The sequence below is a fragment of the Flavobacterium restrictum genome, from assembly GCF_007097245.1.
Taxonomy (GTDB): domain Bacteria; phylum Bacteroidota; class Bacteroidia; order Flavobacteriales; family Flavobacteriaceae; genus Flavobacterium; species Flavobacterium restrictum.
Genome location: NZ_VJZT01000009.1, coordinates 1 through 115,343, shown reverse-complemented (window position 1 = coordinate 115,343; position 115,343 = coordinate 1). Strand labels below are relative to the sequence as shown.

Below are 115,343 nucleotides of genomic sequence, written 5' to 3'. Positions count from 1 at the left end.
GTTTGAGTTCCAATAAATAATTGGTTTCCTCAATCAATTTATCCTCGACTTCCTTGAAATATTTATCGGAATCTTTTCCTTGCAGATTAAACATTCTAATAGCAATGGGTTTCACCAAAGCCAAGTCCGACGAAATGCTATTAGCAACGCCTGGATATTGAATTTTTACAGCAAGTTTTTTACCATTTTTTACGGCTAAATGCACTTGCCCAATGCTTGCGGCATTTACAGAATTGGCATTAAATTCGTCAAAAATTTCGTAAGGTGTTTTACCAAAATTTGTTTTGAATGTTTTTAAAACCAAAGGTCCCGAAAGCGGTGGCACTGAAAATTGCGACAACGAAAACTTCTCTACGTAGGCTTGTGGCAAGAAACTTTTGTCCATGCTCAACATTTGAGCCACTTTGAGTGCGCTACCTTTTAGGCTCTTGAGTCCGTCATAAATATCCTCGGCATTATCTTCATTGAGTTTGTCGCGAGTCAAATCCTGATTGACCAATTTTTCGCCATAATACTTCAAATAATTTACGCCTACTTTGGCACCTGTTTGCATGAGTTTTGTGGCTCTTTCAATTTTTGAAGTCGGAATATAATCGATTGTTTTCATTTATTTTTTTTGTATTTTTTCTTTGAAAATGAATTTTCCAAAGTCAATCAAGCTATCAATAGGAACGATATTCATCAATTCAAACGACGCTTTTACGGATTTTTCGATATAAATATCTGTTTTTTCAAAAGCGGCAGAGGAATCGTCCATCCAAAATTTAATGGTAAGCAAGAACTGAAACCAAAACGATTCGGTTGTGGCTTTTTCTTGAAATTCTTGCAATCGTTCTTGCTGTGTTCGATAGTCATCGGTAATGATTTCAGAGATGTAGGATTTGAACTTTTTTCGCATATCGCCCAAAATCATGATATTCTTCAGTTGGTTTTGATGTTGTTTCAAGGTCATTACCACATAACTTCTGTTGGCGGTAATCAATTCGAAAAACGTAAAATAAAAACTCAACAACTTACTTTTCATATCGTAGGTTTGATAGTCGGGATTTTTGTCAAGCATTTCGATTGTTTTATCCATAAAAATAATAAAAATCTCTTTTTCGATGCTTTCTAAAGTGCCAAAAAAGCTGTAAAATTCGGCTTCAGTAAAATCATTTATCTTTGTAAAATGAAATACTGATTTTGGTTTTTCATTGTGTTCCAATGTGTAATTCATATACATGGATACTATTCTGTCTTTTGATAGTGCCTGTTTTTTGGTTGCCATTTTAAATACATTTAAATTAGAGTATAAAGGTACGTAATGTTTAACTAATTATTAATATAGTTAAACAAAATATTTTTTATATTTGAATAATAATAATTGATACTTAAAAAAAATCGCATGAAAAAGAATGTATTAATAACGGGTGGTTCGGGATTTATTGGAAAGTATTTGACAGCTATGTTGCTGGAAAAGGGGTATTCGGTTTCGATTCTTTCTCGAGAAAAGAAAGAAAACACGACAACGGTCTCCTATTATACATGGGATGTTACCAATCAAAAAATAGAAGAAGCTGCGGTGCTTCAAGCGGATTATATTATTCATTTGGCTGGAGAAAATATCGCAGATCAGCGGTGGACTCTTAAACGCAAAGCAACTATTCGGGCTAGTCGTGAGGAATCGATTGCTTTGTTGTATTCGGTTTTAAAAAAGAACGGTAAAAAACTCGATGGATTTGTTTCGGCTTCGGGAATTGGGATTTATGGTGCTTATAACGGCGAGGGAATATGCACCGAGGAAACTGCTGCTGCGTCTGATTTTTTGGGAGTTACTTGCCAGCAATGGGAGGCAGCAGTTGCTCCAATTGCTAATTTAGGCATTCGTACTGTAAAAATTAGAACAGGATTGGTTTTGGGTAAAAACGAAGGTTTTCTAAAAAAAATGCTACCCGTTTTTAAATATGGATTGGGTGCCGCATTGGGTTCTGGTCAGCAGTACATGCCGTGGATTCACATACACGATTTGTGCGCCATGTATATTGCTGCAATAGAAAATCCAGCCATGCAAGGGGCGTATAACGCTGTAGTAGCGGATAATACTACCAATACTATTTTTTCCAAAAAGCTAGCGCATGTGTTGGGATTTGCGCTTTGGTTGCCCAATGTTCCCGCCTTTATTTTGCACTTGATGTTGGGCGAAATGGCCGTAATTGTCCTGACAGGGCGAAGAGTTTCGTCTGATAAAATTAGAAATCTAGGGTTTCATTTTGAATTCAAAGATCTTGAGGAAGCTTTGGAAGATTGTTTATCTAAATAGCTTTAATTTAGAACAAAATGTAGCTGTGTGGCTACCGTTTTGGAGATTTTGGCAATAATGACATTTGGTATAACGATGCCGTAATCATCCGTGTTCAGGTCGAATTGCGAATCCAATACAATCCCCATTTTAGTTTTTTGTAGTACGGCTATAATGCTGATGTTTTTTGTTCTGCCGTGAATTTTTAGTTTTCCTTTAATTTGGTAGCTGGTAGGTGTTTCGGGCACATTTTTTAAATCAAATTTTTCAATGATTCCCGTAAAATGTGCTTGCGGATACCGGTCACTCTCGATGTAATACCTGTTGAAATGATCTTGCATCAATTCTTTTTTGAAGACAAACGCACGCATATTCGCCTTACAGATAAGTTCACTGTTTTCAAGAGTTATGGTGCATGTTACGGCAGTGTTTATGGCTTTGACTTCTTCAAATACAGGTACGGATGCTTCAAAAGTAATACTGCCATTGGTGGTGGTAATTTTTTTTTGAGCAACAGTTTGTAGTGCTAAAAATAGGAGCGGGAATAGGAGTAGTTTTTTCATAGCTGGTATGAATTGAGTACTTAAAGTTAGCTTTTTTTTAAGAATTATTCTTGTTTTTTTTTAGGAAAATACAGGGTATTCGCTTTTAAAAATTTTTCACCACAAATTCCACAAATTTTCACAAATTCAAAGTCTGTTTTTGGTATGTTTGAGTTAATTATGATGTTATTGACGGGTTCATTTTTGCGTAAATTTGTGTAATTTGTAGTTAAAGAAAATTATGCTTTTTAAAAGCGAATGCCGTCAGGAAAATAAATCGAGCTCTATAGTTCGTAGGATTTGTTTGTGAGGAAGTATTTTTGGTGATTGCTGTGCGTGAGGGATGTAGTGGAGCTCTTTTTTTTGCCTACCCAGTTAGGGTTTTGAACCCTGACTGGGTAGGCAAAAAAAAAGCGGGAACGAAAGCCCGACCCGAAGTTTTTACGGAGGGTCACGCCCAAATAATACAAATGTTAGCTATACAATAATGCTTATTTTAACTCAATCAAAACATTATACTTGCTGAAGCTTGCCAGTGTTTCCTTGGCACTGTGGTTGAATTCTTCTTCGTGAATTTCTCGTTCTTTTTTGAGGTCAATTTGCTTCAAGCAGTTGCTAAAACGTTTGACTTCCTCGAGTGTGGTTATGATTAAACCGGGAACGGCTACGTTTTTGCCCAATTCGTCCTTGGCAACCATTGTAAAATAGGAGGAGTTGCAATGTTTGACAACTCCAGTTTGAATATTCTCGGCTTCTACACGAATACCAACAATCATGGAACTTTTGCCCACATAATTTACAGATGCTTTCATGGTTACGAGTTCGCCTACCTCAATGGGTTTAAGGAAATTGACGGTATCAACGGAGGCTGTTACGCAATAATTCCCAGAGAATTTGGAGGCACAAGCAAAGGCAATTTGATCCAGTAAGGAAAGGATGTAGCCACCATGAATTTTGCCACTAAAATTGGTGTGGGAAGGAAGCATTAATTCTGAAATAGTGATGTAAGAGGACTTGACAGTTTTGAAACCGGTATTCATAATGGTTTAATTTTGGTTAAAAGGAGATTTTTCTTTTTGTACGGCGGTTATAAAATAGCGTGTTTCGCCCCACCAGGAAAAAGTTCGGTATTTTTCTACATAGGATAATTTAACATATTGTCCTTGAAGATTTTGTAAATCAGTTATCACTTGTTTGTCGGCATCCAAAACCGAGAATGTAAATATTTGAGCTCCAGAAATGCCTTGGCTCAACTCGCCTTCCCATGTTTTCATAATGACTCCTTTGTGGCTTATTTTTATGAGTTCGCCCGACCGCATGCCTTCGCTAAAGGGAACGTAATAAATAAAGGCAAAATAAACAACCACTACAAGTGTGGCAAGGGCGGCAATAATGGTTAGTACTCGTTTCATTTTTAGTTAATTTAAAAGTTGATTTTCGTCGGTTTCGGCTCTTTTTAAGATGTTATCGGGTAGGGCTTTTTTGGCTTTGGCACCCATTTTTTTCAATTTTTCGACGCTTACAATAAGGTTTCCTTTTCCGTCTACGAGTTTGTTCATTGCGCCTTGGTATTCGGTTTTGCTTTCGTCTATTTTTTTGCCAATTTTGATTAAATCAGCCACAAAACCTTCGAATTTGTCGTATAAAGCACCCGCTTGACGTGCAATTTCAAATGCATTTTCTTGTTGCTTTTGGTTCGCCCACATGCTATCAATGGTGCGCAAAGTGGCTAATAATGTCGATGGTGTTACGATGACAATGTTTTTTTCGAATGCTTTGTTGTAGAGTAGCGTGTCCTCATTGAGTGCGATGGCAAATGCGGGTTCTATGGGAATAAAAAGCAGTACAAAATCAGGGCTTTCTATTTGGTATAAATCCTGATAATTCTTTTCGCCCAGTTGTTCTACGTGGCGTTTTATGGAATTGACATGCTCCTTTAAATAGCTTATTTTGAGCATTTCGTCTTCTTCATTGGTGTACTTTTCGTAAGCAGTTAAGGAAACTTTTGAATCGACAATCATTTTTTTGCCATCGGGCAAATTAATCACCACGTCTGGAAAAACGCGGTTTCCGGACTCGGTAATGTGGCTTTGTTGCACTTCGTATTCGCGTCCTTTTTCTAAACCTGATTTCTCAAGAACGCGTTCTAGCACTAATTCACCCCAATTGCCTTGCATTTTGCTATCTCCTTTTAGGGCTTTGGTCAAGTTGACGGTTTCCTTACTCATTTGAAGATTCATTTCGCGCAAACCCAGAATTTGTTGGCGCAAAGCCGCATGATAATCAATGCTTTCTTTGTGGGTATCTTCGACTTTCTTTTCGAATAATTGAATTTTATCTTGCAGCGGTGTCAAGATATTTTTCATATTCAGGTTGTTTTGTTCGGTAAATTTATTGGATTTTTCGTCTAATATTTTGTTAGCCAAATTTTCGAATTCCTTGGTAAATTTTTCCTGTAGTTTTTCGACTTCTTCTTTTTGCTCTTTGTTGCGTTCCCAAAGATTGTCAAAATCGACTTCTTTTTTCGAAAGTTGGATGGCAAAACTATCTTTTTCGTTTCTAATGGTCTCTTTCTCTTGATTTACAGTTTGCAATTGCTTTTCGAAAGTCGCTTTGTCTAGTAATGCCTGCTCTCTTTGTTGCAATAATTGGGCATTTAAACCTACTAATTTTTCCTCTAAACTACTTTTTTCTGATTGAAAGCGAGCCGAAAACAACAATTTGCCAATGAAAATGCCAATAGCAAATGCAATGATAAACACCAATAAAAAGAGTAGCATATTCGTCATAAAAGGAGGTATTTGAAAAAAACAAAAGTACGCATAAATACGTAGTCCTTCCTTTTTAAGAGCATATTAATTTATTTTTTAAATTATTTGGATTCGGTGACGCAACCTTTTGGGTTTAGCGAACTCTTTGAAATATAAACGAACCAAACCGTATTATTATGAAAAAAATTAGTGCTTTTTTTATGCTTTCGTTGAGTATCATTTCGTGCTCTTTGAACACCGATTCTCCATCTGTTTCTTGCGGTAATACCAAGAACGTAGCTTTCAAAACGTACAGCTATTGCAATACTTTGATTGCCGAAACCACTACCTCTAAAGCGATTGTGGTGGATACGCAACAAAAGTTTGATGCTTATTTTCAGCCGTGTGTTCCGCCAGTTGATGATGCAACCAAAAAGAAAATCGATTTTGGAACCACGATGTTGATTGGCGTTTTTTCGGGGGTTAAGCCTACTGGCGGGTACGGAATCAAAATCCAATCGGTGGTGGAGAGCGATTGCGAAGTGGTAGTTGGCTTTTACGAAAGTGTACCGCAACCAGACGAAAACGTTACTCAAGCAACCACTTATCCCAAAGAGTTAATTACAATCCCAAAAACGACCAAACCAATATACTTTCAACGGGTAACTCAAAATACAGATTATGTGGTTTTGGGGAGTTTTGCAGGCGAATGTATAGGCTCTGAATGCCAGCAATTTTACGGTATTGACAGTCAAAAAGTGCTTCGTTATTCAAATGTTGGCTATGGCAATTACGAGATGCGTTTGTATGATGCTCAAGCTTTGGTTTACAATGAGGATTTTGCGGATTTTTCCAGAAATATTCCTAGAGAAATTATAAATTTGAAAGGGCAAACCAAAACCTATGGCGCACCAGACTCTCACGATCAAGGTGGAATTTATGTAGCATTATATCAGGGCACTATGGTTGCCAAAGTGTATCTTGACAATGATAATACCGCCGATCAAAATGCCGCTATGTTGGTTTTTAAAAAAATACATTCAGGATAAAATAGTGCTTCTAAAATCAAAAAATTAACCTTTTAAATCAAAAAACAGCATGAAAAAAATAGCTATAATTATGGTATTATTTTTAGGAATTTCCTCCTGCACCTTGGATAAAGTATCCGGTTTTGAAAGTGCTAGTACTATAAATGGTACTTAGATTTGGGAAAAATCAGTGGGTAGCATTACCGGTAATAGTGTTGAAACCCCAACGAGTACGGGTATTGAGCGGAAATTAGTTTTTACAAACGATGGTAAAGTAATGGTCTATGCCACAGGACAAGAAACTAGAAGTGTGGCGTATGAGATAAAACAAGGGAAAACTATTTTTGATGATTTAGATCACAATTTACTCGTTTTTGACGGAATGACTTACGTAATTTCCCATATTGACGCCAGTAGTTTAATTCTGGATGATAATTTTCCCGACGGCTACCACTTTCATTATAAAAGATAAAGTGGCTTTATTTATATGGCATTAACCTTCAAATTATTTTTCTTGAACGAAAATCTTACCCAACTCATACAAAAATGTGTGCAAAATGATCGAGCGAGCCAACAGCAATTGTACCAGTTGTTCGCTCCCGTTTTGTATGGAATTTGTTTGAAATACATGAAAAATGAGGCCGACGCCAAAGATGTATTTCAGGAAGGATTTGTATTGGTTTTCCAAAAAATGCATCAGTTCAAGCACCAAGGGAGTTTTGAAGGGTGGCTGAAACGCATTTTTATCAACTTGCTCATTAAGACTTTGAAGGGTGCCCCAAAAAATATTTTGTTACTCGAAGGATACGACCTTGCCGATGCTAGTTTTGAGGACGAAGCATTAGAATCAGTTCCCATACCACAAGAAAAATTACTAGAATACATTCAGGATTTGCCTGATCAATACCGATTAGTATTCAATTTATATGTTTTTGAAAAACGAAAACACAAAGAAATTGCCCAATTGTTACACATATCCGAGGGCACTTCTAAATCGAATTTGAATCGAGCCAAAATCAATTTGAGAAATAGAATTTTGGCCGCCTTAAAGTCTAAAACAGCATGAAAAAAGAAACGATAGAAACACTATTTTCTTCTATGGAAGATTTTTCAAGTGTGCCACCACCTGAATTGTGGGAGGCTATTGAGGAACAGTTAACGCCACCCAAAAAGAAAAAACGAGTAGTAGCGTGGTGGTTTCTAGCCGCTAGTTTGCTGGTAGGGTTGGGTGTGCCAACGTATTTGGGGTATCATTACATTACTACTGAAGGCGCTGCAAGAGGACTTGTTGTACCCGAAAAACAAAATGTAGTACAAGTGCAAAAAGCTACAATTTCTGGCAAAGCCAAAGTGTACCAACCGAAAGTTATAGTAATAGCATCAAAAAAATTTCAATCCAATAATACCAATGCAGCCATAGCCGAACGAGAAAAGGAGCAACCATCAAAAACGAGCCACAAACGGAATGCAACCAGAGTGGTTTGGACGGCTGCTAAATACAATCTCGTTCCTAAATCTACCCATTTGATAGAACAAAAAGACAATCATAGTGTTTCCCAAAACGCGTTGGCTACCCTTCCGGGAAAAAGCCAAAAACCCAATTATGATGGTATTCACGACCAAACAAAACAGTCTGAAACGAATAGTAGCAATAACCAAAGCAATCAAAATGGGACTTTGGTTTTGAATGCTACGGCTAAACCTACAGTTGTTCTTTCAGATAAAACAACTCCCAAAGCCGAAAAAACCCCAACAACCCCAACACAAAACAAAGATGAAACCAATGCCAAAGTTACCCAAGAATTAGCTGTTTTGGATCAGATTTTAGACCAATCGAAACCTACAGAAAAAAGGGAAGATGTAGCCACTAAAACAGCAATTTCAAAATGGTCTTTGGGTGTTTTTGCAGGATTAAATAGCTCTCAAAATTACAAAAACAACACTGCACTAGGCACTACAATTGATGCCAAGCAAGGCGCTAATTTTGGCGTTACGGCGAGTCGTACCATCAGCAAAAAATGGGGTTTGAGTTCCGGATTCAAACTCAATGAACTCGGGCAGCAGTTGAACAATGTTTCCTATTACAGCACGAAAGCTACTTTGGGCATTGATGTTACCAATTTTATTGTTAACACGGACAAAGCTAATTTGGTTGTTCTGGCCAATAATCCTAATTATTTGTTTATTGCCAACGCTAATGCTGCCGTAAGCAACACCATTGGGGTTTCGACAGGGGAAGTCTCACAACGCCTGAAATATTTCGAAATGCCTATGTCCGTTTCGTACGCCCTTTTTGATCACAATAAAACCAGTATCAAGATGAATACAGGGGGATTTGTGGGGAAACTGGTTTCGAATCATGTTTTTTTAAATGGTGCAGCAATAGGGGGAAACAGCAATGTAAATGATTTTGTATACGGTGCTTTATGGAGTAGCACGGTGCAATACCACCTTTTTAATCAAACCCAGCTCTATGTGGAGCCAGGAATCAACTACTATATGAACCCCTTGCAAGGAACTCCTTTTAATCAATTTCAATGGGTTTTTAATTTTGGAATGAACTGGAGTTTTTAGAGGTTTTTTCTATGGATTTATATTGCCTGTTGATTTTGTCACAGGCTTTTTTTTGTTCAAAAACGAAATTTAATTGTTTTTTTTTAAAAAAAAGTCCCACCGAAGCAGGACTAAAGGTTTGCACCTACGGCATATAGCCTTATTGTGATAAGATTAAAGATTAGAAATTTTAATCATTGCAAATATAAGTAAAAAAAACTTTAGTTTGTATGTGGAATACCGTAAGGTGGGTAATTATTTTCTCCGTAGCTTTAAAAATTCTTACAAAACAGGAATTGATATGGCAAAAATATTAGGTTTAGATTTAGGAACAAACTCGATTGGGTGGGCGATAGTGGATGATAAGTTTAATAAAATTTTGGGCATTGGAAGTCGAATTTTTCCGATGGGTGTTGAGAATTTGGGTGATGGAGATAATGAAATGTCTAAAAATGCAAGTCGAACAGGAGCAAGAGGTGTACGACGTCAATTTTTTAGAAGGAGATTGAGGAAGAAAGTGTTACTAAAATCACTTTCAGAAAATAATATGTGTTCAATGAGTTTGAAAGATTTTGAAGATTGGAAACAGACTAAACAATTCCCATCTGAAAAATTAGCGACATGGTTTGCAATGAATCCTTATGAATTGCGACAAAAAGCATTGAATGAAAAATTATCTTTAGAAGAAATAGGTAGAATTTTTTATCACTTAATTCAAAGAAGAGGTTTTTTAAGTAATAGTAGAAAAGGTGGAAGCGATGATGGAGCTATTTTTAAAGGAAACGCTAAAGAAGGTAAAATTGGTATTGATGATACTCTAGAAAGTATTGAAGGGAAAACTTTAGGTTCTTATCTGTATGAGATATATCCAAAAGAAAACCAGCCTTTTCAGGATGGATTAGAAAGAATTCGAAATCGATACACCACTCGTAAAATGTATATTGATGAATTTGAGTTGATTTGGGAAAAACAAGCGCAATTTCATTCGGGTTTAAATGATGATTTAAAAACCATTTTTGGGGGAAGAAAACAAGATAATTACGAAGCAGATGGTATCTTATTTCATCAACGTCCATTACGTTCTCAAAAACATTTGGTTGGTAATTGTTCTTTTGAACCTACAAAGACGAAATGCCCCATAAGTGCTATTCCTGTTGAAATGTTTAGAATTTGGCAATGGGTAAATACTGTAGAATACAATGGAAAGAAAATCAATCAAATAGAAAAAGAAAAATTGATTGAGCAATTGCTTTCGTTTGATAAAATTGAATTTAAAAAACTACGAAAAGCCATTGGTAAAGAAAGTGCGGAATTCAAATTTAATTATAAAGACGACGATAAGATAGTTGGTACACATACTATTTCCAATTTATCAAATAAAAAATTCTTTGCAAAAAAATGGTTTGATTTTTCAGAAAAGGAACAGGAAGATATTTGGCACGTTTTGTATTTTTTTGACAGCAAATCAAATCTTAAAGACTATGCTATTAAGAATTGGAATTTTAGCGAAGAACAAGCAATTGCAATTTCAAAGTTTAATGTAAAAGACGGTTATGCCAGTTTGAGCCGAAAAGCTATTGGCAATATCTTACCTTTTCTACAGCAAGGATATACTTATGATGTTGCAGTAGTCATGGGTGGAATAAAAAATACTTTTGGCGACAAATGGCAAAACAATACAGCAGAAAACAATCAAAAACAATTAGATTTAATTGATAATGTTTATGACATTGTTAGGGCTAAAATTTCGGGTGGATTTATAGATACAATTAAAGATTTGCTTCGAAAAGACTTTCAATTTGATGACAAACAATTAAAGAAACTCTATCATCATTCGGTTACAATTGATGTTACAGCATTACTGGAAAAACTACCAGTTGGCAAGAATGCCGACAAGGAAATTCAGGCTATTAGAAATCCGATTGTAATTACTGCTTTGTTTGAATTGCGAAAATTAGTTAATGAATTAATAGAAGAACACGGTCAACTTGACGAGATAAAAGTAGAAATGGCTCGTGATTTGAAAATTTCGAAATCACAACGAAATAAAATTCGCAGAGACCAAAAACGATTGGAACGTGAAAATGATAGAGTAAAAAGCGAAGTTGAAAAATACACGAGAGTTTCGCACGATAACATTTTAAAATTCAAACTTTGGGAGGAGTGTAAGCAGACTTGCCCTTACACAGGTGTTACAATACCAGTTAGCAAACTTTTTACAGGCGAAGTCCAAATTGAACACATTCATCCTTGGAGTCGTTCGCTAAACGATAGTTTTAATAATAAAACATTGTGTTATGCGGATGAGAACAGGCGAAAAGGAGACAAAACACCTTTTGAATTTTATGGAAATGATGAATTGGATTGGATTGCTAGGAAAGAACGAGCATTAAAATTATTTTCGGACACCAAGGAATATCCAAATGCTTACCAAAAATTCAAACGATTTGTACAGCAAAAATTTGATGATGATTTTTCTTCAAGACAGTTAAATGACACTCGATTTATAAGTAAAGAAGCGTCTTCTTATTTAACGCAAGTTTGTAAAAAAGTAAATGTTTCTCCAGGACAAATGACGGCCAACTTGCGCCAAAAATGGGGTTTGAATACGGTTTTGAATGATGAAAATGCTAAAACTAGAGAAGATCATCGTCATCACGCTATTGATGCTTTGGTTATGGCTTGTGGAAAAACAAGTTATTTACAAGAGTTGTCCAAATGGAATCGCTATAATAGAAACTACGATTTAAAAGATTTTCCAATGCCTTGGGAAACCTTCCGATTTGATGCTGAAAAAGCGGTAGATAAAATATTGATTTCGCATAAACGCATTTCTAATGATATAACTATTCGATATACTAAAGTAGAGAAAAACGGAAAAACGCATATAAATAAAGGTGTTGCTGCGCGAGGGCAATTGCATAAGGAAACCGTTTTTGGTAAACGAAATTTCAATGGAGAAGAAGCATTTCATGTTAGAAAATCAATTGATAGTTTAACTACTGAAAAACAACTAGAAAAAGTAGTTGACGAAGCTATTCGAAAATTAATTTTTAAAAGAATTCAAGAATTAGGCGGATTTGTAAAAGGAACAATTCCTGCTAATACTTTTTTTATTGTTGATGAGAACGGAGTTAAACAACCACAGATTTTCTTGCCAAATAAAAATGGTGCGCCAGTACCAATTTTGAAAGTTAGAATGAAAGAAAGTATAGGGAGGGCAGAAAAACTAAAAGATAATGTTAATCAATGGGTAAATCCTAGAAACAATCATCACGTACTTATTTATAAAGATGAAAAAGGAAATTTAAAAGAAGATGTAGTTACTTTTTGGACAGTTGTAGAGCGTAAAAGACAAGGTTTATTAGTTTATCAATTACCGATTGGAGGTAAAGAATTAGTAACTACATTGCATACAAATGATATGTTTTTAATTGGATTAAGTGAGGAGGAAATTAATTGGGAAAACATAGACTATAATATTTTGAATGAGCATTTATACAGAGTTCAGAAAACCTCCAAGAAGGAGAAATCATTTGAATTTAATTTCAGAGCCAGTATCGCATCATCATTAGATAATAAAAATCAAGAAGTCTCTATTCAAAGTTTTAAAAAATGGATTGAAGTTAATCCAATCAAAGTAAAAATTTCAGTATCAGGAAAAATTTCTAAAATGTAATTCTATTTTTAAAAAAGTTGGTGTAAATTTACACCAACTAAAATTATTGTTATGACACGACAAAGTATCACTTTAGCCAAGCAAAATGATGAATGGCTGAAAGCACAAGTTGCAGAAGAAGAATTTACCAGCAAGAGTGAGGCTGTAAATTATTTAATCAAACAAGCTCGTGAACGTGAAGAATATCATAACTATGTTCAAATGAAAATTGATAGGGGTTTGAAAAGTGGTTTTAGCACTAAAACCAAGGAAAAACTTTTGGCGGAAATTAAAAGTAGGCTAAATGTATAAGTATCATTTATCTTTTGAAGCAGAAGAAGATATTGTAAGGATTTTTGAGTACGGTTTAGGAAGATTTGGTTTGCAACAAGCAAATAAATATTACGATATGTTGTTTGAATGTTTTAATAAAATTGCATCAAATCCGTTTATGTTTCCAATGGTTACAAAGTATAAGGATATAGATCGTTGCTGTGTTTGTGGAGTTGATACTATTTATTACAATATTAAAGGTAATAAAATTGAAATCATCACAATCATCGGAAGACAAGATTTTTAAATGTTCTTTGACATATAGTTTTTCAATCTCTTAAACAGCCAAACCACAACTGAAAGGCATGGCATCCGCCCAGTAGGGATGCAGTAGCTTTCAGTTGTGGTTTGATTAAAGATTAGAAAACACGATATTTGATACGATACTGTTAATCTAAAGTAATAAGTTGTGGTTTGATTAAAGATTAGAAAACACGATATTTATTCGGTCATCTAAATTTGACATTAATTCGTTGTGGTTTGATTAAAGATTAGAAAACACGATATTCTTTTAGTTTTGGAAGACCAAGGATATTCCGTTGTGGTTTGATTAAAGATTAGAAAACACGATATTTCTTGAGATTTACAGATGCTGTGTTCCGTTGTTGTGGTTTGATTAAAGATTAGAAAACACGATATTGCAAATTTTATCGTATTTAAACGGGTTTCGGTTGTGGTTTGATTAAAGATTAGAAAACACGATATTGAAATATTATAGCTTGAGTAGCTTTCGCGGGTTGTGGTTTGATTAAAGATTAGAAAACACGATATTTATCTTTGCATATCTTTGCATATCTTTGCAGTTGTGGTTTGATTAAAGATTAGAAAACACGATATTTATATTAAAACCATTAGCTAATACATTACCGTTGTGGTTTGATTAAAGATTAGAAAACACGATATTCAACGGTGTAATCTTTCCAATCAGTTGAGTGTTGTGGTTTGATTAAAGATTAGAAAACACGATATTTGTTTCACAAGTACACCGTAGACCTGTACAGTTGTGGTTTGATTAAAGATTAGAAAACACGATATTGGATTAGACCACGAAATAGGCGCCGCTGTAGTTGTGGTTTGATTAAAGATTAGAAAACACGATATTTTTTATTTTTTTTACAGGATCACCCAGCGGGTTGTGGTTTGATTAAAGATTAGAAAACACGATATTTTCCTGTATAATGTCATACATCCATTGGTCGTTGTGGTTTGATTAAAGATTAGAAAACACGATATTGAGAACGGATTTTTTTTATAGCAAGACGCAGTTGTGGTTTGATTAAAGATTAGAAAACACGATATTGATTTTTTAGTCAAAGTATGCTCGATTCCGGTTGTGGTTTGATTAAAGATTAGAAAACACGATATTCGTCTTTATTGGACATCTCTATAACTTTTGCGTTGTGGTTTGATTAAAGATTAGAAAACACGATATTTTTATCTACCAAAAACAACCTTTGCAAAACGTTGTGGTTTGATTAAAGATTAGAAAACACGATATTTGTTGGCAATGATATAATTAGAAGCGCTAGGTTGTGGTTTGATTAAAGATTAGAAAACACGATATTAGTATAGTCCGATTGCCTTATTGTGTTGTAGTTGTGGTTTGATTAAAGATTAGAAAACACGATATTGGATGCCGAAATTGTTACAAGAGAATTTTTGTTGTGGTTTGATTAAAGATTAGAAAACACGATATTAACGATGTGGTTGCTCAACCAGAACAATCAGTTGTGGTTTGATTAAAGATTAGAAAACACGATATTTCACGCTTACCGCTCATAGAAAATGTACTAGTTGTGGTTTGATTAAAGATTAGAAAACACGATATTCCTTTTTCTTTCCAAAAAGTAACCGATGTAGTTGTGGTTTGATTAAAGATTAGAAAACACGATATTTTTTGGCAATTTAAAACTGCTCCGCACTTGTTGTGGTTTGATTAAAGATTAGAAAACACGATATTTAGACATCTTTTTTGTGTTGTAACCTCTGTGTTGTGGTTTGATTAAAGATTAGAAAACACGATATTTATTGAAATAGAAGACAATCTAATCAAGCAGTTGTGGTTTGATTAAAGATTAGAAAACACGATATTTGTCAACAACTCAACCACTACTACTGGAGTGTTGTGGTTTGATTAAAGATTAGAAAACACGATATTTTTGGGAAAGCGACTTTCACTTCTTCCTGTGTTGTGGTTTGATTAAAGATTAGAAAACACGATATTCGTTTGGCTATTTGCTTTCGTTCGTATTTTGTTGTGGTTTGATTAAAGATTAGAAAACACGATATTCCGTTTGCGCCACAATGTTTGGATTGGCCGGTTGTGGTTTGATTAAAGATTAGAAAACACGATATTGCTAAAAATTTAGTTTGTTTTCGATTTCAGTTGTGGTTTGATTAAAGATTAGAAAACACGATATTAATTTACAAACAAACAATTGGCTTTATATAGTTGTGGTTTGATTAAAGATTAGAAAACACGATATTGGTTGGGGCAAAAAATCAGATGATGGCTGGGTTGTGGTTTGATTAAAGATTAGAAAACACGATATTCTTGGGGTAGGTAATATTGGAATTGAGTGTGTTGTGGTTTGATTAAAGATTAGAAAACACGATATTATTCATGGCGAAACACCCGAATCACAAGACGTTGTGGTTTGATTAAAGATTAGAAAACACGATATTATTCGTGAAGATTTAATTGATGGCATAAACGTTGTGGTTTGATTAAAGATTAGAAAACACGATATTTTATAAAAAATAACAGTTCGCTAAACCCTAGTTGTGGTTTGATTAAAGATTAGAAAACACGATATTAAACCAAAGAGGAATATGATTATCTGAAAGGTTGTGGTTTGATTAAAGATTAGAAAACACGATATTTTATGTGCCTAATTTTTACAACGTTGATAAGTTGTGGTTTGATTAAAGATTAGAAAACACGATATTCGCTTTTGTCCTACACGTTCCCAACGGACGGTTGTGGTTTGATTAAAGATTAGAAAACACGATATTTTTGTTTGTAAATTTTTTGGTCAACACGAAGTTGTGGTTTGATTAAAGATTAGAAAACACGATATTTTTTAATGCCAAAAGTAGTTCTGGACATAAGTTGTGGTTTGATTAAAGATTAGAAAACACGATATTAATACAGATTTTGAACAATTAGGCGGTTTTGTTGTGGTTTGATTAAAGATTAGAAAACACGATATTAAACCCAAGAGGAGTACGATTATCTGAAAGGTTGTGGTTTGATTAAAGATTAGAAAACACGATATTAACAATTGAAGAAGAAGAAATTGAAATTCCGTTGTGGTTTGATTAAAGATTAGAAAACACGATATTCTCGGTTCTTGTCTTTAAAAGTAACTTTGGGTTGTGGTTTGATTAAAGATTAGAAAACACGATATTAGGTAACAAAAATGGACGAAAGTCCAGTTGTTGTGGTTTGATTAAAGATTAGAAAACACGATATTGTATCATTTGCTTACTATTCCGTACTGGTTGTTGTGGTTTGATTAAAGATTAGAAAACACGATATTGGCTATCGGATAATTCGTTCCAGGACTTCGGTTGTGGTTTGATTAAAGATTAGAAAACACGATATTTTGCTCAATAACCGTTTCAAGACTCCCTCTGTTGTGGTTTGATTAAAGATTAGAAAACACGATATTTCATATCAAACCTATAAAATCCTTTGATACGTTGTGGTTTGATTAAAGATTAGAAAACACGATATTGAAACCAAAGAGGAATATGATTATCTGAAAGTTGTGGTTTGATTAAAGATTAGAAAACACGATATTCCGACAAAAATGAATTCATTGGCAGTTTAGTTGTGGTTTGATTAAAGATTAGAAAACACGATATTCATCGATTTCATTACATCAATCAACAACCGGTTGTGGTTTGATTAAAGATTAGAAAACACGATATTCATTATCTAATTCCTAATATAATGATAAGCGTTGTGGTTTGATTAAAGATTAGAAAACACGATATTTGGCAATTGCAAAATGCACGATGGCTTTCTGTTGTGGTTTGATTAAAGATTAGAAAACACGATATTGCAATAAACCGCCTCAATGAGCATCTGGACGTTGTGGTTTGATTAAAGATTAGAAAACACGATATTAATTAATACTAATATCAGGAACAAAGATCCGTTGTGGTTTGATTAAAGATTAGAAAACACGATATTAATTAAGCATTCTCTGGGTGCGTTTGGCTTGTTGTGGTTTGATTAAAGATTAGAAAACACGATATTGTTTTGTGTTTGTAAGTTTAGTCATAATCCGTTGTGGTTTGATTAAAGATTAGAAAACACGATATTCCAAAGTACTGATTCCACTTGCCGCAATCAGTTGTGGTTTGATTAAAGATTAGAAAACACGATATTACGTGAACATAAATCCAAAACAGTCCGCCGTTGTGGTTTGATTAAAGATTAGAAAACACGATATTTGGCAATTGCAAAATGCACGATGGCTTTCTGTTGTGGTTTGATTAAAGATTAGAAAACACGATATTCATCCCGAAGCTTCTTTACCCACGCATCTCGTTGTGGTTTGATTAAAGATTAGAAAACACGATATTAATTGGCTTGTTACCTTCTAATTATCAAGAGAATAAAGAAGAATATCGTAAAATAAAATGCCTCTTTTTTGGATTGATAAGCCAATATTGAGGCATTTTTTTGTTTGTAATAGGAAGGGACAGGTTGAGACCTGTCTGTAAGGTGTGGGATTGCAAATGAAATTGGATTATATTTATGAAAATTTTAAAAATAATCGATGAAAAATAGAAAGAGAAATCGAATGAAAGGATTCGATTATTCCAGCAATAATATTTATTTTGTTACGATATGTGTTCAAAATCGAGAATGTTGTTTTGGATACGTAGGGACAGGTTGCGACCTGTCCGTACACCATCCAAATGAAAATCATCCAAATGAAAATCATTCAAATGAAAATCATCCAAATGAAAATCATCCAAATGAAAATCATCCAAACGATGATAAGAAAAATGATTTTTCAGGTATAAAAATGAATTTGAATGAATATGGTAAAATAGTCGATGAACAAATAATTTGGTTAGAAGAACAATATCAATATGCAGTTATACATAATTATGCGGTCATGCCTAATCATGTTCATATTATTCTAGAAATAGATAGTTTGAAGGTTAAAGACAGTACAACAAAAATAAAATCATTATCCAGTTTAATAGGAGCTTTCAAAACCACTTCTTCGAAAATAATCCATAAAAAAGGATTAGAAAATTTTGCATGGCAACGTTCATTTCATGATCATATAATTAGAAATGAAAAGGCATACGATACAATTTTTAATTATATTGATTTGAATCCAGAAAAATGGTTTCAAGATTGTTTTTTTTGAAAGAAATTAAAACAATTCCAATTGCGTGGGAGCATCTACTGCATCTTGTTTGGCTTTGCCTAAATAATTAATAATCATCCCAAACTGTTTGTCGGTAATTCGTAAAACGCTCACTTTACCCAATGGGGGGACAAGTTTATTAATTCGTTTTTCGTGAACATCAGCACTTTCTCCGCTGGCGCAATGCCGAATGTAAACTGAAAATTGCATCATACTAAACCCATCTTTCAATAAATTCCCTCGGAACAGAGAGGCATTCCTGCGGTCTTTTTTGGTAGCTGTGGGTAGGTCAAAAAACACAAACAGCCACATTATTCGGTATCCGTTAAGTTCCATAATTGCGGGTATTTAATTTTTTTCCTGTTTCCTGTAAAACAGTGTTGAAGCGAGCTAGCTGTTTTTTGTAAAGCAACCATCAATGGACTTTTTTCATCTTTAAAATATACAGTTCGGGTGAGTATTTGCAGTATTTCCGATTTCAAAAGTGTATTTAATTCTTGTTCATCATAGCGTTGCATGAGCTCAAAAACTTTTTCGTCAACTAGGGGTCGGAACGGTTCCATAATATCATCGGCAAGGGCAAAAGCATTGTATTTACTCTTATGATGAATACCAAGAGTATTCAATAAACCGCTGCCAGATAGTGCTCTGGCGGTAGCTGCTCTTAAAATTGCATAACCATAATTCAAAAAATTATTGGGGTAATCCCCATAGCGTTCTCGTTTTATTCCGTCTTTTTCCTGATTGGGTAAGGGGAAATTTTTCCAGTATTGTTGTGCTGCAACTCCCTCCATATTGCTGGTGTCTCCACTTAAAACTTTACTGGCTAGAAAGGGGAACGAATTTTTATTTTTAGTTATTTTTTCTAATAATTCGCCTTGATTTTTTATTTTTTCAATAATTGTTTGTTGCCAAAGTTGCTTTTTTAAAGGAATAGAAGCTTCAATTTGATTTTTGAATATTTCTTGTTGAATATGATGGCTGTTGAGGTTGAGAAACATTCCGTTGGGTAAATGATTGTTGCTGCAAATGATTATTGCGGTATTGTTTTCTGTCATTAAGTTCATTGCGGGAATGCTTAAATATATTTCTGGATTATCCAAGACAAGAAAACCAATGTCTTCAATAGGAATAGTACTTTCTCGAACATCGGATTTAATTACTAATTGTAAATTTTTGGCGGTAATCGAAGATTTATTTTCAATTAATATTGTTTTCTTTATCATAATTAAAAAGTATTTAAGTTGTTGTTAGTCAGGGTTTAAAATTATATGTTTAATGTCATTTGTTTTTACGTAAAACCTCATTCAAGTGTTTTTTTTTGAAATATAATTTTGAAGCAATTCACAATAAGGATTATTCCGTTGTGAAAACATTCAAAGCGGCCTCACAAGGGTCGCTTTTTTATTTTAAAAACAAACCTATCTTTGTTGTTTTAAAACACCGTCATGTCCCACCGCCATTTTATCCTCCACAAACCCTACGGCTATTTGAGTCAGTTTATTTATGAATTGAAACGCAAGAAGAAACTCTTGGGCGAATTGCACGATTTTCCAGCAGGAACAATGGCTATTGGTCGGCTAGACGAAGATTCGGAAGGGTTGCTTTTATTGACCACCGACGGGAAAATGAGTGAAATTGTCCGAAGCAAAAAAGTCGATAAAGAATACTATGTGCAAGTGGATGGCATCATCACGCAAGAAGCGATTGATGAAATGAAAAAGGGAGTAGAAATAGGTTTCAACGGCACGAAATACATCACCAAACCCTGTCACTCTTTTATAATTAACGAAATTCCAGATTTTGGACCAAGAGGAAAAAAAATTCGGGACGAACGCCACGGGCCAACAACTTGGGCTTCCATTACGGTCAACGAAGGTAAGTTTCGTCAAGTCAGGAAAATGACGGCAGCAGTTGGTTTTCCTACCTTGCGGTTGGTACGCATTCGGATAGGAAGCTTATATTTGAATGATTTACAAGCTGGAGAAGTGAGAGAAGTTATGAATTTTGAATTATGAGTTATGAAGTTTTAATGCTTACGACTTACTAATTAATACTTTAAAGAAATATGTTAAATATAGTTTTAGTCGAACCCGAAATACCCAATAATACCGGCAATATTGGTCGCTTGTGTGTGGGTACCCAAAGTCGTTTGCACCTCATTCATCCGTTTGGGTTTGTCATCAATGATAAAAATCTGAAACGTTCTGGACTCGATTATTGGGTGCATCTTGACGTAACCGAATATCAAAATATCCAAGAATGGATTACGCAAATTCCAGACAAATCCCGAGTTTTCTTGATGAGTTCTCACGCGACAACATCCATTTATGAAGCCGAATTTCAAGATGGCGATTGGTTGGTTTTTGGTAAAGAAAGTGTGGGTTTGAGTCAAGAAATACTGGGTTTATTTGATCCCAAAAATCATTTAACCATCCCAATGTCACCCCTAATCCGGAGTTTTAATATTGCAAATTCAGTTGCTTTTGTAGTGGGCGAAGCCAAAAGGCAGATTTCAGTTATAAAGTTGCGTATTTAAGATTTGTATCTAATTCCCCCTTCGGTGGTTAGGGGGCTTTTAAGTTATTACAAACTTCCCTTTTTCGTTATCAAAAACAATATGTTCGTCTTTGAATAAGGTATTGAAGCTGCCTTTGGTAATCAAATTACAGGGTTGGTCTTGCACTACCATTTCGGGCGTCATGATAATCATTTCATCTGTAATTTGTATCGCCATATCAATATCGTGAGTCGAGAATAAGATGCATTTTCCCGTTTCATGCGTGAGTTTTTTTAAGAGTTTTAACAACGAAACTTTGTGCAGTAAATCCAAATGCGTAGTGGGTTCATCCAGAATTATCAAAGGCGTGTCTTGTGCCAAAGCTCTTGCAATCAATACTTTTTGGAGTTGTCCGTCGCTGATTTCATAATGCTTTTTATGGGATAAATGGCTAATTTGTGTTAGCTCCATTGCAAGCTGAATTTGCTTTTCGTCCTCGTGCGATAATGTCCCAATCCAGTTGGTGTAGGGCTGCCTGCCAAGTGCCACTAGTTCAAAAACGGTCAAATTACTTGGCGGTAATTGCTCTGTTAAAACGACACTTAAATTTTGAGCTAAATCGAGTGCATCATACGAATGGATGTTTTTGTCATGCAATAAAACGGTTCCTTCTAAAGGTTTTTGGATGCCAATTATCGTTTTTAATAAAGTCGATTTTCCTATACCATTAGCACCAATCAAGGCAATGAGTTTCCCTTTTGCCAAAGCAATAGAAAGATTGGAAGCCACCACCGTTTGTGCTTTTTTATGGCCGTAGCCAATGCTTATATTCGAAGCCTGTAAGAGGATTGGAGTTTTCATTAGCGACTATTTTTTTGTTTCCGAACGAGTAACCAAATCACAATTGGTGCCCCAAAAATAGAGGTTACTGCATTGATAGGCAACGTTAAATCACTTCCAGGTAACTGCGAAATGCTGTCGCAAATCAACATGGTTATCGCTCCAAAAAGCAGCGTACTCCAAAACAATATTTGGTGGTTACTGGTTTGAAATACCAATTTGGCAATATGCGGAACGGCCAATCCCACAAAGGCAATAGGACCAGCAAATGCAGTAATGCTCCCTGCCAAAAGGCTTGTGGCCAAGAGGATTATAAAACGTGTTTTCTTATAATTCAATCCCATACTTTTGGCGTAATTTTCGCCTAGTAGCAACGCATTGAGTGGTTTAATGCACAAAACGCTCAATAGTAATCCTGTAAATACACAAATGGCTAACAATCCAATCGAAGTCCAAGACAGATTGCCTAAAGAACCCATAGACCAAAATGTAAATTTTTGTAACTGTTCTGCGGTGCTAAAATAAGTGAGCGTACTCACAATAGCACCAGTAAAGCTGCCAAACATTAGCCCCACAATTAAAATCGCCATGGTATCTTTTAAACGTAACGAAATGGATAATACCGCTAGTAAAACCAAAAAACTACCCAAACTGGAGGCCATAATAATGGCGTAAGACGATAATAAAAGCGCAGCCAAATACGGAGGCAAAAATCCAGCACCTAGAATAACTATTGCCACTCCCAAACTAGCACCAGAACTCAAACCCAGTACATAAGGTCCTGCCAATGGATTCCTAAATAAGGTTTGCATCAACAAGCCACTAATTGATAATCCAGCTCCAACAATTACGGCTGTAATGGCTTTGGGCACTCTAAATTCTAAAATGATGTATTGCCAAGTTTCTTTGCTGGGCTGGTTGGTAAACAAACAGTTGAATACCTCTTTTACTGGAATAGCAACCGATCCTAAACTAATATTTACTATAAATAAGAGCACTACGCCTAGAAATAGGAGTGAAAATAATAGTGTATTTCGGTTTTTTAAGTGCAAGTTACTGTAGTTTTTGAAAAAAAACGGGTTTGTAATTTGGGAGTAATTCGGGATGAAAAATAGCAATCATGTCTTGCAGTACCCAATCTGGTCTGGATCCTGCCAATTCAAAATACATAATGCCGCCTTTTGCTCCTTTGTTCAAAGCATACGAAAATACTTTTTTATTTTTAAAAGCATCAAATTCCGAGTAATGCGGATTGCTATCAAGCAGTTGTTTTAATGTCGAAAAGTCACCAGGAGCAAACCAAAAATCGGCATTTTTTGCTTGTACTAATACGTTTTCAAAGGGTACAGTGAGACTTCCTGTGCCTTTGGTATTTTGCCATAAATAGTTTGTTTTAGCTTCTTTCAAAAACAGTGCTGCCCAACTTTCGCCTTGAGGCACATACCACTGCTCTTGATACGTGGCACCACAAAGAACGGTTGGTTTTGTGGTTGCTTTTTGGGCTAATTGTAGTGTTTTGGTATACGATTGTTCTATTTGATTAAAAACGGTATTGGCTTTAGCATCTAAACCATATAAGGCACCAAAAAACTTAATCCATTCGGCTTTTCCTAATGGTGATTGTTCGTTCCAGTCGCCATTGAGCAGGACTTTCAATCCGTTTTTTTGTAATAAATCCAATGTTGGATTAGTGGCATTGAGTCCAAAACTCACGATAACATCCGGTTGCATATCGAGTAAAACTTCGGTGTTTAAGGTTTCGTTACTGCCTACTTCTCTTATTTTTCCTTGGTCAATTCGGCTTCTTGTTTTTGATGAAGAGATGTAATCCGTGTTTGGAAATCCAATAATTGTGTTTTCAACGCCTAGTAATTCTAACGGCGGAACGTGGGTTGTGGAGGTAATTACAATGCTTTTTATGGGAATAGTAATTTGTGGAAATGAAGCATATTCTTCAGGAATAACACTTCCTTTTTCTTTCAAAACATAGGTAAAAGTAGTCGTTGCATTTGGCCAAGGTTGCGTCACTTTTAGAACGGAATACTGGTTGTGTTTGTAGATTTCAAAACCTTTGGCGTAATGAATTGTATTGGTGGTTGTCGTGGTTTGGGGCTGGCTTTTTTCCTCTTTTTTGCATTGGAGACAAAAACAAAAGATAAAAATTAAAAGCGCATATTTTTTTAATGTCCTCATCGAAATAGTTTTGACAAAAGTATCATTTTGTTTTTACATAAATCATCTTGTTTATTTTTTTGGTCAAAAGGAGCAACAAAAGGAGTTTGCCATTTGAACTTAAGTAGTGTAACCCAAGAGGAACAATTTCTCAAAAAGCTGCTTTTATTTACCGTAAAAAGCACCTATATTTGCTGCTGTATTGAGGTTGCTGTTTTTTATAAAACGGCATTAAAAGGGAATCGAGTGAAAGACTTCAGTTTTCATATTTAAAGTTTCATGTTGTATCCAATCTGATAGCTAAAAAATTTGTAATCTAAAATCCTAAATCCCGAGCTGTTCCCGCAACTGTAAGCTATAAAAACGTGTTGTTAGCTACAAACCACTGTTTTAAATCGTAGATTTTAGAATTCAGATTTTAGATTTCTCTAAAATTAAAAATCCTAAATCTAAATTGGAATGGGAAGGTAAACAACATGATGCAAGCCAGGAGACCTGCCTTATTTACAATAGTATCAAACTTTCGGGAAAAAAGGTTTGGGTATGGGTAATTTCATGCTTTTCTCCCATTTTTAGTCACATAACAGGATAAACTGTTATTAAAAATGTTTTAAATGAACAACAAAATCGTTCGTATTAGTGCGTTGTGCGTACTAATGACTGCTGGTGCCTGGTCACAGCAAAAAAAAGACACCATTGTCTCCAAGAATCAATTGGACGAAGTGGTTGTTTTAGATTCTAAATTTGCTTTGGCAAAAGAAAAATCAGGTAAAGTAATTACAACAATTACACCCCAAGACTTAAAAAACAATGCTGGTCAAAGCATTGCGAATCTCTTGAATACGGTTGCTGGTATTGAAGTGAATGGGAACAAAAGTACCGCTGGAAAAAATTTAGGGTACTACATTCGTGGGGGCAAAAATGCACAAGTCCTTATTTTGATTGACGGAATTCCAGTTACGGATGCATCTGGAATTGGAATGGAATATGATTTGAGATTGTTGCCTGTTGAGCAAGTCGAGCGCATTGAAATCATGAAAGGTGCCTCGAGTACTTTGTACGGATCAGGTGCTGCTACTGGTGTTATCAACATTACATTGAAAAAATCTAGTAAAAAAGCAATTGCAGGAAATGCTTACATGACTATGGGAACCAATACTACTGCGGTGGCCAAATCGACACAGCTAAACGATTACAATCAAGGGATAATGGTTAATGGTAGCGGTGCCAAAGTCAAGTATTTAGCCTCTTTGAACAGTACCGAAACGAACGGAATGTCACAAATTGCAGAACCTACAAAAAATAGTAATTACGAAAGCGATCGTTTTTCGAGAATAAATACTTTGGCTAGGCTGGGTTACAAAGCAACGGATAAACTAACACTTGATTTTTTTGGTAATTTTGACCGATTCAATTTAGATTACGATGGCGCTTATGATAATACGGGGAGCAACGATGTGAAAGTAAACAATTCGATTTCGAAACAATTTCGTTTGGGATTCACGCCTAAATACAAATATGCAAAAGGCGAATTTAACTTAAATTCCAGCTTCAATAAATTGATTCGTTCCTACCACGATTGGGATAGTTACAGTAATACGGTTGGATTTTCGCAATATGAATCGCGTAGTGTTAACGTAGATGGATTTAATAAATATGTTTTCAACGATACTTTTTTTATTGTTACTGGTGTACAATACCAGTTTCAGGATATGAATAGTAGGACTCCTTATAGCAGTATTGCCAAAGAAAGTACCAAATTTAACATGGTTGATCCCTACTTTACGGGCGTTTATAATTCGGATTTTGGATTAAATTTGAATGTAGGAGTGCGATGGAATAACCACAGCGAATACGGAAACCAATTGGTTTATAATGTGAATCCGTCGTTTGATTTTAAAACAATTCCGTTAAAAGTCATTTCCTCTTACAGTACAGCTTTTGTAACACCAAGTTTGTACCAATTGTACTCTGAATACGGAAATACCGCTTTGACACCAGAAAAAAACAGCACTATTGAAGCGGGATTTGAAACGCAATTACTTGCCAAAAAAATCACCTTGAATGCTGTAGCTTTTTATAGAGAGCAAACAAACTTTATTGGGTTTTACTACAATCCAGTAACTTTTGCGGGCAATTATATAAATATTGATGGTTTAAATAAAGCTAAAGGTATCGAAACCGAAGTGACTTTTGCCTTGAGCAAAAACCTCAAATGGAAATCTAATTATACTTTTACGCAAGTAGACGAAGCTTTTGATCGTTTGATTCCTAAACATAAAGTCAATTCAAGTTTGGATTTTCAGGCGACCAATCGATTGTTTTTTAATGCAACCTATCAATATGTAGCTAGTAGAAATGATGCTTTTTTTGACGGAAATACCTATGCTACTCAAAAAGTTGTTTTAGGATCTTACCAATTAGTTAATGCTTCGGTGAAGTATGATTTGGTAAAAAATAGAATGTCGGTTTTTGCAGCGGTAACGAATATTTTGAATGCCAAGTTTGTAGAAAATGTAGGTTACAATACCCAAGGTAGAAATTTCAAATTGGGATTAAACTTTTATTTATAACCAGAATTTTTAGTTAATTTTTTAGTTCTTAATTCCCGTTTCATGTATTTGAAACGGGTTTTTTGTGGCATAAAAAAAGGCTTTCAGTATCGAAAGCCTTTCTTGTATTTTATGTTTTTCTATTCTAATGCTTTCAATAAACCTTCTGGTGCTTTTTCGAGATACATTTGGTTTTGTAAGCCTTTCATGGCTTTGGCGTCTTTAAAATAGTCAAATGTTTTGCCTTGCGGTTGTTTGATTATTTTGTTTGTGCCTGTAATTTTGCTAATGGCGGTGCTCAATAAAGGTTCGCTAGTATCGCCCAAAACACCAAAAGTACTAATGGTCTCCGCTTGTTGGTAAGTTGGAACCAATCCTGTTTGATAATCACCAAAACCAGCAGCATTCACTATTTTTAGTACCAAAGGTTGCATGGCGTATTTGTGATTTGGATTTCTGTTTTCTTTACCAAAAGTAGGAGAGTCGTATAGCGTTATGGAACCTACATTTTTTCCAATAGTCTTATCACCAATTTGAACTACATCTATAAAAGGTTTCAACCCATTAATAACCAACTCACTAGCCGATGCGGTACTTCCCGTTGTTAAAATGTATATTTTGGTCAATTTCAACATGTTGATAGGCGTAGTTTCTATTTTGTCAGTAAAGAAATTCTTCAAAGCATCCGGATTATTGGTGCTGTAATAGGATTCTACTTTCTCGTTCCATTGTTGTTTGGCAAAAATTTGTCCTGTAAATTGTCCCGTAATCATACTGGCCAATCGCGTTGCAGTTTGTACAGATCCACCACCATTGTAACGTAAATCCAGTACTAAATCTGTAATTTTTCCGTCTTCTTTTAAGGTTCCAAAGGCCTCATTCAACTGGGTATCATAATTTGCAAAAAAACCATTGTACATCATATAGCCTATTTTATGCGTTCCAGCTGTAATGACTTTATTGATAAAAATGGGATTCTCGTTCAAGACCGTTTTTGTTAACGCTACCGATTTTCCGTTATCGACAATGGTCGTTCCATTGTAATAGGCTAGGTTTAGGGTATAGCTATCGGCTTCCAAGAGTAATTTTTGATAATTGGCTACGGTCAATTGCGTCCCATTTACGGCAGTGAACATATCGCCCCGTTTGATGGCTTTGGTAGACGCATCAGAATTAGGCAAAATATAACGTACATATCCAAAAATTTCGGTGGTGCTGTTGGGTTTGTAACTCAAACCAAAATCAACGCCATTATTTTTAGTTGTACCTTGAAAGGATTGTTCTAGGGTCAAATAATCATCTACAATCCAGCTGAAACGGTCAATAGTCTTGGCCACTCGCAAGGCATCAAACAACTCTTCGGGCGTGCTGTATCCTGACAAAAAAGTATTTAGTGCTTCTTGATTTGCAAATTTATCGTCGGCTAGATTGGGAACGCTACTTTGCCATAAATAATACTGATTCATTCCTTTCCAAATAAAGTTTTGGATTTCTAGGTTTTTTGGTGCCGCAACGTCATCGTTATCTTGGCAACTTTGGAAAATAAAAAGGCTTACAAATAAGAACAGCGTAAATTTGATTGTTGTTTTCATGTTTTGAATTTGATTTATAGAATCAACGTAAAAATAGGTACTTTAGTTTTATTTTTAGAACTATTTGTAACAAAAATAAAAGTGTCTCGTCTAGATAAAATAACCCCAGTTAAAAAGTTCCTTTTATGAATCAAAATGAGTTTGTACAGTTAATTGCTCCCTTCAAAGACAAAGTCTTTCGATTGGCCAAGCGATTGCTCATAAGCTCCGAAGAAGCCGAAGATGCGACTCAAGAAATTTTGGTTAAATTATGGACAAAAAACGAAGGATTAGACCGTTATAATAGTGTAGAAGCACTGGCAATGACCATGACCAAAAATTATTGTTTGGATCAATTAAAATCAAAAAGAGCCAGCAATTTAAAAATTGTACACGACAATTATACCGATAGAGAACCCAGTTTACAGCAAAAAATGGAGGATATTGACAGTTTAAATTGGGTCGAAAAAATCATCAATCAATTGCCAGAACAACAACGGTTAATAATTCAACTGCGCGATATAGAACAATGCGAATTTGAAGAAATTGCCAAAATTATGAACATGAACGAAACTGCGATTCGCGTAGCCCTTTCAAGAGCCAGAAAAACGATTCGCGAATTTATGACCCAAACACACCGCTATGGAACACACTAAAATAGAACGATTACTAGAAAAATACTTTCAAGGAGAAACCAGTATTGCTCAAGAAAAAGAGTTGACGAATTACTTTTCTGGGTCAGATGTTGCGCAGCATCTCGAACAATACAAGCCATTATTTGGTTATTTCTCTTTAGCAAAAGAGCAAACGATATCCCGAGAAATACAACTAAAAACTAAAAAAAGCAGTTTTGCTTGGTTGTCTATTGCGGCTTCGGTTGTTGTTTTACTCGGCGTTGGGATGTATGTTTACACCAGCAGCAATCCAGTTGATGCTCATGAAAAATTAGGAACTTATACCAATCCTGATGAAGCTTTCAAAGCTACCCAAAAAGCATTAGCATTATTGTCTAATCACGTAAACACCGGCATAGGAAGTGTGCAGTACATTCAAGAATACGATAATTCCAAAGATGAAATCTTTACTAAATAAGAGGAAGTCAAAAAACAAAAGTCAAAAATTAAATCAAAAAATTAAAAACAAATAACAAAATGAAAACACTATTTTCAAAAAACAGTACTATCGCAACTACTTCATGGATCTCAAAAGGATTTTTTACACTACTTTTAATACTCCTTACGAGTCCCTTTTTTGCGCAAGCGACTTTCGATAAATTTGATGGTCAGGACGATGTCACTTCGATTGTTGTCAACAAGAAAATGTTTGAATTGATGAGTAAAGTCAAAGTGGATGCCTCTGACAAGGAAACGCAACAATACCTGAATCTTATCAAGAAGTTAGACAACCTCAAAGTGTTTACCACCAAAAGTGCTAGGGTAGAAGGGGAAATGAAAATTGCTGCCGACAAATACATGAAAACCGCAGGATTAGAGGAACTCATGCGCGTGAATAACAACGGCAGAAACATCAAAATACTTGTAAAATCAGGGGTTAAAGATTCACAAATAAAAGAATTGTTGATGTTTATTGACGGTGCCAAAGGCGAAGATACCGTTTTGATGTCTTTGACAGGGGATTTCGATTTGAACGAACTTTCGGTCCTTACCGATAAAATGAAAATTCCCGGTGGTGACGATTTGAGAAAAGCAACCAAAGGAAAAAAGTAATATGAAAGCCATTTTTAGCCTTGCCCTATTTTTAAGTTTGTTCTTGGCCAGTTGCCATTCAGAGCCTAGTTTGCAACAGTATTTTGTAACCAACACCGAGAACAAAAACTTTGTAGCACTAGACCTTTCGCCCAGTATTTTGAATATAGAACCGTCTAAATTAACGGTGACCCAAAATAAGGCATTACACTCGTTCGAGAAAATGAATGTTCTGGCCTTTAAGGTAAATCCTAAAAATCAGCAAGAGTTTGTCACCGAACGCGCCAAAGTAGCAGCGATTTTAAAGGATACCATGTACCAGCAGCTCATTAAATTTGGCTCGGGCAAGGAAGGTGCCGCCATTAGTTACGTAGGTTCCGATGATCATATTAATGAGTTTGTGTTGTTTGCCAACAAAAAAGAAGCTGGTTTTGCCGTAATAAGAGTGTTAGGTAAGGATATGAATCCAGAGAATATTATGACCTTACTCTCTATAATTAAAGATTCCAAAATTGATTTGGCTCAACTACAACCGTTACAAGAATTGATTAAAAAATAAAACAATTATCCAGAAATTAAAAACCCCTTTCGAATTTTAGGATTGAAAGGGGGTTTTTGTGTTCTACGGGTCATTATCTTTTCCAAAATTGGTTTAATTCCTGATAGGTCCCATTAAATACATTGATGTCAATATCGAAGTCGGTACCAGGAATATTGTACCAGCAATTTCCTGTTTTGGTACAATTTATTTCGGAGCTGAATTGCCATAAGCTAACTTTTCTCCAAACTTTATTATTTAAGTTGGGTAAAGTTATTACAAACCTTGCGTACCAAAGTGGGCATTTAGCAAAAACACTATTTTGATTGTATTCCAAGTTGATTTCTTTAAAAACCTTGTTGTTTACATACACAATTGGGTATTTTTTTGTTTTTTCATATATCCGGTTAATGAATTTTTCGGCATTTGCAAGGGGCATATATGGTTTTTTTGGGTTCTTTACATCCAATTCATAATCTTCAATATCTATAGCCATTGGTTGATTCAGATTGTTTTTTATGATGTTTAAATAAAAATCAGCTTGCTTTATAGGGTCTACTAAATTGCCTAAATGATAGGAAGCAAAAAGCAAATGATTCGTTTTTGTAATTTTGCATCGACTCACATATTTACTATCAGCGACCAATCCCTCCGAAGCTTTGTGTATTATTCCCATCACTCTTTTGTCGGTTATCAGTTTCTCGAAAACTATTTTATTTCCGTGATATGGGTCAATAATAATTGGAAAATCTTTGTTATCCCATGGTCTTGTGTTGAAATTATTGTTTTGCGCATAAAACGGAATCACAAACAATAATAGAGCGGTTAAGATGTTGTTTTTCATGGTTTTAAATTTAATTTTTTTTTATTGTCTTGTTGATGTCTCTATTAGAGTTTTGAATTCTGATTTGGTGTGGTGGTTTATTTAGATTTTATATTACCAGTTCCTATTGAAAATCGGTATCCAAATTGGAATTGAAAGAATGAATCTTTGTCATCGCTTTTATTATAAAAAGTTTTGAATCTTGTGAAAACAGATTGATTTTTTGATTCTCCAGGATAATAAAAAAGTTCTGCTTCGTTACTAAAAACCCAAAATTTACTTGGATTAATGATTATTTCAGAACGGTTTGTGGGATTGTAACGTGTAAATTCTGTTGAAAGATTAAAACCAAAATTACTAAATTTTTTGAATTCAAAATTTACACCTAAACCTAAACCTACCATTTTTAGTGTCTCGTTATTTTCTTTACTGTTGCTTATAGATGTTGCATTGTATCTAACGGGAAAATAGATATTAGTTTTGAAAGGATATTCTTTACTGTATTTAAAACTAAAAGCATTTAGCAGGAATCCCATTTCTAGCTGTGATTTTTGTAATATCTCCAATGAATGCTTAACCTTGAAAATAGTATCTGTTCCTGTAATTGAAGATGGTATCAAAGTAAGTCCACGATTGGCATCGTCAATTTTTGTATAATGTACAAAAGGTTCTATTTTTTTTAACATATATATATTATAATGAGTTAGACTAAAAGGGTTTATGAAAAAATTTGCCTTTCCCTCTAGTTGTACAATTCCGTTTGCACTACCGTTAAAAAGACCAATAAAATCAGTATATGTTCTTAATTCTACCGTGTTTTGGAGACTAGTATCTTGGCTTAATTGATAAATACGTCTGTTATTTGATTCTTGCCCTTCTTTATCCGGAATTGGGAATATAAAGTTTTGGTCGTCAGGGGTATAATTATTGCCAGTATTTGGATAATATTGAATAATGTCTTTTAATGTTACTTTATAACTTAAATTACATTTACTGTGATTATAAGCATTTTCTGTATCTATAGAAGTAATAAATGAACATTCAAGATAAGTGTCATTTCCTGTCCTTGTGCTTTTTAGTAACGATGTAGGTATTCTGTTTTCAAAATAATATTTTAGTTTATTTACTTCATCAATTAAAACAACCCTTATATCTACCATAGCACCGTCACTGATTTCGATACTAACTTCCTCAAAAGTTAAATCCTTATACCAATTGTTACTTTTACCATTTACCTTATTTCCGTTTTTCACAATTTTACATTTTAAGCAATTTTCTTTTTCTTCAATATTTTTAACTGAATCACAATTTTCATTTTTACAAATTAAATAAACTGGAATTTTTTGTTTATGCCCTGGTATTTCAAATTTTCCGAGATTGGACTGGCTTTTTTCTGAAAATATATTTTCAAAGACTTTTTTCATTTTCTCGTCTTTTATGTCATCCAATTTCATCAATTCATTTTTCCCATATAATAAAAAGGTAGTCGGTTTTTCTGGTACAGTTTCCTGCGGTTTGTCTAAAAAATCGTAATTTCCATCAATTGGATATTCTTTATTTAAACTTTCAAATTCATCTTTTGAAAGTTTGTTTTGATAAAATGTGCTTATATTTTTCCAATTTGTATAAACTAAACCAGATTCAGTTAGTAATTCTTTTACTCTATCTGATTGCATTTGAACATCACTACTATATTTTGCTGCAAGTTCATTAAGCTTAACTTTTTCAGGATCTAATATTTCTTTGATAGAATCTAAACTTTTCTTCATCTTAATGAAATCGTTTTGTGCTAAATCTTTCCAATTCTGTGCATTTGCACCGCATATCATAAACATAAACAAAAGTGTCAATTTTACTTTCATAATTCCTAGATTTTATATTTTACCTACTCTAGTTCCTCTTTTCGGTTACCGAGGTTTTGTTTTAAACGGCTCTATTTTTAAAATTTGGTTAAACCAAAGGCAATACAATCAAAAACAGTATTGCTATTCCTACAATGTTACAAAGAGGGTAGTTCCTCAATTACACCGTAGCATACCCAACAACTGCTACAGGAACTCCTGCTGCATAGTCAACGCTAGCAACATATTTTACCACTTTTTGAACCAAAAAGGAGATAATAACTCCTCCCGAAATGACGGATGATAGGTAATCTATTATGGTGTCAATGATTGTGGAGAGGCTGGCATTGTGAGGCAGTTCATGGGCAAGGAATTTTTTTAGATTCATCCATAAGGTGTTACCGGCGAGGTGAAACGAAAAATGTTGTTTTTTGGCATCGTTTACAGCCACCACATCCCGATAATACAAACTCGATATTTTGGTGTTGGCAAGCGTGTACATGGATGCCAATGCAAGTTTTACTTCTTCCTCACTAGGAACTTCTTCTTCGGTAATGCCGTTGATTAAATCGGTTTTCAAAACAGCATAATCAATGCTATTTAAATTCAAATCTTGTAAATACATAGTAGCTTTTTTTATAAGTAGTAATGGTATTAAGTAAGTCGAAAGTTTTAATGTCGTAAAGTCAAAAGAAGCAATATTGTCAATAATAGTTCAAAATCAATCTATTATTCCATTTTGTCTAATTTTTAAAGCACGTCATCATACGATGATTGTTATTTAGTTGGTTTCAAGCATTTTCTCCATGAGGGCATCCAGCTTAATCATGTTCTCCTCTTTATTCAGGATTTGTTCTTGGGTGGCGTCGATTAAATATTGGGTAGTTTCGGTATTGTGTGGTGTGTCAATAGCAATATTTAACCGTAGGTAGTTGCCCTCTTCTATTATTTTTATCAGGTCATAATCTTGGGGTAGTGCTAGATTAGTGCTGGTATTCGTATTGTTTTTTTTAGACACAGACGAGTCTTTGGGGGCAGTAGTACTCCCGTCGTTCTCTGGATTGACTGTGCCGTTGCCTATGGATAGCACATACACATCCTTGTAATCCAGCTCTTTTTGAGGTATTGTAGGAGGCAAATACAAATTAGAATCTTTAGAAAATGCCAATACCGATTCGTTTTTTTTCAAATCAGCACTAACCCTGTCATTTTGGTTTGAGCTGCTACTTTCAGGATTTATTTTGGGTGATGTAGCAAGAAGGGATTCTCTAAAAGTAGGGGTTGCATACCCATGATTCAGGAGGTGTTTGAGGCAATCCTTTAACCGATATTCGCCAACCACCTCTTTAAAAACTTTCTCAAAGCCCTCTGTTTCAAACTGCAAAGTCATGTAGTTTTTTAGTTGCTCTAGCGTGCGATGTACGAGTCCTCTTTTTGAAAACATTTTTTGACTTTGCGACAAATAAATGGTCATAATTTCGTCAAGCGAGTAGAGGGGTTCATCCGGTTGATGGGGATTATTAATGGCCAATGCCGAGGTGATAATTCCACCGCTGGAGGTACCAACAATTAAATCGAACATCTCAATTATTTTTTTGCCCCCGCTTCTTCGTTCTATTTCTTTCAAAATGGTTACTGGAACTTCTCCACGAAAGCCTTCTTTATCGATGGTTAGGATTCTAAATTTTTGCATGATTGTGTTGTTTTACTTTTTAAACAAAAAATCGGATATTAAAATAGGTGCCTACTGTTCGCTTCCTGTTTTTTCGCCCGTGCTGGATAGAAAAATTTGGCGTACATTATTGGGTTGGATATTGTAGTTGGGTCTTCTGGAGGTGTACAATCTTGTTTTGTCTTTTCGGGCAATGCACACTTTATCGGATTGATTGCCACCCAATACATGGTAGCAGCTGTCGTCCTCGCCCACATACAAGGCAACATGACCAGCGGTTTTACCGTCACTGGTTTTCCGAACAAAAACGAGTACATCGCCGAGCATAGGCACATCGATGTGTTTGCCAAAATTGCCCCAATTCAAAGCCCAAAGTGGGTCTTTGACTACTTGTTTCGAGCCTCGTTTGGCAACAACTGCCGTAAACAAGCCACACCACGGAATTTCATCGGCTTTGTAAACATTGGCTACATCGCCACCTACTTCATTTGCCCAGTTTATAATTACAGGGTTGTTAGGTGTTCCGGATAATTCTTTGGTGTCATAAAGAGCTAGTGCTTTCTTAATCATAATAGGACCTTGCTCTTTAAGTAACCACTGGTACTGTTTTTCTAGTGTCATAATAATTTGATTTTAAGAGTTTTACTTTGTCAAAGTTCCAAAATATAATCCACAAAAAAAATCCCTACAAATGGGGATTTTTCATTTAAATTCAAAATAAATTATTGAGACTAAAAGTAGTATAAATAGTGCTTTTAAAAATCATATTTCCGCTCTACCGCAAACCGAATTAAGTCCGTTTTACCATAAATACTCATTTTTTTGAGGATGTTTTTGCGATGGCTATCTACGGTGCTTTTGCTAATATAAAGCAGATCTGAAATTTCTTGGGATGTTTTTCCTTCTCCTATGAATCGCAGGATTTCTTTTTCTCGGTTACTCAAAATAATGTTTTTTTTACTGTCTTGGTGTTTTGCTGGTATAGCATTATCAAAAAAAGTTTTGTCATTTACCACTTCCCGTATGGCTTGAATTACTTTACTTAATGGGGAATTCTTTAGGATGTAGCCTGATGCTCCTGCTGCTTTCATTTGGTCTAAAGCTTCGGATTGGTCAAACATGCTAAAGGCAATAATTTTAATGTCAGGATAGGCTTTTTTGATGGCTTTGGTAGCACAAATTCCGTCACATTTGGGCATCCTAATATCGGTGATTACCACTTGCGGTCTCATGTTATGGACTAGTTTTATTAACTCTTCTCCATCATTAGCTTCGCCTATAACGGTGATTCCAGCTTCGTTTTTTAATGACAGTTTGATTCCGTCTATGAGTGCTTGATGGTCTTCGGCAATGACTACTGTTATCATAAGGGTAGGTCTATAATGATGGAAGTTCCTTTGGTGGGAATGGAGTCTATAGTAAAGGTACCGCCCATTTGTTCTACTTTTTTCTCCATGTTTTTGAGTCCTATTCCGGATTTGAGCACAATGGTTTTGGGATCAAATCCTTTGCCGTTGTCTTCTATAATAATATTGATTTCGGTGTTGTCACCTTGTGTCAAATATATGTTTACCTCGGTAGCTTGGGAGTGTTTGATGATGTTAGTACACAACTCCTGGATCATTCTAAACAGGGTTACTTCTATAGTGTTATCAAGTCTTTCGTTGAGCCCAAACGGGATTACATTTATCTTGAGTTTCTCGAGCACACTCATTTTCTCGGCCATATTGTATACGGCAACAAGCAATCCTTCGTTGCCTATTACCCCTAGGTTTTTTAGGTGGGCTATGTTGCGAACTTTTTGGTAGGCTTCCTCAAGGAGCGCATCGGTTTTATCATAAAGTTTGTTTTCTTGTAGGTCTAAATCTTCTTTTTGACGCTTTAAGTTTTGAAAGTTTAATTTTAAAGTAGCCAGCATACTGCCTAGATTGTCATGCAACTCATTCGCAATATTTTGACGTTCTTTTTCTTGGCTTTCGAGCATTAAATCAATATTGTTAAGTTCTTGATTCTTGAGTACTTTCTCGAGTTCTTGAATTTTTATGAGGCGGTCTTGCTCGGCAATTCGTTTCTTTTTGGTAATGTTTTTGTATCCTAAAATACTAATGGTTACTAGTACAATGAGTACCAGTATGATGGAGTAGAGTAGGAGTCTATTGTTCTTGATGTTGGTTTTTAGCTGTAAGTTTTCGAGTTCTTTTTCTTGGGTTTTGTATTTGGTATGGAGTTCATTTATAGCTAAATTTTGTTTTTCTCCTTCCAAACTGTCTCGGTATAAATTGGATTTTTCGAGATAGAGGATCGCTTTTTTATAGTCATTACTTTCTTTGTAATACAGGTTCTTGTAATAATTGATGTAAAATTTCATTTCTAACCGATCTTGTTTTAAAGGAATTGAATCGGCTTGATTTAATAAATGAATAGCAGTTTTTATGTCCTTTTTTTTGGAATAGGACGAGGCTTGATTAATAAGGTTGACACAAATGGCATAGTTGTCTTTTATTTTTATAGAATAAGCATAGTCTTTTTTGAGGTAATACAATGCCGAGTCTGGCATGAGCATTCGTTCGTTGTAGAGAACGGCCAGATTGTTATTTATGGAGGATTTTTGATCGTCGTTATCCAGAGGCTCGCTTAATTTCATGGCTTGTTTAAAAAGCAAAATGCTTTCTTTGGCATGAGTTTCATTGATTTTGAGCGATGCAATACTAATTAATCCTTTAATTTTGTTGTGTATGTTCGTACTAGAATTGTAATACGTGAGTGCTGCTGCGATGTAGTTTTCGTACTCGAGGGTGTTCTTTTTTAATGAAATTAGCAAATAACTCATTTTTAAATTAATGTCCATTGCTTTTTCGATACTATCTATTTGAAGGTATATTTTTTTGGATGTAATGAATTCTTTATAAGCGATGTCTTTTTTTTCGAGATACAATAAAGCATTTGCTTTTAAGTACAAATAGTAAGCTTTATCTGCTTTGTTGAGTTTTGGGTAGGAAATGGTGCTTAATCCTTGTATCATTTTATCGGAACCTCTCATGTCATATTTTTTTTCGAGAGTGCTCAACCGAGTGTCATATTGGCAATACGCAACACTCACTTGGAGTAACCAAATGAGTATTCCGAATTGCATTTTTTTTATTTTTCTCTGCATTTTAGGGTCTTCTGATGATTCCAGTGCCTTCTCCTATTATCGGGTCACTTTCTACTTTACCTACTGTACCACTTGCTATTTTGCTTGCTACTGTTGTAGTACTTAATTGGTCGTAATATTTTTTGACAAGGTCTAAATCAAATTCTTTGCTGTCAACAATTGCCAAGAATCCTTCGGTTAGCTTTATGTCAAAGCTACTGGATTCGTACGGAATAAGATTTTTGATATTGAATTTTATTTTGAATTTTTCAGGCTTATTGAGTTTACCTGTTTTTTTTGGTGTCAGGAAAATGACAATTCCGTTTTTTCCGTTGTGCGAAATGTCAAAAAACGAATAGGCATCGTAATTATTGACATCCTCTTTTTCTTTTTTTCCAGTGTAAATGACGTTTCCATGATCGTCAAAATGTCCGTCTCCATCGTAGCATTCTAAATTTGTTCCCATAATTTTAAGGTTTTTTGGATTAATACTATACAAATATCGAACATTAAATTGTAATAAAAAATCACTACAAATGGGTATTTTTCAAAAACTATTTTTTGCCTTATTGCTTGATAATGAGTTTTTTGTATTTTTTCGATTCGTTAGGTCACTCAAATGCAACCGCAAGGCATCTACCCAAATGTTAATTTCCCAGAAAGAGAATCCTAACGAAAGTTGTATAGAGCAGAAGCAAAATTCTCTTATATAAATTTTAGTAATTGCTGGTTTAAACTACCAAAAAACGAGTAGAAAAACATAAAGTAAACTGCTAATAAGAATGGTTTTTTTTATGCATTAAGGAGTTCCAAATCAAATTTATCGGTTATAATTTGTGCTTTATTTTCTTCGATGTATTTCAAATAGGCACTTGCTACTGGTGAAAATTGTTTGTTTTTTTGCCATATCAAATTCCATGTTGATTGGATTGGAAATCCTTTGATGGGAATTATTTGCAAATTACCGTTTTTAAGTTCATTTTTGATTCCAATCAATGGCATTATCGAACATCCAAGACCCGCAATAACGGCTTGTTTTACTGCTTCGTTACCAGTGAGCTCTAGTTTGTTGCGCACTTTTAGCTGGTTTACATTTATAAAACGTTCCATAACGTGACGTGTTCCAGAACCTTTTTCTCTGTAAATAATAGGTAAAGTTTCAAGAATTGATTGATCGTAGTTTTTTTCGGGATACTGAATATCGAAGTTAGTGACCAAGAAAAGTTTGTTTGCCATTAATGCGGTTGATGACACTTTTATAGTATCTGGTAGAACAGAAACCAAGGAAAAATCAACTTCGTTTTTTGTTAAACTCTCGATAACTTTTGATTTATTGGTAACATCAAGTGCTAATTCGACTTCGGGGTTTTTCTTTAAAAAATCCGATAAAAAGTAAGGCATAATGTATTTTCCTGTTGAAACAATTGATATTTTTAATTTCCCGCTTAATTTTCCTTTATAGGATTGCATTTTGTAATTGATAGTAGTTACCTCATTAATTATTTTTTCGGCAGCTAGTGCGATTTCTTTACCAAAATCAGTTACATATAATTTTCTACCAATGATTTCTGTAAGTGGTATATCAAATTGATCTTGAAAATTTTTTAATTGTATGGAGACAGCTGGCTGCGTTAAGTGTAAGAGCTCGGCTGCTTTTGTTATACTCTGATTTTGAGTTACTTTTAAAAAAACATGCAATTGGTGTAATGTATAGTTCATAAAAATATTTTATGTTATTCATTACAAATATAAATAAAATTTAATGACATCTTCCTAGCATCTTTGCAGAAACAAAAAGCTAAACAATTTTAAAAGTAATCTGCTATGGAAAAACCTTTTACATTTCAATTAATTTCAGGGCAATTTTTGCCTACGGACGGAACCCAAATTTTATTGTCGCTTATAAACAGTAAAATAAAATACCATTCTCTAGAAAATTTCAGCAGTGAAATTCGATTTGACAATGTTAATAGCAATAGCAAAATGCGAATTGAAGCCTTACAAGAGGCTAGTAATGTTGTTACAGTACTTGCCGCCGAAGCTCAAAAATCAGGAATGAGGATGCAAATAAGTAGCATTGTTACTATAACATTGGTTTCTTGAAAAAACACGATAAAGCAACTATTTAAAAAATCCATTAAAAATCGAATTTTCAGGACGGACTCCATGCCCCTCAAAGAATAATTATCAAACATTAATTTAAAATAAAATGAATTTAGACTTATTAATAGAAAATATTACCAATCCAGCCTTACTTTTTTTCTTACTAGGTATTATAGCTGTTTATTTAAAAAGTGATTTAGAAATCCCGAGTAATACCTCAAAGTTTATCTCGTTATACTTACTATTTGCAATTGGTTTTAAGGGAGGACAGGAATTGGCACACAGCCATTTTACTATGGATATCGTTTGGTGTGTTGTTTTTGGAATACTCATTTCTATTGCAATACCTATCTACACCTTTTTTATTCTAAAATACAATTTCAGTATTGAAAATGCAGGAGCTATCGCCGCCGCATATGGCTCTGTAAGTGCTGTAACATTTGTAACAGCGGTATCTTTTTTAGAAATGCAAAGTATTACTTTTAGCGGCCACATGGTTGCTGTTATGGCACTTATGGAGGCTCCAGCTATCATTGTTGGTGTAATAATGATTCAATTATTTGATAAAAATAAAACGACAACTTCTAAATTAGGACCTATAATTAAACATTCTTTTACTAATGGAAGTGTGTTACTAATTATAGGTAGTTTACTAATTGGTTTTTTGGCTAGTGACAAGGGAGCTTTGGGTATTAAACCTTTTACGACAGATATTTTCAAAGGATTCTTGGCCATTTTTTTATTGGATATGGGAATCGTTAGTGGCAAAAAATTAGGCGATTTTTTCAAAAGTGGTTGGTTTAGTATTGCTTTTGCGATTCTAATTCCACTTCTAAACGGTTGTTTTATTGCTTACGCAAGTCAACTAGTTACCCAAGATGTTGGAAATCGGTTTGTATTTGCAATACTCGCAGCTAGCGCATCCTATATTGCCGTTCCTGCAGCTATGAAAATTGCGGTACCAAAAGCCAATCCCGGTATTTTTCTTCCCATGGCATTGGCAATTACCTTTCCTTTTAACATTACTTTTGGGATGCCTATTTATTATTCAATTATTGTAGGAAGTTAATTGTTTGGGTTTTCTCGATTCGTTAGGTCACTCAAATGCAACCGCAAGGCATCTACCGAAATGTTGATTTCCCAGAAGGAGAGTCCTAACGAAAGCAATAGCGAGAATAAACTAAATCCAAAAAGATAAATCCCAAGCAACTGCTGGTCTAAAAACAATAAAAGCATCGTAAAAACCGAGAGAAATAAACTCAAAACGCCTGCCATTTGCATGTATCTAATGAGGGTTAAGCGCAAGTTGAGGTTCTTGATTTCTAATAGAATCATGCTGTTTTCCTTCTCTTTATATGCTTTTTTTAAGCCTCGAATGATGGTGGCAATAGTCAAAAACCGATTGGTATATGCTAATAAAATAAGCGATGTCGCCGAGAAAAGTAACGCAGGTGTTTCTATGTGTAGTGTCATGGATATTCTTTTTAAAAATTTATTTGACTTTATTTTGAGTTCAAAAAAAACATAAACACTAAATTTAATTTATCGATTTCCATGAATAATTAAGTAATAAAACTAAAATTCATATTATACAAGTACATACGATATGAATTTTTAACTGTCTACTAAACTCTCTAAATATGCCAAAAATCGAGAAATTATTCCCCTCTTTTCATATTTTGAATCATTTTTAGATACATTTTCAAAGGCTCTAAATGTGGATATAAAAAACGTTATAAAACACAATAATACAAATACATTCAATATGATAATGTCTAGATTTTCCATATTATTTTTTTAGTTTTAGATTAAAGAAAATTAATAATCCTACAATCGTGGGTGGCCACAATCCTATAAAAATTGCACGTTCATGGTTGTTTAGTATTACATAATAATATTCAGAAGTGAATATTAAAACAAGTACTATAACTAAAATAAATAACTCTGATTTTTTGAACTTGTCAAACATAAATTGTTTTTTTATAATTAATAATAACAAATATAGTTATATTTTTAGTTTGTTCAACAAATTTATAAATGTATTAAACAAAAAAAACCTACTGCCATAAGTAGTAGGTTTCGTTTTAGTAAAATATTTAATTACTTAATCAACTCAAAACTTCTTTTTACGAAAGCTGTAAGCTCTTCGCCTTTCAAGAGGTTTTGCGATAATTTGGCTAGATCCAGTGCTTGTTTAACCAAGTTTTCTTGAGCCGATTTGTCTTGGGTGTTCAAAATGTTTGTAGCCAAATCCGAATTGGTATTGACAACCAAATTGTACATTTCGGGCATATTTCCCATTCCAAACATCCCACCACCGCCAGATTGACTCATTTCTTTCATTCGACGCATAAATTCGGGTTGCGTGATGATGAATGGAGTGGCTTGGCTGTCCATGGCTTCCAATTGAACTGAATAGGCTTTTGGAATGTAGGCTTCTAACGATGTTTTTAACGTTTCTTTTTCGGTATCCGATAATTTAGAAATCGTAGTTTCATCTTTTTTGATTAAATTATCAATGTGATCGGAATCCACACGAACAAAAGTCATTCCAGCATTATCACCTTCAATTTTTTGAATCAAATGTGAGATAATTGGCGAGTCTAGAAGCAATACTTCGTAGCCTTTGTTTTTGGCAATTTCAATATACGAGTGTTGCGCTTCTTTATTTCCTGCGTACAAAACAACCAACTTTCCATCTTTGTCGGTTTGGTTTTCTTTTAGGTTTTCTTTTAATTCTTCGAGTGTAAAATATTTGTCGTCTACCGTTGGGTACAAAACAAAGGCGCCTGCTTTTTCGTAGAACTTCTCTTCAGAAAGCATTCCGTATTCCAAAACCACTTTGATGTCGTTCCATTTTGCTTCAAAATCTTCGCGGTTTTCGGTAAACAACGCTTTCAATTTATCGGCAACTTTACGAGTGATGTAGTTGGAAATTTTCTTAACCGCACCATCGGCTTGCAATCCAGAACGCGAAACATTCAACGGAATATCTGGCGAATCGACCACACCACGGAGCATCATCAAGAATTCAGGAACAATTCCTTCTACGTTATCCGTAACATAAACTTGGTTTTGGTACAATTGGATTTTGTCCTTTTGAATTTGCATATCCGAACCTAATTTTGGGAAATACAAAATACCTGTCAAATTAAATGGATAATCCACATTCAAATGGATGTGAAACAACGGCTCCTCGAACTGCATTGGATAGACCTCACGGTAAAACTCTTTGTAATCCGCATCTGTTAATTCTGTTGGTTGTTTGGTCCAAGCCGGATTTGGGTTGTTGATGATGTTATCGACTTCTACTTCGGTAAAAGTTTTGTCTTTATCTTCTTCTGCAACAAACTCCCCTTTCTTTTGTTCGATTTTTTCGGTTTTGGTTCCAAATTTAATCGGAATAGGCATAAATTTATTATACTTATTCAGCAAACCACTAATTTTAGAATCTTCTAAAAAGTCCAAAGAATCCTCGGCAACGTGCAAAATAATCTCCGTTCCACGAGTGGTTTTGTCCGCTGGTTCTAATGTAAATTCGGGGCTACCATCGCACGTCCAGTGGGCTGCTGGCTCGTCTTTGTAGGATTTGGTAATAATTTCTACTTTTTCGGCCACCATAAAAGCCGAATAAAAGCCAAGACCAAAATGACCAATAATTCCAGAATCCTTGGCCGAATCTTTGTATTTGTCCAAGAATTCTTCGGCTCCCGAAAAAGCCACTTGGTTGATGTATTTTTCCACTTCGTCCGAAGTCATTCCTAAACCTTGATCGATAATGTGGATTTTTTTAGCTTCCTTATCTACTTTAATTTCAATAATAGGGTTGCCATATTCTACTTTTGCTTCGCCAATGCTGGTTAGGTGTTTTAATTTTAAAGTGGCATCGGTACCGTTCGAAATCAATTCTCGCAAGAAAATTTCGTGATCGCTGTACAAGAATTTTTTGATGAGAGGGAAGATGTTCTCTACCGAAACGTTAATTTTTCCAGTTGTCATATTATTGTTTTTTTGTTTAATTTTATTTCAAAAAAAGGTTTCAAATAGAATACCATTTGCAAGAGAAGTGACAAATTGTCTTATCTGTGAATTTTGTAATTAAAAAAAAATGTTTTGAAACAATTTATTTAGTATGATTTGTACATTTGTAATCTTATTAATCTTAAATTATTAAACGATGAAGAAAATTATTTTATTATGCATTTTATCTGTTGTGATGTTTGCATGCAAATCAACATCAGTTACAACCACCAAATTGGACAGACCCACTCAAGTTGGAATCAAAGGAAATTGGCAAATCACAAGTGTTGATTATCCAGGTTCCAATTACATCAAAGTAAATTCATTTGACATAGCCGACTCTAAATGTTTTATAGGAAGCCAATGGAAATTTATTTCGAATAATAACAAAGGCGATATGACCTTAAATAGTCCAAGTTGTACTGCTTTTACATCAGCAATTACTTGGTTTGTCAATAAAGAAGGACAGTTTGTACTTAAAATTCTAGACGAAGGTTTGAAATCCAAAAAAGTAAGAACTGGATTTGTTTTAGGCATTGCAAACCAATCCGAAAACTCTTTTCAGTTGATTGACAAAATAGACGTAGGCGGAAAAAGTACCGATGTTGTTTACCAATTTCAAAAATTAAATTAATACCAAAATAAAACAATTATGAAAAAAATATCCTTATTGAGTTTAAGCGCATTGTTTGTGCTAACAAGCCTATTTACAAGTTGCGATTCTGTTAAAAATGCCAATAATACCCAAAAAGGAACGGGAATTGGTGCCATGGCAGGAGCCTTAATTGGCGGTATTATTGGGAACAATACAGGTTTAGGAACTGCCGGAGGAGCACTTATTGGTGCCGCTGTAGGAGGTGGAACAGGGGCTTTGATTGGTAATAAAATGGACAAGCAAGCCCGTGAAATTGATCAAGCCTTACCCGGTGCCGAGGTGGAGCGTGTAGGTGAAGGAATTCATTTAACGCTTAAAGAAGATGCCATTCGGTTTGACTTGAATAAAGCGACATTAACGGCTCAAGCACAAGCCAATTTGAATAAATTAGTACCCGTATTCAATAGTTATGCGGATACTAATATTGAAATTTTTGGCTACACGGATAGTTCAGGAAAAGCAGAATACAATTTGGCGCTTTCGCAAAAAAGAGCCGAAGCCGTTCAAGCTTATTTAATAGGTAGAGGTTTAGCTGCTTCCCGTTTTAAATCATCAGGGCACGGAATCGAAAATCCTATTGCAACCAATGATACCAAAGAAGGTATGGCGCAAAACCGTCGTGTAGAATTTGCTATCACTGCCAATTCTAAAATGGTTCAAGATGCCAAAAACGGTAACTAAAAACGTTTTTTTATAATTATAAAAGCGGTTTCGTGATGAAGCCGCTTTTTTTTGTGATTTTTTTCTTCAAAAGAATGTAAATTTGACTTTTAATCTACAAACATGCTCGAACTTCAGGACGTTTCTTTTTCTTACCTCGAAAAAGTAGTGGTCAAAAACATTAGTTTTGCGATTCCAAAAGGACAAAATACCGCCATCATTGGCGAAAGTGGCTGCGGAAAAAGTACGCTATTAAAACTCATTTATGGGCTCTACGATTTAGATTCGGGAACTATTTTTTATGATAAAAAACCCATACTTGGTCCTAAATACAATTTGGTTCCCGGAGCGGATTATATCAAGTATCTGGCACAAGATTTTGATTTGATGCCCTACATCACAGTTGCCGAAAACGTGGGGAAATATTTGTCAAATATTTACAAAGACAAAAAAGAAGCCCGAGTTCAAGAACTGTTGCAAATGGTCGAAATGACGGAATATGCTCATGTAAAACCCAAGTATTTAAGCGGCGGACAGCAGCAACGTGTGGCATTGGCTCGTGTTTTGGCATTAGAACCCGAGGTGCTTTTGCTGGACGAACCCTTTAGTCAAATTGACAGTTTTAGAAAAAATTCGTTGCGCCGTAATTTATTTCAGTATTTAAAAAAGAAACAAATTACCTGCATTATTGCCACACATGACAGCACGGATGCTCTATCTTTTTCGGATAAAACTATCGTACTGCGGAACGGGGAAATAGTGAGTAAAGGAGTTTCGAAAACGCTTTTTGAGAATCCACCCTCTCGTTATGTGGCTTCGTTATTTGGCGAAGTAAATGCCATTCCTAATCATTTGCTGCAACTAACAGGCAATCGCAATGCAAGGGTATTGGTCTATTCGCACCAGTTGAAAGTGGTTGCTACATCGCCTTTTCAAGTAGTGGTTGCCGATTCTTATTTTAGAGGAAATCAGCATTTAATAACTGCTTTTTATGGTGAGGAACTCTTTTTTTTCGAGAATAAAACGGCTATTGATTCAGGTAATACTGTTTTTTTAGGATTGGATGTTAGTCGATAATTTTGTTTTTGACAATCCGTTACTGGTTTCAATTTTAAAAAAGGGATAAGGATTGAATAGATTTAAACGGATACAACAGATTTATATAAAAATCATCAAAAATCAGTCTAATCTGCGGTTGCATTTTAAAAGCTTATGCCGTGTTAAATTTCAGGGCGTTCGCTTTTAAAACAATTGTTAATAAAAAAAGAAAATATACCACTGATTGCTTCGCCTGTTCAATCTCGTTCGAGTCACAGATTTTAAAACCAAAATAATGCTGTTTGATTGCACAAATTCAAAAATCAGTGTCAATTTAATTCCTTTTAAGTTATTGAAATCTGTGAATCTGTGGCAGTATTTTTAAACGCTTATCCCGTGTTAAATTTTTGCATAAAAGAAATAGTATCAAAATAATTGCTACATTAGTTATCTCATTTTTAAAAGAAATTTAAATTTGCACCTCAATTTTTAATAAAAACTAAATAAATATGTACCATTCAAAAATAGCAGGATTGGGATATTATGTTCCTTCGAATGTGGTGACCAACGATGATTTGTCAAAAATTATTGATACCAATGACGCCTGGATACAAGAACGTACTGGAATTCAAGAGCGTCGTCACATTATAAAAGGCGAAGATACTACGACTACAATGGGCGTAAAAGCGGCAAAAATTGCCATCGAGCGTTCTGGTGTTGCCAAGGAGGATATCGATTTTGTGGTTTTTGCCACCTTAAGTCCTGATTATTATTTTCCTGGCCCTGGTGTTTTGGTACAACGGGATTTGGGTTTGCGAACCGTTGGCGCTTTAGATGTTAGGAACCAATGTTCTGGTTTTGTCTATGCGTTATCAGTTGCAGATCAATATATTAAAACAGGAATGTACAAAAATATATTGGTTATAGGCTCCGAGGTTCATTCCTCGGGATTGGATATGACTTCTCGTGGGCGAGGTGTTTCGGTGATTTTCGGCGATGGCGCAGGAGCAGCTATTTTGAGTCGAGAAGAAGATTTGACCAAAGGAATTCTATCCACCCATTTGCATTCCGAAGGGCAACATGCCGAGGAACTCGTTCTTAAAGCGCCAGGAATGGGAGGGCGTTGGGTTACGGATATTTTGGCAGATAATAATCCCGACGATGAAAGTTACTACCCTTATATGAATGGACAATTTGTATTCAAAAATGCGGTGGTCCGTTTTAGCGAAGTTATTAATGAAGGTTTGGAAGCCAATAATTTACAAGTATCGGATATTGATATGCTGATTCCACATCAAGCGAATTTGAGAATTTCGCAATTCATACAAAAGAAGTTTGGCTTGACGGATGATCAGGTCTACAACAACATCCAGAAATACGGTAATACCACCGCAGCTTCTATTCCAATTGCATTGACCGAAGCTTGGGAATTAGGGAAAATAAAGTCAGGCGACACGGTTGTTTTAGCTGCTTTTGGTAGCGGATTTACGTGGGCCAGTGCTATTATAAAATGGTAAAATAGGATTTTATCGCAATCAAAAAACCCCGAAGTTGGCGAACTCCGGGGTTTTTCTTTCTACAAATTAACCAATACTATTTTAAAAACAGCATAGGTATTAACCAAATATATTAAAAACCACCTGACCCTTGGGTTTCGTTTTTATCTCGTTCTTTGCGTTGTAACGCTTTGTTTTTTCCAGCACCAAAACGATAATTGAACCCAATATAAGCCGATTGACTTTCCCAATTGAATTGTCCATTTTGTTGCTTGGGTTTGCTACCATTAAAAGCAAAATGCATCGAGTTGAAAACATCACTAAATCGAGCTGTTATTGTGCCGCTTCCTTTTAAAACCGTGTAGCTTGATCCTAAATCAATTTTCCACATCGGTTTACGCAAAAATTGCAATCCTAAATCTTGCCCACGGTACATTCCTGTTAACTGCAAACGCAAATTTTTGGAAGGTTTAAAAGTGTTACTCATTCGGGCATTGAACGTGGTTACATCTACGGCCACATATTCATTGGCCACAACTCCTTTTGTTTTTTTGTTATACGCATCAAAACTAATGTTGGAGCTATACCATTTGGTAAATTCTAAATTCCCCGAAACTTCCACGCCATAAGCATTATTATCATCAAGATTGGCGTACGACAAAATCAATTTTTCAGGATTTGTTGGATTTTCAAATAAGGTTCTAGTAATTTCATCATTAATTCGTCTATAAAAAACACCCGTTGTAATAGAACCAATTTTTGTTTTACGCGTATAATTTAGTTCAAAAGAATTGGTAAATTGCGGAAAAAGTTCTGGATTGCCCTCCGAGTCGATTTGTGGCGTACTCCATTCCCTAATCGGATTTACTTGGTCAATGCTGGGGCGGTCTACACGTCTAGAAACACTAAAATTAAACGAATTTTTTTCGCTTGGCGAATAATTCAAAAACCCCGAAGGATAAAGCGTGAACAAATCATCTTGAAAAGTGGCTGCATTTTCATTTACTTTTTTGAAATCGGCAGTTGCTTTGTATTTCTCAAATCGTGTTCCTGCTTGTGCGCTCCATTTCCCCCATTGTTTAGAGAAAGTGGCGTAAGCCGAATAAATATTTCGGTCGTATGCAAAATCCGAATTATAGGCGCCATCTTTCAAGAAATTATTTTTGGTATTCTCAATTCGGCTTTCTAACCCCAATTCTAATTTTGCCGTTTCGGATAATGGGTTGGTATAATCCAAATTGATTAACGTATTGTTGCCTTTATTGGTAATGTAATTTGTAGCACTTGGCGCTGTAAAAGCGGCGTCTTCTTTGTTGTTGTCGTTGCTGTAATTGACTTCAAATTCTAATGTATGTCCGGCTTTTTTAAAATCTTTTTTGTAATCTAAATTATAAGTTTGGGTATAATTTTTATTAGTGTTGTTAAATAGTTGTAAAACATCAGGTTGTGTGGGGTCTAAATAATCAACATCGGTGCTGGAATTGCCTTTGCCTTTAAAGGCGTTTTGTGAGGTGTATATCGAGATTGTATTTTTTTCGTTCCAATAAAAATCCAAACCTATTTTGGCCAAATGCGACGTATTATTGTTGTTGAATTTAAAATCTTGGTAATTTTCCTCCCCAGGTTCAGTAGATTTTACAAAACCATGATTGGCGTTTTTACCAGTATTTAAGCCATAATTGCCATACATATTAAATTTTCCAGACTTGTAATTCACATCTAGCGAAGAATTCAATTTGGGCGTTTTACCAAAGGTGACTCCGTTGTTAATACTCCCGTTAAAGCCAATTTTGCTGTTTTTATTCAAAACAATATTGATTATTCCGCTCATTCCTTCTGGATTGTATTTTGCTGATGGATTGGTTATTAATTCAATTTGTTTGATAGACGAGGACGGAATTTGTTGCAACAGTTGCGAAGCCTCTATAGTTGTAGGTTTTCCATCTATTAAAATGCGGACATTCGAATTGCCACGAAGACTAATGGCATTCGTTTGAGGATCAACACTTACAGAGGGAATATTATTCATAATTTCTGATGCAGTGGCTCCGGCACTAATTAAATCTTTTCCAACATTAATGATTTTTCGATCAATTTTTTGTTCAATAGTCGATCGCTCACTTACGATTTCGACACCTTTGAGTTGGGTTGCTTCTTCTTCTAAAGCGATTTTAAAAGTAAATACTTTTTTGGAAGAAGTAAAATCAATAGTGCTGCTGTATTTCTTGAATCCAATGTATTGCACTTCTAATGTGTAGCTTTTTAGGGGGATGTTCTTAATGCTAAAATCGCCTTTTTCATCGGTAACTCCACCATTAATTATTTTTCCGGCTTCTTTTATTTCTACAGAGGCATAGGTAATGGGTTCATTTGTGGTTTTATCCAATACCTTACCCGAAATGCTCCCGCTGTTTTGAGCCTGTACAAGTGTACCCGTGACAAAGACCCAAAAGAATAGTAATTTTAATTTCATAATTGTTTGTTTTTTGATTGCTGTACTTGATGATTGTTTGTGTTAAGACTCTTTAATCCATTTTTTGTTACAGTGTATTAAATAAATTTGCGGCTTATGAGGTGTTGCATCTGGATTTAAAGTTAAAAAATGAAAAGTAAAGGTATTCTTTTCAGGTTCTTTTTTTTATAAAAAACTGATTATTAATAATTTAGTAAAACAACCAAATAAAGCAATTCATTTTGTTTTTCGAAGAAGATTTTTTTTAACACTATTCCTTATTTATAAAATAGTACAAAGTATTAACTAGTTATTTCAAGAGATTGTATTAAAAAACGGCAATCAAAAAAAGTTTTTGAATGCCGTTTTTTTATGTTTGTTAAGTAGGTTTCAAATTCGCTTTTGCGATATAGATTTAGTACCCATTTTGCACCTAATTTTTGTACTAGCGTTTCAACGAAAAATGAGATTTATATACTTTGTCTACCGTGTCTTCGGTGTAGGAAACAGTAAACCAATAATCATCAGCGGGCAGCGGATACCCATTAAATGTCCCGTCCCAGCCATTTTCAAATGGGTTCAGTTCTTTTAAAAATTTACCGTAACGGTCAAAAATAAACAGTTTTGGATTGGCTTGACTCGGGAATCCCGTTATCTTCCAGGTGTCGTTGAAACCATCATTATTTGGCGTAAAGTATTTAGGACTATTGATTAATCGGATGGTAATAGGAATTGTTGCTCCACAACCATTGGTGTCGCTAATGCTGATGTCATGGCTGCCGGGAGTTACATTTGTAAAAATAGCGCTCGTTTGAGGCGTGCTTCTATCAAGTGAATATAAAAAATTGCTTCCATCACCTATACTTGGAACGGCATTTATAGTCACGGTCTGACTCTCTGTAAACCAACCAGAAGTAGTCACGGTTACTGCACTAGGTGGTGCAGACTCGATAATAGTAAAGGCAACTGGCGCGGCTGTACAACCAAAAACCGCCAAATTAGTTACCGTTAACGTATAATTTCCGGGGACATTGGTCGAGAAATCTTCGGCTGTTCCTACAAGTGTTCCGTCTTCTTTTTTCCATTCAAAGGCATATTGCGGGGCAGTATATCCGCTAGAAACATAGGAATTGGTTCGTATTCCAGTTTCAAAATCGTGACAAATAGGAGTAGGATTTGGTACTGGTTTGGGCGCTTCGGTTATGATTATTTGCATCGGCTCTTCGTCGAAACACAGTTTTGTGGTGCTCGTTCCTGAATCGGCATAGGCATAAATTGTTGTAGAAGCCGTGATGACATCTCCGGGGAATTTTTCGGTATTGCCAGTAACTCCAACTCCTCCTGATTGCGTAAAATAACGGTTTGCAGGAGCGATAAACGCTGGCAAAATATAGGAGGTACATCTAGTAATAGGTGCGATTGGCGCAACAACAGGCGTATTGTAAATAGTTACCGTAAAGGCATCTTCATCTGAACAAGAAACGCGACTGTTGTCCTCTGCATACACATATAAAGTGGTGTTTGTCGTTATTGGGGCATAAGGCGGCGTTAATTTGACTCCTGTTCCATGAGAGCCATTTGGTTTGGTGTAATAATCGCCTTGTCCTACAATTGCGGGTAACGTATAAGTATCGCAAGCATAAACGTCATCAATCCTATTCACGTAAGTTACTAATAGCGAAATAGCGTATTCCGAAACACACGTATTAGGTGCTGTTGCTGCTGCGTAAACATAAATGGTTTTGGGTGCAGTTATCACGTAACCTGGCGGCAATATAGGATTTGTTGGGGATGGTTCACCCGCAAATTCATAGTATTCGCCATTAGTTAAATCATCAAGTACATACGGTTGCCCACATTTGATAACTTCAACGGGTCTTGCATCTACTTTTGGGGATTTATAGATAGTAATTAGGAAACTTCCCTCTACTGAACAGGTGCCAACGGCTGCTTTATCATAAAAATAGATCGTTTGTGTGGACGTAATTGGGTAACCAGCAGGACGAATAAAACCAGTTCCTCCTGGCTCGGTATAATAATTTCCGGTGTGGGCTACCGCAGGTAAATAATACACATCACAAATGGGTGGGGTGTCCGTAAATAGTGGCAATGGCGGAATTTCTACTGTAATTGTAAAGGGTTTGTCAATTACACAGGTTTGCCCTTTTACATAGTACCAGAGCGTAGTGGTACTGTTAATCAATGTTTTTCCTGGGACTCCTATTCCGGCGCCGCCAGATTCAGTACGGTATTGTCCAACTTGTAAATAAGGCAGTTCATAGGACGAACAGGAAGTTAGGTCTGCTGGTGGGGTAATACTTGCAGCACCGATAAAAATAGTAAATTTTTTTTCAGAAGAGCAATTCAATGGGGATGTTCCTGATTCTTTATAAAGATAGACATCAGTTGTTGTTGTAAAAACAGTTCCTATAGGTATAATTGGCAAGCCTTTGTTACGCCCTGTGTAATAGGTTCCACCATTGGGATTTGCAAATAGTCTATAGGAAGTACAATCAAATCTATTGGAAATATAGGGTAAAGGTTCAAAGGGGATAATGGTTATGGTAAAAGGTTTCTCTTCTTGGCAAGAAGGAACCGAAATAAGATCTGAAATCCAAACATAAATAGTAGTATCCCCAGCGGTGTTGATGAGGGTTCCGCTTGGTATTTCGGTATTTCCTGCGGTTGCATCTCCGCCAGACAGGGTATAATATTTGGCATAAGGTAAGGCAGGCAAAGCATATTCAGTACAATAAGTTTTGCTGGCCGGAGTTATTTCGTCTAAATTAATGATGGTAACTTTAAAGTAATCTTCATTGGTACAATTCCCGTTTTGATTGAAAACATATACGTCACTAGTTGTTGTAACCAAATCTCCTGCAAAAAGTTGGACACCAGTTTTGCCAGTACCTGTCCAATATTGCGCCCCAGTTTTGGTCAATACAGGTAGTTTATAGGAGGTACAAACGTACACATCGGCTAATGCATCTACTTCTGGAAACGGTGTAACATTTACTTTAAAACTGGAGGTTACATAACAGCTTGTATTGGATTTATTTTCAATTCGGACATAAATAGTTCTGGAGTTTGTCAGCAATTCATCGGCTGCTGTTAGTACAAATACATTGGTATTGTTTTGTGCTCCAGAAATGGTAGAATGAAATGTAACTATATTGTATACGGGATCTTGTGAACCAAGTAGGAGTGCTTTTTGATCTGTAAAATCAAAAAGGGCTTTTTGAGGAATTTCGGTAGGGTTTCTAGCGCACAATGTTATATCAACAGGGGTATTGGCAACCACTGGAGCAGCGACTATTTGCAACTGAAAAGATTGGATTTCGAAACAGCTTGTTATTGGATTTTGTACCCGTACAAAAACAGGTTTGCCGTTTAGGGAACTTAAAATTGTAAGCGGACTAGCTACTGGATTTGTTCCAGTCACAGCCTCATTATTGGCCAAGTAATAACTAATGAGTGTTCCAGCTGGCAAATCGTCCAGAATTCCAGTGGCATTCGTGGCTTGATTGACACCCGCCATGATGATGGTGGTATTCTTGGTCAAATCAAAATCATAGGTGGAGGCTCCGCTATCGCAAGTATAAATATCGGGCACTTTGATGACACCAATTGGGGGGTAAAACGCAACCGTAATCTCATCGGTCACTGCGGTACAGCCTGGTTCTAGGTAGGTAACGCTGTATTTATGCGTACCAGAATCAATCAATGGCAATAAGGTATTCAAATCTAAATTGGCTCCCGTTTCGGCAGGCGATAGTGCGATTCCTTCTTTTTTCCAAACAAAAGTAGTACCTGATTTTAGCCCAGTTGCGGATAAAACGGGTAATGAGCTCCCAGAGCAAATGGCGTTTTTATTGGCAACAGTATAATCTAATCCTAAAACATCTTGACCTATATTAAAGCTATCTCCTTTTAAAAAAATAGCCGAATCGTAGCCCGTATTATTCCCACCATCAGTAATTACAATCTTGATTCGGTAGATATGATTAATGTTCAAACCCGTTGCCGAAGCTAGCATGGCGACTGTTTGCCCGTTAAAATTGATAGCTGGTCCAAAACCACTTCCGTTAAAAGCACCAAAATACGTTGGATTTGCCGAAGCACAATTCGAATTATAGTTCGCATTGCGAATGGTCTCTACCGAAACCGGAATGTTAGTATTAGGAATTACGGCTAAATTGGTATTTGCCCCAGCATTGGTAACATCTTTTAACAAAAAAGCAAACGCATCCGAAAATGCACATTGGGAAGTACCATATTCCTCGGAAGCGAATAAAAAAGAAAAATCAAAATTGGGTGTTTTGGGCTGGAAATCAAACTCAATATAACTGGCATTTATGGAATTGATGCTAATGCCGGACTGCGAAAGTAGGTTGGCTTCTAAATCAGCATCGCCTTTCCAAGCTGCAGTCCCATCACTTAAAATCGTGCTATTGGGACTCGGAATTTTAGTAACATCTCCTGTGGTCAAAACAACACCATTCGAAAACGGAAAATTGGCATTGCTGTTTTCAAAATAACCTATTCCGTTGGTAGAACCGTAAGTCGTTCCTGTCTTGGAATTTACATTCGTTCCCGAAACACAAGGCGAGTTAATCAACACTTGATTGACCAACTGATCAACCGTATATTTAGTAGTATTTACGGTTACGGATTGCGAGTAATTTTTTATCGCAAAAAGCAATAAAAATAATAATATAATTTTTTTCATAGCCAAGGCAACATTTGTGTTCAAAAATACAATTAAAATAACAATTCGTAGGGCTTAAATGCTTTAAAAACCGATGAAATGCAAGGCTTAAAAAGTAAAAATCTACACTTCAAGTTGATAGACACCTGCTAACATGGATTTAAAACCAAAAAAAAATGATTTTATTGCTTATCCATCCCTGCTATTTAGGAATAAAAATTCTAATTAAATGTTATCTTTGCCAACATAATAAAAAAAATATGAATCTTCAAGAAATCCTCACTACTAATATACAAAATGCCGTTCAAGAATTGTTCGCAGTACCACTTGACAAAGTCGAATTTCAAACTACACGCAAGGAATTTGAAGGCGATACCACCGTTGTTATTTTCCCTTTATTAAAAATAATTAAAAGTAATCCCGTTGAATTAGGAAACAAAATAGGAAACTATTTGGTCGAAAATGTTGCCGAAGTAGCGCGTTTTAATGTGGTTTCTGGCTTTTTGAATATTGTGATTTCCGATGCGTACTATTGTAATTTTTTTAATGCAATAAAAGAAAACAGCAAATTTGGATTCGTAACTCCTTCTGGAAACGAAAAAGCGGTTATGGTCGAATATTCATCGCCTAATACCAATAAACCCTTGCATTTAGGTCACGTTAGGAACAATCTTTTGGGGTATTCAGTTGCCGAAATTATCAAAGCTTCGGGCAAAAAAGTGTATAAAACTCAAATTATTAACGATCGAGGCATTCATATTTGCAAATCCATGTTAGCTTGGCAGAAATTTGGAAACGGAGAAACTCCAGCATCAACGGGTCTAAAAGGAGATAAATTAGTTGGAAATTATTACGTGGCTTTTGATAAAGCCTACAAAGCTGAAATCAATGCCTTAATGAGCGAAGGCAAAACGGAAGACGAAGCCAAAAAACAAGCACCAATTATTCTCGAAGCGCAAGAAATGCTCTTGAAATGGGAAGCTGGCGACGAGCAGGTAAAAGCACTTTGGAGTACGATGAACCAATGGGTTTATGATGGTTTTGCTATTACTTACAAAAATTTAGGCGTTAATTTTGATAGTTTTTATTACGAAAGCAACACCTATTTATTAGGAAAAGATGTGGTTCAAATTGGGTTAGACAAAGGGATTTTCGAAAAAGATCCTGATGGTTCGGTTTGGATTGATTTGACTAATGAAGGTTTGGATCGTAAAATTGTATTGCGATCGGATGGGACAGCGGTGTACATGACCCAAGATATCGGTACGGCAATTCAGCGTGTGAAGGACATGCAAGACGTAGGCGGAATGGTATATACGGTTGGTAATGAGCAAGATTACCACTTCAAGGTATTGTTCTTGATATTGAAAAAACTGGGTTTTGATTGGGCTTCAAATTTGTTTCATCTATCCTACGGAATGGTTGATTTGCCTTCGGGAAAAATGAAAAGCCGAGAAGGAACTGTAGTCGATGCCGATGATTTAATGCAAGAAATGACCAATACAGCCCAAAAAATTGCCGAAGATTTAGGGAAATTAGAAAATTATTCTAGTGAAGAAAAATCTAATTTGTACACTACAATTGGTCTTGGCGCATTGAAATATTACATTTTGAAAGTGGATCCCAAAAAACGAATTCTATTTAATCCAGAGGAATCTGTTGATTTTGCTGGAAATACGGGGCCTTTCATTCAATATACCTATGCTAGAATTCAATCTATTATTCGTAAAGCGACTTTCGATTTTTCGAATACAGTGGTTTTAGAAAAGTTACACGAAAAAGAAAAAGAATTATTAAAACAACTTGAATTATTCCCTGAAGTGATTCAAAATGCGGCTCATAATCACAGCCCGGCACTGATTGCAAATTTCACGTATGAATTAGTTCGAGAATACAACTCTTTTTACCAAGCGGTTTCGATTCTGGGAGAGGAAAATGAGGACAAAAAAACATTCCGAGTGCAACTGTCCAAAAAAGTGGCAGATACCATTGCCAGTTCCTTTGGCTTGCTAGGAATTAATGTTCCCGAACGAATGTAATTTTAATAAAGCAACTCCTTCGAGGTAGCACTTTTTAAACAAAAAATGCCTTAAAGCGAAACTCTAAAACTAATATTTGGAGTCCGTTTTAAGGCATACGTTTTTACATCTTCAATCGTGTTTGTGGCGGTATTGATGCGGTAATATTCATTGATTTCATTCTTTTTGTTGAGGATGTTTACGACCGATAAACCCACATTATACCTGATTTTATTTTGAGATTCCCATTTGTAAGTTGTTGAAAAATTGACTTGAAAAAACGAATTTAATCGCTGGTTGTTGGGCGAGTTGAAATCTATTTTTGGATTCACAACATCGGTAGTATTGATCACGATAGTGCTGGGTGTTGTTTCTGGCTTTCCAGAATACCATTTGGAACCCAACGCAATTTTGAAATTGTTTTTTTCATAACTTCCTGACCAAGATACCACATGATTTATTTCGAAATTGTTTGCAAATGTCGGTGGTTTTAAACTGCCAAAATTATAATTATTAGTGTTGTACGTGTAGCTCAACCAAGTTATAAAGTGATTTGTTTTCTTCTGCACCAATACTTCGCTGCCCAAAACTGCATAGGAACCATTGATTTTTACAAACTCTAATTGGTTCTGAAAACCTTGACTGGCGCTGGTAATTCCGCTCACTTTTTTATAAAAATGCTCTACCGAAAGCAACCAATCCTTTTTGGCATACGCAAAACTTATTGAGGCTTGTTGGCTTTTTTGAATCGGAATCGTGCTGTTGTTCGACAAAATCCAACGTCTTTTTTCTACACCAAAATAATCCGTTTGTAAATCGATTATTTGATGGCAATTTTGACTTTTAAATTCGCCTAAAAAAGCGGTAGAAAAGTATTTGCTAATCCCATAATTTAGCTGTAATCGAGGCTCGATAATTGCTTTTTGAAACTGCTCGATATAATTGATTCGAACCCCGGCTGCGGCGTAGACACGAGCCAAGGTATCGTTGTATTTTCCTTCCAGAATGGCTGCGTGGGTTCGTAAAACAGTTTTGATTTTTCTGTAAAAGGCTGGACTGTTTATTTTATCCAAATTGGTTGCCCCAATTTCATTGAATTGATAGCCCGTATTAAGGGTCAATTTCGAAGATTGAAAATGGTTGTTCTCGAGTTTAATCCCATTGTCAATCATGCTGTTTTCCTGTTTTAGGAATTGATTATTCTCATTTTTTCTGGTTTCGGCATCTAGTTCATAATGGGAACTATAGACATTGATTTGGGTTTTATTTTTTGTGTTCCAATGGTGTTTCCAATACAAATTTCCGCCATAATTTTTTTGATATAAAACATTGCTTTCCGATTGTGTTTCGCTATTCAGCGTATTGGATTGAAAAACCTTGAGTTGGTCGCTAATGGTGATTAGGTCAAGGATTACGTGGTCTTTTTGCCCTATTTTCTGGGAGTATTTTGCCGTAATATCATGAAAATTAAACTTTTGACTGTCGTCATAATCAGCGGTTTGATTCGTTGAGGAATTGGTTACACTCGTGTTTTGAAAGGCTTTTTTATAATATTCCTCATAAGTTGGAGATTGCAAAAAATCAGTGATGGATCTTCGTCCTGCAAGTTCGAGAAACCCTTTTTGGGTAACCTTAAATTTAGCATAAATGTCGGCATTGATCATGTTTATTCCTGCGCTAAAACTATTTTTGTCACTAGTGTTGGAGTTGGAGGAAATGTCCACCACACTAGAAACGCTTTCGCCAAAGAATGCCGAAGTTCCATTTTTAGTAATGGCAATTGTGTGCGCTAAATTGGGATTGAACACGGATATTAAACCAAAAAAATGTCCTGTTTGGTACATTTTTATTCCGTTCCATAAAAATAAATTTTGATCGTGCGTGCCACCTCTCACATTAATGCTGGCCACACTTTCATCTGCGCTATTGATTCCGGGAATTTGTTGCATGGTTTGCAGTACATCTGGTTCGATTAAACCGGGCAGAATCCCGAATTTTTTCGGCTTTATTTCGAATGAGCCATCCTTGTTTTTTGAAATCCCAGTAGCCAAAAAACTAGTGGTTTTTATCTCTTCGAGTTGGGTAATATTTGGCGTTAGGTATATTTTTTGACAAGCGGTATTTTGGTTTTCGACAATTTCAATTTTCTGGGGGATAAACCCAATATAGCTGATGGTCACGTTGGTTTTCTTTTGGTTTTTAAATTCAAAATAACCATTTTTATCACTTGTTGTTGCTTGATTGTTTTCCCATTCTATGTTGGCATTTTCTAAAGGTGTGCCATCAATGGATGAAAAAATATACCCACAAATCAAGGGTAATTCGGGCTTCATTTTAGTATGAATACTAATGAATTTTGTATTGATAATCTCAAACGAAAGACCTGTTTTTTGGGATAAATACGCTATTTTTTCCAGTAAGGAAAGCGATGTCGCTGGAGGACTAATTTTGAGATTGGCAATGGTATTTTCGGTGTAGTTAAAGCTTACTTGGTACTGTTTTTCGATCGAAAATAAAAGCTGTTTTAGCGCAATCGCTTTTCCATTACCTTGAGCGTAAGCATGCAGGGCAAAAAAAAAGCAAAAGAATACAACAGCAACTCGTTTGGTAAAAAACATTTATTTTCCCTCAAAAATTATTTTGTTTGGTGCTACTTTGCTCTTTTTTAAATTATAGGTTTTGGCAATAATTTGTAGCGCAACATCAAGCGTTTTGGTTGGTATTTTTCCTGTAAACAGTGCAGTTGTATGCACGTTTTTTAATGTAATAGTTACGTTATAGTGTCGTTCTATTTCGGCAATTACACGTTGTAGTTTTTCGGCATGAAAGGCAATTTCTTGTTGCAACCAATCTGGACTGGACTCCGTTGTAATGGAGTTGTTTGCGATTCCATTCTCAAAAGTTACGCTTTGACCGTGGGTTAACAAGATTTGTTGGTCTTTGTAATTTACTTTTACACGACCTTCAAAACAGGTAACATCAAATCTATTTTCTCTGGCTTTTACATTAAATTGGGTTCCTAGAACGGTAACTTTTCCTAGACTGGTTGCTACTTCAAAACGTTTTCCTTTGGCTACTCTAAAATACGCTTCGCCTTGGAGTTTCAGGTTCCTATGAGTGTCCCATTGCCATTTTTTGTATGCGATAGTCGAACCTGAATTTAAGACCACTTTTGAATGGTCTGGCAATTCTAGAGTGGCTGTTTCTCCATATCCTGCGGTGGTTGTTTGGCTAACAAAATGGTACATCGTGTACGCAATTCCTAGACTTAAAACGAACAATGCTGCGATTCTAAAGAGCCATTTAGGGAATAGCGCGACTACTTTTGGAGCAGGTTTTTGTTCCTTCAGGACTTTATTTAATAGTTGGTCACCGTCAAACGCGCCCACTTCTAGATGAGCCGAATGGGTTTTTATTTTTTGATACGTAGCATATTCAGGGCTGGCCTCAAACTCGGCTAATTCAGTAGCTGATAAATCATTGTTTAGCCATTTTGCTAATAGGTAATTTTCTTCCATTAGATTCTCTTTGTATTCTATAAAACAACTAAAAACGCATACACCCTACTTTATAAATCAATTTCTTTTCGCAATGCCAGCAAAGCCAAGTGAATGCGTTTTTCGACCGCTTTTACACTGATATTTAATTCAATAGCAATTTCGCTGTATTTTTTTTTGTCAATTCGATGCATCAAAAAAGCCACTCGTTGGGTTTCGGTCAAGTTAGCGATGGCATTCAAAAGCTTGGTTTCAAACTGTTTTTCTTCCAAAATATATTCTGGATTTTCATTAGTTCGGTCTAACCCAGCAAAATTTTTCTCATACTGCAGGACAACTTTTTGATGTGCAATTTCATTTAGCGAACTGTTGCTGGCTATAGTGTACAAATATGATTTGGCTTTTTCCAAAGGGACAGCAGCACAGTTTTGCCAAAGTTTTATAAAAGCTTCTTGCGTTACATCTTCGGCTTGGTCTTTGTTTCCATATTTGTAAAAAAGAAAATTGCGAAGCGATTGCGCATGACTTTTAAAAAAACTTGAAAATACAAGTTCATTGCAAGTTTCTGAAGCAGTAGTGTTGGTCATTTATAAAAAATTGAGGCTTACAAATATATATTTATTTTGCTTGGAGTAGGGTATTCTAGGTCTAAAATGTTTTATTATACCAACTATTTATTGGCTCGCAATTTATACTATTTTGAAGTAAATAATAACTTAAAATAGGTTTAGTTAGTATTCCAAGTAATATTTTTTAATATTGCTAAAAATTGAGGGGAGAGTATTCTTTAAGGATAGTAAAACGTGTTATATGAAAGCGATTAAAAAGTACAAATACATTTTTTTAGGGTTAGGAATTTTTTTTTCGGGCTGTCAAAACGAGATAAATGAAGAAATTCACAGCAGTACCGAAACCATTTCCACAACGACTCCGCTTACTGCTTTGGTGCAACGAGTTGTTATGCAAAAAACAATTTATGACGATTTAATTGATGAATCCAATTATTGCACAGTAAAATTTCCTTATGAAGTATCCGTAAATGGCGCTTCGATTGCTCTGAAATCCGAAAGTGATTACCAAAAAGTGAAAAATAATATTGATGCGAACGCCAATGATAATGACGATGTGGCCATACAATTTCCAGTGACGATGGTCTTTTATAATTATCTAGAAAAAGTCATTGCGAACCAAAAAGAGTATGATTATTTGTTGGCTTATTGGAATGCCAAAGCTGATTTATTATCCAAAATTAACTGTTTGACCATTCAGTTTCCTATTGTCATTAACAGTTATGACAGCAACAATCAAATTGCAAATGCGACTACAATTACGGACGAAAAAACTTTTTTTGCCTTTATAAATAGTCTAACGGCGGCACAATTTATTGCCATAAAATATCCCATTACAATTACCAACTGGAAATCCCAACAAGTTGTTGTTACCACTAACACGCAACTGGAAAACCTGATCAAGGAAACCCTAGATTCCTGTCCTGACAACGTTATAACAGTACTTGATTTTGACCAAGTCCTTACAACTGGTTCCTGGAAAATAGCCTATTTTTATGAAGATAAAGACAAAACGAGTAGCTATAACAACTATGTTTTTACGTTCAAAAGTGACTATACGGTTTCGGTTACAAAAGGATATTATACCTATAATGGTACGTGGTCTACCGCCATAGTTGACGGTGTTAGAACCTTTGAAACCAAATTCGAATCGGAGTATTTAAAGGAAATAAATATCGATTGGAACGTATTTGAATACAATGCCTCGCAACTGCGATTTAGACAAGAAGAGGATGCTAATGAGAGTGATTATTTGTATTTTATTAAAAATTAAAAGGTTTCAGCAGTTTGTTTTAATAGTTTTGAATTTTGTCTTTTCCATCTATTCCATTTAGAATTTAAGAAATTGAGTTTTGAAATTGAGTTTTGAAATTGAGTTTTGAAATTGAGTTTTGAAATTTATTTTTTGAATTTTGTCTTTTCCTTCCGTCCATTTAGAATTTAAGAAATTGAGTTTTGATATTTATTTGAAATTTGTTTTTTGAATTTTGTCTTTTCCTTCCTTCCATTCCATTTTGAATTTAAGAAATTGGATTTTGATATTTATTTGAAATTTGCTTTTTGAATTTTGTCTTTTGAATCAATTCATTTAGAATTTAAAAATCCTTTGCCCTGAATTATTAGTTTATCTAATTGCGCAATTATCTAATTAGTTTATCTTTGCATTTCATAAAATAAAAAAAACATGTTTGATAATTTAAGCGAAAAATTAGATAAAGCCTTCCACATACTAAAAGGACACGGAAAAATCACTGAAGTAAACGTAGCCGAAACGTTGAAAGAAGTTCGTCGTGCCTTACTTGATGCCGATGTCAATTTTAAAATTGCCAAAGATTTTACCACCAAAGTAAAAGAAAAAGCCATAGGTCAAGACGTATTAACGACCTTGCAACCCGGGCAATTATTGGTAAAGTTAGTCAAAGATGAACTAACTGAATTAATGGGTGGCGATGTAGCTGGAATCAATCTTTCGGGCAATCCAACAGTTATTTTGATGTCAGGTTTACAAGGTTCCGGAAAAACAACTTTTTCAGGAAAACTTGCCAATTACCTGCAAACCAAAAAGAATAAAAAACCACTTTTGGTGGCGTGTGATATCTACCGTCCAGCGGCAATACAGCAATTGTATGTCGTGGGAGATTCGATAGGAGTAGAAGTATATTCTGAACCAGAAAATAAAAATCCTGTCGAGATTGCACAAAACGCCATCAAACATGCCAAAGCCAATGGATTTAATGTAGTCATAGTAGATACCGCTGGTCGTCTAGCTGTTGATGCAGCCATGATGGACGAAATTGCCAAAGTGCACCAAGCCATTCAACCACAAGAAACCTTATTTGTTGTAGATGCTATGACGGGGCAAGATGCGGTAAATACGGCCAAAGCCTTCAACGATATCTTGAATTTTGATGGGGTTATTTTGACCAAATTAGACGGGGATACTCGTGGTGGAGCCGCAATTTCTATTAAATCAGTAGTCAATAAGCCTATTAAATTTGTAGGTACTGGCGAAAAAATGGAAGCCATTGACGTGTTTTATCCTGTACGTATGGCCGAGCGAATCCTAGGAATGGGTGATGTGGTGTCCTTGGTAGAACGTGCGCAAGAACAATTTGATGAAGAAGAAGCGAGAAAAATCCAAAAGAAAATCGCCAAAAACGAGTTTGGTTTTGATGATTTCTTGTCTCAAATCCAACAAGTAAAAAAAATGGGAAATATGAAAGACTTGGTTGGGATGATACCAGGTGCTTCAAAAGCCATGAAAGATGTGGAGATTGAAGACGACGCCTTCAAACACATAGAAGCCATTATTCACTCTATGACGCCTATCGAAAGAAGCAAACCAGCTCTTATAGATGTGAAACGAAAAGCAAGAATTGCCAAAGGTTCTGGTACCAAAGTAGAGCAAGTCAATCAATTGATGAAACAGTTTGATCAAATGAGCAAAATGATGAAAATGATGCAAGGCCCAGGCGGAAAAAACTTAATGAAAATGATGGGTGGAATGAAAGGCGGTATGCCAGGTGGAATGCCAGGAATGCGATAAAAATGAGTCAAAAGTCGAAAGTCTTAAGGTTGTGTAACTTTAAATTTTTCGGTTTTTAAACTTTAAACTAAATAAAAATGCAACTACTAGACGGAAAAAAAACAGCAGAAGATATTAAAAACGAAATCGCAATTGAAGTTCAGAAAATGAAGGACAATGGCGAAAAAGTACCTCATTTAGCAGCGGTGCTAGTGGGTAGCAATGGGGCTAGTTTAACTTATGTAGGAAGCAAAGTACGGTCTTGTGAACAAATAGGTTTTGAATCCACACTAGTAAGTTTGCCCGAAGATATTCAGGAAATTGACTTGTTGAACAAAATCAAGGAACTAAATGAAGATGATAATTTAGATGGTTTTATTGTTCAGTTGCCTTTGCCAAAGCATATTGACGAACAAAAAATCCTTATGGCAATTGATCCCGACAAGGATGTAGATGGTTTTCATCCTACTAATTTTGGAAAAATGGCTTTGGAAATGGAGACCTTTTTGCCCGCAACTCCATTTGGAATCATGCAATTATTAGAGCGATATAAAGTAGAAACAGCAGGAAAACATACCGTTGTTATTGGGCGTAGCCATATTGTAGGCCGCCCCATGAGTATTTTGATGAGTCGCAAAGGCTATCCAGGCGATTCTACGGTAACGCTTACCCACAGCCGTACCAAAAATATTGAAGAGTTTACCAAAAATGCCGATATTATCATCACCGCTCTTGGTGTTCCTAATTATCTAAAAGCCGATATGGTCAAAGAAGGCGTAGTAGTAATCGACGTAGGTATTACGCGTGTTGAAGATGCTTCGCACCCAAAAGGATATATCATTACTGGCGATGTTGATTTTGAGGAAGTGAGCAAAAAATCTTCTTTTATAACTCCAGTTCCAGGTGGTGTTGGGCCTATGACTATTGCTATGTTATTACAAAACACGCTTTTGGCACGAAAAATTAGAAGTAGAAAATAATACCAATTTGAACATAAGTAAAAGCCTATTCGCAAGAATGGGCTTTTTTTTTGGATTAACAAAAAATGTAGAAAAAAAAGTTTTCATTTTTAATTGCCAATTAAAAATAATACTTAACTTTGTATTTCAAAGTACTTTAATTATGAATCAAAAGCATCAAGAAGATTTATCACACATACGTTCCATGATGGAGCGTTCTTCAAGATTTATATCATTAAGTGGACTCTCTGGCGTGTTTGCGGGTTTGTCAGCATTGATTGGCGGATTGTATGCGTACCAGTTGTTTGGAGCACATGGAATATCGTATATGGATTGCAATTCCTACAGTAAGAATAGTAATTTAGTTCGGGAATTATTTTTTACGGCGAGTCTTGTTTTAGTTTCCGCTTTGACTTTTGGAATATTTTTTACGTTGCGTAAGAGCAAAAAAAATAATTTGCCCATTTGGACAACCGCTACCAAAAACATGCTTTTTAATTTAGCACTACCCCTTTTTGTTGGGGGTGTTTTTTGTCTTGCTCTTTTGAGTTACAAAATTTACTTTTTGATTGCTCCCGCTTCTTTATTATTTTATGGTTTAGCATTGATAAACGCAGAGAAATATACTTTTTCGGATGTTAAGTATCTAGGTTTTTGCGAGCTTGTATTGGGGTGTATTAGTCTTTTTTATCTAGAATTTGGTTTGGTTTTTTGGATAATGGGTTTTGGAGTCTTGCATATTTTGTATGGTTTAATACTATTTAAAAAATACAAATAATAGCTGATGAGCATCATTGATACCTTAAATAAAGATTTTGAAAGTCGTGTACGATTAGGCATTATGTCTATTCTACTGATCAACGATTGGGTTGATTTTACTGAAATGAAATCGCTATTGAATATCACTGATGGCAATTTAGCCAGTCATTCATCGGCATTAGAAAAAGCAGCTTATATTGAAATCAAGAAAGAATTTATTGGTAAAAAGCCAAAAACATCTTATAGAGTTACTCATTTGGGTAGAGCTTCTTTTGTTTCACATTTGAATAGTTTAGAGAAATTATTCAAAACTAAATAACCTTTTTTTTAACTTTTTACTTTGAAATACAAAGTACTTTTAAATTTTTTAATTATGAAAAAACACCATTTAATTTTCGCAAGTAGTGCTATTTTTACATTACTTTTTTACAACGAGTCAGTAGGGGTCAATCTGGCAATTTTCGGGTTAGTATTGATACTTCTAGTCTGCTATTTTTTTCAAGATCGATTTACAAATAGGTCACATTTGGTTCTGGTAATCGCTTCGGTTTTATCATGTTTGGCTTTTGCTTGGTATGGTGATTTTGTTTCCTTTTTAGCTTTAGTGTTTTCTTTGATTTTTTTACAATTCCAAACCCAAAATTCCGAGCTTAAAATTATTCAATCCTTTCCGGTAGTATTGATTAATTTGTTTGCTTCTCTTGGAAGGTTGTTGCTATTTAATCAATGGCTGCCAAAGCGGAAAGTCGATAATTATATTGCCAAAAAAATTATAGCTTATTGTATAATTCCTGCGTTTTTTCTAGTGCTATTTTACGTAGTCTATTCTTTTGGTAGTGACCATTTTTCAGGATTGTTTACGGGTTATGAATTGGATTTAAACGGGACTCAATTTATTTTAATGCTACTTTTGGGGTTGTATGTTTCGTTTAGTTTTTGGAATTATTGGGTGCCAGACTTTTGTAACGATGTGAATTCAAAGTTAGATAATGATTTTAGTGCTGAAAATAAAGTCCAACAGCAGCCTACTTTTTCTTTTTTGGATTTAGATTTCGAAAGAAAAAGTGGTGAGATTACACTTATTCTTTTAAATTTAATGCTTTTGATTTTTATTGCTACCTATAATTATGAGCAATTTTTTGAAACTATGGCAACTCCAGCTGTAATGTCAAAGTTGAGTGCTGCCACACATGAAAGAGTGAATGCCGTAGTTTTTTCAATTGTTATGGCTGTTGGGGTTGTATTGTTTTATTTTAAAGGAGGTTTTAATTTTGATGCAAAGTCAAAAAATTTGATCCGTTTGGCTAAAATTTGGATTTTTTTGAACGCAATATTAATCATAAGCACCAGTATTAAAAACTCCGAGTATGTTTCTTATTTTGGATTGACCTATAAAAGATTGGGTGTGTATGCTTTTTTGATTTTAGGATTGATAGGATTACTTTTTACTTTTTTTAAAATTGCTAAACAAAAAACGAATGCCTATCTTTTTAACCAAATGGTTTGGTGTTTTTACGGAATGTTACTTTTATGCAGTTTTGTCAATTGGGGGGATTTAATTACAACATACAATATAGCAGTAAATAAAGGGGTTGAGCCTGAATATTTGAATAGTTTGGATTTTAATGAAGCATATCGGGAACGTTATTTCCCTGCAACAAATAATGAAATTGATCTTGAGAATGACGGAGATGTTTTATACGAGCAAAACAAAAGCTTTCTCTCTAAAGCTTTATATTACGAAAGTATTACTGTGAAGAAATAGTTGCTACACGAAAAAGCCAAGAATTAGGTCTTGGCTTTTTTGTGTTTAATAATGGCCTCTTTTTTTAAATCGAGGATCATCTCTTTTTATGAATTCGGTGCTTCGTTTTGGGGTTTCGGTTTTGGGTAAACTCGCTTCCTCGGTTTTGCTGGAAGGTTCTATGAGTGCGTTGAGTTCTTTGATTTCGGCATCGGTAAGATCACGGTAACGACCCACTGGTATGTCGAGAGAAATGTTAATAATTCGGATGCGTTTCAAGGCAGTTACGTCAGAACCTAAATACTCGCACATTCTTCGAATTTGGCGGTTTAAGCCTTGGGTAAGAATGATTTTGAAGGTGTATTTGCTAATTTGTTCTACTTTGCATTTGCGGGTTACCGTGTCTAGAATAGGGATGCCATTGCCCATGCGTTCTATAAAACGATCCGTTATGGGTTTGTTTACTGTTACGGTATATTCTTTTTCGTGGTTGTTTCTAGCACGCAATATTTTGTTTACAATATCACCATCGTTGGTCATAAAAATGAGTCCTTCACTGGCTTTATCGAGTCGGCCAATAGGGAAAATACGTTTGGGATAATTGATATAATCTACAATATTATTGTGTACGTCTAAATTAGTAGTGCATTCAATACCTACAGGTTTGTAGAAAGCGAGGTATACTGGTTTTTCGCGCTGCTCTCGTATCAGTTTCCCATCTATACGCACTTCATCGTGTGGCGAAACTTTGGTTCCTAGTTCAGGAACAATCCCGTTGATGGTAACACGACCTTCTTCGATAATTTTGTCAGCTTCTCGTCGGGAACAATAGCCGGTTTCTCCAATGAATTTGTTGAGGCGTTTGAGATTTTCTTCCATATTGCAAAAGTAGTATTAAAAAGTAATTTTTTGCTTTTTTATCCAAAAAACAATGTCTAAATAGGAATACACGCTATTGTGTTTTCAGGTACTAAATGCTATAGTGTTCCTACTAAAAACTGCGTAATTTTTTGGTACAGCGCATCGTCGTGCATGCTGTGTCCGAGATTTTTGGTGGGATAGAAAACGGCATTTTTCCAAGCTTTAGCAATTTTTTCTCCTTCGGTAAATCGCACAACGGTATCCTTCGTGTCGTGGGCAATAAATCCGAGATTGGGTATGGTTGCAGCAAATAATTGCGCCGAAAACTGGTCTAAAACTAGATTAAAATTGTCAAGGTAATAGGTTGCTAATGCTTTTGCCAAGGTGGTATTAAGTCCCAAAAGAGCCACATAATTGTTTAAAATAATTCTAAAATCACTTGGCGCACCTAAAATCACGATTTTCTCGATGGTTTTGTTTTGATACAAATGTTGGTAATACAAGCAGGTTTTGCCGCCTAGCGAATGCCCAACGAGGTGATTGGGATTGTATTGTTGAACGGCAGTGTGAATAAATTGGGCATATTGAGGAATGCTAAATGCTTTTCCGCTTGACAATCCGTGGGCGGGCGCATCGATAGCAATAATGGTGCTTCCTGATTTTTGCAGGTACGGCAGTAGTTTTTCCCAACGAGAAGCGTTGCTTTCCCAGCCGTGTATTAAAAGTATTTTGGTTTCGTTACCAGCCCAAGTATAGGTTTGAAAATGGTGATTGGCTACCGTTAGGGTTTCTAGTTTTGCCTCTTGAAGGATTTTAGGAAGTTGGTCAAGAACTAATTTCCCTTCTCTGGGTTCGCTAAAAAGCGCATAGGCAAGTTGCGTTGCTCTAGCAGGAAATAGCCAACTGATGCTGTTGAGTATGGCTCCAATCGATTTGGTTAAAAGCAAATAATATCCTTTTTTCATATAAAAAAAGTCCCGATGTGAATCGGGACTTAAGGGTTTAGAATTTAGAAAACAATTGTTCCATTTTCTCTCTTTCTTCTTCAGCTAGAACGCTGTCGACTAATATTCTCCCAGAATGCTCGTCGATTAAGATTTTCTTTCTAGCAGCAATTTCTACTTGAGTTTGTGGCGGAATTGTGAAAAATGATCCTGCTGATGCTCCTCTTTCGATAGAAACAACTGCTAATCCGTTACGAACACTACTTCTAATTCTTTTGTAAGCTACCAGCAAACGTTCTTCGATTAATGCTTGGTATTCGGCTGATTTTTCAGACAAGAAGATTTCTTCTTTTTGAGTTTCAGACATAATTGCATCCAATTCGGATTTTTTATGTTTTAAGTGCGTTGATTTAGCTTCTAATCGTTCTTTAGAGCTTGAAATCACTTCTTTTTTGTGTTCCATAGAAGCTTTCATTTCTTTAATTTGCTTTTCAGCCAATTGAATTTCTAGCTCTTGAAACTCAACTTCCTTGGTCAAAGAGTTGAATTCTCTATTGTTACGAACAGTTTCTTGTTGTTTCGTGTATTTTTTGATGGACTCTTTGTGCTCATCAATTGCATTTTTTTTCTCTTTGATCAAGTTTTCAATCACTTCAAGATCACTTTTTAATTTCTCTGAACGAGTGCTTAAACCAGCAACTTCATCTTCTAAATCTTCCACTTCTAAAGGAAGTTCTCCTCTCACGTTTCTAATTTCGTCAATTCTAGAGTCAATAAGTTGTAAATCGTAAATTGCTCTTAACTTGTCCTCAACACTTAATTCTTTCGTATTCGCCATATTCTATAAGTACTTAACTGGATTTGTATTTTCTTCCGATAAAATGATTGCAAAATTAAGGATTTTTTTCCGAAGATACTCAACAATATAATTTTTTGTATAACGTTCGCTTTCAAAATGTCCAATATCGGCCAAAAGGAGTTGATTTTCGGCTTCATAAAACTGATGGTACTTCAAATCGGCTGTCAAAAACGCATCGGCTCCAGCCTGAATTGCATTTTTTATGGCATAACTTCCAGATCCACCCAAAACGGCTACTTTTTTTATTTCTTTTCCCATAAATTCCGAATGCCGAATACCGTTAGCTTGCATTTTTTCTTTGGCAAAAGCCAAAAAATCATTCTCGTTCATCGGATTTTCTAATTCGCCTATCATTCCTAAACCTACTTTTTGATAGGTGTTTTGTAAATCATAAATTTCATAGGCCACTTCTTCATAAATATGAGCCTCAAAAAGGGCTTTTACGATTTTGGATTCCAAATGCTTCTCGAAAACAACTTCGATTTTGGTTTCGGTTCCCGTAGATAAAACACCTTTTTCGCCCACTACAGGATTGCTGTTCTCGTTGCCTTGGTAGGTAAAAGTTCCTTCGGAGTTAAAACTGCATTGGTCATAATTGCCTATGCTTCCTGCGCCAGCTTTGAATAACGCATTCCGAACAGTATCAGCATTGTCTCGAACGGTATAGGTTTCTAGTTTGCGAATGTAGTGTTGTTTTGGAATCAATATTTGGGTGTTTTGCAATCCTAATGCAGTACAAAATAGTTTGTTGACTCCCTCGGGATGATTGTCCAGCGCGGTATGCACGGCATAAATAGCAATGTCATTCTTGATGGCTTTGATTATGGCTCGCTCGACATAATTCTTGCCCGTTATTTTTTTTAATCCCGAAAAAAGTATCGGGTGAAAACAAATCACCAAGTTGCAGTTTTTGGCAACAGCCTCGGCAATCACGTTTTCTAAAGCATCGTGACACACCAGAATTCCGGTGGCATCCGCTTCTTGATTTCCTATTAATAAGCCTACATTGTCAAAATCTTCGGCGTAGGCCAATGGTGCCATTTCTTCAAGTACGGAAAGGATTTGTTTTATTTTCATTTTCATTTTTGATTTATAGCAATGGAACAAATTAACGAATAAACAAATCAATTTTAAAATAAAAATTTTACTTTCGTAAAATGATGCTACTTCGAAAAATCCTTTTCCCCTTTTCCATTTTATACGGTTTAATAACCAGTATTCGTAATTTTCTTTTTGATAGAGGGGTTCTTAATTCCTATTCATTCGAGATTCCTATTATTGCTGTTGGGAATTTAAGCGTTGGCGGAACTGGAAAAACACCACAAATAGAATATTTAATTCGGTTGCTTTCGCCAACCTATCAAGTGGCCACATTAAGCCGTGGGTACAAGCGACAATCCAAAGGTTTTATTCTTGCTAATGCCACTTCAAATGCCGCAATACTAGGCGATGAACCGTTTCAATTTTATAAAAAATTTCCTTCGATTCAAGTTGCTGTTGATGCCAATAGAAAAAACGGTATTGAACAACTACTTTTGCAAACTACAAAACCCAAAATCATTTTGCTTGACGATGCGTTTCAACACCGTAAAGTAAAAGCAGGATTATATATTTTGCTCACCACGTATGGCGATTTGTATTGTGATGATTGGATGTTGCCTACAGGAAATCTGCGCGAAAGCAGTAGCGGCGCCCAAAGAGCGAATGTTGTTATCGTGACCAAATGCAATCCCAATCTTTCGGTTATGGAGCAAAATGAGATTAGAGCCAAATTAAAATTAGCGTCTCATCAAGATTTGTATTTTACCAGTATTGGTTATGATGCGTGCATTTTTGATGAAGATAAAACAATGAAAGTCAGTCAAATTAAGCCTATTTCCAAAGTGCTTTTGGCAGGAATTGCCAAACCAACTCCCTTTTTTGATTACTTAAAAAATGAAACCGATGTGTGTTTGACTTTTCCGGATCACCACCATTTTAGCGAAAGCGATATTCAAAGTATCCAACAACAAGCACTAGAAAAAATAATAGTTACTACCGAAAAAGATTATGTTCGATTGAAGGATTCAGCACTAGTTAAACAATTGTTTTATTTGCCTATACAAAGTCAATTTCTCTCGGAGAGCGAACAATTTAATGCCACTATTCTTGATTATGCAGTTAAAAAAATGGCAAATAAATAGGTTGTAACCCGTTGTTGGCTAGATGTATTCGGCTATTTTTTTATAAAATTCCTCGGGTACAAATGGTTTTGTAATGACATCGTTCATACCATAGGACAAGAGCATTTCTCTGTTTTCATGCAGCGAAATTGCAGTCAAGGCGATAATCGGGGTGTTGTTGTCAAAATCCCGAATTTGTTGGGTTGCAATCGTGCCATTAATGCCGGGTAAATGCACATCCATGAGTACCAAATCATACGTATTGTTTTGAATCAATACAATGGCGTCCTCTCCATTATCAATGATTTCGCAGTTTACGCCTTTATTCTCAAGCATTTTTTTGGTAATCATTTGGTTGATTCTGTTGTCTTCGACCAAAAGGATTTTCTTATTTTCGAGTACATTAGCATCGTATACCGCTGTTTTTTTCTCAACAGCTTCCAGTTTTGTAGGAATGCTAAAAGGCAACTCAAATGAGAACGTGGAACCTTTATTAATTTCACTATTTAAATTAATTTTGCCACCAAGAATTTTCACCAAGTTCTTTACAATGGTCAAACCAAGTCCGGTACCACCGTATTTTCTATTAATTTCTACGGAACCTTGCGAGAAATTTTCAAACACGTTTTCAATTTGTTCTTCGGGAATGCCTATGCCTGTGTCTATAATCTCAAAATAGATATTCGCTTTTAGAGGGATTACTTTGCTTACTTGTGCTGTAACGATTACCGCACCATTTTTAGTGAATTTTAAGGCGTTGTTAATCAAGTTCAAAAATATTTGCGATAATTTAGTAGGATCTCCTATCAAATAATCAGGAATGTCTGGGGCTATTTCGAGTTTAAAATCATTGTTGTTTACAATTGCAAATTCTTTCTGGGAGTTGTGGATGTCAAACAGCAATTGTTTCAGGTTGAAGGCAATGTTTTCGACTTCTATTTTACTGGATTCTATCTTGTTAATTTCCAAAATATCATTGATAAAAGTAGCAAGATAATTGCCGGAAAATTGCAACGATTTAAGGTAGTCCAATTGTGATTTTTTAGGATTGTCTTCTAGCAATAAATGGGTAATTCCATTGATGGCGTTGAGTGGTGTCCGGAGTTCATGGCTTACTGTTGATAGAAATTCGGAACGCGCTTTTGAGGCTTTTTCGGCGTTATTTTTAGCAATTATAAGTTCGTTATTTTTATCTTTCAACAATTGATTCGAATCGCTTCGTATGATATTATTTTTATAAAGAGACAAGCTCAATAAGGGCAAAATAGTGATTAATGCTATGGCAAGAATACTGGTTAGTTTTGAATACTTGGCTGCTTTTTGTATTTGTTTGGCATCCTTTTCTTTTTGGATTTTGATTTTCAAAACTTCTTCTTGCTTGAATTTGGCAAAGCTATTTCGATTGCTTTTAGCGCTCTTTATCTCGGCACTATGCAGTTTTATTTGGTGGTATTCTTCAAGGTAGGAATAGGCTCTATCGTATTGTTGCAGTTCTTTGTAGCTTTTACTAAAGGCCAACATAATAGCTGCTTTTTGTTCTAAATCATTGTTTTTTGAGTTTAAAATCAATGCTTTTTCGAGATAACTAATAGCCGAATCATTTTGCTTTCGTTCATTTTCGATTAAACCAAGTCGGTAATAGGCAGCTGTTTTTGTTTTTAAATTCGAGTGAGTGTCTGGTTTTTTAACTATTTTTTGAAAAGTTTCAGTAGCCAATTCAAAATTTTTATTCGTTTGAAATAGAATTCCTTTTTTTAAATTCAGACCATCGGTACTATCTGTCATTTTTAAAGAAATTCTAACAGATTCAGCACGGTCAAAATTTGTTTTGGAGGCTTCAAAATCTCCTTTTTCAACAGAAGCCAAACCCATTAAATAATACGTATTTGCTAGGGTTACTGTTGGTTTAGTAGTGTTGAATAACTCAATCGTTTTTTGAAAATAGAGTAGGGCTTCGTTGTATTTTTTTTGATCTAATAATACTTTTCCTAACCAATAGTTTTGATTAATTTCAGTAGTAGTTAGGTGTTTTTTTTGGCTAAAAAGTATTGATTTTTGTATAAAGTAAATTCCTTTGCTGGTGTTATTTATTTTGAAATTATAACGTGCCAAGCTACTATAATAGGCAACACTATCGTTAGTTGCTTTAGGTTGCGCAAGCAAAATAGCGTTCCAAAAAAGAATTACAATTACTATATACTTCACTTTTGCTAGTTGTTAGGTTTGCTTTTATGGGTGTACAAAATCAAATCAATTATTCGTGACGAATACCCAATTTCGTTGTCGTACCAGCCCACTACTTTGACCATTTTATCGATGACTGATGTTAGTTGCGCATCAAATAAGCAGGAATTAGGATTCCCAATACAATCCACCGACACAATGGGATCCTCTGTATAATCCAGAATTCCTTTTAAATTTGTTTGTGCTGCTTGCTGGAAGGCTTGGTTTATTTCGGCTATTGTTACTGCACGTTTTACGTTGAAGGTAATGTCCGTCAGGGAGCCATCAGGTACGGGAACCCGAATGCCGCAACCGCCAATTTTGCCTTCCAAATCTGGGAAAATTTTGGTCAAAGCCTTGGCCGCTCCTGTAGTTGTTGGGACTATAGATTGACTCGCTCCACGCGCTCTTCGCAAATCCTTATGCGGTTGATCGTGTAAACTTTGATCCGTTGTGTAGGAGTGAATAGTGGTAATATAGGCTTGCTCGATACCACACAAATCGGCTATGATTTTGATCATTGGCGCAGCATTGTTAGTGGTACAACTCGCATTCGAAATAATGGTTTCGGTTCCGTCCAAAATGTGTTCATTGACACCCAAAACTACTGTTTTTATAGTGTCAACCTCGGCAGGAGCGGAGAGAATCACTTTTTTGGCACCAGCAAGAATGTGATCATTTATCTCGTCAAAGGTTTTGTATTTTCCAGTTGATTCTACCACATAATCAATGTCATGTGATTTCCAATCCAAGTTGGCGATGTTTTTTTCGTGAAAAAACAAAAAATGACGTCCATCTACTACAATTCCAGTAGCATCACTACTTACCACAGCGGGCAAAACGCCATGAATGCTGTCGTATTTAACGAGATGCGCCATGGTCTTGGAGTCTGCAATATCGTTTATGGCAACGACTTCTATGTGAGGGTGATTGAGTAGCAGTCGAAATAAGTTACGACCAATACGTCCAAAACCATTTATAGCAATTCTTATTTTTGTCATTTTAAGAAGACAGTATTAGCTAAAGGGCTTATAAAATATGTTTTTGAGCTTTGTAGGAGGAACGTACCAAAGGGCCACTTTCTACATGACGAAAACCAAGTTCCAAGCCGTATTTTTCGTATTTGGCAAATTGCTCTGGCGTTATAAATTCCTTAACGGGTAAATGTTTTTTGCTAGGTTGTAAGTATTGCCCAATGGTAACCACGTCAACATTGGCAGTACGCAAATCCCGCATGGTTTGGTATACTTCCTCTTCTTGCTCGCCCAATCCCAGCATAATTCCGGATTTGGTGCGCTTGATTCCCTTCTCTTTCAAGTAGCGCAAAACTTCAAGACTGCGGTCGTATTTGGCCTGAATGCGCACTTCACGGGTCAAGCGGCGTACGGTTTCAACATTATGAGAAACCACCTCGGGATTGGCGGCAACGATGCGATCCATATTGCGTTCGATACCCTGAAAATCAGGAATCAATGTTTCGAGAGTGGTATTGGGATTCATTCTACGTATGGCTTTTACGGTTTCGATCCAAATAATCGATCCTCCATCTTTCAAATCATCACGATCCACACTCGTAATCACGGCATGTTTAATATTCATGATCTTGATGGAGCGAGCCACTTTTTCGGGTTCATCCCAGTCTACGGTTTCGGGTCTACCGGTTTTTACACCACAAAAACCACAAGATCGCGTGCATACATTTCCTAAAATCATGAACGTTGCAGTACCTTCGCCCCAGCATTCGCCCATGTTTGGGCAGCTACCAGAGGTGCATATTGTGTTCAAACTATATTTATCTACCAAGCCTCGAAGCTCGGTGTATTTTTTTCCTATTGGTAGTTTTACCTTCAGCCATTTTGGTTTCGCCACAGTTACTTCGGCTGTGTTTTTGGTTGCTAAAGGCATGTCATTTTCTAAAACAGTTTCCATATTTTCAATTTTCGAATGACAAAGATAAGGAAACTACTGGAAAAAAGTGGGTTTTATATGCTTGTGGATTTGCTTTAAAAAAAATGTTTTTTTCTGGTTTTGTCCAATTGATTTGTCGCTTTAAAAACGGCTTAAATAGTAAAATTACAGTTTGTATTTCACTTCAAATAAAACATAGCCTGATAGAGAGCTAAAACGTATTATTTCAAAATAATTAGCGGTACTATTATTTTGTATTCGAATAGGATTATCAATATTCATTATATTATTACCTGATAAACTAAAGGCCCATTTGCTTTTTGATTTATTATATCTAACTCTTGGATTTAAATTGTAGATTTCACTGTCAGAAGTAGCTGTGCTTTGTTTATCATAAGTTAAATTCAAATTCCAAAATATGTTTTTTAAAGCTTTTCCATTAAAGTTCACAAATAGTCTTTTTTCTTTTAAAAATGAATTTGATTTTTCGTAATCGTAATTGTTAATTGAACCAATATAACCAGTTTCAAAATTAACTGGGAATAACTTATACTTGGATGACACTTGTACTAAAAAAGAGGTGGAAATTGTGTTATATTGATTTGCAATATTTTCAGTAAAAGCTATTTTGTTAGTTTTAGAAATGGATAAACTATTTGTGAAAGAATATAATTTTGTTAAGTTTTTTTCTAAAAAATACATTCCAGAAATGGATTCTTCGTATGGACTTAATTTGAATAATGTTTGGTTACTATTATTGGTATTTATATTGTTTGTACTTACTGATTTTTCTTGTTTAGTATAGTTTCCGTTAATAATAATAGTGGTTTTTGATTTGTAAATAAAATAGTTCAAATTGAATTGATGAAGTGGTATTTCTGAATTATAAGTTACATTCTCATTAGAATTAAAATTTCTGTAATCAATAATAGTCCTGTTTTGAAGTAATGTTTCTATTACTGGAAATTTAGTCGATAATTGATAAGAGAAATCTATAATGTGATTTGGATTGAAAATGGCTTTTATATCAACTTTTGGAAAAAAATAGTGACGATTAAAATTTGAAATTTCATTGTATTTTTTCATTATGTAATGATGTGATAAACCAAAACTATAACTGAATATTTTTTTTGGCATATACGTAAAGTCAAACCCAAAATAAGAATCGTTAGTTTCAATATTAAGATTGTTGTAAAAAGAATCTTGATTTTTCACACTATTTAGAAATGTTTCATTTTCAAATTTAGATCCAGATAGTATATTAAGTGTGTTTTCTTTTAATTTTAAGCTGAATTGGGCACTGTATCCCAAATCGCTGTTTTTTATATTTCTATTTTGATTTATTTCATAAATATTGTTTGCAAACGTTAAATTTAAGAATGGATTTGTGGCGTAAATATTTTTTTCATTGCCATTTGTGTTTTTATTGTAAAAAGCATTTATGTTTAAAAGCATTTTAGGATTAACTATTCTGGAAAATACTAAATTATTTTTTATATAAATAGTTTTATTTGTCGTTTTATCATTTATGGTATTTTCAAAACCTATTGTGTTGTTTTCAGTATTTTGATTTGAATTTGTATTGTTTGCATTTAGGTTTATTAAATATTTAAAAATAGTTTTATCATTTGGTTTGTAATAAGATTCCATTTGTGTTGAACTAAATATGCTGATTTCTTTATTCTTAAGTAATTCATTGTTTTGAATTGGCGTCCCAGCTGTAAAATAGTCTTGAATTATAAATTGTTCTTCAAGTTGATTTGCTTTGTTTAAAATTGAACTTAAATTTATTTTTATTTTAGGAGTTGGTGAGTATACTAAATTGAATGCAGCAAAATTTGTTTTGCGTTCTTTTACATTATTTTGAGAAGTTAAAAATTTTGGAAAATCATCAGCTTTGCTAAAAACTACTTTGCTGTTGTTTTCTATTCCATAGTTGTCTTTATCTTCGGTCAAACTAAAATAATCCTGAAGCGTAATTGCTTGTTTTCCTGTGTTATTGTCTTCTAAAATTAAAGAAGTTTTTAGTTTTTTTCTAAAAGAGAAAAGACTGGAGTGAAGATTGTATATGTTGTAATATCCCGCCGAAGCTTCAATACTACCGGATATTTTATTCTTAAATTCATCTTTAATATTAATGTTTACAGCAGTTACGCCACTTTTGTTCTCTGTAATGACCTTTCCAAAATCTTTGTAATTTTTTATTAATTCAACATTTTTTACCATTGTAGATGAAATGTTTTCGGTAGCCAATTGGTGTTGATTCCTGAAAAATTCTTCGCCATCAATCAAGAGTTTGTCAATTTCTTTTCCGTTTGCAGTTATTTTTCCATTGGAGTTAATATCTAATCCAGGGAGTTTTTTTATAATATCTTTTAGCGACTCTTCCGTTCCATTCATAAAATTTTCAACACTATAGGTCAGCTTATCGCCTTTTTGTTTCATTCCTGTTGATTGTGCTTTTACAATCAATTCGTCTAATTGGTTTTTGTTTTCAATTAGAACACACTCAAAAATAGTAGTAGTCTTATCGTTAATTTCAATTTTTTTGTACAAAGTATTGTATCCTAGATAAGTGATTTTTAGGATGTATAAGCCTGTTTGTTTTACAGAAATAGCAAACAAACCAAAATCATCAGAAACACCAAAAGCAACAGTTTTGTTCGTGTTTGAGTTTAAAATTTGAATATTAGATGAAGAAATAATTGTATCACTAGCGTCCTTGACTATACCATGAATTATAGTTTGTGAAAAAACACTTGTACACAATAAAAGCATTAAAAAAGCAGTTGTAAAATGTTTTATTTTCAAAAAAATAAGGGTTATTTAAGTGTTGAAAAAATAGAAGTTGAACTTAGATGAGAGTCAATACTATTATAAAAATTATCAAGAGATTCTTGTTTGCTTTTATTTTCAGGTTCATTTACAGGAAGATTTTCTTTTGTGATTTTTATTCGATCCAGAGTAATGACACTATAACCGCCTAGATCAACTTTTAGTATAAGTCCTGGTAAGCCCCAAAACTCTACTGGGCCATCATTAATAGGAATTTCATCGCAAAACCAAGCGCTAACTGGAAATATGTCTTTTGTTGTTGTTGCTTTTGTACAATTATATCCATTTATTACAGCCTTTTCATCGGTTATTATCCATTGGTAATCAGTAAGTTTGTCTTTGGCACTAAAGTTTTTATTTTGAATTGTATATTCTTTTAATAGCAGGTTGTTTTTGAGGTCTTTGTATGTTATGTCTGACGAAGGCACAATTACCTCATTATATGTTGGGAATTTTATACCATCGTGTTCTATAAATGAAGTGTCAATAGATGATTTTTGAATGGACACCATTGTGTAAATTGATTTTTTATTGCTGTAAGAATAGGTAAAGGTTCGTGGCTTTATTTCACTAGATTTACCATCATCTTCTCCCATTGATTTTATTGAGGTACTTACGTAAACTGCTTTAATGTTTTGGCCATAGCTTATTATTGTGGCAATTAATAGAATAAATATTTTTTTTTTCATGATATGATTTAATTATTAAAAATAAAGAGGTGCAAAAAACACCTCTTATACTTGGACGGTATTTATAGTCTGTAATCAGTACAATGACTATATACAGTTGTAATTCTAACACCATGTGACTCTGTGACAGTTCTTCCTATTTCATAGCAAAATGAAAAACGATCTTCTTCTGACTTTGTTTTGAAAACTTCTTTAGTTTCCTCATTTAGATTTGAAATTAATTCCATTGGCTGATTTTTCAAAGCCTTTTCGGTTGAATTAATTTTTAATTGTCTGTCATTTGCAAAAGCAAAATTAGAAAAGCATACAAATGCTACTGCGATAAAAAATGTTTTTTTCATGTTTTAAAAAATTAAAATTAGTAATAAAATACTTTGGTTAACCGTTTGTAAAGCAAAAAAAAAAAATAACATTTACAAGTAAAATCCTGTTTATTTTTGTTTTATATATAATTGTTTTCTTAAATTATTTATTTGCCAAAAGAGGCTACTTAATTGTTAATTATTGATAATTGTAGTGCGTAATTATGAGAATTCTGTTATTTTAAGCATGTTGATTGCCTTTGTATTTGAAAAGAATGTTTGATTTTAGTTGCCAAATTCATTTTTTTAGTTAAATCAATCATATATTTGTCCCTCAAAAAATAAATAAAAATGAAGACAAAAAATATCTTATTCGCATTAGTTTTCGTGACTCTTGGACTTTCAAAATCGAATGCGCAAATTAATTTTGGCGAAAAAGCATTAGGTGCCGTTCAAAAAGGCTTGGCAGGATTTACCTTTAGCGATGCCGATGCTGCTAAATTATCTAAAGCCGCCGTCGATAAAATGGATGCTGAACACACCATTGCAACCGCTACAGATCCCTACACCATCAGGTTGAATAAAGTTTTTGGTAAATACACCCAAGGCGACGGTTTTACGCTGAATTATAAAGTGTATATCCTAAAAGAAGTGAATGCTTTTGCCACCGCCGATGGGAGCGTTCGCGTGTTTTCTGGGTTGATGGATATTATGGATGACAACGAATTGCTAGCTGTTATTGGGCATGAAATTGGGCACGTGGCGAAACATCATTCCCGCGATGCCATGAAAGCGGCTTACAAAAAAGAAGCTTTGATTGATGCTGCTGCGTCACAATCTCAAACTATTTCTACGATTACCGATAGCCAGTTGGGCAAACTAGGAAATCTAATGATTGATAGCCAACACAGCCGAAAACAAGAAGCCGAAGCGGATGAGTTCTCCTATAATTTTATGAAAAAAAATGGCTACGATGTCAATGCCGTTGCTGCAGCCTTTTCAATCTTGGCTACGATGAGTCAAGGTGCCGAAGCTTCGTTTCTAGACCGGATGATGAGTTCACATCCCGATTCAAAACAACGTGCCGAAGATGCCAAACAGCGCGCCATTGCCGATGGTTTGTACCAGCCTTATGTGCAAAAAAAGGAAGTCCCAGTTGCACCGTCGACTAAAAAGCCAGTAACGAAAAAGAAGAAGAAGAAAAAATAGTTTTTGAACGCATAAAAAAAAGCAGTACCCATTTTTGGTACTGCTTTTTGCTTTACGTAATATGACAATCGGTTACTTGTATCCATTTTAAAAATGGGACACAGATGACACGGATTTGAACGGATAAAAACAAATTTTTATATAGCAATCTGTGAAAATCTGCCTAATCCGTGTCCTATTATTGCATTGTTAGTCCGCTTGGCGGACAGTCTTATTAAGTATTACCAACACTATCTTAGAATATGTATTGGTTCAAAATGTAATTTGTTAATCTAAATTCAACACTATTGGTAATCCGTAGGCGATTCGAACGGGTTGATTGTCCATTATTGCGGGCGACCATTTTGTTTTTATGGCTTTCAAACCATCAATAATCTCTTTTTTCAAATCGGGTTCAATGGTCGTGTCTACTACAATTTCGCTCATAGTTCCGTCTTTTTCAATCACAAAGGAAACGTGAATTTGTGTAAAAACTTTATAATTTAATTCGGAGGAATCTAAATTTGCGCTTATTTTTGAATAAAAATTTTGAATCCCGCCAGGATATTCTGCTACTTTGTCTAATTCATTTAGATTGATAATGACTCTTTCGTTTTCAATAGCTACTTTTCGTTTTTTTACCGAATCCAAAGCAACGCTGCTCGGCAGAAAAGTCAAACTAGGAATTGTTCTTTGTGGATTGGGTACTACTTTGTTTTTGGCAAAACTTGGAGTTTGCAGTAACATCAGGATTCCCATGAGCGCGCATACACCGTATTTTGCAGGATGGTGTAGTGCTGAAAATTGATTTGGTTTTGCATCAACAATTGTGTTTTCGATTTGGGATTTTTTGCTTGTGTACATGTTTACTTTTTTTTTAGGATTACTACTTTTTTTAGTTAGACCTTAAATGTGTTTTAATAAACATAACTTTAAATTAAAACAAACTTAACATTAACTTTACATAAAAGTAAAAAAAATAAGTTTTCGAAAAACATTTTGAAGCATTATTTTTGAAAGCTTAACATTGGAAATCAGTATTTTAAATCAAGAAAGGCAATTGTGTGTGTTTTGAAAATCTGCGGACATAAAAAAAGCAACACGTTCTAGGTGTTGCTTATCAATGTAAATGGGATAAAATCTCGTTTTATAAATTATTCCATCTGAATAATAATGGGTAAATTATAGGCGGTTCGAACTGCTTTTCCAGCCAAAATTCCTGGAGTCCATTTTGTTTTTAATGATTTCAAAACACGAACCGCTTCGTTTCCTAGTCCGTATCCAGGATCTTTTAGTACTTGAATAGCAGTCATGCTCCCGTCTTTTTCGATAACAAACGACACATACACTCGAATCGCTTTGCTGCTTTCTATTTCTGGTTTTTCAAAATTATTGCCCACATACATATAGAATTTATTGATGCCACCAGGAAATTCAGGTAGTTTGTCAAGTGCTACTGTGGTTACAATTGCATTGGTATCAGTAGGTAGTGTGCTAGTGTTTATAACCGCTCCAGTAGTTGCGCTTGCTGTGCCAGTTGTGCCACCATCAGTAACTGGTGCGGTTGTATTTGCCACACTATTTAGCGGTACGTCTGGGCTGGCGAGATTGGCTTGAACAATAACAGGATGTGCCATTTGACTGGTTTTTACGGGAACCTCGATTGGGTTTTTTACCCTTGGAAGCACCGCTTTTGGCTTAACCAAAGGATCTATAATCAGGTTCAGATGAATGGGTCTTATTACGATTCCGGGAATACTATCAGGTGGTAAACTTGGTGCTTTGAATAGATTAAGTATCATGGGGACACTAACTGCTGAAACGAGTAGCAACATTCCTAACAAGAGTGCTTGGAAGGATGTTTTGGTGTTTTCTTGGCGCAGCTGATAGGCTCCGTAGGCTTGGTTTCGGTTTTCAAAAACAAGATTAATCCAGTTGGTTTCGTAAATACTTAATTGTGACATGATTTCGGAATTTAAAGGTTACGTATCAGTCCAATCATAAGCAGCGTTGTTTAATATATTAACGCCAATAGTATTCGTTTTAGTGTGTTAAAAAAGTATTATTTTTCAACTATTTTAAGAGTAATTTAAATGATATGGCGTAAAAAATATTAAAAACTACCGTTTTCCTTCGATAATTTCGGCAAGTAGTTTTTTGGCTCGAAGCAATTTAATTTTGACATTGCTTATGGGTTCGTCAATTTTATTAGCAATTTCTTGATAACTTAACTCTTGAAAGTAGCGCAACTGAATAACTTCTTGATAATGTGGTTTCAATTCTTTGATGAATTGCAGTAACTGCGAAAGGTTTTGTTCCGTAATTAATACGTCTTCTGCAGATGGGGTTGTGTCGGCAATATTGTAGGCTTGGCGGTCTTCTTCATCGGTAATTTCGACAAAAAGGTTGGATTTTTTTTTGCGTAACAAATCAATATGAACGTTTTTTGCAATAGCTATCAACCACGTATTGAATTGAAATTCACTGTTATAAGTTGCAATTTTGTCAAATGCTTTGGAGAAGGTTTCAATGGCAATGTCCTCGGCGTCGGTTTCGTTTTCGGTACGTTTAAGCATGAATCCGTACACTTCGTTCCAATAATAATCCAATAGAAACGTGAAGGCAATTTGGTCGCCTTTTTTTGCTTTTTCTATCTTTTTGTTTATTTCCAATGTACGGGTTTTGAAAAAATATTGGTAATGAAGACATTAATTTGTGTAACTACAAGCGTCAACTCAATAATAGGATACCAATATACAACATCTTTTTCTTTTAATTTACTGGCCCCAAAACCAATGACAATCCAAGTAACCAAATACCTAAAACCGATGATGCTCAAAACGATTATCCATTGAAATTGAAACGCCAATAAAAGTATGGAAAGCAGTATAAACAACAATTGCGATAGGTAAAAAAGTCCTAATTGCAACTTGTCAAACGGTTTGTAAAACTGTGCTGTGGCAACATGGCGTCGTTTTTGAGTAAACCATTCGGTATATTTTAGTTTTGGTTTCGAATAGGTAAAACCTTCGGGAGCGAAGCAAATGGTGGTGTTCTTGGAACTTGCGGCTTGATTGACAAACAAATCATCGTCGCCAGATCGAATTTGCATGTGGTCAATAAAACCATTTACATTAAAAAAAACTTCCTTTTTGTAGGCTAAATTTCGTCCCACACCCATATATGGATGTCCTAATTTTGCCCATGAAAAATATTGAATAGCGGTCAAAACCGTTTCGAAACGAATGATTTTATTCAAGAACGAATTGGCTATTTTTTCATAACCACCATAGCCCAAAACAATCGTTTTTTGCATAGTAAATTGCGAACTCATAGTCGCAATCCAATCCGTTGATGTAGGGTAACAATCTGCATCTGTAAAGAGTAAATACTCTTTTTTTGCCGCTTTTATTCCCAGGGTTAACGCATATTTTTTGTTGCCCCAAAAGGCTTCATTGTTGGCTACTTTTACCAAACGTACATGGGGATATTGTTGTTCAAAACCTTCAAAAATGGCTCCGGTATGGTCACTTGAAGCGTCATCGATGAGGACAATCTCAAAGTCAGGATAATTTTGTTCCGCCAACAAAGGAATAAAATTTATGATGTTGTCTTCTTCATTTTTGGCACAAACAATAACGGATATTGGAATGCGTTTGGGGGTTGTTTTTATTGCTTTCGCAAAAGAAAACTTCCCAAAAACGCCTAAATAATAAGCGATTTGAACCACCGTGATGAAAATAAAGAAGTATAAATTAAATAGTAGCATTGTTTTTTTTTTGGCTTTTAAATCGAATGCAAAGGTAATTATCAATTGTTAATTTTCAAGCGTTAGAGGGGAATTACTTTTGGCATTTTTTCATTTCTTGTGCAATGGAACAGGCTTGTGGACTTCCAGTTTTTTCTAATGCTGTAATAATGTTTTTGAAATTGGTTTCATCTCTATTTTGCGATAATTTCTTTTTGGCTTGAATGGCAGTAATTTCTATTTCAAAAGCTACGATTCCATTGGTTTGCAGCATTGTTCTTCTAGAAAATTCTTCTACTTTGACTGGATTTTCAGAAATTTGTTCGTATTTATCAACGAGTTTTTTTAAGGAGGCAGCAACGGCATCTCCCGTTATAATTTTGATTTTTCCGTAAATATGTACAGCGATATAGTTCCAAGTGGGGACATTTTCATGGTCGTACCACGAGGAGGAAATATAACTGTGTGGGCCTGTGAAAATGGCCAAAACTTCCTCGTTTTGAGTACAACTTTTCCATTGTGGATTTTCTTTGGCAAGATGTCCAAATAAAATTTGTTTTCCATCAGTATTGGTGTCTAATTCGAGCGGAATATGAGTTGCCCACAAGCTACCATTAGTTTGATTGACCAAAATTCCAAAACTATTTTCATGGAGAAATTGGGTTATAGCTTCTTGATCTTCATTGCGATATAAGTCTGGAATGTACATTTTAGTTGGTTTATAAAATAAATGTATCGGTTTTAAATCACGTTAACTTCGGCTTCTATGGCAATACCAAAGGTTTTGAGAATGGTATCCTGAATGTTTCTTGAAACGGCTAGAATTTCCGCTCCTGTTGCGGTACCATAATTGACTAATACAAGCGCTTGCTTGGTGTGAATTCCCGCATCGCCAAAACGTTTCCCTTTGAAACCTGCTTGTTCTATAAGCCAACCCGCAGGGACTTTTACCTCGGTTGGTGAAATGTCGTAGTATTTCATTTCTGGAAATTTCTGGTGTATTTTTTCAAAATCGGTTTTCAAAACAATTGGATTTTTAAAAAAACTACCACTGTTTCCCAGTACTTTAGGATCCGGTAATTTACTTTGCCTGATGGCTATTACGGCATTACTCACGTCAATTAGGCTGGGAGTTGTTATGTTGTTGTTTGTCAACTCTGCTGCAATATCGCCATAGGAAATATTGATTTTATGGTTCTTTTTGGTCAATTTAAAAACAACCGATGTGATGATGTATTGGTCTTTGGCTTCGTTTTTAAAAATACTTTCTCGGTAGCCAAAATGGCATTCGTCCTTGGTAAATGTTTTTATCTCCTGACTGGCAATTGCCATGGCAGTACAGGAAACAAAAGTGTCTTTAATTTCGGTACCATACGCCCCAATGTTTTGCACGGGAGTAGTACCTACGTTGCCAGGAATGAGCGACATGTTTTCTAAACCACCAAAATCTTGGTGAATGGTCCACAATACAAATTCATGCCAATTTTCTCCTGCTTGGCTTTCGACCCAAACAAAATCATCGTTTTCTTGGATTATTTTTTTGCCCTTTAAATCAATATGAAGTACTAATGCGTCAATATCTTGTGTCAAAAGCATGTTGCTGCCACCACCCAAGATAAATTTTTTTTGAGTACTATTTTCTTTTAAAATTGTTGCTAAATCGGTTGCATTTTGTACCGATGCAAATTGTTTGGCTTTGGCTTCAATGCCAAAAGTAGTGTAGTTTTTTAGAGAGAAATCAGCTTGTATTTCCATAAAAGTTCTTTTTTATTTTAAAAAGCGTTGGCATAAGTTTTCATCCAGATGTGCATCATGAACAACGGCATGATGTAGGGAATCATTTTGGCATCTCCGTTTTGTAAATTTCCAATTAATTTTTTGGCATCAATGTTTTTAAAATAATCCATTTGAAACAAATCGCTGGTGGCAAAAGCAGTTAATTCGTCCTTAAAAGCGGGGCTTTTAGTAATATAATCACCCCAAGGTGCACTCAATCCTACTTTTTTGAATTTCAAAATTTCTTCGGGCAATCGGTGTTGCATGGCGGTTTTAAGGACATATTTTCCTTTTTTGCCCGTAAAAAGCCATTTGTCATCTAGCGATCCTAAACCAGTCAGTAATTTGGGACTCAAAAATGGTTCTCTGCATTCTATAGACGCGCCCATCGTGCAGCGGTCATTGCGATCTAGTAGCGAACACATATACGTATGCTGGTCAAAATACAAGGCTTGCCGACGCAAATTGTCAGGATATAAGGCTTTTGCTTCGGCATAAATTTGTTTTCGATACTCGTTTTTTGGTTCTTTTTTTATTCCAAAAGTAGCTGCAATATCAGCTGGATAAATATTTGATCCATTGTAGAGAATCAAATCTTGTGGGTTTTTGATTGCTGAATAGCGCATTAGTTTTTCGAAACGCGGTTTTTTGGCAAATAAATCGATGCTTCCTAAAGTGGCAATTGAGTGGAGTAATGACGGGTATTGTAAAGTTTTGTAGCGCACGTAGCCACCCATTAATTCATCGGCTCCTTCGCCTGAAAGCAATACTTTGACGCTTGGTTTTGCCATTTGTGAAACCGATAATAAATGAGGTTCACTCAAGTGCATTATGGGTTCGTCCTGAAAATAAGTCGCTTTTAATAAGGAATTATATAAGGCCTCATCTTCAAGGTGCATCGTGTGGAATTTATAATCAAACTTGTCCGACAGCATTTGGGCAAGATGCGATTCGTTATGGTGTTTTTCTTTGAAACCAATATTAAAGGTTTCTATGTCCTTGAAATTTTGTCGGTACAAAGACGCCAAAATCGAGGACGAATCGAGTCCGCCACTCAACAAAACACCTACGGGAACATCACTCACCATTCTGGATTTTACGGACTCGTCAAACGTTTCTTGAAACCACTCTACAGGATTGACAATAGCGGACTGGTTTTGAATTTCGGATTTTAAGTGCCACCATTTTTCGGTAGTCACTTTTCCGTTTTCAAGGATCGTCATGATGTGTCCGGGAAGGACTTTTTTTACGTTTTGGTACAACGTATTTTCACCTGCCACAAACCGGTTAAAAATGTATTCTTCTAATCCGTCTTGTGCCATTTTTAGGGGAACACCAGCGGTAAAAAGGGCTTTTTGTTCGGAACCAAAATAAAAACTTTCGTTGTAAAACGAATAATACAAAGGTTTTACACCCATTCGATCTCGAACGACCGTTAGCTTTTTTTCGACTTTGTCCCAAATGGCAAAAGCAAACATGCCATCAAAACGGGACAGCATTTTCAGCCCATGGAGTTGAAATAATTTTAATAAAACTTCGGTATCGGTACCCGTTTTAATTGCAAAACCATTGCTTTTTAGCTCTGGATAAAAGTCTTTATAATTATAGATTTCGCCATTATAAACCATAGCGTATCGGCCATCGTCAGATAAGAAAGGTTGGTGTCCCGCTGCTGAAACGTCTAAAATAGAAAGTCTTACGTGTCCTAAACCTAGGTTGTTGTCCATATAAATTCCTTTGTCGTCAGGGCCTCGATGTTCGAGCGAATCTCTCATTTTAATCAAAATGCGTTCGTCAATTTTGCGTTGGGACAAATGAAGTATGCCGTTAATTCCACACATGATTAAATCTTTTTTGAAGCGTTAATTAATTCATGATATTTAGCTGCTATAATTTTCATATTGGTAGTGTAATTCGCATTTTCTGCTATAAATTGTCTGTTTTTTTGAACTGCTTGTTCGCGGTATTCTTTGTTTTCAAATGCCCAAATTAATTCATTAGCCAGCATTTCATAATCATCAATTGCAACAAGTTGCCCGTTTTTGCGATGTGTAATCCAGCTCTGGTTTCCTTCAATATCCGTTACTATGGGATAACATTTGCTTGCCATGGCTTCAAATAATGAAGCCGAAACGCCCTCGGTTATTGGCATGCTGATGTATATGTTGGACTGTTGTAATAGTTGCGGTAAAGCTGTGTTTTTAATCCTTCCAGTAAAGAGTACTTTGTCCTCGATTTTTAATGTTTTGGCTAATTCCTGCAACGGCTGCAATTGTTTTCCATCGCCCACAATAGTAAGTACGAAATCTATTCCTCTTTGGTTTAAAATTCCAAACGATTTTAAAATAATGTCATGACTGTATTCCGGTAATAGCGACCGAGTAACAATTGCATGTATTTTATTTGGGTTGGCTTGATTATTGTCGTCAAAGCTATCTAAATCAATTCCTTTTGGTAAAACCAATACTTTGTTCATATCCACATTGGCTTCTTGCATCGAAATGGTCATAACTGGCCCCCAAGCGTGTATCAAATCGGCTTTTTTGAAAGCATAATCTTGAATGAATTTTTTCAAGGGTAACGTTGCTGATTTTTCAGGCCAGAGATCGGTTCGTCCCTGTTGGGCAATCGCTATTGGTTTTACACCGGTCATGGAAGCCAGAAATCCATAGCTAGTGGTTCGCTCGGCAATTACCATATCAGGTTGCTGTTTTTTGATAATTTTTCTTATTTTCAAAAGAGCCAGTTCAAATTCAACGATTCGCATCATTCGTTTGACTACACCGTTGCTTGGCGTTTTTAGTTCCCAAGTAATGATTTCGAAGTCGCCAAATTCGCGAAGGCCGTTCATCCAAGTAATAGCATCTGCTCTAAAGGATTCTCCTAGAAAAAGTATTTTTCTTTTTTTTGAGGTATCCATTTTATTCTTCGGAGGTTAATGCTCGATTTATAAAATCATTTAGCGGTTTCAAAAGTATTAGTTTTTGGCTTATTTGACCCACAAAATCTTTTTTGGTAAGCGATTCGATTTCGATTTTTTGCGAAGTTTCGAAACTTTTTAGTTTCAAAAAATCGATAGCGGGATGGTCTTTTTCGTATCCACGTGGTGGATTTTTGAGTAAATTGGATTCATTTCGGTCAAAATCCACAAACTCTTTTTGGAATTTAGGAGCTGCCAAAATGGCTTCTAAATCATCGTAGAAATAAGCGATTTCTTTACGCATTTTTTTTAAATCGGGGGCTTCTGGACAATACAATCCGCCTGCAATAAAGCTCGCTCCTCGCTCCACATGAATGTAATAGCCAGAGCGATTGGTGCCTTTGCCGCCAGAGGAAAGCCAAACGCCAAAATGCGATTTATAAGGCGTTTTATCTTTAGAAAACCGAATATCCCGATTGATTCTAAACGTACAATTTTTGACTTCTAGCATTTCAAGAGTGGGATCCAAAGGTTTCATTACATCCAGTAAATCAGCTACCAATTGTTGGTAGTCTTTCTTGAAAGCTTCGTAACGTTTTTTATTTTCTAGAAACCATTCTCGGTTGTTGTTGGCCTTTAAATCGTCTAGAAATTGGAGTGTGTTTTCTGAAAGCATTGCTAGCGTATTAGAGTTGTTTTTTTAAATCATCTTCGCTTATAAAACCCGCATGTTGCCATTTTAATTCCTTATTATCATACAATAATAAGGTGGGTAATTCCGTAATTTTCAATTCTTGTAGGATGGTTTTATTCTCGTCAGCATTCAAGCGAATGATGGTTATTTTTGGGGCTAATTCTTTTTGCATTTGCAGGAGGTAAGGCGTCATTTTTTTGCACGGAGCACACCATTCGGCATAAAAATTAATCAATACTTTCTTGTCGGAATTCAATAATTCAGCATATTCTTGACTGCAAATGCCAATGATTTTATCGCTTGGTTTGGCTAATCCTGCAGCATTCCATTTTAGGATTCCGCCATCTAATTCATAAATAGTGGTAAAGCCTAGTGCTGCTAATTTGGCTGCGGCTTGTTTGCTTCGTCCGCCGCTTTTACAGTACACAAAAACAGGTTTTGTTTTGTCGTATTTTTGCGAATCAGCAGTAAAGGAGCTTCCTAACCAATTGACATTTATGGCATTGTCAAGATGTTCCAAAGCAAATTCCTCTGGGGTTCGCACATCTAAAATTGGAGTATTGGGAGTCGCTTTTATTTTTTCAGAAAAAGCAGCGGCAGTTATGGTTTGGACATTTTTGCTGGTTTGTCCGTGGCAGGAAAAGAGGACGAAAGTAAAAACGGCAAGGACTATTTGGTAGCGTTTCATGATTGTTTTTTGCTAAAAAATTTAGGCTAAAATAAGTCTTTTTTAAATTTCTAAACCCTTTTTAACGATTAAATAGCATTTATAAGTTGAAAATTTTATAACTCTGTTGTGTTGATTTTACAATTGTTTCCGTGCGTTCGGCGTGGGTGTCCGAGATGAAAAGTTGTCCAAAAACGGCGCTGTTAACCATTTCCATGATTTTGGCCACGCGACTTTCGTCTAATTTATCAAAAATATCATCAAATAGCAACAATGGTTTTACGCCACTTTGTTTTTTCAAAAATTCAAATTGTGCTAGTTTCAAAGCAATCAGAAACGATTTTTGCTGCCCTTGCGAACCAAATTTCTTGATGGGATAGTGGTCTATTTCAAAGGATAAATCGTCCTTGTGGGTTCCCATGCTGGTGTATTGCAACATGCGGTCTTTGTTGATGCTGTCCTGCAAAAGTGTGTGTAAATTGTTCTCGAATAAGTGGCTTTCGTAGACTAATTGTACCGTTTCTTCGGCTCCCGAAATGGCTTGATGGTGGGTATTAAAAATAGGAACAAAGGCTTCGATGAACTGTTTTCGTTTCTCAAAAATAGCATGTCCTAATTCGTGCAACTGCTCATTATATATAGCGAGTGTATCCGTTTCAAAAACATGGTTCAAGGCAAAATATTTTAGCAACGCATTGCGCTGACTCATTACTTTTTGATACTGAATCAGTTGTTTTAAATAATGGGAATCCATTTGCGATATCACGCTGTCCATGAATTTGCGTCTGGTTTCGCTGCCTTCAACAATCAAATCCCTATCTGCTGGCGAAACAATTACGAGCGGAATAAAACCGATGTGATCCGAGAATTTATCATATACTTTACCATTTCGTTTCAGGATTTTTTTTTGTCCTTTTTTGATGCTGCATACAATTTGTTCGGTTCTTTCGTTTTTTTCGAATTCGGCATCAATCACAAAAAAATCTTCTCCATGTTTGATGTTTTGTGTTGCAATGGGATTAAAATAGCTTTTTCCGTAGGCAAGATGGTAAATAGAATCCAGGATGTTCGTTTTGCCAATTCCGTTTTTGCCAACAAAGCAATTTATTTTGTGGTCAAATTCAAAATCGACTTCCGAAAAATTTTTATAATTGAATAAAGCTATTTTTTTTAAATACATGGAGTGATTCTTGCTGCTATTGAAGGATTTAGCCCTTTGTGGGTGTTCGTTTTTTGGAGGCTGCAAATTATTGAAAAATATTGATAAAACGAGGCTTTTGTTGTTTTCTATTTTGATTTTTTAAATATAAAAGCGAGGGAAAAATTGGCTTTAGAAATTATTTTTTATTAAAATCAATATAAATTCATTTTTTTTACGTCGGTTTGAATAAAAATTTTATTTTTGCGGCTCACTAAATTAATTTGAAATGGCTACTTACAGCAAACGAGGATATAAAGCACCAAAAGAAAAGGCAATTGACGATGCAGTTGAAGAGGTTATTGTAGACGAAAAAAACAGCGCAACCGCTGAAGTTTTTTCTAAACTAGACGAAACGGCTTCTAGAACAGAGGATTGGGTGGCTAAAAACCAAAAAATAATCATCGGTTTTGTGGCTGGTGTGGCTTTGATTACCGTAGGTTACCTTGCATATCAAAAATTTGTTGCAAGTCCTAAACAAGATGAAGCAGCTAACGAAATGTTTGTTGCCCAACAAAATTTTCAAAAAGCTACCGATGGTGTTGCTACGGATTCGTTGTATAAATTGTCATTGAATGGTTCCGAAGGGAAATTTGGATTTGTTAAAATTGCCGATGAATATTCAGGTACTGATGCTGGAAATTTAGCTAATTATTACGCGGGAATCGCTTTTTTGAACACGGGTAAATATGCAGAAGCGATTGATTATTTGAGCAAATTCAAATCAGAAGATATTGTTTTGGGCGCATTAGCAACGGGTGCAATAGGAGATGCTTATTCTCAAAAGAACCAACAAAAAGAAGCTTTAGAGTTTTATGTAAAAGCAGCCGAAGCGAACAAAAATGATTTTACTACGCCTCGTTTCTTGTTGAAAGCTGGGAAAACAGCTTTGGCATTAGGGAATAAAGAAGATGCTTTGAAATATTTTACAGATATAAAAGACAATTATGATGCTACTCCAGAAGCGGCAGCTGTAGATGTTTTGATTGGATTGGCGCAATAAAACACGCTCAATCAAAGAAATAAAGGTTAGAAGTTGTAAAGTTTTTTGATTCATTTAAAAACGGTACATTTCTAATCTTTTTTTATTAGAATAACCACTACCTTTAAGTTTCTAAATTTTAAAAAAATGGCTACGATTAATAAAAATTTATCAGATTATGATAAAAACTCGATTCCCGATGCAAAGAATTTTCGTTTCGGAATTGTTGTTGCTGAATGGAATGAAACGATAACAGAAGGACTTTTTAAAGGCGCCATCGAAGCACTTTTAGAAAATCAAGTACCCTCACAACACATTATTCGCTGGAATGTTCCCGGTAGTTTTGAATTGGTGTATGGAGCCAAAAAAATGCTTCAAACCCAAAATGTTGATGCGGTAATTGTCATTGGATGTGTTATTCAAGGACAAACCAAGCATTTTGATTTTGTATGCGAAGGGGTTACGCAAGGCATTAAGGATTTGAATGTACAAACGGATATTCCTGTAATTTTTTGCGTCTTGACGGATAATACCTTGCAACAATCGCTTGATAGAAGCGGAGGAATTCATGGTAACAAAGGAACAGAAGCGGCTATAGCTGCCATCAAAATGGCCTATTTGCGTTACCAAGCCTCGTTCAATCACCAGTTTGAAAAACAACAATTATTGTCTTCGGAGACGTTGCAAATTGAAGGTTTGCCATTATTAGAAGAATAAAAAAAGTATAAAATTCAAGAAAAACCTATACTCCTTTATTAAGGGTGTAGGTTTTTTTTATGAATATTTTAGGTATAAAACCCAATAGAAATTCCTTAAATTTGTGAACTTTGAGTTTGCAAATGGGAACTCTAAACTCTAAAATCCGAAATCTAAAAATGTCGAGTATTATTCAATTACTTCCTGATCATGTTGCTAATCAAATTGCTGCTGGCGAAGTGGTGCAACGACCTGCTTCGGTTGTAAAAGAGCTTTTAGAAAACGCAGTCGATGCCAGAGCAACCGACATTAAATTAATCATCAAGGATGCTGGAAAATCATTAGTTCAAGTCATAGATAATGGTTTGGGAATGAGCGTTACCGATGCCCGTTTGTGTTTTGAACGCCATGCCACATCAAAGATCAGGCAAGCCGAGGATTTATTCTCGTTGCATACCAAAGGTTTTCGGGGTGAAGCCTTGGCCTCTATTGCGGCAATTGCTCATGTTGAAATGAAAACCAAACAAGACCAGCAAGAGTTGGGCACGCATCTGGTGATTGAAGGGAGCAAATTTGTATCGCAAGAGGTAGCGGTTTTGCCCAAAGGAACTTCGTTTGCTGTGAAAAACCTTTTTTATAACATTCCCGCTAGGCGCAATTTCTTGAAATCGGATATAGTGGAATTTCGTCATGTTGTGGACGAATTTCAGCGTGTTGCCTTGGCACATCCACAAATACATTTTACTTTTTACCACAATGGCAGCGAAATGTACAATTTGCCTCCGTCCAATTCACGGCAACGAATTGTGAATTTTTTTGCTGGAAAAACTAACGAAAAACTAGTTCCTATTCAGGAAGCAACCGAAATCGTTACCATTGATGGTTTTGTGGGCAAGCCAGAATTTGCCAAAAAAGGGCGTGGGGAACAGTTTTTCTTTGTGAATGATCGGTTTATAAAAAGCGGTTATTTACACCATGCCGTTATGGCGGCTTATGATGGCATTTTGAAAGAGGGGGCACAGCCGAGTTATTTTATATATTTAACTGTTCCTCCAAACACCATTGATATTAATATTCATCCCACCAAAACCGAAATTAAGTTTGATGATGAGCAAGCGCTGTATGCTATTTTGAGAGCATCCATTAAGCACAGTTTGGGACAGTTTAATGTGGCTCCTGTTTTGGATTTTGATCGGGATGCCAATCTGGATACGCCCTATCATTACAAGGATTTAGACGGTGCTACACCCACAATTCAAGTCGATAGCAATTACAATCCGTTTGCAGAGGAGACACCCAATCCTCATTATGCGTCGGCGTATCGAAAACCGGAAGTGAAGTCGCATTGGGATGGTTTGTATGTGGGTTTAAAGCACGATACCGCCGAGGTTGGCACCATGACATTTGAGAATGAAGAAATTACATCTTCGCTTTTTAATGACAGTGACATTGAGCAAACGGTTCACAAAACATACCAAATTCATAAAAAATACATTGTTTCGCCTATCAAATCAGGAATGGTAATTGTGGATCAGCAACGGGCACATCAGCGTGTGTTGTACGAACAATTTTTGACGAATATGACGGTGCATCAAGCCTCAAGTCAGCAATTATTGTTTCCTATTCATTTGTTTTTTTCGGCCACTGAAATGGAATTGATTGCCGATTTGCAATTGTCGCTCGTTAATACCGGTTTTGTTTTTGAAGAAACCACCGAAGCTTATATTGTTATTTCAGGAATCCCAATAAACAGCACCGAAAGTGAAGTTTCGATTGTTTTGGAACAACTGTTAAGCGATTTACAAGACGGAATTCCAGAAAGTAGCTTTAGTCAGAATGATACCATTGCCAAATCAATGGCCAAAAGTTTGGCCGTAAAAACAGGCACTTATTTAACCGAAAAAGAACAAGAAAACTTGGTAAACGGGCTTTTTGCCTGTAAAGATCCCAATGTTTCCCCATTTAATAAACCCACTTTCATCACGATGCGTGTGGAAGATTTAGACAAAAAATTTGCAGTATGAAAAATGTAACAGAAACCGTAAAACAGCTAATTATAATTAACGTTTTGTTTTTTGTTGGTACTTTAATTCTAAAAGAACCGGCTTACAGGTACTTGGCGTTGTATTTTCCAGAAAGTCCCAATTTCGAATTTTGGCAACCCATAACCCACATGTTTATGCACGGCGGATTTATGCATATTTTATTTAATATGTTTGCGTTGTACTCATTTGGCTCGGCATTGGAACATTTTTGGGGAGGCAAAAAGTTTTTGTTTTTCTATATTTCTTGCGGGTTGGGAGCTGCATTGATACATACGGGAGTAAATTATTATTTTTTTCAAGATGGATTGAACACATTGCTTCAAGACGGATTTTCTAAATCAGAAGTGTTAGCTGTTTTGAACGGAAAAAACAATCAAGAACTTATTGGACTATTGAATGGTGCCGATTTTAGAAGTTTTATTGACGCTTTTTCAGGAAGTGCAGTTGGTGCATCTGGAGCCATTTACGGAACGATTGTCGCTTTTGCTTTTATGTTTCCAAACGCAGAGCTAGCCATGATGTTTATTCCCATTCCCATTAAAGCCAAGTATTTTGTGCCTGGACTGGTTTGCATCGATTTATATCTCGGTTTGAATGGTGGAGAATCTATTTTTGGTGGTGCAGGCGTAGCACATTTTGCACATGTAGGGGGTGCACTTACAGGTTTTATAATCATGTGGTATTGGAAAAAAAATCAGTTTCATCAAAACCGTTGGAACTAAAAAGGCTGTCGTTTTTGTACATTATTTAAAATATAGCAACGCATGAATAGTATTCTAAACGATTTGAAACTAAATTACCGTTTGGGTGGCATCAGCCAAAGAATCTTGTATTGGAATATAGGCTGTTTCGTGATTTCGTTAGTCTTTTTCTATCAATTTAGTGTTGGTCAATTTAACTTTCCTAGCTGGATTACACTTTCGTCAGATCCAATGGTCAGTTTTTCACGACCTTGGACTTTTTTGACTTATGCTTTTTTTCATGATGGGTTTGGTCATTTGTTTTTTAATATGATGGTGCTCCACTTTTCGAGTCGGTTGTTTTTAATTTTTTTTACGTCCAAACAATATTTAGGTTTGTATGTGTTAAGTGCTATTTTTGCTGGAATACTGTTTGTTTTAGGCTATTATTTTTTGCATTTAAGTTCGGTTATTGTGGGGGCTTCGGCAGCAATAATGGCTATTTTAATGGCTACTACAACCTATCAGCCCTTGATGGATATTCGGTTGTTGTTGATTGGAAACGTGAAGCTTTGGCACATTACCGCCGTTATTTTGGTTATTGATCTCCTGCAATTTCGATTAGAAAATACGGGAGGACATATTTCTCACTTGGCGGGAGCCCTTTTTGGTTTTATTTTTATTAAATTGCTTCAAAATGGAATTGATTTAAGTAAAATTGTTTCTGGAACAGTAGCCTTTTTTACTGGTTTTTTTAAAAAATCACCTCAAACGCCGTTCAAAAAAGTCCATGTTAATTATGCCAAAAAACCAGTTGCCAAAACGGCTTCTCGAATTGTTGCCAAAGACAAAACACAACAACAAATTGATGAAATCCTTGATAAAATAAGTCAATCCGGTTACGATTGTTTGAGTGTCGAGGAAAAAGAATTTTTATTTAAAGCGGGAAAATAATACAAACGAATGCTCATGAAAAACCTTTCGTGGTTTAATAAAATCATGTATTTTTTGAATATAGTGCTTACTGTAGTGACTTTTGGTGCTTATGTTTTTCCTTTTTTATCGCCTAAAATTTTCCCAATATTAGCGGTAATGACCTTGTTTATGCCTGTCTTTTTTGTGTTGAACGGACTCTTTTTTATGTATTGGGCAATTCAATTCAAAAAAAGAATGATTTTGTCAGGATTGGTGCTTTTGATGGGGATTACTTTTATCAATAAATTCTATAAATTTTCGCCCAAAGAATACCTAGAAAGTGGCAAGGATTTTACGGTAATGAGCTATAATGTTCGGTTGTTCAATGTGTTCAAATGGGTTGATAATGATGCTATTCCCCACGATATTTTAACCTTCATCAATGATAAAAATCCTGATATTTTGTGCATACAAGAATATTCTAATTATGGCGATATTGATTTAAAGGTGTATCCGCATAAATATGTGCTCATTGCGGGCAATCAAATCAAAACGGGACAAGCTATTTTCTCGAAATTTCCCATAATTAATCAAGGAAATATTGTGTTTCCCAACTCGGATAACAACGTAATTTTTGCAGATATTAAAAAAGGTAAAGACATTATTAGAGTCTACAACATGCACTTGCAGTCCATAAAAATAACGGCAGATGTACATGAAATTTCCGAAAATATAGAAGTCATCAACCAACAAAAATCACAACTGCTTTTTAATAGAATTAGCAAAGCATTCAAGCAACAACAAGAACAGGCGCAACTATTTATTGCACATAAAAAACAATGTGAATATCCCATGTTGATTTGTGGTGACATGAATAATAGTGCTTTTTCCTATGTATATCGCAATATAAAAGGCAAACTCAAAGATAGTTTTGAGGAAGCGGGCGTTGGTTTTGGACAAACGTACACGTTCCGGTATTATCCTGCCCGAATTGATTATATTTTTGCCGATGAAAAAATGGATGTAAAAATCTTTGAAACCTTTCCTGATTTTCAAAGTTCCGATCATTATCCCATTATGGCGAAATTGAGTTTAGAATAGCAATTTAAAGTACAATTATCGTTTGATTCTTTAGATAATCCATAGCAAATTTTCCTTCATTAAAAATTAAATCCAAAACGCTTAAGTTGTTCAAAAAACCATGCTTGTCATCAAAAACTTGAGTGTAGGTTTCGAAGCTATTGGTGTCTTTTTTTCCGTTTATGAGTGCTCTACAATCCTTAATTTGAGAATCATCAATGGTTTGAAAATACTCGGTTGTGGTTTGATATGCTATTTTTTGGCGCAAGCATTTTTCAATTAATGCTAATGATTCCCAATTCAAATCGAGTAAAAAACGGTGTTCTTTTTCGAAAAAAGGACGAATATCATCCTCAAAGAATTCGAAAAAAGGAGAACTTCGGTAAGCTGCTTCTAATGATTTAAAGTGTTGTTTTTGCCAATCAAAATCCGTTTCTATTTGGATATCCTTCGTTTTTTGATGGCTTTTATTGGAATGTTTTATGGGAATGTTCAGCAACTGAATCCCGTTTGGACTGTAAATATAGGTTCGGTTGCGGTTGGTTTGTTTCTGGAAATTATCTTCCACTTCAAAGGTAAGTTCCTCGGCTTGTACGATGGCTACAAAATGACTTATCGACGGAAAATAGGAGGGATGGAGTAGCGTATTCATTGGGATTTGTCTTTTGTTTTAAAACCAAAAAGTCATAAAATCGGTTTAGTGATGCTATGACTTTTTTTTGTTTTTTTGAAATGTATTTTTAAAGCTCTTTTTTAGCTTTGCGTTTTTTATAAAAATATTCACCAACAAAAAAGGCTATTAAACCCAGTAAAAACAATTTAAAATACGATTCTGGTTGTCCTTCGCCGCTAACGGTGGTAAACAAACGTTCCCAACGGATTTTTCCAAAACCTTTTCCATGGGTATTCCAGCTCATCCATATAAAAATTGGTTTTCCTACGATGTGGTTTTCAGGAGTATACCCAAAATAACGGGCGTCAAGCGAGTTGTGGCGGTTGTCTCCCATCATCCAGTAATAATCCTGTTTGAAGGTGTAGGAAGTCACTTTTTGGTCGTTGATGTAAATGTCATTTCCAACTACGTGTAGCGTATTCCCCTCGTATTCGGTGATGATAATTTTATAAAAAGGAAGTGATTCCTTGTTCAATGCTACCGTTTTCCCCGCTTGCGGAATGTAAATAGGACCGTAATTATCGCAACTCCAATTGTTAGTCACCGATGGTTTTCCGTCAGGGAAGTCAGGAAAAACGCCATCTTCAGGGCCTTTCTTGATAAATCGAGTTACGGAGGTAATTCCGGGAATGTTTTTCATTCGCTCGGCATTGGCAAAAGTTAATGCTTTTATTCCAATCGTGTCTTTGTTTTCGCTTACATAAGTGACACCATCTGTTATGTCCATATCTTTGAAAAGGTATTCAAAATCTATGGGCGTTTTACCATCTACAGTGATTTCATACGAATATTGCGGTCTTGCTCTTTCAGGTAAAATCAATTCCTTACCATTAATAAATACAATTCCGTTTTTTATTTGCAAGCTATCACCAGGAATACCTACGCAACGTTTCACGTAGTTTGTTTTTTTGTCAATTGGTTTGTCGTAGCGCTTATCGGCAGGAAGATACATATTGAAAAGCGTATCGCGAGGCCAGTTAAATACTACGATGTCATTGTTTTTTATTTTTTGGAAACCGGGAAACCTAAAATAAGGCAATTGCGGCCAGCTTAAATACGATTTTATTTTGGCAAACGGAATCGTATCGTGCACCATTGGCAATGCCACGGCTGTCATAGGGACTCTTGCTCCATAGTTCATCTTGCTCACAAATAAAAAGTCGCCAACTAGCAAGGATTTTTCTAATGAGGAAGATGGAATCGTGAAGGGTTGTATAAAATAAGTGTGAACAATTGTCGCTACGATTATGGCAAAAAGCAACGAACTTACCGTGTCAGCCGCTCTGTTTTCGGGGTCTATATTTCGGTCCGTAATGTAGTTGAGTTCTTGCGTGTAATTGATGTAATAAATGTAAAATCCAAAAGTAACGATGCCTAAAAAGGTATCTAGAGTAGTTCGTTTTCCAAAACTGCGTAAGGTTTCAACCCATATCACTGGAAACATAATCAAGTTGATGATGGGAACAAAAAGTAAAACTGTCCACCACGTTGGGCGACCAATGATTTTCATTAGTACGATGGCGTTGTATATTGGTACAGCCGCTTCCCAACGCTTTCTTCCTGCACTTTCGTAGAGTTTCCAAGTGCCTAAAAAATGAATTATTTGTACCGCTAAAAAGGTAACAAACCAAAAATATGAGGTCATAATTTACAAGTTTACAAGTTAGGTTTTAGAGGTGGGTGTGTTACCACTTCTGGATTTGAAATTGTTTCTATATTACAAGGCGCTAACCGCCAATACATCTTTCATCGTAAAAATACCTTCTTTACCCACGATCCATTCGGCTGCAATAACGGCACCCAACGCAAAGCCTTCTCGGTTGTGAGCAGTATGCTTTATTTCGATAGCATCTACGGTAGAATTGTATGTTACGGTATGTGTTCCGGGTACGCTTCCAATTCGTTTTGCGTCAATATAAATCTCGGTAGTATTTGTGTTTTCAGGATTTTCTATAGTCCAATTGGTGTAGGAACTGTTTTCGATAACTCCTTTGGCTAATGAAATCGCTGTTCCACTAGGCGCATCTAGTTTTTGAGTGTGGTGAATTTCCTCCATCGCCACGTGATAGGAATCGAATTTGGCCATTATTTTGGCTACATAGGCGTTGATTTCAAAAAACAAATTCACGCCTAAACTAAAATTTGAACTGGATATAAAAGCTCCTTTTTGCGCCATACATAGTGCAGCCATTTCGTCATATTGATCCAGCCAACCTGTTGTTCCAGAAACTACGGGAACATGTGCATTAAAACAGCTTGATATATTAGGAACGGCAGCTGTAGGAACGCTAAAATCAATGGCCACATCAGCATTTTGAAGTCCTTCGTAGGTGTTGAACTCGTCTTTTTTAAGGACAATTTCGTGACCTCTTTCTAGAGCAATTCGTTCAATTACTTGACCCATTTTTCCGTATCCTAAAAGCGCAATTTTCATTTGTTTTTATTTAAAAAATTATAATTTCAGATTTTTGTAATTTGTAAACTCGCACGAAGTTATTGGATTGGCTCTAAAAATTGTAATTTAAAGTTAGTCCCAAGTTGGTTCGTAATGTTACATCATTTTGATACAAATCTGGTTTAATAGATAAATTATCGTTGACATTAAATTGTATTAAAGCGGCATCCACATTGGCATCCACAATATTCAAAACATAAAACCCTATGGATATCAATAAGGATAAATCCCTATTTCGTTGGTAAAATTTTTGTCCAGCAATCAGCCTACTTTTGTCTAAATAGCTAAAATTGTCATCCGTATATCCTTCTAATCTACGTTTGTAGGCATCTCTATACTGATGGTATTTTTTATTATTATCAATATAAAAGTAAAGGCTCGTTCCTATGGCACCATATACCAACGGTATTTTCCAGTATTTTTTATTGTAAGCTTGCCCCAATCCAGGTAAAACAGCCGAATAAAAAGCAGCTTTGGCAGGGGTTAACGGATCGATATCATTTGATTTTAAGGTGTCTTTAGCAACCAAAGGAATTTCGTTCTTCGCTTGTGCCAAAACAGTCGTGTTTCCTAAAACAAAAAGCAGTAGCCCTATCCCAATGATTTTATTCACTATCCGTTTATTAACTTAATGATTCTATTAAAATCTTCTTCTGATTGGAATGGAATGGTGATTTTCCCTTTTCCATTTCCAGCTACTTTTACGTCAACTTTGGCACCAAAATAACTGGTAAACGTTTTTTTCTGTGCTTCTGGAATTTCATACGAGGTGGCTTTGGGTTGTCCCGCAGGTTTTGGTTTCAAACTTTCTTGGTAGTTTTTTACCACTGTTTCCGTGTCCCGAACCGAAAGATTTTGACTTACAATTTTTTGATAAATAGCCGTTTGAGCTTCCTGATCTTCAATGTTTATAATCGCACGACCATGTCCCATACTGATAAATCCATCCCGAATTCCAGTCTGGATTATTGGGTCTAGTTTTAATAAGCGTAAGTAATTTGCAATGGTAGAGCGTTTTTTGCCCACACGTTCGCTCATTTGTTCTTGTGTCAATTGAATTTCGTCAATCAATCGCTGGTACGAAAGCGCAATTTCTATAGGATCTAAATCATGTCGTTGAATGTTTTCGACCAGTGCCATGACCAATGATTCGTTGTCATTGGCAATGCGAATATAGGCTGGAACGGTGGTCAAACCGACCAATGTGGAGGCACGAAGTCTACGTTCCCCAGATATTAATTGGTATTTATTAAAATCCAGTTTCCTAACAGTAATGGGTTGTATAACCCCCAATTCTTTAATCGAAGTGGCTAATTCTCGTAGCGACTCTTCATTGAAATTACTCCTAGGTTGAAACGGATTAATTTCAATAGCTTCAATTTCAAGCTCAATAATATTTCCTACAACTTTATCGGCGTTTTTATCATCAACAGATTTGATGTCGTTTTCAGGATCCTTCAATAAGGCCGACAGTCCTCTTCCTAAAGCTTGTTTTTTTACTGCTTTTGCCATAAATTATTTGCTGTTTTTCTTGATCACTTCTTGCGCTAAATGCAAGTAATTAATAGCTCCTTTACTTGTAGCGTCATAGTTTATAATACTTTCGCCAAAACTAGGTGCCTCGCTCAATTTTACATTTCGCTGTATGATGGTTTCAAAAACCATATCATTAAAATGTTTTTGAACCTCCTCAACTACTTGGTTGGACAAGCGCAATCGAGAGTCGTACATGGTCAATAATAAGCCTTCGATGTCTAAATCTGGATTGTGGATTTTTTGAATGCTTTTAATCGTATTCAATAATTTCCCTAACCCTTCCAAGGCAAAATATTCGCATTGAATAGGAATAATAACCGAGTCAGCAGCAGTCAAAGCATTCAGTGTAAGCAATCCAAGCGATGGGGCACAATCAATAATAATATAATCGTACTCGTCCTTAATGCTTTCTAATGCTTTTTTGAGCATGTATTCTCTATTTTCCTTATCGACCAATTCAATTTCTATGGCAACAAGGTCTATATGCGACGGAATTACGTCCACATTTGGAGCAGAACAAGGGATAATAGCCTCTCTTGGCGTATTACTGTGTTCTAGAATTTGATACGTTCCTATGGCTATTGATTCCACATCAATTCCCAATCCCGAAGTCGCATTTGCTTGAGGATCAGCATCGATTAGTAATACTTTTTTTTCTAAAACACCGAGTGAAGCAGCTAGATTTACTGATGTAGTAGTTTTTCCAACGCCTCCTTTTTGATTAGCAATCGCAATGATTTTGCCCATTTATTTTTCTGAATTTTGAACGGTAAAAATACAATTTTTTATGGTTTCTAAAAATCTATTTTGTTAACATTTGTTAAAGTCTGATTCCTTGTTCTTTGACAAATAAGCCGTTTTTTTTATTCAGGAGCTATTCCAACTGTTCGTTACAAGTTCTTGCAGGATTACTTTTTTTCTAATGCCGCAAAAGGAGCTTCCTTTGGTCGCCCTTTTGCAGCAAGAAAAAATAGGAATCCTACTGCGACGCTTTCTACTGCCATTTGGGCTAGGGTTTCAGATTTTAGATTTCAGATTTTAGATTTCAGATTTTAGATTTTAGATTTTTGATTTTGTGTTTGTCCTAAAAAAATTGTCACTTTTGAAGGGTTCTGGTTTTTCAAATGCTTTGCAATTCACTTTTTCTGGTTCGGTTCAAAATACGTTGATTAAATTTATCGTTTTATTCGTAAGTTAATAGCATTGTAGACTTGTCGAGTTGCGAATTCCAATCAATTTCAAAAATGGGTGTTATTTTATCAAACTCTTTTTTTTAATCCGTGAAAATCCTTTCAATCCTTTCAATCCGTTTAATCTGTGGCAAAAAAACAATTGGAAAGCTTGTTGTCAAAATCCAATCATTTTCTTTACATTTTTGACTCCCTTTTTAAATTAGCTGCAAAATCCAAAAACTCGGGCTGGGACTAAAAACAGCAGTTGGTAAACAAGGTATTTACTCTAAAAAAAGTTGTCACAGATTTAACTGATAAAACGGATTTTTGTACCAATTTTAATTCGTTTTTTGATACACTAAATAAAAAAATCCGTGCTAATCTATTCAATCCGTGTCATCTGTGGCAAAATTTTATGTAGTGCTACATTTTTGGGGTTTAAATCGAATGACCTGCTTGGTAAATAAAAACAGGAATCCCTAAAAATAATTTGTAGAAGTCGAAAAAAGTGCTATATTTGCACCCGCTTTCGGGGTGTAGCGTAGCTCGGTTATCGCGCCTGCTTTGGGAGCAGGAGGCCGCAGGTTCGAATCCTGCCACCCCGACCAAAAAATCCTTTCTGTATTTTCAGAAGGGATTTTTTTTATTATAGCATAACAAAAACTGATTAGTAGCTTTCTATATTTCGTTTATTATGCCTTATTTTTGTACTGTTTAAAAAATAAAATCTGTTACTATGTCTACAACAATCGAAAAAATAAAATGCCTCATTATAGGTTCAGGGCCTGCAGGATATACTGCCGCAATTTATGCCGCTAGAGCCAATATGAATCCTGTTTTGTACCAAGGAATGCAACCTGGAGGACAACTCACAACGACCAACGAAGTCGAAAATTTCCCTGGTTATGTGGATGGCGTTACGGGGCCTGAAATGATGGTACAATTGCAACAACAAGCGCAACGTTTTGGGGCTGATATCCGCGATGGATGGGCTACCAAAGTAGATTTTTCGGGCGATATTCACAAAGTTTGGATCAATGATACGGTTGAGTTGCATTGCGAAACAGTCATCATTTCTACAGGAGCTACGGCTAAATATTTAGGATTGCCATCCGAGCAACATTACTTGAAAATGGGCGGTGGCGTTTCGGCATGTGCCGTTTGTGATGGTTTTTTCTACCGAAATCAAGAAGTGGTTATTGTAGGTGCAGGAGATTCGGCTTGTGAGGAAGCACATTATTTGTCTAAATTGTGCAAAAAAGTAACCATGTTGGTGCGTAGCGAAAAATTTAGAGCCTCAAAAATCATGGAAGAACGCGTACGCAAAACCGAAAATATTACCATATTGATGAACCACGACACGGTGGAAGTGCTTGGTGATGAGCAAGTAGTAACGGGTGTAAAAGCCAAGAACAAAACTACAGGTGATATTTTTGACATTGAAGCGACTGGATTTTTTGTAGCCATTGGACACAAACCCAACACTGATATTTTTGTCCCTTTCATCACTTTGGACGAAACGGGTTATATTATCAACACTCCCGGCACTTCAAAAACCAATGTGGCGGGTGTTTTTGTTGCAGGAGATGCTGCCGATCATGTGTATCGTCAAGCCATTACTGCTGCGGGAACGGGTTGTATGGCAGCACTTGATGCCGAACGGTATCTGGCAGCTAAAGAATAATTTTTAAATAAAATTGTCCAAAAAAATTCCCTTTTGTCAAACAGAAGGGAACTTTTTTTGGTCTTATTTTAACTTTTTAATCAGTTTCGATTCTCCTGTAAAGGCTCTAATTTCTATTTTTGGTTCTCCCAAAAATGTCATTTCGGATTGATCCGAAGCATCCAAAATTAAATTAGTTTCGGCTGTAATGCTACATGTAGTATAGCCTTCAAGGGTAACGTCCGCTTTTTTTGTGGTTAGTTTTTTTCCAGATAAAATGGCATTATTATCCAAGCGAATTGTGGCATTACTGATATCGCCTTCTAGGGTTGCTATCGTTTTTTGATAGCCATCACATTTTAAATCAGTTGTGGTTAGCAATGCTTTTAAAGTGGCATTTTTGCTTAATTCGACTTGGGTATTTACTGCTTTTAAGTTGAGCTCTACTTTTGTTTTATCATTGGATTTCAAAATGAATTGGGTGCAATTGGCATTGAGAAACAGTTTTGAATAGTCTAATGCGTCAAATTCTACAGTGTCGAGTTCCAGTTGTTCAATGGCATTAATGACCGCTTCATTCTTGGCAGTTACTTTTTTCAAATCGGGAGTATAGGTAATTCTTACCACTAATTTTTTGTAACTACCAGCATTTTTGGTGGTGTAAATGCGCAGGGTATTGTCTCTTAATTCGGTTGTTATGATGTCGTGTAAGTTTTCGTCGGCTTCAATTTTGATTTCGTTTTTAGTTCCTTTTTCTAAATAGACTTCAATATTGTCCTCGACTTCGATGGCGTTAAAATTACCAATCTCTTTACTTTCGATGGTGACTGTTTTAGATCCTTTTATTTTTTCTTTTTTTTGAGCTGTAATCGATGTCGAAACCAATAGTAATAGCAAAACAAGGGCACTTTTTTTCATTTTGTAATTTAAAGTAAGATTACAAATATAAAAAAATCATTCACTTTTGATGAATGATTTTAAATTAAATAGTGCTTTTTTTGCTTACTCTTTGTTTATGGAACCGCCTGAACTTTGGGCGTTTTTGCTGATTTTGGGATTGGTATTGTAGCTTATTGTACCACCGCTAGAGGCTTCGGCATTTAGACTAACAATGGGGTGAATGTTTTGCACACTTCCGCTTGACGCATTTGCAGTGATGTCATTGACTAGTAACTCCTTGGCGTTAAAGGAGCTTCCGCTGGAGGAGGTAACGTCCATTTGTAGCGCTTTTCCTTTAACAGCTATGGCGCTTGCGCTGCTTAAATCGCAGTTAATAACGTCAGATTCAATTGCTACGTCTATCGTTGCGGCACTTGAGGCGGTCAAACGCATTTTGTTAGACACGATAACTGCGTTGCTTTTTATAGACGACGCACTTGAGGCAGTTAATCCTTCAATTAATGGCATTTTTATGTGCACCTTTTTTTCGGAGACATTTACAAAGGAATTGTATTGGCATTTGATGACTAGCGTGCCGTTTTCGACAGTAGTTGTGATTCCGTTTTGTAGGTTATCATCCGCTTCGACAGTGATGGCTACTTTGTCAGATTGTTCTATAATGACTTCAATAGTATTGCTAACGTCAATTTTATTGAAATCGCCTTGAACAATTCTTTTTTGGGTAGTTACTTTTCCGCTTCCTGTTATTGCATTTCGTTCTATGATTTGGTTGCAAGAAGCAAATAAAAGTGCCGTTAAGGTGGCTACAATTATTTGGGTGATTATTGTAATTATTTTTATCATGGCACTTATTTTTTTATGATTACGCCTTCTTTATTTACAGTTAATCCTTTTTTTGAACCTGCTTTGTTTACCGTTACCGTTTGTCCATTTACTTTTACAGTTGTAGTGGTAATGCTGTCATTTTGTTCTACATTGTCATTTATATTGACTTCTACATTGTCCGTATCGTCATTTGCTACATCATTGTATTCGTCTTCATCTGCTGGACAATTTAAGCATTTTATTTGTGAATTAGTTACTTTGTAAACGTAAGTATCAGAGCTATAGTGCATGTTGAAGAACTCATTGTCAGATCGGTCGTAATTTTCTACCGTTGCATCGGGTTGCAATAGCATTCCTTCTGGAACATACAGGTAGAGTTCTACTTCTTGACCTCTGAATTTGTTTTTGACATCGGTCAATAAATAGTTGTCTAGAACCAAATGGGAACCTTCTATTTTGAAACCATACTCTATTTTTTCAGCTCTTTGTTTGGCATCTTGAAAGGATTCGCCTTTGGCTGTTTTTTCGATTTGTAGGTAAGGTGCTTTTTCGTCAGTAGACAAGATTTTGATGCTTACGTTGTTCGAATAAATCACTTTTTGGTTTACATTATTTAACAAAAACTTGAATTCATCTCGGTCATCAATGTTATTGGTGTAGTTTTCGTTGTATTTGAATTTTACAAATAACGTGTCAGTTGGTTTTAGATTGATGATTTGTTTCTGAACCGTTTTTCCGTCATACGCTACTTGTGTTGCGGTACGAACGCCTATAGAAATTGTTATGGCAATGGCTATTAACCAAAGAGCTAATAGAGTGTATTTTGCAATAGTTCCTATCGATTTCATATTTGGCGATAGCAATTTGAAACCCAAAATGGTTAAGAAAAAGAACGGAATTCCTACGGCAAAGAACATCAACAATCCAAAAGCCCATGCGGGATAATCTGTAAATTGTCCTGTTTCGATGAAATTTTGCCACGGGAAATCAATAAAAACATTGGTTCCCAAAGTAAATACGCCAACCAATAAGAAAAACAACATTGTAAATCCAGTAATGATTAATAGGACTCCTAAAAACTTGGCAAAAATTTTGAAAACAGTTAGTACAAAATCGCTAAATGAGTTTCCTAATTTCTCGGCACCTGTTTTTACTTGATGACCTACTTTATCAAAATCAGTGTTTTTGAATTTGCCTGATAAGCTGTCTATTTCCTCACGTACTTTTTTTTCGATATTCGATATGGTTACAGGTTCTCCCGTCATTTCTAGTTTTTCGGAAGTGGTAATCGCCTCTGGAGTTACTATCCAAAGTACGATATAAGCAATAATTCCTGTACCAAATCCTGCGAAAACAAATATTAAAAACATGATTTTTAACCAGACAGCATCAATTCCAAAATAGTGTCCTAATCCTGTTGCTACACCGCCAATCATGCCTTTTTCCTTATCACGATACAGTTTTTTGGTACCTCTTGAATTGGTGTCGCTAAAATGTTGAGTCGTTTGATTGTCCTCCTCAATGATGTAATCTTCGGGTTGCCCCATAACCGCAATTACTTCATCAACTTCTTTTATCCCAACAACATGTTTGTCTGTTTTTTGTTTCTCATTTAACAACTCCGAAACCCGAATTTCAATATCCTTAATGATTTCCTCTTGACCCGATGATTTAGAAAGGGATCTTCGTATGGCTTCAAAATAGCGTGTTAATTTTTGGTATGCATCTTCATCAATATGGAAAAACATTCCGCCTAGGTTAATATTTACTGTTTTGTTCATGATTCTTATTTTTGGTTGGTGATTAGGTTTACGGCATCGGATAGTTCCGTCCAAGTGCCATTTAATTCGTTTAAAAAAGTTTGTCCAATTTCGGTCAGACCATAGTATTTTCGTGGTGGGCCTGAAGTCGATTCCTCCCAACGGTAGTTGAGTAATCCGTCGTTTTTTAGTCGTGTCAAAAGCGGGTAAATGGTTCCCTCGACTACTAATAATTTAGCGTTTTTTAAGGTGTCTAATATTTCAGAAGTGTAGGCATCTTTCTCTTTTAGAACAGATAGGATGCAAAACTCGAGAACACCTTTTCGCATCTGGGCTTTTGTGTTTTCAATGTTCATAATTTTTTGATTTGATTTTTTTGATTTTTACTGGTACTCTTCATTTTTTGATTGATGATTGATGATTTTTTTTAACTACATACTTTTTTAGGTTACTTCAAAAAAGGGATGGTTAAAGGGTATTTGTATTTTTTGCCATTTGAGGTTTGTATGGAAGCGTAAATGATTAAAAAGAATTCGGCTATTTTCATGCAAAAGAAAACAAAAACGGCCACCAGTCCCACGGTAATGATGCCGATGTGATCTTGAAAATGAATGGATTCAAAAGGAAAATCAGTATGGTAGTCAAAATTTGAAAACGTGTTGTCTTTAAAAACGGTATAAATCAATATTGGCAACGCAATGGCGGCAAGAATCAAAGTGTAAATGAGCAGGCTCAATTGAAAATTGATGGCTTGTTTGCCGTGGTGGTCTACAAATTCTGATTTGTCTTTTTTGGTTGACCAAATCAAGATGGGGAATATATAATTTCCAAACGGAAATACATATTGGCTCAAGGTACTCAAGTGAGTAAAAGTAGCGGTGTTTTTTTCTGTTGTTGTTTCCATGATTAAAAGTATATAGTAATTTCTTATGCAAATATATGGCTAAAAGAAAGTATCTTGTATCGCATAGTAGTAAATATTAACAATTTTTTAACATTTAAAAATACTAGGCGTGCCTAGTATTTTTTTTGTATTTTTACCAAAAATCGAATCAATATGGCACTTACAGTATCTAAACTCAACCAATTTTTATTTTTTAAATTGCCAGCTGCTTTTTGGTGTGGTGTGCGGGTAAAAGAGATTTCGGGCACGCAATGTGTGGTATCCGTAAAACACCGCTGGGCGAATCAAAATCCATTTAATTCGATGTATTTTGCAGTACAAGCCATGGCTGCCGAGTTGTCTACAGGAGCTATGGTAATTGACCAAATAGCGCAAAGTGGCAAAAAAATATCGATGTTGGTGGCCAATAATAAAAGTAATTTTTCTAAAAAAGCAACGGGGCGCATCACCTTTGTTTGTCAAGATGGGGATTTGATTGCGGCCGCTATTGCAAAAACAATTGCTGATGGAGCAGGGCAGACCTTCTGGATGAAGTCTATAGGAACGAATGAAAAAGGGGAACAAGTCTCGGAAATGGATTTTGAATGGAGTGTCCGAATGAAGTAATTTAGTATGAATTTAAAAGCTAAATTTTAAGAGTATAAAAAAATGCCGTTACAGTTTTTGTAGCGGCATTTTTTGTGGGTTATTCTTTTTTAGCGCAGCATTTTTTTCCTTCTGCTTTGCATTCTTTTTTAGTAGTTTCTTTTTTGGTACTACTTTTTTCTTTTTTAGCTTTTTCTGGTGCAGGTTTAGCTTCTTGTGCAGTAGCGCTTATGGTAAAAGCCACGAGCAGTACTAGGGATAGGATTTTTTTCATGGTATAGCAATTGTATTGTTTTTGTTTTAACAATTCAAATATAGAAATGATTTTCAATATTGATTTGTAAAGAATAGTTAAAGTTTGCTTAATTCTTGTTTGAAAAAAAAAGGGAGACTAGCGACAGTCTCCCTTTTTACAAAATGGTTATTTAAACTATTTGCCTTTTCCTATTTTTATAAAAAAAGTAACAGGCAAACATAATTCCAGCGATGGCAAGCACCACTAATTTGCTGTTTATGGGCATTGGTTCGCCACTTTCTAAATCTCCTGTGTCTGATTCATCGCCCGGATCTGCAAATAGCATTAAGTTCGAGAACAAAAACACGAGAGTCAGGTATCCTTTTACTGCTTTATTTTTCATAATTGTATTTTTAAATTTTACTTTTTAGAAAGTACTAATAGATGATTTTTTTGGTAACTATTTCGTTTAGATCCGAGGTGATTTGAACCATTATGGTTTGTTCCGCAGCTGTAAAATCTTTTAGAACGGTAGTGTTTAGTTTGATGTTATTTTGCTCGTAAATCATACGTCCTCTAATATCAAATAAGCGAACATTCTTGATAATTGCTTTGCCTGCATTGATGGTAATGAGTCCGTTTTGTTTGAAAACGATTATGGAGTTGCTAGTGAATTCTGGTTTTTGAACACCAAGAGCCAAACTGCTTTTGTAAGCCAATTCAAAACGATTGCTAAAAGTACCCGTTGCTGATGTAAAGGCGTACGGTGCTTTTTTCAAATTTTGTGAGGTTCCAATTAGTTTGTCATTCACAAATACGTCTTGGTTGCCTTCAAATAAACCATCAACATGATCAATGGCAATAGAGAAAGTACCGCTAGCATTGGTTTTGAAGGTCAAAGGCACTAGATCCGTATCGCTAAAAGGAAGGCTACGCCCTTGAATAGCAAATTCTTCGTTGTTTATTGTAGAAGTCAATGCTGTACTGTTGTCATTAATGAAATGCCCGTCAATAGCAGGGTCAATTCCACTAGAAGCCCCTGTCATGTAAGCTACCATTATTTGGTTAACTGGAGCAGTATCTTTAGCAAGATTCAACCAAATTCTATTTCTTTCTATTGCTTTTGTTTTCAGAAATTGGTTGGCATTGTTCGTTACCCGCATGGCATTTGTAAATGAAATAGTAGCTGCAGTTGGTTTAGTCAAAAATCCTTGACCTACCTGAATGATTCCATTAGGGACAATGCTGCTTGCTCCTCCCGCATTCGCAGTTCCCCCCGCTTTGGTATAGGTCGCATAGGATGTGGTGGCTGTATTATTGGTTTTTCTCCAAAAATACAAGGCATCAGTAATGGCATTGGTATCAATAAAGGCATCGGCACTTAAGGTTGATGGATACGGATTTCCAATGGCATTGTACGTATTGTTCGCCACGGCAAATGTATAGTTACCGTTGTTAGGAGTTCCCTCAAATTGCCCTTCCCAAATGGTTGGTGTTGTAGGGTGGTTGTTAGGCAGACGAATTAAATAGCCAGTAGCTGTAGCAAAATTAGTGGTGCTTGGCGTAGCGATTGCATTGTACAAATTGGTTGTTGGGTTGTAGGTATAAAAACGAGTGGCTAAAGTTGCTGGCGAAAAAGCTTGCAATTTTTGGTTAGCAACAGGCGCAGACCATATAACATAATCCAATAGCATCAAGGGGCTCGTTTTTCTTTTTACAATGATGTTTCCTGTGTTGCCATTGGTGTCTTTGGATTGAACCAAATTCGTATTGTTCTCAAAAGTTAAAGTCGATCCAGTAGCTACGGTTACATCATTGGCAATACTGAAATTGAAACCTGATTTTACAAGTACTTTGGCATTGTTATTCACCACAAGACTACAAGCAGCTAAATTGGCGGTAGCGGTAAAATCAGCAGCGATAATAGCGCCTTTGTTTGCATTAGGAGTTCCATTGCTCCATGTTCCAGTCCAAGTGGTACTTTCTATCGTAACCGTAGTAGGAGTGGCGGTAGTTGTTGCACATAAACTGTTTATAAGTACGGCACGAAACTGTGTCGTTTGGGTCAAAATACCAGCCGTGTAGGTTGTGTTTGTATGGGCAATAGGCGTCCAAGTTGTAAACGGGCTAACAGCACTTTCCCAACGAAGGATTGTTCCAGTTGCTCCAGTAAGTGACAATAAACCACTAGCTGACCCCAAACAAATTGGTGTTCCGCCAGTAACCGCTCCACCAATAAGAATTGGATTATTGGTCACATAATTGGCAGCAGCATCTTTTTGCCACAAGCTGTTAGCGGTTGCAGCAGCAGGATCCGTTGTTGCAATACAGGTTAAGTCAGCATTGTTGTAGCAATACAATTCGGCACTAGTGTTTAAATCGGTTACATTCAAGGTGGTCAAATTATTGTACCCTGCATAAACGTAGGTTAAGGCAGTAAGCCCCGTAAGATCTAAACTTTGGATGTTGTTATTGCCACAGTCTAGGTATGTTAAACTAGTTAATGAGCTTAAATCTAAACTAGTTAAGGCATTGTAATAACAATTTAATTCGGTTAAATGGGTTAATCCCGTAAGATCTAAACTCGTTAAATTATTAGTGTCACAGCCTAATGTTTGTAGATTAGAAAAGGCTTTAATACCCGTTAAATCGCTAATGTTTTTGGTATTTACATCTAATGTTGTAATGCCGCTAATGTTACTAGTGATTACTTTTCCATCTTTAAGACAGTCATAACCTAAATCGATTAATGCTTGTTCAAAATTAGCATCAGGAATTGCCGTTGTTGGCGTTGCTGCAGGAATTGCAATTATCACATTTTGAGGTACGATGATGCTTTGACCATGTCCGTCATTAAAAGTCCAATGAATAACATGCGTTCCAGCGGTGTTGTAGGTTAACGCATCCGAAGTTGTACCCGTTAAAGTACCCGCACAAGCATCAGTAGTAGTTGGAGCAACTGCAGTTGCGGAACAATCACTTTTGATATCAGCTAGTGTTGGAGTAACAGGCGCAACGGTATCAGTAATGGTTACGGTTTGGTTTTGGGTGCTTGTATTTCCTTTAGCATCCGCATACGTCCAAGTAACAGTAGTCGTCCCTTGAGTTGCAATTGGGAAGGTAGTGGTTGTTGTACCCGTGATGGTTCCCGAACAATTGTCGGTTGCTGTTGGTGCAGTGATAGACGCTACGCTACATTGAGCGGTTACGGTGGTTAGTGTCGCAGCATTGGCAACAGGCGCAACGGTATCAGTAATGGTTACGGTTTGGTTTTGCGTAGCAGTATTTCCTTTAGCATCAGCATACGTCCAGACTACAGTAGTTGTCCCTTGAGTTGCAATTGGGAAGGTAGTAGTTGTTGTACCGGTTATGGTTCCTGAACAATTGTCGTTTGCTGTTGGCGCAGTGATAGACGCTACGCTACATTGAGCAGTTACGGTGGTTAGTGTCGCAGCATTGGCAACCGGCGCAAGAGTATCGGTAATGGTTACGGTTTGATTTTGCGTAGCAGTATTTCCTTTAGCATCAGCATACTTCCATATCACAGTAGTTGTACCTTGAGTGGTAATAGGGAAGGTAGTAGTTGTTGTACCGGTTATGGTTCCCGAACAATTGTCGGTTGCTGTTGGTGCAGTGATTGACGCTACGCTACATTGAGCGGTTACGGTGGT

The 115,343-nt window shown here is 35.7% G+C and carries 102 protein-coding genes, 1 tRNA gene, 1 CRISPR repeat array and 1 riboswitch (1 of these 105 running past the window's edge); of the genes, 40 read left to right on the top strand and 63 right to left on the bottom strand.

All coding sequences use genetic code 11. The features are described 5' to 3' along the window. On the bottom strand, positions 1–607 hold the 5' end (the start) of the coding sequence (locus FNW21_RS10020; protein ID WP_144256603.1) for an ABC1 kinase family protein. 701 nt of this gene lie to the left of the window's left edge; only the first 607 of its 1,308 coding nucleotides appear in the window; it begins with the start codon at positions 605–607; its stop codon lies beyond the left edge, outside the window. Beyond that, entirely contained in the window at positions 608–1,267 is a 660-nt protein-coding gene (locus tag FNW21_RS10015; RefSeq protein ID WP_144256602.1) for a TetR family transcriptional regulator C-terminal domain-containing protein, read from the bottom strand. A gap of 117 nt (positions 1,268–1,384) precedes the next feature. Here FNW21_RS10015 and FNW21_RS10010 point away from each other — a divergent pair, with 117 nt between their 5' ends. Next, on the top strand, positions 1,385–2,299 hold the full coding sequence (locus tag FNW21_RS10010; RefSeq protein WP_144256601.1) for a TIGR01777 family oxidoreductase: 915 nt from the start codon (positions 1,385–1,387) through the stop codon (positions 2,297–2,299). Positions 2,300–2,301: 2 nt separating this feature from the next. On the opposite strand, the gene FNW21_RS10005 is transcribed toward FNW21_RS10010, so the two are convergent. The 4 genes from FNW21_RS10005 to rmuC form a co-directional block, all read right to left on the bottom strand. Further along, on the bottom strand, positions 2,302–2,841 hold the full coding sequence (locus FNW21_RS10005; RefSeq protein WP_144256600.1) for a YceI family protein: 540 nt from the start codon (positions 2,839–2,841) through the stop codon (positions 2,302–2,304). Positions 2,842–3,311: 470 nt separating this feature from the next. Further along, the gene (locus FNW21_RS10000; RefSeq protein ID WP_144256599.1) at positions 3,312–3,860 is read right to left on the bottom strand and encodes an acyl-CoA thioesterase; all 549 of its coding nucleotides are present in this window, start codon (positions 3,858–3,860) and stop codon (positions 3,312–3,314) included. A 6-nt stretch (positions 3,861–3,866) separates the two neighbouring features. After that, positions 3,867–4,232, bottom strand: coding sequence for a 6-phosphogluconate dehydrogenase (locus FNW21_RS09995; protein ID WP_144256598.1), 366 nt, complete (start codon positions 4,230–4,232; stop codon positions 3,867–3,869). A gap of 6 nt (positions 4,233–4,238) precedes the next feature. Further along, complete coding sequence (rmuC, locus tag FNW21_RS09990) at positions 4,239–5,609, bottom strand: DNA recombination protein RmuC (RefSeq protein ID WP_144256597.1); 1,371 nt, start codon at positions 5,607–5,609, stop codon at positions 4,239–4,241. A gap of 158 nt (positions 5,610–5,767) precedes the next feature. On the opposite strand from rmuC, the gene FNW21_RS09985 reads away from it, so the two are divergent. The 8 genes from FNW21_RS09985 (at position 5,768) to FNW21_RS09950 (ending at position 18,541) form a co-directional block, all read left to right on the top strand. Beyond that, the gene (locus FNW21_RS09985; protein WP_144256596.1) at positions 5,768–6,619 is read left to right on the top strand and encodes a protease complex subunit PrcB family protein; all 852 of its coding nucleotides are present in this window, start codon (positions 5,768–5,770) and stop codon (positions 6,617–6,619) included. A 169-nt stretch (positions 6,620–6,788) separates the two neighbouring features. After that, positions 6,789–7,070 carry a hypothetical protein gene (locus tag FNW21_RS09980; protein ID WP_144256595.1) on the top strand — a complete coding sequence of 94 codons (282 nt, stop codon included), beginning with the start codon at positions 6,789–6,791 and terminating at the stop codon, positions 7,068–7,070. A gap of 15 nt (positions 7,071–7,085) precedes the next feature. Further along, on the top strand, positions 7,086–7,664 hold the full coding sequence (locus FNW21_RS09975) for an RNA polymerase sigma factor (protein WP_235889620.1): 579 nt from the start codon (positions 7,086–7,088) through the stop codon (positions 7,662–7,664). Beyond that, positions 7,661–9,172 carry an outer membrane beta-barrel protein gene (locus FNW21_RS09970; RefSeq protein ID WP_144256594.1) on the top strand — a complete coding sequence of 504 codons (1,512 nt, stop codon included), beginning with the start codon at positions 7,661–7,663 and terminating at the stop codon, positions 9,170–9,172. The genes FNW21_RS09975 and FNW21_RS09970 overlap by 4 nt, the downstream gene beginning before the upstream one ends. A 280-nt stretch (positions 9,173–9,452) precedes the next feature. Then, positions 9,453–12,830: a type II CRISPR RNA-guided endonuclease Cas9 gene (cas9, locus tag FNW21_RS09965; RefSeq protein WP_144256593.1), complete on the top strand. Its 3,378-nt coding sequence runs from the start codon at positions 9,453–9,455 to the stop codon at positions 12,828–12,830. 51 nt (positions 12,831–12,881) lie between these two features. Continuing rightward, positions 12,882–13,121 carry a ribbon-helix-helix domain-containing protein gene (locus FNW21_RS09960; protein ID WP_144256592.1) on the top strand — a complete coding sequence of 80 codons (240 nt, stop codon included), beginning with the start codon at positions 12,882–12,884 and terminating at the stop codon, positions 13,119–13,121. Beyond that, complete coding sequence (locus tag FNW21_RS09955; RefSeq protein ID WP_144256591.1) at positions 13,114–13,389, top strand: type II toxin-antitoxin system RelE/ParE family toxin; 276 nt, start codon at positions 13,114–13,116, stop codon at positions 13,387–13,389. The genes FNW21_RS09960 and FNW21_RS09955 overlap by 8 nt, the downstream gene beginning before the upstream one ends. 93 nt (positions 13,390–13,482) lie before the next feature. Beyond that, positions 13,483–17,738: direct repeats of the CRISPR family, unit length 36 nt; unit sequence GTTGTGGTTTGATTAAAGATTAGAAAACACGATATT. Positions 17,739–17,935: 197 nt separating this feature from the next. Then, the gene (locus FNW21_RS09950; RefSeq protein WP_235889619.1) at positions 17,936–18,541 is read left to right on the top strand and encodes a transposase; all 606 of its coding nucleotides are present in this window, start codon (positions 17,936–17,938) and stop codon (positions 18,539–18,541) included. A 6-nt stretch (positions 18,542–18,547) separates the two neighbouring features. On the opposite strand, the gene cas2 is transcribed toward FNW21_RS09950, so the two are convergent. Both cas2 and cas1 read right to left on the bottom strand, forming a co-directional pair. After that, positions 18,548–18,877, bottom strand: coding sequence for a CRISPR-associated endonuclease Cas2 (gene cas2 / locus FNW21_RS09945; RefSeq protein ID WP_144256590.1), 330 nt, complete (start codon positions 18,875–18,877; stop codon positions 18,548–18,550). Further along, positions 18,853–19,767, bottom strand: coding sequence for a type II CRISPR-associated endonuclease Cas1 (gene cas1, locus FNW21_RS09940; protein ID WP_144256589.1), 915 nt, complete (start codon positions 19,765–19,767; stop codon positions 18,853–18,855). Before cas1 ends, cas2 begins: the two co-directional genes overlap by 25 nt. Positions 19,768–19,989: 222 nt before the next feature. Here cas1 and FNW21_RS09935 point away from each other — a divergent pair, with 222 nt between their 5' ends. Next, complete coding sequence (locus tag FNW21_RS09935; RefSeq protein WP_144256588.1) at positions 19,990–20,559, top strand: pseudouridine synthase; 570 nt, start codon at positions 19,990–19,992, stop codon at positions 20,557–20,559. A gap of 50 nt (positions 20,560–20,609) precedes the next feature. Then, the gene (locus FNW21_RS09930; RefSeq protein WP_144256587.1) at positions 20,610–21,080 is read left to right on the top strand and encodes a tRNA (cytidine(34)-2'-O)-methyltransferase; all 471 of its coding nucleotides are present in this window, start codon (positions 20,610–20,612) and stop codon (positions 21,078–21,080) included. Positions 21,081–21,119: 39 nt separating this feature from the next. Here FNW21_RS09930 and FNW21_RS09925 read toward each other — a convergent pair whose 3' ends face one another. From FNW21_RS09925 to FNW21_RS09915, 3 genes are read right to left on the bottom strand one after another with little or no spacing between them, the layout of a single operon-like run. Next, positions 21,120–21,902 (bottom strand): ABC transporter ATP-binding protein, encoded by a 783-nt coding sequence (locus FNW21_RS09925; RefSeq protein ID WP_144256586.1) that lies wholly within the window; start codon positions 21,900–21,902, stop codon positions 21,120–21,122. Continuing rightward, the gene (locus FNW21_RS09920; protein ID WP_144256585.1) at positions 21,902–22,933 is read right to left on the bottom strand and encodes a FecCD family ABC transporter permease; all 1,032 of its coding nucleotides are present in this window, start codon (positions 22,931–22,933) and stop codon (positions 21,902–21,904) included. The genes FNW21_RS09925 and FNW21_RS09920 overlap by 1 nt, the downstream gene beginning before the upstream one ends. A 1-nt stretch (position 22,934) precedes the next feature. Then, complete coding sequence (locus tag FNW21_RS09915) at positions 22,935–24,074, bottom strand: ABC transporter substrate-binding protein (protein WP_144256584.1); 1,140 nt, start codon at positions 24,072–24,074, stop codon at positions 22,935–22,937. A 168-nt stretch (positions 24,075–24,242) separates the two neighbouring features. Next, positions 24,243–24,570: riboswitch (cobalamin riboswitch) on the top strand. A 97-nt stretch (positions 24,571–24,667) separates the two neighbouring features. On the opposite strand from FNW21_RS09915, the gene FNW21_RS09910 reads away from it, so the two are divergent. Continuing rightward, positions 24,668–26,626, top strand: coding sequence for a TonB-dependent receptor plug domain-containing protein (locus tag FNW21_RS09910; protein ID WP_235889618.1), 1,959 nt, complete (start codon positions 24,668–24,670; stop codon positions 26,624–26,626). 119 nt (positions 26,627–26,745) lie between these two features. On the opposite strand, the gene FNW21_RS09905 is transcribed toward FNW21_RS09910, so the two are convergent. Beyond that, positions 26,746–28,197, bottom strand: coding sequence for a S41 family peptidase (locus FNW21_RS09905; RefSeq protein ID WP_144256583.1), 1,452 nt, complete (start codon positions 28,195–28,197; stop codon positions 26,746–26,748). Positions 28,198–28,322: 125 nt separating this feature from the next. Here FNW21_RS09905 and FNW21_RS09900 point away from each other — a divergent pair, with 125 nt between their 5' ends. The 4 genes from FNW21_RS09900 to FNW21_RS09885 are packed head-to-tail and all read left to right on the top strand — an operon-like array spanning position 28,323 to position 30,441. Next, positions 28,323–28,832, top strand: coding sequence for an RNA polymerase sigma factor (locus tag FNW21_RS09900; protein WP_144256582.1), 510 nt, complete (start codon positions 28,323–28,325; stop codon positions 28,830–28,832). After that, the gene (locus FNW21_RS09895; protein WP_144256581.1) at positions 28,819–29,268 is read left to right on the top strand and encodes a hypothetical protein; all 450 of its coding nucleotides are present in this window, start codon (positions 28,819–28,821) and stop codon (positions 29,266–29,268) included. Before FNW21_RS09900 ends, FNW21_RS09895 begins: the two co-directional genes overlap by 14 nt. Positions 29,269–29,327: 59 nt before the next feature. Then, a complete protein-coding gene (locus FNW21_RS09890) occupies positions 29,328–29,903 on the top strand; it encodes a DUF4252 domain-containing protein (protein ID WP_144256580.1) in 576 nt (191 codons plus the stop codon). A 1-nt stretch (position 29,904) separates the two neighbouring features. Then, positions 29,905–30,441, top strand: a complete 537-nt coding sequence (locus FNW21_RS09885) for a DUF4252 domain-containing protein (protein ID WP_144256579.1) — start codon at positions 29,905–29,907, stop codon at positions 30,439–30,441. Positions 30,442–30,514: 73 nt separating this feature from the next. On the opposite strand, the gene FNW21_RS09880 is transcribed toward FNW21_RS09885, so the two are convergent. The 9 genes from FNW21_RS09880 to FNW21_RS09840 form a co-directional block, all read right to left on the bottom strand. Next, on the bottom strand, positions 30,515–31,264 hold the full coding sequence (locus FNW21_RS09880; RefSeq protein ID WP_144256578.1) for a glycoside hydrolase family 25 protein: 750 nt from the start codon (positions 31,262–31,264) through the stop codon (positions 30,515–30,517). Positions 31,265–31,341: 77 nt separating this feature from the next. Then, positions 31,342–33,105 (bottom strand): hypothetical protein, encoded by a 1,764-nt coding sequence (locus FNW21_RS09875; RefSeq protein ID WP_144256577.1) that lies wholly within the window; start codon positions 33,103–33,105, stop codon positions 31,342–31,344. 160 nt (positions 33,106–33,265) lie between these two features. Further along, on the bottom strand, positions 33,266–33,709 hold the full coding sequence (locus tag FNW21_RS09870; protein ID WP_144256576.1) for a hypothetical protein: 444 nt from the start codon (positions 33,707–33,709) through the stop codon (positions 33,266–33,268). Positions 33,710–33,865: 156 nt separating this feature from the next. Continuing rightward, complete coding sequence (locus tag FNW21_RS09865; RefSeq protein WP_144256575.1) at positions 33,866–34,777, bottom strand: patatin-like phospholipase family protein; 912 nt, start codon at positions 34,775–34,777, stop codon at positions 33,866–33,868. Positions 34,778–34,828: 51 nt separating this feature from the next. Then, positions 34,829–35,377 (bottom strand): TIGR02594 family protein, encoded by a 549-nt coding sequence (locus FNW21_RS09860; protein WP_144256574.1) that lies wholly within the window; start codon positions 35,375–35,377, stop codon positions 34,829–34,831. A gap of 134 nt (positions 35,378–35,511) precedes the next feature. After that, a complete protein-coding gene (locus FNW21_RS09855; RefSeq protein WP_144256573.1) occupies positions 35,512–36,123 on the bottom strand; it encodes a response regulator transcription factor in 612 nt (203 codons plus the stop codon). Next, a complete protein-coding gene (locus FNW21_RS09850; RefSeq protein ID WP_185963916.1) occupies positions 36,120–37,889 on the bottom strand; it encodes a sensor histidine kinase in 1,770 nt (589 codons plus the stop codon). Before FNW21_RS09850 ends, FNW21_RS09855 begins: the two co-directional genes overlap by 4 nt. 22 nt (positions 37,890–37,911) lie before the next feature. Next, positions 37,912–38,355, bottom strand: a complete 444-nt coding sequence (locus FNW21_RS09845; RefSeq protein WP_144256571.1) for a hypothetical protein — start codon at positions 38,353–38,355, stop codon at positions 37,912–37,914. Between the two features lie 326 nt (positions 38,356–38,681). Beyond that, the gene (locus tag FNW21_RS09840; protein WP_144256570.1) at positions 38,682–39,608 is read right to left on the bottom strand and encodes a LysR substrate-binding domain-containing protein; all 927 of its coding nucleotides are present in this window, start codon (positions 39,606–39,608) and stop codon (positions 38,682–38,684) included. Between the two features lie 105 nt (positions 39,609–39,713). Here FNW21_RS09840 and FNW21_RS09835 point away from each other — a divergent pair, with 105 nt between their 5' ends. After that, complete coding sequence (locus FNW21_RS09835) at positions 39,714–39,992, top strand: hypothetical protein (protein WP_144256569.1); 279 nt, start codon at positions 39,714–39,716, stop codon at positions 39,990–39,992. Between the two features lie 106 nt (positions 39,993–40,098). Next, entirely contained in the window at positions 40,099–41,061 is a 963-nt protein-coding gene (locus tag FNW21_RS09830; protein ID WP_144256568.1) for a sodium-dependent bicarbonate transport family permease, read from the top strand. On the opposite strand, the gene FNW21_RS09825 is transcribed toward FNW21_RS09830, so the two are convergent. Both FNW21_RS09825 and htpG read right to left on the bottom strand, forming a co-directional pair. Next, positions 41,058–41,465 carry a DUF2721 domain-containing protein gene (locus FNW21_RS09825; protein WP_144256567.1) on the bottom strand — a complete coding sequence of 136 codons (408 nt, stop codon included), beginning with the start codon at positions 41,463–41,465 and terminating at the stop codon, positions 41,058–41,060. The two genes, FNW21_RS09830 and FNW21_RS09825, sit on opposite strands and share 4 nt — an antisense overlap. Before the next feature lie 627 nt (positions 41,466–42,092). Beyond that, positions 42,093–43,991, bottom strand: coding sequence for a molecular chaperone HtpG (gene htpG / locus FNW21_RS09815; RefSeq protein ID WP_144256565.1), 1,899 nt, complete (start codon positions 43,989–43,991; stop codon positions 42,093–42,095). Positions 43,992–44,169: 178 nt separating this feature from the next. Here htpG and FNW21_RS09810 point away from each other — a divergent pair, with 178 nt between their 5' ends. From FNW21_RS09810 to FNW21_RS09795, 4 genes are all read left to right on the top strand, one after another. Next, positions 44,170–44,646 carry a lipocalin family protein gene (locus tag FNW21_RS09810; protein ID WP_144256564.1) on the top strand — a complete coding sequence of 159 codons (477 nt, stop codon included), beginning with the start codon at positions 44,170–44,172 and terminating at the stop codon, positions 44,644–44,646. Between the two features lie 18 nt (positions 44,647–44,664). After that, a complete protein-coding gene (locus FNW21_RS09805) occupies positions 44,665–45,348 on the top strand; it encodes an OmpA family protein (RefSeq protein WP_144256563.1) in 684 nt (227 codons plus the stop codon). Positions 45,349–45,450: 102 nt separating this feature from the next. After that, complete coding sequence (locus FNW21_RS09800; RefSeq protein WP_144256562.1) at positions 45,451–46,404, top strand: ABC transporter ATP-binding protein; 954 nt, start codon at positions 45,451–45,453, stop codon at positions 46,402–46,404. 470 nt (positions 46,405–46,874) lie between these two features. Beyond that, on the top strand, positions 46,875–47,882 hold the full coding sequence (locus tag FNW21_RS09795; protein ID WP_144256561.1) for a 3-oxoacyl-ACP synthase III family protein: 1,008 nt from the start codon (positions 46,875–46,877) through the stop codon (positions 47,880–47,882). 112 nt (positions 47,883–47,994) lie between these two features. Here the strand turns inward: FNW21_RS09795 and FNW21_RS09790 are convergent, their stop codons facing one another. Together FNW21_RS09790 and FNW21_RS09785 are read right to left on the bottom strand one after the other, a co-directional pair. Beyond that, positions 47,995–50,334 (bottom strand): TonB-dependent receptor domain-containing protein, encoded by a 2,340-nt coding sequence (locus tag FNW21_RS09790; RefSeq protein WP_144256560.1) that lies wholly within the window; start codon positions 50,332–50,334, stop codon positions 47,995–47,997. A 424-nt stretch (positions 50,335–50,758) separates the two neighbouring features. Further along, complete coding sequence (locus FNW21_RS09785) at positions 50,759–55,042, bottom strand: T9SS type B sorting domain-containing protein (protein ID WP_144256559.1); 4,284 nt, start codon at positions 55,040–55,042, stop codon at positions 50,759–50,761. 239 nt (positions 55,043–55,281) lie between these two features. On the opposite strand from FNW21_RS09785, the gene argS reads away from it, so the two are divergent. After that, a complete protein-coding gene (argS, locus tag FNW21_RS09780) occupies positions 55,282–57,060 on the top strand; it encodes an arginine--tRNA ligase (protein ID WP_144256558.1) in 1,779 nt (592 codons plus the stop codon). A gap of 50 nt (positions 57,061–57,110) precedes the next feature. On the opposite strand, the gene FNW21_RS09775 is transcribed toward argS, so the two are convergent. From FNW21_RS09775 to FNW21_RS09765, 3 genes are read right to left on the bottom strand one after another with little or no spacing between them, the layout of a single operon-like run. After that, the gene (locus tag FNW21_RS09775; RefSeq protein ID WP_144256557.1) at positions 57,111–59,657 is read right to left on the bottom strand and encodes a carboxypeptidase-like regulatory domain-containing protein; all 2,547 of its coding nucleotides are present in this window, start codon (positions 59,655–59,657) and stop codon (positions 57,111–57,113) included. Next, positions 59,658–60,557, bottom strand: coding sequence for a FecR family protein (locus FNW21_RS09770; RefSeq protein ID WP_144256556.1), 900 nt, complete (start codon positions 60,555–60,557; stop codon positions 59,658–59,660). A 50-nt stretch (positions 60,558–60,607) separates the two neighbouring features. Further along, positions 60,608–61,123, bottom strand: coding sequence for an RNA polymerase sigma factor (locus FNW21_RS09765; RefSeq protein ID WP_144256555.1), 516 nt, complete (start codon positions 61,121–61,123; stop codon positions 60,608–60,610). A gap of 223 nt (positions 61,124–61,346) precedes the next feature. Here FNW21_RS09765 and FNW21_RS09760 point away from each other — a divergent pair, with 223 nt between their 5' ends. The 6 genes from FNW21_RS09760 to FNW21_RS09735 all read left to right on the top strand — a co-directional run bounded on the left by FNW21_RS09760 (position 61,347) and on the right by FNW21_RS09735 (position 67,613). Beyond that, a complete protein-coding gene (locus FNW21_RS09760; protein ID WP_144256554.1) occupies positions 61,347–62,378 on the top strand; it encodes a hypothetical protein in 1,032 nt (343 codons plus the stop codon). A 411-nt stretch (positions 62,379–62,789) separates the two neighbouring features. Continuing rightward, positions 62,790–64,151, top strand: a complete 1,362-nt coding sequence (gene ffh, locus FNW21_RS09755) for a signal recognition particle protein (protein ID WP_144256553.1) — start codon at positions 62,790–62,792, stop codon at positions 64,149–64,151. A 77-nt stretch (positions 64,152–64,228) separates the two neighbouring features. Continuing rightward, a complete protein-coding gene (locus FNW21_RS09750) occupies positions 64,229–65,110 on the top strand; it encodes a bifunctional 5,10-methylenetetrahydrofolate dehydrogenase/5,10-methenyltetrahydrofolate cyclohydrolase (protein WP_144256552.1) in 882 nt (293 codons plus the stop codon). A 142-nt stretch (positions 65,111–65,252) separates the two neighbouring features. Then, entirely contained in the window at positions 65,253–65,867 is a 615-nt protein-coding gene (locus tag FNW21_RS09745; protein ID WP_144256551.1) for a hypothetical protein, read from the top strand. A gap of 6 nt (positions 65,868–65,873) precedes the next feature. After that, on the top strand, positions 65,874–66,167 hold the full coding sequence (locus FNW21_RS09740) for a winged helix-turn-helix domain-containing protein (RefSeq protein WP_144256550.1): 294 nt from the start codon (positions 65,874–65,876) through the stop codon (positions 66,165–66,167). 54 nt (positions 66,168–66,221) lie between these two features. Beyond that, complete coding sequence (locus FNW21_RS09735) at positions 66,222–67,613, top strand: DUF4153 domain-containing protein (RefSeq protein ID WP_144256549.1); 1,392 nt, start codon at positions 66,222–66,224, stop codon at positions 67,611–67,613. A gap of 45 nt (positions 67,614–67,658) precedes the next feature. Here FNW21_RS09735 and rluF read toward each other — a convergent pair whose 3' ends face one another. From rluF to FNW21_RS09715, 4 genes are all read right to left on the bottom strand, one after another. Then, positions 67,659–68,471, bottom strand: coding sequence for a 23S rRNA pseudouridine(2604) synthase RluF (rluF, locus tag FNW21_RS09730; protein ID WP_144256548.1), 813 nt, complete (start codon positions 68,469–68,471; stop codon positions 67,659–67,661). Positions 68,472–68,569: 98 nt separating this feature from the next. Next, on the bottom strand, positions 68,570–69,418 hold the full coding sequence (locus tag FNW21_RS09725; RefSeq protein WP_144256547.1) for an alpha/beta fold hydrolase: 849 nt from the start codon (positions 69,416–69,418) through the stop codon (positions 68,570–68,572). 37 nt (positions 69,419–69,455) lie between these two features. Continuing rightward, positions 69,456–70,235, bottom strand: coding sequence for a zinc ribbon domain-containing protein (locus tag FNW21_RS09720; RefSeq protein ID WP_144256546.1), 780 nt, complete (start codon positions 70,233–70,235; stop codon positions 69,456–69,458). A gap of 3 nt (positions 70,236–70,238) precedes the next feature. After that, positions 70,239–71,333: a Nif3-like dinuclear metal center hexameric protein gene (locus FNW21_RS09715; protein WP_144256545.1), complete on the bottom strand. Its 1,095-nt coding sequence runs from the start codon at positions 71,331–71,333 to the stop codon at positions 70,239–70,241. Between the two features lie 80 nt (positions 71,334–71,413). On the opposite strand from FNW21_RS09715, the gene lpxK reads away from it, so the two are divergent. Beyond that, positions 71,414–72,439 (top strand): tetraacyldisaccharide 4'-kinase, encoded by a 1,026-nt coding sequence (gene lpxK / locus FNW21_RS09710; RefSeq protein ID WP_144256544.1) that lies wholly within the window; start codon positions 71,414–71,416, stop codon positions 72,437–72,439. A gap of 18 nt (positions 72,440–72,457) precedes the next feature. Here the strand turns inward: lpxK and FNW21_RS09705 are convergent, their stop codons facing one another. The 6 genes from FNW21_RS09705 to FNW21_RS09680 all read right to left on the bottom strand — a co-directional run bounded on the left by FNW21_RS09705 (position 72,458) and on the right by FNW21_RS09680 (position 80,414). Further along, positions 72,458–74,623 (bottom strand): tetratricopeptide repeat-containing hybrid sensor histidine kinase/response regulator, encoded by a 2,166-nt coding sequence (locus FNW21_RS09705; protein ID WP_144256543.1) that lies wholly within the window; start codon positions 74,621–74,623, stop codon positions 72,458–72,460. Positions 74,624–74,628: 5 nt separating this feature from the next. Continuing rightward, entirely contained in the window at positions 74,629–75,642 is a 1,014-nt protein-coding gene (gene gap / locus FNW21_RS09700; protein ID WP_144256542.1) for a type I glyceraldehyde-3-phosphate dehydrogenase, read from the bottom strand. A 28-nt stretch (positions 75,643–75,670) separates the two neighbouring features. Beyond that, positions 75,671–76,570, bottom strand: a complete 900-nt coding sequence (gene lipA, locus FNW21_RS09695) for a lipoyl synthase (protein ID WP_144256541.1) — start codon at positions 76,568–76,570, stop codon at positions 75,671–75,673. Between the two features lie 144 nt (positions 76,571–76,714). Then, on the bottom strand, positions 76,715–79,327 hold the full coding sequence (locus tag FNW21_RS09690; RefSeq protein WP_235889621.1) for a carboxypeptidase-like regulatory domain-containing protein: 2,613 nt from the start codon (positions 79,325–79,327) through the stop codon (positions 76,715–76,717). Positions 79,328–79,371: 44 nt separating this feature from the next. Further along, complete coding sequence (locus FNW21_RS09685; protein WP_144256539.1) at positions 79,372–80,073, bottom strand: GLPGLI family protein; 702 nt, start codon at positions 80,071–80,073, stop codon at positions 79,372–79,374. A 62-nt stretch (positions 80,074–80,135) separates the two neighbouring features. After that, entirely contained in the window at positions 80,136–80,414 is a 279-nt protein-coding gene (locus tag FNW21_RS09680) for a hypothetical protein (protein ID WP_144256538.1), read from the bottom strand. A 312-nt stretch (positions 80,415–80,726) separates the two neighbouring features. Here FNW21_RS09680 and FNW21_RS09675 point away from each other — a divergent pair, with 312 nt between their 5' ends. Continuing rightward, the gene (locus FNW21_RS09675; RefSeq protein WP_144256537.1) at positions 80,727–81,584 is read left to right on the top strand and encodes a M48 family metalloprotease; all 858 of its coding nucleotides are present in this window, start codon (positions 80,727–80,729) and stop codon (positions 81,582–81,584) included. A gap of 267 nt (positions 81,585–81,851) precedes the next feature. On the opposite strand, the gene FNW21_RS09670 is transcribed toward FNW21_RS09675, so the two are convergent. From FNW21_RS09670 to recF, 11 genes are all read right to left on the bottom strand, one after another. Next, positions 81,852–82,427, bottom strand: a complete 576-nt coding sequence (locus FNW21_RS09670) for an energy transducer TonB (RefSeq protein WP_144256536.1) — start codon at positions 82,425–82,427, stop codon at positions 81,852–81,854. Between the two features lie 290 nt (positions 82,428–82,717). Continuing rightward, positions 82,718–83,527 (bottom strand): energy transducer TonB, encoded by an 810-nt coding sequence (locus tag FNW21_RS09665; protein ID WP_144256535.1) that lies wholly within the window; start codon positions 83,525–83,527, stop codon positions 82,718–82,720. Positions 83,528–83,683: 156 nt separating this feature from the next. After that, on the bottom strand, positions 83,684–84,235 hold the full coding sequence (locus FNW21_RS09660) for an RNA polymerase sigma factor (protein WP_144256534.1): 552 nt from the start codon (positions 84,233–84,235) through the stop codon (positions 83,684–83,686). Continuing rightward, entirely contained in the window at positions 84,226–85,332 is a 1,107-nt protein-coding gene (locus FNW21_RS09655) for a glycosyltransferase (protein ID WP_144256533.1), read from the bottom strand. The genes FNW21_RS09660 and FNW21_RS09655 overlap by 10 nt, the downstream gene beginning before the upstream one ends. A gap of 73 nt (positions 85,333–85,405) precedes the next feature. Then, positions 85,406–86,020 carry an FMN-binding negative transcriptional regulator gene (locus tag FNW21_RS09650; RefSeq protein WP_144256532.1) on the bottom strand — a complete coding sequence of 205 codons (615 nt, stop codon included), beginning with the start codon at positions 86,018–86,020 and terminating at the stop codon, positions 85,406–85,408. Positions 86,021–86,052: 32 nt separating this feature from the next. Continuing rightward, the gene (gene murB / locus FNW21_RS09645) at positions 86,053–87,066 is read right to left on the bottom strand and encodes a UDP-N-acetylmuramate dehydrogenase (protein WP_144256531.1); all 1,014 of its coding nucleotides are present in this window, start codon (positions 87,064–87,066) and stop codon (positions 86,053–86,055) included. 17 nt (positions 87,067–87,083) lie between these two features. Further along, positions 87,084–88,928, bottom strand: coding sequence for an asparagine synthase (glutamine-hydrolyzing) (asnB, locus tag FNW21_RS09640; RefSeq protein WP_144256530.1), 1,845 nt, complete (start codon positions 88,926–88,928; stop codon positions 87,084–87,086). Positions 88,929–88,930: 2 nt separating this feature from the next. Then, positions 88,931–90,007 (bottom strand): glycosyltransferase, encoded by a 1,077-nt coding sequence (locus FNW21_RS09635; protein WP_144256529.1) that lies wholly within the window; start codon positions 90,005–90,007, stop codon positions 88,931–88,933. A gap of 1 nt (position 90,008) precedes the next feature. Further along, positions 90,009–90,683, bottom strand: coding sequence for a DUF2461 domain-containing protein (locus FNW21_RS09630; RefSeq protein WP_144256528.1), 675 nt, complete (start codon positions 90,681–90,683; stop codon positions 90,009–90,011). 10 nt (positions 90,684–90,693) lie between these two features. After that, positions 90,694–91,389 carry a thioredoxin domain-containing protein gene (locus FNW21_RS09625; RefSeq protein WP_144256527.1) on the bottom strand — a complete coding sequence of 232 codons (696 nt, stop codon included), beginning with the start codon at positions 91,387–91,389 and terminating at the stop codon, positions 90,694–90,696. Between the two features lie 79 nt (positions 91,390–91,468). Then, a complete protein-coding gene (recF, locus tag FNW21_RS09620; protein ID WP_144256526.1) occupies positions 91,469–92,548 on the bottom strand; it encodes a DNA replication/repair protein RecF in 1,080 nt (359 codons plus the stop codon). Positions 92,549–92,795: 247 nt separating this feature from the next. On the opposite strand from recF, the gene FNW21_RS09615 reads away from it, so the two are divergent. The 6 genes from FNW21_RS09615 (at position 92,796) to FNW21_RS09590 (ending at position 98,985) form a co-directional block, all read left to right on the top strand. After that, positions 92,796–93,569, top strand: coding sequence for a tetratricopeptide repeat protein (locus tag FNW21_RS09615; protein WP_144256525.1), 774 nt, complete (start codon positions 92,796–92,798; stop codon positions 93,567–93,569). Between the two features lie 126 nt (positions 93,570–93,695). After that, positions 93,696–94,265 carry a 6,7-dimethyl-8-ribityllumazine synthase gene (ribH, locus tag FNW21_RS09610; protein WP_144256524.1) on the top strand — a complete coding sequence of 190 codons (570 nt, stop codon included), beginning with the start codon at positions 93,696–93,698 and terminating at the stop codon, positions 94,263–94,265. A 158-nt stretch (positions 94,266–94,423) separates the two neighbouring features. Further along, on the top strand, positions 94,424–96,268 hold the full coding sequence (gene mutL / locus FNW21_RS09605) for a DNA mismatch repair endonuclease MutL (RefSeq protein ID WP_144256639.1): 1,845 nt from the start codon (positions 94,424–94,426) through the stop codon (positions 96,266–96,268). Continuing rightward, positions 96,265–97,011 (top strand): rhomboid family intramembrane serine protease, encoded by a 747-nt coding sequence (locus tag FNW21_RS09600; protein ID WP_144256523.1) that lies wholly within the window; start codon positions 96,265–96,267, stop codon positions 97,009–97,011. The genes mutL and FNW21_RS09600 overlap by 4 nt, the downstream gene beginning before the upstream one ends. 42 nt (positions 97,012–97,053) lie before the next feature. After that, entirely contained in the window at positions 97,054–97,923 is an 870-nt protein-coding gene (locus FNW21_RS09595; RefSeq protein ID WP_144256522.1) for a rhomboid family intramembrane serine protease, read from the top strand. 15 nt (positions 97,924–97,938) lie between these two features. After that, entirely contained in the window at positions 97,939–98,985 is a 1,047-nt protein-coding gene (locus tag FNW21_RS09590; protein WP_144256638.1) for an endonuclease/exonuclease/phosphatase family protein, read from the top strand. A gap of 4 nt (positions 98,986–98,989) precedes the next feature. Here the strand turns inward: FNW21_RS09590 and FNW21_RS09585 are convergent, their stop codons facing one another. The 6 genes from FNW21_RS09585 to FNW21_RS09560 form a co-directional block, all read right to left on the bottom strand. Next, on the bottom strand, positions 98,990–99,616 hold the full coding sequence (locus tag FNW21_RS09585; protein ID WP_144256521.1) for a WbqC family protein: 627 nt from the start codon (positions 99,614–99,616) through the stop codon (positions 98,990–98,992). 88 nt (positions 99,617–99,704) lie between these two features. Then, positions 99,705–101,282, bottom strand: a complete 1,578-nt coding sequence (lepB, locus tag FNW21_RS09580) for a signal peptidase I (protein WP_144256520.1) — start codon at positions 101,280–101,282, stop codon at positions 99,705–99,707. Between the two features lie 72 nt (positions 101,283–101,354). Beyond that, positions 101,355–102,071 carry a 4-hydroxy-tetrahydrodipicolinate reductase gene (dapB, locus tag FNW21_RS09575; RefSeq protein ID WP_144256519.1) on the bottom strand — a complete coding sequence of 239 codons (717 nt, stop codon included), beginning with the start codon at positions 102,069–102,071 and terminating at the stop codon, positions 101,355–101,357. 73 nt (positions 102,072–102,144) lie between these two features. Next, positions 102,145–102,705, bottom strand: a complete 561-nt coding sequence (locus tag FNW21_RS09570) for a DUF5683 domain-containing protein (RefSeq protein WP_144256518.1) — start codon at positions 102,703–102,705, stop codon at positions 102,145–102,147. Beyond that, entirely contained in the window at positions 102,705–103,604 is a 900-nt protein-coding gene (locus FNW21_RS09565; RefSeq protein ID WP_144256517.1) for a ParB/RepB/Spo0J family partition protein, read from the bottom strand. Before FNW21_RS09565 ends, FNW21_RS09570 begins: the two co-directional genes overlap by 1 nt. A 3-nt stretch (positions 103,605–103,607) precedes the next feature. Next, the gene (locus tag FNW21_RS09560) at positions 103,608–104,375 is read right to left on the bottom strand and encodes a ParA family protein (protein ID WP_144256516.1); all 768 of its coding nucleotides are present in this window, start codon (positions 104,373–104,375) and stop codon (positions 103,608–103,610) included. 955 nt (positions 104,376–105,330) lie between these two features. On the opposite strand from FNW21_RS09560, the gene FNW21_RS09555 reads away from it, so the two are divergent. Beyond that, positions 105,331–105,408 (top strand) — tRNA-Pro (locus FNW21_RS09555). A gap of 128 nt (positions 105,409–105,536) precedes the next feature. Then, positions 105,537–106,484, top strand: a complete 948-nt coding sequence (gene trxB / locus FNW21_RS09550) for a thioredoxin-disulfide reductase (RefSeq protein WP_144256515.1) — start codon at positions 105,537–105,539, stop codon at positions 106,482–106,484. A gap of 63 nt (positions 106,485–106,547) precedes the next feature. Here trxB and FNW21_RS09545 read toward each other — a convergent pair whose 3' ends face one another. From FNW21_RS09545 to FNW21_RS09525, 5 genes are all read right to left on the bottom strand, one after another. Beyond that, entirely contained in the window at positions 106,548–107,381 is an 834-nt protein-coding gene (locus FNW21_RS09545; protein ID WP_144256514.1) for a GIN domain-containing protein, read from the bottom strand. Between the two features lie 84 nt (positions 107,382–107,465). After that, positions 107,466–108,206: a head GIN domain-containing protein gene (locus FNW21_RS09540; protein WP_144256513.1), complete on the bottom strand. Its 741-nt coding sequence runs from the start codon at positions 108,204–108,206 to the stop codon at positions 107,466–107,468. Between the two features lie 5 nt (positions 108,207–108,211). Then, entirely contained in the window at positions 108,212–109,969 is a 1,758-nt protein-coding gene (locus FNW21_RS09535) for a PspC domain-containing protein (RefSeq protein WP_144256512.1), read from the bottom strand. Positions 109,970–109,974: 5 nt separating this feature from the next. Next, positions 109,975–110,304, bottom strand: a complete 330-nt coding sequence (locus FNW21_RS09530) for a PadR family transcriptional regulator (RefSeq protein WP_073210148.1) — start codon at positions 110,302–110,304, stop codon at positions 109,975–109,977. Positions 110,305–110,396: 92 nt separating this feature from the next. Beyond that, positions 110,397–110,852 carry a DUF4870 domain-containing protein gene (locus FNW21_RS09525; protein ID WP_144256511.1) on the bottom strand — a complete coding sequence of 152 codons (456 nt, stop codon included), beginning with the start codon at positions 110,850–110,852 and terminating at the stop codon, positions 110,397–110,399. Between the two features lie 153 nt (positions 110,853–111,005). On the opposite strand from FNW21_RS09525, the gene FNW21_RS09520 reads away from it, so the two are divergent. Then, a complete protein-coding gene (locus FNW21_RS09520; RefSeq protein WP_144256510.1) occupies positions 111,006–111,458 on the top strand; it encodes a DUF4442 domain-containing protein in 453 nt (150 codons plus the stop codon). 79 nt (positions 111,459–111,537) lie between these two features. Here the strand turns inward: FNW21_RS09520 and FNW21_RS16335 are convergent, their stop codons facing one another. The 3 genes from FNW21_RS16335 to FNW21_RS09510 form a co-directional block, all read right to left on the bottom strand. Next, complete coding sequence (locus tag FNW21_RS16335) at positions 111,538–111,711, bottom strand: hypothetical protein (protein ID WP_185963915.1); 174 nt, start codon at positions 111,709–111,711, stop codon at positions 111,538–111,540. A 151-nt stretch (positions 111,712–111,862) separates the two neighbouring features. Next, complete coding sequence (locus FNW21_RS09515; RefSeq protein WP_144256509.1) at positions 111,863–112,075, bottom strand: hypothetical protein; 213 nt, start codon at positions 112,073–112,075, stop codon at positions 111,863–111,865. A 34-nt stretch (positions 112,076–112,109) separates the two neighbouring features. Continuing rightward, a partial coding sequence (locus FNW21_RS09510) for an HYR-like domain-containing protein (protein WP_144256508.1) occupies positions 112,110–115,343 on the bottom strand: 3,234 nt, incomplete at its 5' end.

Coding starts and splice junctions, on each gene's coding strand:
- lipA (WP_144256541.1), bottom strand. CDS start 76,570: ATGGAAACTGTTTTAGAAAATGACATGCCTTTAGCAACCAAAAACACA.
- cas2 (WP_144256590.1), bottom strand. CDS start 18,877: ATGGAACTTAACGGATACCGAATAATGTGGCTGTTTGTGTTTTTTGAC.
- FNW21_RS09635 (WP_144256529.1), bottom strand. CDS start 90,007: ATGGATACCTCAAAAAAAAGAAAAATACTTTTTCTAGGAGAATCCTTT.
- FNW21_RS10015 (WP_144256602.1), bottom strand. CDS start 1,267: ATGGCAACCAAAAAACAGGCACTATCAAAAGACAGAATAGTATCCATG.
- FNW21_RS09785 (WP_144256559.1), bottom strand. CDS start 55,042: ATGAAAAAAATTATATTATTATTTTTATTGCTTTTTGCGATAAAAAAT.
- ffh (WP_144256553.1), top strand. CDS start 62,790: ATGTTTGATAATTTAAGCGAAAAATTAGATAAAGCCTTCCACATACTA.
- FNW21_RS09850 (WP_185963916.1), bottom strand. CDS start 37,889: ATGCAATTCGGAATACTCATTTGGTTACTCCAAGTGAGTGTTGCGTAT.
- FNW21_RS09750 (WP_144256552.1), top strand. CDS start 64,229: ATGCAACTACTAGACGGAAAAAAAACAGCAGAAGATATTAAAAACGAA.
- FNW21_RS09615 (WP_144256525.1), top strand. CDS start 92,796: ATGGCTACTTACAGCAAACGAGGATATAAAGCACCAAAAGAAAAGGCA.
- FNW21_RS09600 (WP_144256523.1), top strand. CDS start 96,265: ATGAAAAATGTAACAGAAACCGTAAAACAGCTAATTATAATTAACGTT.
- FNW21_RS09925 (WP_144256586.1), bottom strand. CDS start 21,902: ATGAAAACTCCAATCCTCTTACAGGCTTCGAATATAAGCATTGGCTAC.
- FNW21_RS09895 (WP_144256581.1), top strand. CDS start 28,819: ATGGAACACACTAAAATAGAACGATTACTAGAAAAATACTTTCAAGGA.
- FNW21_RS09545 (WP_144256514.1), bottom strand. CDS start 107,381: ATGAAAAAAAGTGCCCTTGTTTTGCTATTACTATTGGTTTCGACATCG.
- FNW21_RS09795 (WP_144256561.1), top strand. CDS start 46,875: ATGTACCATTCAAAAATAGCAGGATTGGGATATTATGTTCCTTCGAAT.
- FNW21_RS09525 (WP_144256511.1), bottom strand. CDS start 110,852: ATGGAAACAACAACAGAAAAAAACACCGCTACTTTTACTCACTTGAGT.
- FNW21_RS09845 (WP_144256571.1), bottom strand. CDS start 38,355: ATGGGAACAAATTTAGAATGCTACGATGGAGACGGACATTTTGACGAT.
- FNW21_RS09585 (WP_144256521.1), bottom strand. CDS start 99,616: ATGAATACGCTACTCCATCCCTCCTATTTTCCGTCGATAAGTCATTTT.
- FNW21_RS09630 (WP_144256528.1), bottom strand. CDS start 90,683: ATGCTTTCAGAAAACACACTCCAATTTCTAGACGATTTAAAGGCCAAC.
- FNW21_RS16335 (WP_185963915.1), bottom strand. CDS start 111,711: ATGAAAAAAATCCTATCCCTAGTACTGCTCGTGGCTTTTACCATAAGC.
- FNW21_RS09690 (WP_235889621.1), bottom strand. CDS start 79,327: ATGCTTTTATTGTGTACAAGTGTTTTTTCACAAACTATAATTCATGGT.
- FNW21_RS09715 (WP_144256545.1), bottom strand. CDS start 71,333: ATGAAAATAAAACAAATCCTTTCCGTACTTGAAGAAATGGCACCATTG.
- FNW21_RS09540 (WP_144256513.1), bottom strand. CDS start 108,206: ATGATAAAAATAATTACAATAATCACCCAAATAATTGTAGCCACCTTA.
- FNW21_RS09680 (WP_144256538.1), bottom strand. CDS start 80,414: ATGAAAAAAACATTTTTTATCGCAGTAGCATTTGTATGCTTTTCTAAT.
- htpG (WP_144256565.1), bottom strand. CDS start 43,991: ATGACAACTGGAAAAATTAACGTTTCGGTAGAGAACATCTTCCCTCTC.
- FNW21_RS09975 (WP_235889620.1), top strand. CDS start 7,086: ATGGCATTAACCTTCAAATTATTTTTCTTGAACGAAAATCTTACCCAA.
- FNW21_RS09565 (WP_144256517.1), bottom strand. CDS start 103,604: ATGGCAAAAGCAGTAAAAAAACAAGCTTTAGGAAGAGGACTGTCGGCC.
- FNW21_RS09860 (WP_144256574.1), bottom strand. CDS start 35,377: ATGACACTAGAAAAACAGTACCAGTGGTTACTTAAAGAGCAAGGTCCT.
- FNW21_RS09745 (WP_144256551.1), top strand. CDS start 65,253: ATGAATCAAAAGCATCAAGAAGATTTATCACACATACGTTCCATGATG.
- trxB (WP_144256515.1), top strand. CDS start 105,537: ATGTCTACAACAATCGAAAAAATAAAATGCCTCATTATAGGTTCAGGG.
- FNW21_RS09810 (WP_144256564.1), top strand. CDS start 44,170: ATGAAGAAAATTATTTTATTATGCATTTTATCTGTTGTGATGTTTGCA.
- FNW21_RS09840 (WP_144256570.1), bottom strand. CDS start 39,608: ATGAACTATACATTACACCAATTGCATGTTTTTTTAAAAGTAACTCAA.
- recF (WP_144256526.1), bottom strand. CDS start 92,548: ATGTATTTAAAAAAAATAGCTTTATTCAATTATAAAAATTTTTCGGAA.
- FNW21_RS09835 (WP_144256569.1), top strand. CDS start 39,714: ATGGAAAAACCTTTTACATTTCAATTAATTTCAGGGCAATTTTTGCCT.
- FNW21_RS09905 (WP_144256583.1), bottom strand. CDS start 28,197: ATGAAAACAACAATCAAATTTACGCTGTTCTTATTTGTAAGCCTTTTT.
- FNW21_RS09880 (WP_144256578.1), bottom strand. CDS start 31,264: ATGAAAAACAACATCTTAACCGCTCTATTATTGTTTGTGATTCCGTTT.
- FNW21_RS09590 (WP_144256638.1), top strand. CDS start 97,939: ATGAAAAACCTTTCGTGGTTTAATAAAATCATGTATTTTTTGAATATA.
- FNW21_RS09765 (WP_144256555.1), bottom strand. CDS start 61,123: ATGACCAACACTACTGCTTCAGAAACTTGCAATGAACTTGTATTTTCA.
- FNW21_RS09530 (WP_073210148.1), bottom strand. CDS start 110,304: ATGAACATTGAAAACACAAAAGCCCAGATGCGAAAAGGTGTTCTCGAG.
- FNW21_RS09720 (WP_144256546.1), bottom strand. CDS start 70,235: ATGGCGAATACGAAAGAATTAAGTGTTGAGGACAAGTTAAGAGCAATT.
- cas9 (WP_144256593.1), top strand. CDS start 9,453: ATGGCAAAAATATTAGGTTTAGATTTAGGAACAAACTCGATTGGGTGG.
- FNW21_RS09885 (WP_144256579.1), top strand. CDS start 29,905: ATGAAAGCCATTTTTAGCCTTGCCCTATTTTTAAGTTTGTTCTTGGCC.
- FNW21_RS09685 (WP_144256539.1), bottom strand. CDS start 80,073: ATGAAAAAAAAAATATTTATTCTATTAATTGCCACAATAATAAGCTAT.
- FNW21_RS09760 (WP_144256554.1), top strand. CDS start 61,347: ATGAAAGCGATTAAAAAGTACAAATACATTTTTTTAGGGTTAGGAATT.
- FNW21_RS09675 (WP_144256537.1), top strand. CDS start 80,727: ATGAAGACAAAAAATATCTTATTCGCATTAGTTTTCGTGACTCTTGGA.
- FNW21_RS09790 (WP_144256560.1), bottom strand. CDS start 50,334: ATGAAATTAAAATTACTATTCTTTTGGGTCTTTGTCACGGGTACACTT.
- lepB (WP_144256520.1), bottom strand. CDS start 101,282: ATGACCTCATATTTTTGGTTTGTTACCTTTTTAGCGGTACAAATAATT.
- FNW21_RS09595 (WP_144256522.1), top strand. CDS start 97,054: ATGAATAGTATTCTAAACGATTTGAAACTAAATTACCGTTTGGGTGGC.
- FNW21_RS09805 (WP_144256563.1), top strand. CDS start 44,665: ATGAAAAAAATATCCTTATTGAGTTTAAGCGCATTGTTTGTGCTAACA.
- FNW21_RS09515 (WP_144256509.1), bottom strand. CDS start 112,075: ATGAAAAATAAAGCAGTAAAAGGATACCTGACTCTCGTGTTTTTGTTC.
- FNW21_RS10005 (WP_144256600.1), bottom strand. CDS start 2,841: ATGAAAAAACTACTCCTATTCCCGCTCCTATTTTTAGCACTACAAACT.
- FNW21_RS09825 (WP_144256567.1), bottom strand. CDS start 41,465: ATGACACTACACATAGAAACACCTGCGTTACTTTTCTCGGCGACATCG.
- FNW21_RS09520 (WP_144256510.1), top strand. CDS start 111,006: ATGGCACTTACAGTATCTAAACTCAACCAATTTTTATTTTTTAAATTG.
- FNW21_RS09735 (WP_144256549.1), top strand. CDS start 66,222: ATGAAAAAACACCATTTAATTTTCGCAAGTAGTGCTATTTTTACATTA.
- FNW21_RS09665 (WP_144256535.1), bottom strand. CDS start 83,527: ATGTCACAATTAAGTATTTACGAAACCAACTGGATTAATCTTGTTTTT.
- FNW21_RS09985 (WP_144256596.1), top strand. CDS start 5,768: ATGAAAAAAATTAGTGCTTTTTTTATGCTTTCGTTGAGTATCATTTCG.
- FNW21_RS09625 (WP_144256527.1), bottom strand. CDS start 91,389: ATGAAACGCTACCAAATAGTCCTTGCCGTTTTTACTTTCGTCCTCTTT.
- FNW21_RS09915 (WP_144256584.1), bottom strand. CDS start 24,074: ATGAGGACATTAAAAAAATATGCGCTTTTAATTTTTATCTTTTGTTTT.
- FNW21_RS09770 (WP_144256556.1), bottom strand. CDS start 60,557: ATGGAAGAAAATTACCTATTAGCAAAATGGCTAAACAATGATTTATCA.
- rmuC (WP_144256597.1), bottom strand. CDS start 5,609: ATGACGAATATGCTACTCTTTTTATTGGTGTTTATCATTGCATTTGCT.
- FNW21_RS09935 (WP_144256588.1), top strand. CDS start 19,990: ATGTCCCACCGCCATTTTATCCTCCACAAACCCTACGGCTATTTGAGT.
- FNW21_RS09960 (WP_144256592.1), top strand. CDS start 12,882: ATGACACGACAAAGTATCACTTTAGCCAAGCAAAATGATGAATGGCTG.
- FNW21_RS09970 (WP_144256594.1), top strand. CDS start 7,661: ATGAAAAAAGAAACGATAGAAACACTATTTTCTTCTATGGAAGATTTT.
- asnB (WP_144256530.1), bottom strand. CDS start 88,928: ATGTGTGGAATTAACGGCATACTTCATTTGTCCCAACGCAAAATTGAC.
- FNW21_RS10000 (WP_144256599.1), bottom strand. CDS start 3,860: ATGAATACCGGTTTCAAAACTGTCAAGTCCTCTTACATCACTATTTCA.
- FNW21_RS09650 (WP_144256532.1), bottom strand. CDS start 86,020: ATGTACATTCCAGACTTATATCGCAATGAAGATCAAGAAGCTATAACC.
- FNW21_RS09830 (WP_144256568.1), top strand. CDS start 40,099: ATGAATTTAGACTTATTAATAGAAAATATTACCAATCCAGCCTTACTT.
- FNW21_RS09870 (WP_144256576.1), bottom strand. CDS start 33,709: ATGTATTTACAAGATTTGAATTTAAATAGCATTGATTATGCTGTTTTG.
- FNW21_RS09900 (WP_144256582.1), top strand. CDS start 28,323: ATGAATCAAAATGAGTTTGTACAGTTAATTGCTCCCTTCAAAGACAAA.
- FNW21_RS09855 (WP_144256573.1), bottom strand. CDS start 36,123: ATGATAACAGTAGTCATTGCCGAAGACCATCAAGCACTCATAGACGGA.
- FNW21_RS09535 (WP_144256512.1), bottom strand. CDS start 109,969: ATGAACAAAACAGTAAATATTAACCTAGGCGGAATGTTTTTCCATATT.
- FNW21_RS09950 (WP_235889619.1), top strand. CDS start 17,936: ATGAAAAATAGAAAGAGAAATCGAATGAAAGGATTCGATTATTCCAGC.
- FNW21_RS09955 (WP_144256591.1), top strand. CDS start 13,114: ATGTATAAGTATCATTTATCTTTTGAAGCAGAAGAAGATATTGTAAGG.
- gap (WP_144256542.1), bottom strand. CDS start 75,642: ATGACAAAAATAAGAATTGCTATAAATGGTTTTGGACGTATTGGTCGT.
- argS (WP_144256558.1), top strand. CDS start 55,282: ATGAATCTTCAAGAAATCCTCACTACTAATATACAAAATGCCGTTCAA.
- FNW21_RS09800 (WP_144256562.1), top strand. CDS start 45,451: ATGCTCGAACTTCAGGACGTTTCTTTTTCTTACCTCGAAAAAGTAGTG.
- FNW21_RS09655 (WP_144256533.1), bottom strand. CDS start 85,332: ATGCTACTATTTAATTTATACTTCTTTATTTTCATCACGGTGGTTCAA.
- FNW21_RS09995 (WP_144256598.1), bottom strand. CDS start 4,232: ATGAAACGAGTACTAACCATTATTGCCGCCCTTGCCACACTTGTAGTG.
- FNW21_RS10010 (WP_144256601.1), top strand. CDS start 1,385: ATGAAAAAGAATGTATTAATAACGGGTGGTTCGGGATTTATTGGAAAG.
- dapB (WP_144256519.1), bottom strand. CDS start 102,071: ATGAAAATTGCGCTTTTAGGATACGGAAAAATGGGTCAAGTAATTGAA.
- FNW21_RS09910 (WP_235889618.1), top strand. CDS start 24,668: ATGAACAACAAAATCGTTCGTATTAGTGCGTTGTGCGTACTAATGACT.
- FNW21_RS09560 (WP_144256516.1), bottom strand. CDS start 104,375: ATGGGCAAAATCATTGCGATTGCTAATCAAAAAGGAGGCGTTGGAAAA.
- mutL (WP_144256639.1), top strand. CDS start 94,424: ATGTCGAGTATTATTCAATTACTTCCTGATCATGTTGCTAATCAAATT.
- lpxK (WP_144256544.1), top strand. CDS start 71,414: ATGATGCTACTTCGAAAAATCCTTTTCCCCTTTTCCATTTTATACGGT.
- FNW21_RS09890 (WP_144256580.1), top strand. CDS start 29,328: ATGAAAACACTATTTTCAAAAAACAGTACTATCGCAACTACTTCATGG.
- ribH (WP_144256524.1), top strand. CDS start 93,696: ATGGCTACGATTAATAAAAATTTATCAGATTATGATAAAAACTCGATT.
- FNW21_RS09865 (WP_144256575.1), bottom strand. CDS start 34,777: ATGCAAAAATTTAGAATCCTAACCATCGATAAAGAAGGCTTTCGTGGA.
- FNW21_RS09875 (WP_144256577.1), bottom strand. CDS start 33,105: ATGAAAGTAAAATTGACACTTTTGTTTATGTTTATGATATGCGGTGCA.
- FNW21_RS09775 (WP_144256557.1), bottom strand. CDS start 59,657: ATGTTTTTTACCAAACGAGTTGCTGTTGTATTCTTTTGCTTTTTTTTT.
- FNW21_RS09930 (WP_144256587.1), top strand. CDS start 20,610: ATGTTAAATATAGTTTTAGTCGAACCCGAAATACCCAATAATACCGGC.
- FNW21_RS09725 (WP_144256547.1), bottom strand. CDS start 69,418: ATGAAAAAAGGATATTATTTGCTTTTAACCAAATCGATTGGAGCCATA.
- cas1 (WP_144256589.1), bottom strand. CDS start 19,767: ATGATAAAGAAAACAATATTAATTGAAAATAAATCTTCGATTACCGCC.
- murB (WP_144256531.1), bottom strand. CDS start 87,066: ATGGAAATACAAGCTGATTTCTCTCTAAAAAACTACACTACTTTTGGC.
- rluF (WP_144256548.1), bottom strand. CDS start 68,471: ATGGAAGAAAATCTCAAACGCCTCAACAAATTCATTGGAGAAACCGGC.
- FNW21_RS09740 (WP_144256550.1), top strand. CDS start 65,874: ATGAGCATCATTGATACCTTAAATAAAGATTTTGAAAGTCGTGTACGA.
- FNW21_RS09670 (WP_144256536.1), bottom strand. CDS start 82,427: ATGTACACAAGCAAAAAATCCCAAATCGAAAACACAATTGTTGATGCA.